Raw genomic sequence first — 96179 nt, forward strand, 5'->3', positions numbered from 1 at the left:
GTAACGAGCCGGTGGCCGCCTACCGGGTGGCCAGCGACGGCACCGAGACCGGCGTGAAGATTGTCGCCTTCCCGGCGCCGTCCAACGCGCCCACTGACAGGCGGGCCGTCGTCAACGGCCGGCCCATGTTCCAGATCACCGCAGGCGGGCTCACCGGCTACTGGGTGCCCGCCTCCGCCGTCACCGTCGACTCCGCACCCGCCGTGGGCTGAGCCGCACCATCCCCCTGGAGGACCCATGGCCTGGTGCCCCTTCGCCACCAGAATGGAACTGCAACCCGAGTCGGACGCCCAGCCCGCGATCCGGCCGACGCAGTTCATCGTCCACTCGATCATCGCCCCCTGGACCGCGAAGCGGACCTACGAGTACTGGCGCGACTCGACGAACCTTGAGAGCCATTTTGGGCTCGGCTATGCGGGCGACTTGGGCCAGTTCATCGGCACCGAGACCCGCGCCGACGCGAACGCCGCAGCGAACCGGCGGCCGGACGGCACCGGCGCCGTCAGTATCGAGACTGCGTCGAACACCAAGGGCACCGATCCGTGGACCGACGATCAGGTCGAAATGCTCATCCGCCTCGGCGTCTGGCTCCACCAGCGGCACGGCATCCCGCTGCGGATCTGCCGCACCCACGACGACCCCGGATACGGCTACCACCGCCTCCACTCCGCCTGGGCCGTGTCCGGCACCGCCTGCCCCGGCGACGCCCGTGTGCGCCAGTTCCGCGAGGTCGTCTTCCCCGGGATCGTCCGCCGGGCCACCGTCCAGATTCCGCCCCCCAGCGCTCCGACCAGCCCCGCGCCCGAACAGGAGACCGACATGGCAATCGCCAAGGTCGACGAATCGAACCCCGTCGACGTCGACCTCGCCGACAACGAGTGGACCACCCTCGCGTTCACCGACGCCGTCATCCACTCCGGCCCCCGCCAGCTCGTCGGCCCCACCTACGTCCAGCTCACCTTCGCCCCCGGCACTCAGGCCTTCGTGACCGGCCGCTTCATCCTCACCAACGTCGACGGCACTGGCGCCTCCGGCTACGGCGATCTCGGCGAGTTCGACGCCCTGCGCCTGCCGCAGTTCCTGCACAACCACGACGTCCCCGCCGGCAAGACGTTGCGGTTCCAGGTCAAGGCCCGCACCGACAACGGCACCACCAGCAAGCTCACCCATCGGGTCGTCACCGGCGACTACCTGGTGCCGGCTGGCCAGTAGCCGGGCCATCCCGCCACGAACTCTCCCGGGCCGAGGAAGAAGCCGAAGCCCAGCACACCGAAACGAGAGACACATGAAGATCTTCGGACGTGAACCGGTCGTGATCCTGGCCGCCATCGCCGTCTTCCTCAAGCTGCTGGCCGCCTACGGCATCGAGATCAGCGACACACAGCAGGCCCTCCTCAACACCTTCCTGGCCTGCGTCGTCGCGGTCATCTCCGCGGTCGTCCTCAAGACCGGCGCCGTGTACGCGGCCATCCTCCAGCTCTCACAGGCCGCGCTCGCCCTGTTCCTCGGCTTCGGCCTCGAGATGAGCGCCGAGCAGCAGGCCGGCTGGATGAGCATCGTCGCCGCGGTCCTGGCCGTCGTGGAGCGCCGCGACGTCGAGGCCCCCGTGCCGTCGACCCGGCTCGAACGGACCAGCGTCGTCAAGACCGGACCGCTGGGCACGGCGTAGCGAGGTGAGCCAAGCACCAACCCTCGGGCAGCCCTTCTTACCGCGACCCGCAGGAGGCGACCATGGGCGGTGACGTGCTCGGACTCCCGGTGGCCGCCGCAGGTCCCACCACTCTCATCGCCCTGGTCGTGATGCTGATCCTGACCGGGCGCCTGGTGCCCCGCCGCACCCTGGATGACATGCGGGAGGAGCGGGACACCTGGCGCGCGGCCCACAGCGAATCGGAGAAGGCGCGGCAAGCCGAGCGGGAGCAAGTCGGCGAGCTCCTGGAGATGGCCCGGCTCGGCAACCAGGTGCTGAACTCGTTGCCCCGCCCGCCGGTCCAGCGGGGGGAGGTGACGCCAGATGATCGGGTGGATCAAGCGACTGGCCCGCCAAGGTAAGCCCACCCCCGGGCAGCGCGCGGCCGAGGGCGCTCTAGAGCGGGCCATCTCCGCGCGCGAAGAGGCGGAGAAGCGCCGGCCGATGGTGCTGGCGCAGGCGGCGAGGATCCGGCGTGAGCGCGAGGCGAACCATTTCGCGAGCCGGATCCGGATGGCGCTGGAAGGAGAAGTGCCGTGATGCAGGAGTGGAGCATCGACATGTGGCTGAACGTGACCGTGTCGGCAGTCGCGGCGCTCGCGTGTGCCGTTTTCGTGGTGGTGTACCACTGGCGGGCGCCCTGGTGGCGCTCGGACACCGGGCGGAACCTGATGGCCGCCGGGGCAGCCTTCGGGGCCCTGTTCCTCTACACCGTGCTCATCAGCCTGTGGCCGACCGGGTGCCCGGCGGCGGTTCTGCGACTGGTCCGCACGGTCGTCGTGCTCGCCATCGCGCTGCTGATGGTGCAGCGCACCAGGATGGTCATCAAGGCCCAGAAACACAGTCGAACTGGAGTGTGACCGTGGGCGAGATGCCGTCAGACCGACCAGCTGTCCGTCGCCTTGACGAAGGCGCCGCCGACCTCGAGACCCAGGTGGACCTCGGCTGGCAGGAGCCACCTCCGCAACCCCCGGCCGACGGGCCCGAAGCCGATCAGACGTCTCCGACTCCGCTGTGACTGGCCTGTCCCCTACGGGGGACAGGCCCTTCTTTCATGCCCTGACCTGCGTCTTTGTCCAATAGAAATCCACACTAAATAACCCGATCATGCGAACCTGTCCGCTCCGCTCTACGGCGCGACCCGGCCGTTCGTGTTGAACGCCTCCTGCGTCAGCGGCATCAGCCGGGCCCAGTGGGCTTCCATCTGCTCGCCGACCATCTCGATCTCCCGCTAGTTGATCAGCCCCATGTCGCGGGCCGCGAGCTTGTCCTCGTCCCGCTCGTCCGGGATGTTCTGTGCCTGCTCGCCGGCGGTGGAGACGCGGGCGGCCCACAGGACGTCGGTGTCGGCGGCGGTGTGCTTGACCAGGTCGACGGTGACGTCGGAGCGCAGTTCGATGTCGGTCACGGCTGGTCCTCACGGCGCGGGAAGGTGGTGACGATGTCGATGATGTCCCGGATCCCGCTCCGTGTTGCCCCTGCTCGGGCATGAGCAGGGCCCGCCACCGGTGTGGTGGCGGGCCCCTGGTACTGCGCTGTGCGGGGTGTTCAGAAGCGGTTCTCGGCCCAGAGGATCAGGAGGCTGACGGCGCCGCTGCCGACGCCGTAGACGATGCCCTGGGCCAGGTGGACGTGGAGACGGTGCTCCCGCCTGGGGATCCACCGGGAAGTGTGGACACGCCGCCAGAGTTCTCGCAGGTGACGGAGCAGACGGGACGGCCGCCTGTCCTCGCCCCAGGAATCCTTGGTACGGTGTTTCACGCGAAACAACTCCCTACTTACGTGTGGGTGGGTTGGCAACGCAGGGAGCCCTCCCGACCAGTGGCCTGGAAACCGTCGTCGGGGTTGCAGGGCTCCTTCTGCGTTGCCGGACAGTCTACTGGTGCTCGGCACCAACACCGTTCGCGAGACCACAACTTGTGGGTGGCTGGGTACGACGGTGGTCATGCAACGGAACGCATCGGCACGCCACGGAACGCTTCGGAACGGACTCGCGGTCCACGAAAGTGACAGGCATCACAGACGCCTCGTTCTGGCGTGATCGGCGGGTCTGATCCAGGGGATTGGTAGCGGGCATGGGGCGTACGCTCGCCGCATGACGTCTTCGGACCCGTGTGTGTTCTGCGAGATCGTCGCCGGGCGGGCGCCGGCCACCGTCGTGCGCGAGTGGGACGACGCGCTGGCTCTGGTTCCGCTCGGCCCGGTCGTCGACGGCCACACTCTCGTCATCCCCAAGCAGCACGTCGCGGACTTCGGTGAGGACCCGGAGGTGTCGGCGGCCGCGATGCGGCGCGCGGCGGAACTCGCTGCCGGCGACCGGCCGATGAACGTCATCACCTCGCGGGGCAGGGCGGCGACCCAGTCGGTGTTCCACCTTCACCTGCACCTGGTCCCGCGGGCGGAGAACGACGGTCTGGCGTTGCCCTGGTACAGCGGGCATGGGCGTCGGCGGTGAAATGGGTGTCGCGCTTAGGATCGTTTCTGGGGATCCGCATAACGTGTGTGTTACGCGGACCGATCCCCGATTGAAGATCTCGGTAACATGCCGAACCGCAGCTGGGTGACTGGAGCGGAGCACTGGTCGTTGCGCAGGGCATGACCGCCAAAATCACGCCTCCCGCTGCTGCGTTGCTCGGTGCGGGCCATCGCTGGTACGGCTTCCTCCAGCAGCGCTTCGAGGAAGCCGGCCGGATGCCGAAGTATCACCGGATGCTCGGTGAGACCTACGGTCGGTTCGTCGTACACGCCGAACACGGGGACCGGGTTGCCATGGACTACCTGGAGTGGATGCGCGTTGAAGCTCAGCAGTTCGACGGCCACCCGGACTTTCCTGGACGTCGAGGCACGCAGAATCGCCCTGGGGCAAGCGCATAACGTGTTCGGGGACGACGCGGTGGCGCTGCGTGTTCGGCGCTGCGGAGGGTTCCCCGAGTGATCACCCTCGTATAATTTCCCTCATACCGGACTAGTTCACCCAGACTGGACGCCTGTCGAGGCGTCAAGAGCGATCGGGTCGCGCGAGGGGTCGGAGCTTAGGATCGCTCCTGACGAAGAATCGAACTGTTCGACCAAGTGCCCCTGGCGGATGCCGCGTCGGGGGCATCATCACGTCTGGCTCCAGATAATGTTCCTTCTATGGAGCCATCATCGCTGAACATGAAACTGGCCTTCCTGCGTGCTCAACTCGCCGGAGACGAGCGGACAGCGCGCAGGGTGAAGAGCATCTGGCGGCAGGTCGGCGACACCGGCGTCATCATCGCTTCCGATGGGAAACGTGCGGAGGAGTGCGCCAACGGCAACTGGGCTGGCATCGCGGAGCACATCGTCCGGCATGATCCGGAGCAGGTGCTGTCCGTGGTCAAGGCCAAGCGGCGGACGTTGGAACGCCATGCCCAGTGCGGCACAGGCCGAGGCCACTGCGACGACGGCGGCCATGCCCACGCCGACGGAGGGTGCCCGGATCTCGACGACCTGCTCCTGGCGTACGCCGATCGGCTGGGCTTCGAGGACGAGTGGCGGCCATGAGCCCGGAGGACGAGGCGACCGCGCATCTGCTGGTGACCGCGGCCTTCCACGACGCCGCAGCCCGCGCCGACGAGCAGGGGGACCCGAGCATCGGGGACTTCTCCCGGGCCGTCCTGCGGCAGTTCGAGGAGCACCAGCACCTGGAGGGCGCCCTGTACGCGGTCGTCATGAGGTACGCCCAGGAGCACGCCTCACCCGAGGATGTGGCTGCGCTGCGGCGCTGGATGGGTGAGGTGACCGGGTCGTGAACGAGGACGGCACGGAGGTGGTGGAGGCGGAGCTGGTCGAGGACGAGCGGCTCCCCGCCACCGGCAAGGGCGCGGCTCTCGTTCGGCCGGACGCCAAGAACGACCCGGATGCCTGGCTCCCGGAGGAGGTCCGGGAGGACATTGAGGCGGGCATCGCCGCGTCCACGAGCACGGCCTATCAGCGGGACTTCGCCGAGTACACCGCGTGGTGCCGTACCGTCGGCCGGCGCGCCATGCCGGCGGCGCCCCAGACGGTCTCCCACTACATCTCTCATCTGACCCGCACTCCGCGACCGCGCACCGGGCGGCCGTATAGCCCGTCGACCATGGAGCGGATCATCGCGTCCATCCGCACGATGCACAGCGCGGCCGGGGTGCAGCCGCCGGAGACGAAGGGTGCCCGGAAGGTCGTTGCCGGGTACCGGCGGAAGCTGTCCGCGGCGGACTCCGCGCAGGCCCGTGCGCGTAAGACGTCGCCCGCGGTTCCGGCGGTGCTGCAGAAGGCGCTGTCCGTGGTGGACCGCACGACGCTGAAGGGGAAGCGGGACGCGGCGATCCTGCTGCTGGGCTTCGCCTGCGCGGCGCGCGCTGTCGAGCTGACCTTGCTGAACGTGGAGTCGGTCACCGAACCTGCGGAGCTTCAGGGTGTGGGGATTCGGGTGCGGATCTACCGGGTGAAGAACAAGAAGTGGCAGAACGTCACGGTGAAGTACGGCTCGGCGCCACAGACGTGCCCGGTGGCTGCGACCCGCGAGTACCTGGAGGCCCTGGCCGGCCAGGAGCATACGAGCGGGCCGCTGTTCATGCGCATCGACCGGTGGGGCTACCTCAATCCGCCCATCTACCGCGGCGGTGTCCAGGTCGGCGATCCGACCGGCCGGGTGACCGTGGACGCCATCTCCGACGTCGTGGAGCTGTCCATGGCTGCCGTGGGCATGAGTGGCCGGTGGCGCTCCCACTCGTTGCGCCGAGGGTTCGCTACGGCTGCCCTCATGGCGAAGGCCGACCCCATCCATACCAGCAGGCATGGAGGATGGGCCGACGGGTCCAAGGCTTTCCAGGGGTACGTGGAGGAAGCCGACGGCCTGGACGAGCGGAACCCGCTCACGAACATCGGGCTGTAGGAGGACCAGGGTGGCCAGAGGGCAGTACAGCGCGTCGTCGGTGCGGCAGCTGGCCGCGGTGGTGGAGGAGGTGGCGCCGCGCGACCCGTCACGGTGGGAGGCCCGGAAGCCGATCCCGGGGGCGGGCGGGCTGCCGGTGCAGGTGTCGGCGGCGCGGGGCAAGCAGCTGTGGATGCTGGTGGGCATGTTCGACCGGGCGGTGGGGCGGCCGGAGATGCCGGGCCGGGCCGGGCGTACGGCTGGGCAGTTGTTCACGTGGGCGGCGCTGCGCCCGTTCTGGGGTCTGGCGGCGGCAGGTGAGCTGCGGTCGGTGGCGAAGGACGTGGGCCGGCCGCTGTCGCTGGCGTCGCTGCGGATCGTGCGGGACTGCCTGGCGATCCTGGCCGGCTTGGTGGTGCCGGAGAAGGCGGTCGCGTTGCCGGTGCTGGAGCAGCCGGAGCTGAAGGACACGGTTGACCCGCGGGCGCGGGCGGTGCTGTACCGGGAGTTGGCGGACATGGCCGGCCGGGGCCGGTGGGATCCGGGGGCCTGGGGGATGTCGGTGGAGGAGCGGGCGCGGCTGCTGGCGATGGTGGCGATCGTGCTCGACACGGGGGCGAGGACGGGGGAGCTGGCGGGCCTACGGCTGGAGGACCTGGCGCCGGGGCTGGAGGCGGTGGGGGTGCGGCGGCGGCAGCAGAAGGCGCCGCCGAACCGGGTGGAGGAGATCGCCGCGCTGGCCCGGGTGCATCCGGGGCGGGTGCGGGAGGTGCTGGGTGGCAGGCTGGAGCAGGTGTCGGAGGCGACGCGGCAGCGGGTGTTGGCGGCGGTGGAGGAGCTGGGGCCGCTGCCGGAGGTGGAGTGGTACCCGCTGCGGGAGGGGTCGCGGGTCGCGGTCCGCCGGTGGCTTCAGGTGCGTCAGCGGGTGGTGGACGCGTTGCCGGTGACGGGGGGCCGGTCGGCTTTGTGGGTGACGCTGCAGGCGTCGAAGGCCGGGCCGGCGGGGATCACGGTGCGCCGGGGGTCGCTGCGCAAGTCGTACACCAAGGGGGTCACGGTGCTGAACCTGGTGATGGCCGGGGCGCCGGGCTGGTCGCCGTTGCCGACGACGATGGAGCAGCTGCGCCGCGCGGTGGAGGCGGTACCGCTCCCGGGGCCGCCGGCGGGCGGGATGGCGGCGGGGGCCGTACGGTCCGGGTAGGGCGTATCGACAGGACGGCGCCCTGGCGGCCTCGCGGTCACTTCGCACGTGCGCGGGGCCGCCGACCTATGTGCCGGGCAGGGTGTCCTGGTCGATGTCGTGGACGGGTGCGGCGGGTGGCCGGCGGGCGGGGTCGCAATCGGTCCCGTATCCGATGAGGCGGGATCCGGGGCTCGTCAGCTCACGCCCGCAGCGTCGGCAGTAGCGGTGTCGGTAGCCGGTTATGGGGTCGTCGACGAGGGTGGGCTGGGTGGCGGGTCGTCGGGCCATGGGTCAAGTGTCCCTGGGGTCTGGCGGCTTGCCGAGGTGGTGGGCTACGCTGCGCGTGCGCGATTCGTGTGACTGATCAAGGCCACCACCCCGGTTCGGGGCGGTGGCCTTTGCTACGCCCGGCCCAGCCGGTGGCGTTCGATGTACCACTGGTGGCTGCGCATGATCTGGTCGAAGACGTCGGGCAGGGGGCCCGCGGCAGAGCTGCTACTGCCGATTCCGTCCTTATCGACCTGACGGATCCACCAGCGCTGAACACCCGAGCTGTCCCTGCCAGCGCACTCGATGCGCGGCTTGCGTCGTCCGCGGATCACGACGATGGCGTCGTTCTCAATGAGGCGCTGCCACCGCGTCCTGTTGGGGTACGGACGGTCGTCGAAAGAGGAGACGGCAGCCATGGCCCGCTTACGGCGGGTTGTCACCAGGGTGACTTCCCAGTCGTTCGGGGAGGGGTAGTTGCTGGTGGTGGATTCGACCCGGTAGTACGGCATGTGGCTCTCCTAGGCGGCGAGGGTGTGGGCGGCCTGCTCGAAGCGGGCGGCGGCGATGGGGTTGGCCGGGCGGGCGGCGAAGGCGGTCTGGTCGTACAGCTTGACGGTGACCGCCTTGCGGGTGCGCCCCTTCAGTTTGATGGATGTCTCGCTGGTTGTTGTGGCGGCTACGCCTCGGGAGAAGGCGGGGGCGTAGCGCTTGGCGGTGGTGGGGTCGATGCCGGTGGCGAGGAGGTGGGTGCGGGCGGTCTGGGGGGTTCCGGTGGCGACGGCCTTGCGGGCGCGGCGGGTGGCGCGCTGTTCGCGGGTCCGCTGGCGGAGGGCCTGGCGCTTCGTCTGCTGCTTCACGGTGTCCCCTTGGTGTGTGGTGTGGTGCCCACCCTACCCATAACCCATTGCGCTGGCAATAGGTTATGCCGTACGGTTGGGACACCGGGACGGTCCCGGGGCACGACATGGCGCCATACCGTATGGCGTCAGCAATCAGCTATGGAGGAGACTGGCGTGGCCAACCCCCGCACGCGCCCGCCGAACCGCCACTCGACGTCCGGCCGGCGCCCGCCGAAAGGACCCACCGTGGCCCGCCGTACAAGCCGCCTCACCAGCACCGACGCCCGAGCCGGCCTGACCACCGCCGCCAAGCTGCTGCGCGCCTCCGACCACAAGGACGCCGCCAAGGCCACGGCCGCCCTCGACGCGGTCCTCGCCCCCGGCGGCTGGAAGCTCCTGCGCCCGGACTACACCCCGGGCGACAACCTGCCCATCTACATCGACCTCGGCATCCGCGAGCAGCTCAAGGCCGCGGCCGCGGCCGAAGGCAGCTCCCTCAGCCAGGACGTGTCCGAGGGCTTCCGCGCGTTCGTCGAAGGCAGGTGGACGCCCCGGCAGCCGCAGCGCGCGGCCCGCAACTCGGGTGCCACCGGTAAGAAGGGCAACCTGAACGTCCGCCCCGACGACGAACTGCGCCGCCGGGCCCGCGAGCGCGCGGAGGTCGTGTCGGCCGAGCTCGGGTGGACGGTCACCGAGGCGAGGCTCGCCGCCGCGTGGCTGATCGAGACCTACGGCCTGGACACGGCCGAACCGGACGACAAGTCCTAGCCCGCGCCCGTGCGCGGCGGGGCTGGACGCCGACAACCACCCCGCCCGCCGCACCGCGCGACAACCCCATAGGAGAGACCTCATGGCGCAAGCCGTCGAGGCCCCCGCCAGCACGACGGCGGAGGGCCCCACCTCGCACACCCAAAACCAGCTCGACGCCCTCGCCAAGCTGCGCGAACCGTTCCTGCCGGCGCAGATCTCCAAGCTCCCCAAGATCTGGTGCGGCAAGTGCAACAAGGCCCCGTACAAGGTCTGCGACGAGCACACCCGCAAGCGGTGCTCCGAGTGCGACAGCACCATGACCAGCGGTCACCTGCACCTGGACTACGTCGGCCACGCCGAACTCACCGGCCGTCTCCTGGAAGCCGACGCGCTGTGGACGTGGGAACCGCTCGCCTTCGACGCTGACGGTCTGCCGAAGTTCGACCCCAACGGCGGTCTGTGGATCCGGCTGACCGTCGCCGGCCACACGCGTCTCGGCTACGGCGACTCCCAGGGAAAGACCGGGCCGAACGCGGTGAAGGAAGCCATCGGCGACGCCCTGCGGAACGCCGGTATGCGGTTCGGGGCGGCACTGAACCTGTGGTCGAAGACCGACATGGTCGAAGCCGACGCGCAGAAGCAGAAGATGTCCGCCGAGCCGTCCCGCGAGGACCGCTTGGACGACCTGCACGCGCTGATGCGGAAGCGGTGGGGCAACGTCGAAGGCCTCCGGACCGTGAAGGTGATGGTCGGCGAGGAGAACTTCCACGAGTCCCAGGTAGCCGACGCGGCAGGACAGATCCGCCTGTTCGGGGAGATCCTCGATGACCGGATCCGCGAACTGCTGGCCACGCAGAAGACCAGCGCCTTCCTGCAGAAGGTCCGCAACGGCTGGGAACACGTGGCCGCCATGGAGCAGAACCTGGCCGAGGCCCGGCACAAGGGGCTCTTGGACGAGGTCGTCCCGTTCGGGTCTCCCAAGGTCCCCACCCGGATCGAGGACCTGCTGAACGCCCGCATCACCGAGCTGAAGGCCGCCCAGGGCGGCGACACGGGAAGGAGCGCCGCCTGATGAACGGTGCTTCGGAACGGGACCACGGATACGCCCGCTACAAGCTGGACGGCTGCCGGTGCTACCGGTGCGGGTTCGCCGTCTCCCAGTACAACGCGGCCCGGGAGCGGGCGATCGCGTACGGCACCTGGGCGCCGTACGTCGACGCGGAGACGGTCCGCCAGCACCTGCGGAACCTCCAGGCGTGCGGAGCCGGGCTCAGGAGCGTGGCAGCAGCGAGCGGTGTGGATCGCAAGCGCCTCCAGGCCATCCTCACTGGCCGGCCTGAGCGCAGGACCGGCCCCCAGGAGCGGGTACGGCCCGCCCTTGCCACTGCGGTGTTGGCGGTGGAGCCGACGCTGGAGGTGCTGGGCGCCGCCACGGTCATCAACGCGGTCGGTACGCACCGCCGCCTGCAAGCCCTGGTCTACGCGGGCTGGCCGCAGCACCACCTGGCAGCGGCTCTGGGGTGGACGGACGTCAACTTCAGCGCCCTGCTGCGGCGCCAGCAGGTCACTGTGCGTACGGCCCGGGCCGTACGCGACCTGTACGACCAGCGGTGGAAGTCCGACCCCCGCGAGCACGGCGTGGACGCGCAGGCGTACAGCCGGGCTCGGAACCACGCTCGCCGCCTGAACTGGCAGCCGGTCGGCGCCTGGGACGACGACACGATCGACGAGGCCGGGGCCGAGCCGTACACGGGCAGTGAGACACCTGTGTGGCTGGCCGCCGTCGAGGACGCGTTGGAGCTGGAGGCCGACGGCTTCACCCGCCAGCAGGCCGCCGACCGCCTCGGCATCCAGCGCTCCACCTTGGACACCTGGATGAGCCGCTACCGCAACCGCCCCGCCCAGGCAGCCACGGAGCAGGAGGCCACCGCATGAGCACGGTCTCGCGTTCTCATGGGACGACGGCGAAGTACCACCTGGACCGCTGCCGCTGCTACCCGTGCTGCCACGCCAACAGCCAGTACGAGTCCAACCGGCGTCGGGCCATGGCGTATGGGACGTGGCAGCCGTTCGTGGACGCCGGACCGGTCCGGACGCATGTGCGGCAGCTCGGCGAGTTCGGCATCGGCTGGATCCGGGCGGCGAAGCTCGCCGGCGTGGCCACCGGCACCGTGTCCAAGCTGCTGTACGGGGACCGGCCGCGGAACCTCGCCCCCACGAAGAGGATGCGGCCCGAGGTAGCGCTCGCCCTGCTGTCGGTGGAGCCCACCTTGGAGAACATGGGCCCGGTGGTGCCGATCGACGGCACGGGCACGAGGCGTCGCCTTCAGGCCCTGGTGGCCGCGGGCTGGCCGCAGTCGGAGATCGCCCGCCGCCTGGGGATGGAGCGGGCGAACTTCGGTCGCACCATCGTCAGCCCCATGGTGCGGGTGTCGACCCTCCGCGCCGTCGTGGCGGTGTACGACGAGCTGTGGCGGGCCAACCCGCGCGAGCACGGCGTCCCGGCCCGCTGGTACACGACCGCCCTCGCGACAGCCGCACGCAACGGCTGGGCGCCGGTGGGGGCCTGGGACGACGACACCATCGACGACCCGGCGGCCTTCCCCGACTGGACCGGGCACTGCGGCACAACCGACGGTCCGCGCCACCACTACCGCATCGGCATCCCCGTCTGCCAACCGTGCCGTGAGGCCCGTCAGCGTCACCGAGCCGAAGCGAACGCACAAGCCGCGTAGGCCCCCCACCGAGCCGGGGCCGTCCACCACCCACCCAGGGAGGCCCCGCCATGGGCGACATCCTGCTGGCCCTGCTCATCCCCCTCCTCATGTGCTCGTCCGGCCTGTACGCGCTCGCCGAATCGTGGTGGCGACGACGCCACCCCCGCGCGGAGCCCGTGCCGTACCTCCGGGAGCCGACGCCGCCGCTCGTCGCCCAGGCCGAGGCGATCGTGGCCGACACCTACCAGCTGCTGGCCCCGCTGTACGACACCAGCGGCCCGCCCCGATGAGACCCCGACGTTCACGGCACCCGAGGGAGGTGAAAGCCGTGCACCCCTACCTCCTCGCCGCGGCTCTCGCCCTCCTCACCACCGCCGGCGCCGTCCTCGTCGTACGACACCAGACATCCACCCTGCGGCGCGCTCTCGACCGGGAGCGCGCCGCAGCCCGTCTCACCCAGACCCTTCAGCACCGCGACATCACCGTCCTCAAGGCCCGGCTCGACGCCGCACGCGCGGAGGGCGCGGTGCTGGCGGCCGCCAACCACGTCCTGGACACCGCACTCACCCACCACGGCCGCGACCCGCAGGAAGGGGGCCTCTCATGACCGCCAAGACCGCCCGTGACGCTCTGACCGACCACCCCTACTACCGGTACCGCGGCTGCGCCCCCGACCCCGACCAGCCCACCCGCGCGGCCGCCAACCCCGACGTCGCCCTGGACGCGTGGCTGCCGTACACCGGTGACGGCGCCGAACCGCAGAAGGAGCGGTTCGCGCGGGAGCGGGCCGCGATCGGCATCTGCCGCCGCTGCCCCGTGCTGGCCGCCTGCCACGCCTACGCCAACACCGAGATCGTCGACGTGGCCGACGACGGGCAGGAGACCGTGCGCCTGGCCGAACCCGAAGGCGTCATGGGCGGCATGCGGGCCCTGGACCGGCACCGGGCGCTCATCGCCCGCCGCACCGGCACCCACCCCGTCACCGACCGCTCCCTCGCCGAAGCCCGCTCCCCGCAGAAACAGACAGTCCTCGCCGCCCTCGCGGTCGAGCTGTACGAGTCCCGCGTCGCACGGCGGGCGGGAATGGACGTCCGCACCACCAACTGGCACCGCTCCGCCCTGTGCGGGCTCCTCGGGCTGGACAAGGAGACCGCCACCCGCGACCAGCTGCTCCTCGCCGCCCTGGAGTACGGAGTGCTCCCCGACGTGCCGCGGATCGTGTGGGACGGACTGTGGCCCATCGCCGCAGCCCCCACCACCGACGGCACCCGCCAGCGCCGCATCGCCCCCGACCAACCCCTCGAACTCCTCACCCCCCGCCCGGCCCACGCCCGGGCCGGCCGCTCCCGTACCGGCGGCACCCGCCGCCCCCCGCAGCGTAAGGCCGCGCCGGACGGCACCCTCCGCGGCCTCCGGCTGCGCGTCGTCCCAACACCCGCCGCTCCCGCCCTGCTACCCGCACCCGCCCTGGAGGCCGCCGCATGACCACCCCACCCCCCGCCTCCCCGGACGTGACGGACATCGACCAGGCCCTCGCCGACCGCGCACAGTCCAGCGGCGACTACCTCGCCGGCGTCATCGCCGCCGCCATGCTCGACACCGTCGGCCAGCCCGCCAAGCTCCCCGAACTCCTGTGGCCCGACGAAGAAGCCACCCTCATCCGCGCCGTCTGGGAAGCCGGCCTGACCGTCGGCTACCGCGCGGCCAAGCTCACCGTCCAGCCGCAGTGGACCGCCGAAGGCCTCGGCCGGCTCCGCGCCGCACTCAGCGAAGCCGGATACACGGCCATGGGACGCCTCGTCCAGCGGTCCGCTGCTCTGCACCAAACCGTCGAGACCCCGGTGTGCCGGACCGGCAACACGTGGTCGCCCTGGACCCACCCAGCCGACACCGAGCACGGCACCACCCGGGACAGCGAGGGACACCGGTGACCCCGCCGCGTACCCGCCCCCGCCGCGGCCGGCCGGCCGTGTTCAACGACGCGATGCAGACCCGGTACCTCGACGCCATCACCGCCGGCATGCGCCTGGGCGAAGCCGCGCAGCATGTCGGCATCCACAGCAACGTCCCCGCCCGCCTCGCGCGTAAGGACCAGGAGTTCGCCACCCGCCTCGCCGACGCCCGCGCCGCCGGCCGCAAGACCCGCGCCGACAACCGGCCCCACGGAGAAGCCCACTACAACAACGACGACTGCCGACACCCCGACTGCGCGGCCGCCGCCCGCAAAGGACGCGCCCGCCGCCGCGCCACCACCGCCCGGCAGCCGGACCGCGAACAGCACGCCACCATCCACGACCTCGACCCACCCACCCCGCCCAAGTCGCCTATTTCTTTGCCGCTGTTGCTGAAGGCCTCGTAGTTGAGAGGGAACCGTCGCATCGACTACGTCAACTGATCTCCCTTACTGGGTGATGTCTGCGTGCCTTTGGTCGGGTTATTTAGTGTGGATTTTTATTGGACAGAACCGCAGGTCCGTACGTCTGTCCGATGAGCAGCACATGTGATGACAAACCGACAGTCGACACGAAGCGCCGAGGAGGAGGACAAGTGGCGAGGTCAACCGGTAGGCTGCGCCTTGCGCCAGACGACCACTCAGGTCCGAGGCGCGACGAGACAGCAGGACGGCCCCACTCCCCCCGGCTGGTAACCAGGGATCGATGCGGGGCCGGTGCGCCGAAGGCAGTCCTTCCCGACTCCTCCGGCCGGCCGCCAACCTCACAGACAGGTGACGACGTGACGAAGACTACCCGCCCACCCGGGCGCTCAGACAGTGGGACCCGAGACTCCGGCGTGAACATCACACCGCCGCCGTCGAGCGAGGGCCCCGTCACCACGACCCACATCAGCGCGTGACCGCCGTCGGCGGGGGAGCCCATTCCTGGCACCCCGGCGACCCCACCGCTACCGGTTACGTCCCAAGGCTCGGCGAGCACGTCTTCTGCTTCCGACCCTCAGATGGCGAGACCTGCTGCGGTCTCGTCGACGACAACCGGATGGGGCTGTTCTTGAGCACCTGCCGCAATCATCACCGAGTGGTTCTGACGGCAGCTCGCTGGAACGTGCTCCCCACTGACCCGTGCCAGATCCAAGGCACGCAGACATCACCCAGTAAGGGAGATCAGTTGACGTAGTCGAACTGTTGGCGGGAGGTCTCCCGCTCCCCTGCCAGGGAGCGCTTCCTCTACCGCCGGCCGCTGATCCGTTTGGTGGTGCCACCCACCGACCGGAACTCACGGCCTCGTACCACGGCCCGGCCTGCCAGCCGAGCTAAGGCCCATCGGGTGCCACCCCGAGGGCGATTGGTTCGCCAGAACCCAGACCCACCGAAGCGGGGCTTTTTCATGCCCTCTTCCAGAAGAAGGACGGGTACATAGTGCAGCACCGCACACCCTCTTGTCAGCTTGAGCACGCCCGCATGGGCGTTTCGTCCCCTATTTCCCCCACGGTCGACGGCATCGAGTGCCACGAAACCGCCTTCCAGCCGGTCCGCGGTGCCGCCCAGGAAGTCGCCCACACCGCGTCCCGGCGCACCGGACCGCGCCGCTGGCTGCGCTCCGTCGAGTGGCTCGTCGCCGCCGGCTTGCACCCGAAGGCCAACGCCACGACCCTCCGGATCGCCGAGGACCTCGCCGGGCGCATGGACTACGACACCGGGCACGCCCGCTACTGCCTCGACGAGATGGTCGCCCGACTCGGCGTGAACCGCGCCACCATCAAGCGGCACATCGCCTTCCTCCGCGAACTCGGGGCGCTGGCCTGGGTCCAGCACGGCACCCGCGCCAACATCCGCCGCGCCCTCGGCATGAAGGGGTACGCCGGTACCGCGACGGTGTACGCGGCGGTCATCCCGGCCGTCTACGACCACGCCATGGGGCACCGGATCGTCGGCAGCGGGTACACCGCCCGGATTGTCATCGACCAGCGCGGCCAGGCCCCGGCCCTTGTGGACAACCTGCCTGTGGACAACGAGGGCTCCACCCGGTGTGCGCCCCCTTCCCTTACCTGTGATGAGGAAGAGGGAAAGCTGAAGGTAGAGGGTGGTAGGAACTACACCCCGCGTACCGCGCGTCGGAACAGCCCGACCATCCCCCAGCAGAAGACCAGCAGCAGCGAGGGGACGGCTGCGCGCCGTAGCCCGCTGCAGGTCGCCCGGGACATTCGCATCGCCCGCCAGGTCCGGCCGCTGGTGAACTGGACCCAGCGCGAAGGTCTCCGCCGTCTCGCGTACGCGCTGCGGCCGCTGATCGACCGCGGCCTGGACGCCATGCAGATCGCCGACGAGCTGGCCGGCATGTGCCTGGGCTGGCGGCCGAAGCAGCCCGCGAACTTCCTGCGCGCCACCCTCGCCAAGGACGCCGCCCACCTCGAGGCCCAGGCCGCCGCCGAGGAGCTCCTCGCCGCCCAGACGTGGACCACCGCCGACGAGGACGACGTCGACTCCCTCGCCCGCCTCTTCGGCATCCCCGCCGCCGAGGAGACGCCCGAGCCGGAGCGCACCGACCACGACCGGTACCTCGCCCGCCGCGACTGGAGCATCTGGCCCGACGTCGCCGCCCACTACGCCGACGACGCCGACGACGCGATCGACCTGTACGGCGTGCAGCTCGTCACCTACGCCATCCGCATGGACGCCGCCGCCAAGGACCGGGAGGCCCGCTATGTCTGACCAGCCCCAGCAGTCCGGGCGGGACCTCGCCCGCCAGGCCCTCGCCGCCTACAAGGCCACCCGCCGCACCCACCCCGCCGGCAAGCCCGCCACCAAGCCCCGGACCCGAAGCCGCGACCGCGGCAGCGGCCGGGACCCCGTCGCCTTCGGCGCCGTCCTCGGCACCCTCGGCGCCGAGCAGGGCTGGGACACCGCGCTCAAGGGCGGCAGCCTCACCGACCGGTGGGCCACCATCTGCCCCACCCAGTACGCCGGCAAGCTCCGCCCCACCGCGTTCGACCCGGCGTCCGGCACGCTCCAGCTCGTCACCGACTCCCCGGCCGTCGCCACCGACCTCCGCATCCTCGGCAGCATGCTCATCCAGCACCTGAACAAGCAGCTGCCCGCCAGCGCGGGCAAGGGGCCCATCCGGCGGCTGGCCGTCCAGCTCGGCAGCGTCGCCGACCGTAGCCCCGCCACCGCGCCGACACCCCCCGGGCCCGCGCCGGAACTGGCGCCGGTCCGCACTCGGGAGGCCGCCTCCCCCGGCTACCAGCGTGCCCGCGCCGCAGCCCTCGCGCACAAGCCCGACCGCGACCACCTCCTTGACGAGAAGCTCCGCGCCGCGATCGCGGCGGGCGACCGGTGGCTCGCCGACCCCGCGAACCGGGAACCCGAGGACGCCTTCCCCGACGCGGTCGAAGCGCAGGAGCGGGCAGCCGCCGCGGTCGGCCCGACGCCCGGAACTCTCGAGGCCGCCGTCGCGGCAGCCCTCGCGTACAAGTACGAGGGCGGCCACCGGCGGGAGCCCCGCCGACTGTTCGAGGCGTCGTGAACGGTCGCGGCGTCGACCCGGGGCAACGCGCGCCCAGTTCTGCGGCAGCGTGATCCACGAACCACAGGCCCCGGCCGAAGGAGCACGCATGCCCCAGCAGTACCCCGACACCTGGCACGACCTCGAGGCCGCCGCCGAACGTGCCTGGCTCGACCAGTGGGTTCGCGACCTTTATTACGGCGTAATAGTCGAGCCCTATGGAGAGACCGCAGTGGACCCGGCTGTACGGGCACCCGTCTTCATTACGGCGTAATAACCGGTGGACCTGTCCGGGTGAACTGGCGTCGATTGGCGGCCCCGGTGGCTCACTTCACCCCGTGACGTCAGTAAGGTGACGTCATGGCATCTCCGTACCCCCAAGGAGACCGGGAAAAGGTGGCGTCCAAGCTGCCTGCCGCGCTCCGACAAGAACTGAAGATCCGGGCAGCTGAACTCAGTCTGGACATCCAGGACGCCGTCACCGACGCAGTCAGCACTTGGCGCGAAGGACCGGCCAGCACGACGACCCTGGACACCACCGGCGCCGACTCGTTCAGCACCTGGCTTCCGCCCGGCATGTACGACGCCTTCAAGGAGACTTGCACCCAGCGCGGTATCTCCTTCATCCAAGGGCTCGCCCAGGCTGTCCGCCGGTGGCTGGACACGCATCCTTCCCCGAGCGCACAGCCGGCCGGAGGCGACCCGGAGCGGAAGATCGTCTGCAACCAGAAGGGCGGCGTCGGTAAGACAGCCGTGTCCGCCGGGGTGGCCCAGGCGTACGCGGAGGACGGCAAGCGGGTCCTCCTCGTGGACTACGACCCCCAGGGCCACCTCAGTCAGCAGCTCGGCATCCCGCAGATCCCCCCGGGCGAAGACAGCCTCGTCTCCCACATGGTCGGCGAGGGCAAAGGCAGCCTCCACGACCTTGTGGTCACCCTCGAAGACCCGCGGTTCGGCAAGCGCCTGGACGTCCTGCCCTCCTGCTTCGACGGGTTCCTCCTCGATGCGCGTGTGGGCGTCAAGGCCTACACCGGGCGCGGTTACCAGAAGGAGGCCGCCCTCGAGCTGGCTCTGGCGCCCGTTGAAGCTGACTACGACGTCATCGTGATCGACTGCCCGCCCAGCCTCGGGATCGCTATGGACGCCGCGCTGTACTACGGCCGCCGCCGCCCCGGCGAGCGGGCGGGTGTCTCAGGCGCCATCATCCCCGTCCTGGCCGAGGACTCCTCCGCGACCGCGTACAGCATGCTCGCCGGCCAGATCAGCGACCTCAGCGGCGACCTGAACCTGGACATCGACTACCTCGGCCTGGTGGTCAACCTGTACGACTCCCGGCGTGGGTTCGTCGCCACCTCCTCCCTCAAGTCGTGGAAGTCACTCGGCACCCCGCCGGTCCTCGCGGTCATCAACGACCTCAAGGAGCAGCGCGAAGCCGTGCGCCAGACCAAGCCGCTCCTGGCGTACGCGCCGTTGAGTGAGCAGGCCGAGGCCATGCGGCAGATCGCCAGGGGAGCCAGCGCATGAGCAAGGCCGAGACTCTTGGCGCCTCCAGCGCCTTTGCCTCTGCGGCTGGAGCTATCAGCGCCCGCCGGATGGTGACCCAGCAGGCCTTTGGCCAGTCGACGGCGGGGCCAGTCACCGAGGTACCGGTCACCGACATCAGCCTGAACCCGGCGAACCCGCGGTCGGAGCTCGGCAACCTGACCCAACTGGCCGGCAGCCTGAAGGACCACGGACAGAAGACCGCGATCAGCATCATGAGCCGCGAGGCCTACCTTGCTGCTCACCCCGGGCACGTCGACAAGCTGGAAGCCGGTACCCGCTACGTCGCCGTCGACGGCAACTCCCGCTTGGCGGCCGCCCGGGAAGCAGGCCTCAAGACCCTGAAGGTTATGGCCGACGACGACCTCGGCAAGGACGCCGACGACCTGCTGGAGTCGTCCCTGGTCGCGAATATCCACCGCCGTGAACTGGACCACCTGGACGAGGCACGCGCCCTTGAGCGGCTGCTCACGATCCATGGGACTCAAGAGGCACTGGCGGCCCGGCTGCACCGATCGCAGGGATGGGTATCGCAGCGGCTGTCGCTTCTCAAGCTGACCCCCGAGCTGCAGGAGCGGCTCGAACGCGGCAAGGAGCCGGCGGACCTCCTGCGTCGGGTCGGGAACAAGAAGCCGGAGGAGCAGGCCGCCCACCTTGAGCGGTTGAAGCAGGAGCGGAAGGCGAAGCAGCGGGCTAACGTCGCGAAGGAGAAGCCTGCCCCTGCCGTGACGCGCCATCCCCATGCCGGCGTGGTGGACGTCGCGCGCTCGGGCGAGGACGGCGGTTATTACGACGTAATGGAGGAGCGGCGCCAGCAGGAGCCAGCCCCTGTGTCGCGCGACGAGCCCTCAGCGCCGCCAGCTGTCGCGCCGCCGGGGCGCGTCGCCGATAAGGCGGACGCGCCCGTCCCTGCCCTGCGGCACACGAAGGGCGAAGACCAGTCCGATCTTCCGTGGGATGACGTTGAAGCTCTGGCCGACATCATCTTCAGCAGGCTGTCCAAGGAGCATCGGCTGGAGCTGACCATGGTGCTGCAGCGGAAGAACCGAGAAGCGGCACACGCCGCCGCCGGGTCCTGACCTCCAGCCGCCCGTTCCCGCCGCAGGGCGAGGGCCTGCGGCGGGAACGGGCGGGATTCGGTCGTCTTCGCCCTGTGTGCCGGGGTTTTTGCGCCACCCGTTCGAGTGGAGTGCGGTATGGCCGAGCCTGTGCGGGGGACACGGTGCTGGCCGACTGGGCCATGGCCCGTCGGCCAGGGGCGCCGGGCCCCCGTGGGGGTTCGCAGCCCGGCCCCCTGCACCCCTTACGCCACATGCGATCCGCTCCCGCCAGGGCCTTCCCGCTTGCCGAGGACCGGGGCTAGACTGCCGTCATCTGACGGGCATGCCCGTGAGGTCATCGAGAGCCCCCGCACGGGGTGGGTTGTTGTCGGCAACACCAACCCCCCAGCGCCGGGGGTTTCTTCATGCCCGAATCCGGATCGCTGACCTGGCCAGGATCGATCTACCCGACGGTCAGGAGAGCATCAAAAAATGAGCCTGCCCTTACCCATGTATCGATTTTGGTGTCACAGTGGGCATCCCACGGTGCTGGACTGGCAGCCGGCGCCGACAGGGCGCGGGCATCGACCGGCCCGCGCTGTACGCCCTTCCCATCTGCCGGAGGAGCGGAGACGCCCCATGTCCGCAGCAGAGCCCACGATCCCCGAGCCCGCACACGGGCCCATCGGGTCGGTGATCCACCTGGCGCAGCACCCCAGCGCTGCTCGTTCCCGTGTCGCTGCCCGCCGCACGGACCCTCCGTCGACGGGATATGACGTCAGTCCCCTGCAGAAGCTCACCGAAACCATCCAGAGCATCTTCCGGGCGCGGGGTATGACGCTGGCGGACGCGGCGACCGCCGACGCCTATGAGGCCACGCTGGACGTGGTGGAGCTGATGATGCGCAGCGCGACCGCTCGCGGGCATGTGGCCGCCGAGCAGTACGAGACGCTGCGTCAGATGCTCGACGAGATGCGGGCCGTCCCCGAGGCCGTGTGAATATGCCAATTGCTGACGCTCCGTAAGATTCCCCGGACCAGCAATAACGCAACGCACCGTTGATCTCTTAGAACTATCTGTTCAACAGGTGACTAAAGCGTGCCATGATGGGGCGTCCGGAACGACCCGGAGTGACAGCCTCCGGCCACCGGCGCGCGCCCGGAGCCCCCACCCCGTCACGCACCGCGCCCCCGGCCGGCTGAGGGAACGGGGACCCCTATGGGCCAGGACGAAGACAGCTCCACACCGGCACGACGACTCAAGCTCCTCGAGGGCTTCATAGCCCCCGGGCGCACCGGCGGTGACGCGGCCCGCACAGCCCCCACCGCCACATCCCGCCCCGCAGCGGTCCTCGACGTCATCGACCACATGCACGCCTCCGTCGACGAGGTCATCACCCACACCCGCGCCCACGCGCCCGGCGCCCGCCGGCCCGCCGACCTGTCCGACATCTACGACTGGGCACGCGAGCACACCGCCGACCTCGCACCGGCCGACCAGCGCGCCCGCGAAACGCTCATCTACCGCCAGAGCCTCGAGCACGCCATCCAGATGGGCGACACCAAGGTCGTCCGCCCGCACCCCTGCCCCGCCTGTGGCTGCTTCGGGCTGCAGTGGATGGCCGCCATGCGGCGGGCGGTCTGCACCAACCTGCGGTGCGTCGACGCCGATGGCATGACGACGGCGTGGACATTGCGCACTCTCGCCAAGGCGCACATCGCCCGGCAGGAAAGTCGGTACGTCAGGGCAACCTGAAGGACTCCTTGCTGGTCTAACCAGCAACCCCGGCCCACCTCTCACCACAGCATCACCACCCTCACCCGTATATCGGCCGCCGGAGCTGCGAACGATGGCCGTCGATCCCGGGAGCCCCTTATGGCCATTGAGCACCTCGCACCGGAGCACCACCGCACCGTCCCCGCCGACCTGGAATCCCTCGAGGACCTGGCCGCGCTGCTGGCCGAGACCGGGCACCCCGCGTCGGTCAGGGAGATCCGACGCTGGATCGAGAGCCGCGAGCTGTACACCGAGCGCCGCGGCCCCAAGCGGAAGATCTACGCCTCCAACACCGAGATCCTTGAGGCGCACCGCGACTGGGTGCACAGCCGTGCCAGACGCGGGGTCTTTTGAAGAGGCCCCCCGGTAAGGCGCCTGGCCGGCCAGGCGCCCCTCGTCATCACCAGCCCCGCCCGAATCCATCGGGCGGGGCTTTCTCATGCCCTCACGCCATAACCCATTGCTTCAGCAATAGGTTATGTGTCATGCTGGCAGGGCCGACAACAACCCGCCCCACCGGCCGGTTGGAGCAACCCCACTTGTGAGGTCCCCATGGCCAACGCCGTGATCAGCCGCGCCCACAGCAAGCCCCGCGAAATCAAGCTGCACCAGCTGCCCGCCCCCATCGCGGACCAGCTCAACCAGCTCCTCGACCAGGCCGACCAGCACGCCGAACGCCGCGACCTCGCCGCCTACGCCCTGCTCCACGCCCAGGCCGTCACCCTCATCGGCATACGGCAGCCCACCCACGGCGAACTCGCCCGCTGCACCTGCCAGGCCTGCTACTGCGACACCGTCTTCGACGAGCACCAGGCCCGCTACTACCTCGACGGCAACGTCGAGTTCATCCAGTGCCCCGGCTGCGTCGACGACCACCTCATCCACGTCGACGACTAGCCCCCGAGCTCCCCGGCCCCGGGTCGAGCACCCGCGCGCACCACCAAGGCGCGGCCGCTCCCCAGGGCCGGGTGAAAACCCCTCCCCGCACCACCCCCGCACCGCCGAACCGGGAGACCGCCATGCCCCACACCAAGCGCATCCACGAAATGGTCGCCATCCACATCCGCTGCAGCGGCCTGCACACCGGCCCCCAGTTCGCGGCCCCCGGTCCCCGTCCGTGCCTCGACCTGTGCGCCGCCTACTACCTCGTCGCCGAGGGCGGGCCCGTCCCGCTCGAGTTCTACAGCGACGAGACCGCCTCCATCCGCCTCATCGAGTGCAGCGCCGGCGCCATGCAGGCCATCCGCTCCCTGTCCGCCGCCCTCGACACCGAGCCGCCCGTCACCACCATCGCCCCCGGCGTCGACGTCCCGGACTACATCGAGCACGTCTCCCACTGGGCCGCCACCCCCGCCATCGGCGAGCAGCGGCCGCCCACCGAGTCCGAGGTCATCGGCCGCATCCTCCGCGCCACCCGGGCCGAGCCCAGCCTCCTCGCCTACCTCCCGACCCAGCGGCACGCCGCCTGACCCAGCAGGAGCCCCGCCATGAGCGTCATGACCATCGCCGCCACCGCCCTCGACGACAACCACAACCCCGACCACGCCCGCGGCCGCGCCGACGCCTACGACGCCCTCCACGACGGCCACACCCCCCAGGCCCTCGCCGACCGCCTCGAGTGGATGGAAGACCCCCGCATCAGCGACTACCCCGCCGCCTACCTGTCCGGGTACCGCGCCCAGCTCCAGGACGCCGCTGCCTCCGCGTACGCCCTGCGCACCGCCGTCCTCGACCACGACGACTACTGGACCACCCGGTGAACGCCCGCGAGGCGATCCGCCGATACGTGAACCTGCTGGCCGACTCCTGGACACCGCGCGAGAAAACCGACGAGCGCGTTGAGCAGGTGTACGCCGCAGTACGGAGCGAGGTCCTGCACGACTTGGCGGCCGACGCTGATGATCACGACGGGCACATCACCGCCCAGGAACTCCGCCGCATGGCCGACGCCGCCTCGCCGAACCGGAAGTGCGGCCAGACCAAGTCCATCAGCGGAGCCGACTACCCGCCGTGCGCGCTGGCCGCTGACCACCAGGCCGCCTACTGCCGCAGTGCCGACGGGCAAACGCTCTTCCTCGCGGCCAGGCGCTCGCTCCACGCCGCCTCGTGACCTGGCCGGCCTGGATCGCCGCCGCCTCCGGCCTCATCACCGCCGTGCTGATCCTCCGCGACCAGCACGGCACCCACACCACCCAGCAGGACCCTCCGGACGGAGAACCGCCGTGAGCACCAACACCCGCACCCGCAAGCGCACCCCCAAGAAGCCCCGCCCCACCGCCTGGAAGGGCCCCCAGCTCACCCTCGTCGACCTCCGCCGGCCCCTCCCCGCACGCCGGACCCGCGCCGTCGGGTCCGCCACCCCCGCCCAGCTCGCCGAAGGCCACGCCGCCCTCGCCGCCGCCTGGTGCCGCCTCCTCATACCCGCCCTCGCCTGGCACGCCCTCCCCGGCACCGGCGCCGCCGCCCGCATCGGCGACACCCTCCTCGTCCACCACGGCGGCCACACCTACTCCTTCACCGCCTGGACCCCCTGCCCCATGGGCGCCCACCACGCACAGCCGGTCACCAGCCCCGCCACCCTCCACACCGCCCGCCTCGCCGCCGCCGACTGCACCACCCCCCACACGGGCCCCGACGCCGCCGAAGCCCTCACCCGCGGCGTCCAGCCCCCGCCCGCGCCCGAACCCCCGGCCGTCACCAACCTCGCCCAGGCCTTCCGCCACGACGCCGAGCGCACCCAGGAACTCAACGTCGCCGACCTGCGCGCGGCTGCCGCCGACACCGAACAGCCCAAGGAGCACCCCGTTGACTGACATCCCCGAACCCACCGTCGTGCCAGTTCGGTACCTGGTCAGCTGCCTCCCCGAGGGTCACGACGACCGATGGCTCTTCAGCATCCAGGTGGAGTACCGCGGCAACGGACTCTGGGCCGTCAAGCTGCGCAGCCAGACCCTCGGCGCCGACGGCACCTGGTCGTTCGGCCTCCGCTGGATCGAAAGTAACCGGGAACCGGACCCCAGCGAGGTCGACGCCTACGACAAGGCCCAGGCGGCATGGCTGGCCGAGCACCGCTTCGACCACGACACCGCCCTCCGCCTCGCCCGCGAGCACGCCCCCCGCCTCCGGTACCGCGGATACACCGTCGCCGACGCCCTCCGCGAGACCAGCCGTGGCTGACCACGCCTACATCCAGCGGCTCTCCGCCGAGCTCGACGCCCTCATCTCCGAGTTCCGCATCCCCTGCCTCACCCCGCCATACCAGCGCCTCACCGACCTCCGCGTCGTCCGACGAGACGACGGCCACGGCGACGGGTGGGCCGTCCTCGACCACGACAACCACGCCTGGACCGGCACCGCCTGGCAGCCCCTGGCCGCACTCTCAGCCTCCGACACCTACCACTACGACCGCGACACCGCACTCAACGAGGCATTCCGCATCGCTCCGCTCCACCCCCAGCCGGCCAAGACCCCCACCGGCTACGCCCACCCCCTCACCCAGGAGCACTGACCATGGCCGACACCACCACCATCGAATGGACCCGCAACGACGACGGCACCCCCGGCCGCACCTGGAACCCTGCGACCGGCTGTAGCAAGATCAGCGCCGGGTGCGACAACTGCTATGCGGAGACCATCGCCGAACGGTTCCGCGGCCACGCCGCCTTCCCCAAGGGCTTCGACATCCACGTCCGCGCCGAGAAGGTCAACGACCCCCTCACCTGGCGCAAGCCCACCCGCGTCTTCGTCAACAGCATGTCCGACCTCTTCCACGCCGACATCGACCAGGCATGGATCGCCGACATCTTCGCCGTCATGGCCGCCGCCAGGAAGCACACCTTCCAGCTCCTCACTAAGCGCCACGCCCGCATGCGGCACCTCCTCAACGACCCCGCCTTCACCGCCCAGGTCCGCACCCGCGCCCTTGGCAAGGGCCTCCCGGCCGACGCCTGGCAGTGGCCCCTCCCGAACCTGTGGCTCGGCGTCAGCGTCGAGAACCAGCAGTGGGCCGACATCCGCATCCCCGCCCTCCTCCGCACCCCCGCCGCCGTACGGTTCCTCTCCTGCGAACCCCTCCTGGGGCCTGTGAACCTCACGCGTCTTCCGTACCGCGGCGACGTCGACTACGTCATCGACGCGCTCGCCGGGCGGTACGGCATCCGGGAACCGCGTGAAGCCTTCCGCTTCGGCATGGCCGGCTTGGGAACCATCGACTGGGTCATCGCCGGTGGCGAGTCCGGACGCCGGGCCCGCGCCATGCACCCCGACTGGGCCCGTAGCCTCCGCGACCAGTGCGCCCAGGCCAACGTCCCCTTCTTCTTCAAGCAATGGGGAGAGTGGGCACCCACCGGCTACCTCGTCATCGGCGGCACGGCGCGCGGCGCCTACCTGATCGGCGACCCCGTGGACGACCTCGGCCACCGCGTCGAGATGGAGCGCGTCGGCAAGAAGACCGCCGGCCGCGACCTCGACGGCCGCACCCACGACCAGTTCCCGGCGGTGACCCGATGACCGTCACCGCCCCCGACTCGATGCTTCCCGACACCTGGGACCCGGTCGCCGTCATCACCGTATACGGCACCCCCGCCGGGCAAGGCCAGGTCAGCTTTAACGGACGCGGCCGCGGAGCCCGCCACACCAACGAGAAGTGGCTCAAGCCCTGGCGCGCCGCCATCATCCAGGCCACCCGCGACCGCACCGGCTGCCACGGCTACACCGACTGGGACGGCATCTGCCTCACCTGCCGCGTCCCCAAGCCGCAGCACGGCCTCTACGCCAACACCCCGGTCCGCGTCGAACTCACCGTCACCGTCGACAAGCCCAAGTCGAACCCCAAGCGCAAGCGGACCTGGCCCATCACCCAGTCCAGCACCGACATCGACCACCACGCCCGCGCCTGCCTCGACTCCCTCTCCAAGGCCGGCGTCATCAAGGACGACTCCCAGGTCACCGAGCTACTCGCCCGCAAGGTCTACCCCGGCGAACACCCCGAAGCCCTCGACCAGCCCGGCGCCGTCATCCGCCTCTACACCCTCACCGGAGCCCTGTCATGACCCTCAACGCGCCGTCCTTCGAGAAGCGCCGTACGCGGCCTGCCGACACCCCCGAGAACCGGATCCTCACCGCGGTCCGCCTGGAGCCGGAGTCGTCCGACTGGCGTGCCCGCAGCGGGTGCAGGGGCATCGACACCGACATGTTCTTCCCCGTCGGCTCCGGCGCCGAGGTGCAGGCTCAGACCCGGTACGCCAAGAAGGTGTGCGGCCAGTGCCCCGTGCTGAAGAAGTGCCGTAGCTGGGCGCTCGACAGCGGGCAGGAGGGCGGCATCTTCGGCGGGATGACGGAGCGGGAACGGAAGCGGGTGCTGCGGGCCCGGACCGGGCTGAAGGGCACGCCCATTTCCGCGTCGCTGATGGAGATGGCGCAGGCATTGAAGGTCGCCGACGAGTGGGGGCCGCAGCTGCGGCAGTGGCTGGCGGACGGCGTGATGCTGGAGCAGATGGCGAAGCGGATGGCCGGCGAGGACCTCCAGACGCCCCGGAAGGACGGGATCCCGCGTATCCGGGTGGTGCGGCTGGCGTTCCACGTGCTGGGCGTGGAGCTCCCGACCGGGTATGCCGGGTTGTCGTCGCCGCCGCGCACGACGCCGGCGCTGGACAAGGTGCGGGCGAACTGGCCGCTGGTGACCGAGATGCGCAAGCAGGGGCGCGGGCTGCGGCCGATCGCGGCGAAGCTCGGCGTGAACCCCGACGTCGTGCGCCAGGCACTGAAGGACCAGGCCGTGGAGGTGGCGGCATGAGCAGGCCGATTCCGCCTCACGGGCACGCGAACCGCTACGCCTACGGCTGCCGCTGCGCGCCGTGTACCAGGGCGGCCTCACGCGCGGACACGGAACGGCGGCTGGATCGGCTGGCCGGACGAAGCCGCAGTGTTCCCGCCGGGGCCTGCACCGCGCATGTGCGACGGCTTCTGGAGGGCGGCTTGTCGGCTAGCCAGATTGCACGGGAGGCCGGCGTGGAGACCTCCACGATCCGGCGCCTGCTGGCCGGGCAGAAGACGATCCGTCGGACGACCACGGAGAAGCTCCTTGGTGTCTCCTTGGACGTACGGCCGTCCGTAGGGGACGTGCCCGCCTTGGGGGCGACTCGACGGGTTCGCGCCTTGTACGCCCTCGGACACTTCAACTGGGAGATCGCCGAGGCAGCCGGAATTTCACGGGACGCTGTGTGTGCCCTGGCCCAGGGATCGTGGCCCACCCTCAAGGTCGCGGCGGACGACGGCGTGCGAAGGGCGTACGACCAGTTGTCGATGCTGACCGGCGGGTCATGGAAGACGCGGCGGCTGGCCGAGCGGCGAGGATGGGTTCCTCCTCTGGCATGGGACGACGACAGCATCGACGACGCGAATGCGGTGCCGTTGACCGATGCGCTGGCCCCGCCCCCCACCGCCGGCGATGACGTCGTCGCCCGGTTCCTGATGGGCGAATCCGTTGTCCTCGACCGGAATGGTCGACGCGAGGCCCTGCAGCACCTCATGGAGTGGACCACGCTGACGCCCGAGGAGATCGGTGAGCGTCTGGAGATGGAGCCGGACTCCGTCAGCCGGGCGTGGGAGCGGATCAAGCGGAGGGCCCGGCTGGAAGGTGGGCGGGTGCCCTGGCGTCGGGTGTACATCCCCCAGCAGGACTACAAGCGAGACGAGATGGAGAAGGTGGCCTGACATGGCTGGAGAGTGCGTGATCACCGTGGTCGGCAACCTGGTGGACGAGCCGGAGTTGCGGTTCACGCCGGGCGGGGTGGCGGTGGCGAAGTTCCGGGTGGCGTCGACGCCGCGCACGTTCAACAAGCAGACCAGCGCCTGGGAGGACGACAAGGACGGCAGTCTGTTCCTGTCGTGCTCGGTGTGGCGGCAGGCGGCTGAGCACGTGGCCGAGTCGCTGCAGAAGGGGATGCGGGTCATTGTGCAGGGCCGGTTGAAGCAGCGGTCGTACGAAGACCGGGAGGGGGTGAAACGCACGGTGTTCGAGCTGGAGGTGGAGGAGGTCGGGCCGAGTCTGCGAAGCGCGACGGCGAAGGTGACGAAGGTGTCGGGTGGCCGGCGGGATGCGGTGCAGGAGGCGCGGCAGGCGCAGTCGGCGGAGTCGGTGCGGGATCCGTGGGATGCGTCGACGCCGGGTACGCGCGGCGGCCAGCCGCCCGGGCAGGGTGGTGGGCAGGCCGGCGGGAGCGGGTGGGGGGATCAACAGCCGCCGTTTTGATGGTGGTGCTGGTGCAGAGGGTCCGGTCCTTGGGTGGGGGTCGGGCCCTTTGTCGTGGGCGGGAAAACAGGAATAACCTATTGCTTTAGCAATAGGTTATGTGTCATGCTGGCAGGGCCGACAACGCAGGGCACAAGCCCGCAGAAGGGGACACCACGATGGCCAACATCACCCCCGACCAGGTCCTCGCCGTCATCAACCTCATCGCCCACGACGACGACCTCTACGACCGGTTCATCAACGCCACTGACCAGCTCAACACCCCCCGCGCACACGACGGGCACGCCCCCGAGGCCCTCACCGTCGAGCAGCTCGCCGCGGACATCGCCTCCGCCGCCTGACCCACCAGCCCGGGTCCCCGCCGCCCCCTTGCCGGGGACCCGCAGCCGTCCCGCCGCGACACCCCCCTCCTCGCCCGGGACGGCACCCAGGGCCGCGCCCCGCCCCCATCCCCCTGCCCGGGGCGCGGCCCGCACCTTCCCCCCCACCCACAGACGGGCCGCCTGCCCAGAACCACCGGTTTCGCAGCCGGGCAGGCGGCCCACCCCCCTTTCCGCGCGCTCCACGAAGGACCGTCCATGACCACCATCACCCGCAACCGCGACATCCCCGCCCCGTATGGCTGCCGCTGGTGCGGCGACGAGAAGCGCCGCCACGGCAAGCAGTGGGTGCCCACCATCGGTCTGCACTCGTGGCACGAGCCGACACAGGAGCAGATCAAGGAACGCATGTGGTGTCGCCGGAGTATCCGCCTGAGCCTGGCGCCGACGCAGTACCACGCCACCACCGCCTGGGCGGCCGACCACACCGGCGAGAGCGCCGACCCGTATTGCGCGGACTGCAAGACGGACGGGTGCCGTCCGTGGCAGCGGATCCAGGACCGACTCAACCATCAGCGCTGGGGGCTTCCCAGGGTGCCGCGCGGCGGGCAGCCGGGCGGATGGGGCGGCTATGAGGCCGAGCCGTTCTGACCAGCGGGACCCATCCCCGTACGAGCTACGCCGCCAGCTGCAGACGCCCACCGACCACTACCAGGGCCTCCGGCCCGGCGACACGGTGACCGTCCACCTCAGCGCCGGCGACCAAGCCCTCCTCGCCACCGCCCCCCACCCTGACCGGCACCGTCCGGTCCACGTGCGCGTACGGCGCGCTCATCTCCTGCCCCCACGCCGGCGGGACGTTCGACCTGTACGTCCGCCACCGCGACCCCCACGGCCACTGGCACCGCTGAACCGCCCGCGAGAGAAGGCCCCGCATGACCTACACCCCCGCCGACGCCCAGGCCGACACCATGGGCGTTTGGGACCGCCGACAGACCCAGTACAACCGGCCCCGCATACCGGTCCAGTGGACGCAGACCACCGCTGCCGACGGCACGCCCCTGATCTCCGGCCGGCTCATCAGCCCGGGCGCCGCCGACGCGCTGCTCCGGTTCGTCCGCGAAGGCACGCTCACCCTCGCCTACCACGCTGGGGCGTGCCAGCAGCCGACGTTCGACACCACCGTCACGGGCCGCACGGTGTGCGCGTGGCGGACCGGCGGGGTGTGGGTGGAGCTGTGGCACCCCGACACGGCGCCGAAGCCTGCCCGGCCCACTGCCCCCTCCCCGTCCCCCGCGACGGTGCCCCAGGCCGCCCCGGGGATCGCTCCGGCGCCGGTGTCCCGGCTCGCCGCCCTGCTCCGCACCCGCGCCGGCGACCGCCTCCCCACCCGACGCACCCGCAAGCCCGCCCTCACCAAGGAGAACTGACCCATGGCTGATGTCCATGAACCCGGCGCCTACTACTGGAACGCGGACTCCAACTACTGCAGGCACGGCGCCGAGCCCGACATCGAGAACGATGATGCAGCCTGGGACGCCTGGTGCGACAAGCACCCGATCAGCGACGACGGCCGCATCTGCCTTGACGCCCCCGCCGGTCAGGCCTGCCTCATGTGTTCAGCCGAACACGGCGACATGGTCCCGTGGGACCGCTGCGAAGGCCGCGACCACGTCCGCCCCGCCCGAGGCGTCACCCCGGCCCCCGAGCCCGAGCACCAGCCGGTCCCGGTCTGGATCGGCGGCCTGGAGTGCCTGGAGCGGGAGTGCGACGACTACTTCACCGACGACGGCGACGACAAGCCCGACGTCGAGATCTGCTCGCACGTCCGCGAGGCCACGTCCTGCTCCTGCCGCCGGGTGGCGTCCGGCGAGTACGTGCTGGAGCCCTGCCCCGCCCTTCTCGCCACCGCAGCCAAGGAGAACTGACCTCATGACTGACACCGCCCCCCAGACACCGGAGCAGCTCCTCGTCGACCTCGGCGAGCTCCACATCCGCACCCTCGTCTCCCCGCAGCCGAAGCACCCGTCCGCCGTGGGGTGGCAGGCCACCGCTGGGGCCATGGCCGCCGGGTTCGCCCGCACCCTCCATGCCCTGCTCGAAGTGGCGCCGGACAAGGCCGCCGAGATCACCGACTGGTTCCAGGGTCCCTTCGAGGAAGGCCCGGACCCGGAGGAGCACACGGACTGGCTGGAGCGCACCGTCGCGAAGAGCCCCGACGTGTTGGAGCAGTGGGTCACCGAGGGCCAGGAACTGGCCAAGAAGGCGCAGGCGGCCGTAGAGGCCTGGGAGGCCAAGCCGCAGGACGTTGGCATCGAGTTGGAGGCGATCCACGGGCACTTCGGCCTGTCCTACGCCAACTACATGGTCCTCCCGCGCACGCTGCTGCAGTCCATGCCCGACGCGTGGCAGGCCCGGTTCGTCGCCATGGTCGACGAGCTGCACGAGGCGTTCCGGCACGTCGAGCAGCCGGAGGCGTACAAGGTCGAGGCCGCGACCGAGCACATCGTCGGCGAGATGACCGACCTGCAGTTGAAGATGGCGCGGATCTCAGTGGACCGGTACGGCGGGGAGGAGCCGCCGCCCAAGCTCGCGGGGGAAGCGCTGGCCGAGTGGGAGGAACAGCACGAGACCGACCCGACGTACACCGACGAGTACGGCCACGCGCTCGACCCGGGCGAGCGGGTGCTGATCCCGACTGTGGATCCGGTGCCGTACTACAACCGCGGGCGTGCCCGTGTGGAGCCGCGCCTGGGCGGTGAACGGTGACCGTACGCAAGACGCTGGGCCCGTCACCAGTCGGTGGCGGGCCCGGCCCCCTCACAGACACCGAGTACGCCGTGCTGCGGCAGGCAGCCATGGGCGACACGTACGCCGTCATCGCCGAGCGAATGGGATACACCGAGAAGAGCGTGGCGAAGATGGCGCTCAGGCTGGCACGGAAGCTGGGCGCCAGGAACATCACCCACGCCGTCTACCTGGCATGCGAGAAGGGCTTGCTCCAGGCCGACGGGCCACGGCCGCGTGAGAACGAGGTGCTGTCGGCACCGAGTATCCGCCTGCTCCAGTCGCTCATGGCCGAAGGGTTCAGCCTGTCGTTCATCGCCGAGCGCATGGGCATGGGGCAGCCCGAGCTGAGTGTGCTGATGAACCGGCAGCACATCACGCCGCTCACAGAGCTGAGGGTGCGACGCGTGTTCGTAGATCTGGCTGGCAGGGATCCGCTGGAGGCAGGTGTCCATCCGCGGGGCCGTACCCGGGCGTTGAACCGTGCCCGGACCGAGGGCTGGGAGGTCGTCCCGACCGAGGAGCTGACGCGGGTTCGCCGCTCCGTTCTGCACGCTGCGTAGTCACTGTCCGGCGGTCCACGACCCCGGATTCGGACATCTTCGACACCCGCACCGGCCGGATACCCGGCATGGCCGACGGGAGCCTACTCACAGTCACATTACGTCCGTGGAGGTTCGGATGAGCAGCACACACCGTGGATTTCTCGTCTACACCGCCCTCGTCGTCGCCATCGGCACCGTGAACGCGGCTGTCTGGATCGCGGTGACGGGCGAATACCGGCCCCCGGTCTGGGCGACGTGCCTGGCGGCGGTGCTGTCGCTGCTGATAGCCGACCAGCTTGAGCGGGCCTGGGCCCGCCGGCATACCCGCCGGGCCCGGGTCGCCCGGGTGCGTGCGCACCGGCGGGCGGGCCGGTGAAGCGGCGCCGTGGCTGGTGCCCGGTCTGTGGGCGCCCGAGCGCCCTCACACGCGCTGGTCGCGTCTGGGAGCACGGCCCGGGCTGCCCCGGCGCCGGCCGTATGCCCGCCGACGCCCCGCCCCGTGAGCACATCTGGCCCGCGCGGTACCGCGGGCGCCGCGTCACCACCATCCGTGGCGGCATCGACCGCTGGACACCCACCGAAGGAGCAGCATGACCCAGCCCGAGCGCCAAGAGGCGATGACCGAGCGGTCGACGGAAGCAGCGCTGCGCGCGCGCCTCCTCCTGGCGCAGCGGCACGCCCACACCACGGACGCGGAGCGCGCCGAGGCCGATGCCCGCTTCCACCAGGCGCAGGCCGCGCTGGAGCGGGCGAACGCCCGGGAGGCCCGGACCCATGCCGACGCAGTGAACGCCCACACCGCAGTCGCGGAGGTGCGGCGCCTGTGCGACCTGACCATCAGCTCCTCGGTACGCGTGCAGGCGGTCGCCCAGGCCCGAGACACGTTGGCCGTCATCGATTCCTGCATGGCCGGGGAGACGGTGCCGGGAGACGGGGCGTGGGGCACGGTGTGGCTCCACGGGAACTGGCGGTACCTGACCAGCCAGATGACGACGGCGGAACGCGAGGCGGCTGCGGACGCGGTCGCCCGCTGGAACGCCGCCCTGAACGCCGATGACGGGAACGTCGAGGAGGGCGAGCCGGACGGGCTGCGCTGGTGGAGGGACGACCGGTGACCGACTACAGCCTCGACGACCTCAACCGGCTCGCGGCACGCTGGGAGCACGGCCACGCCGAGCTGGTCCAGGACTGCGCTGTGTGCCGGGCGGAGTTCGCCGCGGTGATGCAGCTGGTGCACGGGTGTGAGCAGCCGTGCGACCCGGGCCCGTACACCTGACCTCTTCCCGGCGCTGGTGCGGCGGGCGTACGGTGAAAGTCCTATGGGGCCACCAAGGAGCGGCCCGGCATCCCCTGGACGGGTGCCGGGCCGCTTTCGTGCGTCCGGGGCCGGGCGGCGTGGTCCTGGCGGGCGCCGGTCGAAGTGGCGGCTTAGGATCCCCGGCGTGGAAGAAGATGATCAGGAGAAGGCGCGCAGAGAGTCGCACGCCCGGTTGGTGGCGCTGAAGGTGGCGTCGGTGGAGGCGCAGGCACGGGCGACGGCGGAGGGGTACAGCTCGGAGGCGTGGGCGCCGTGGCGGGCGGCGGCCGGGGCGTACCAGGCGGCGCTGACGGAACACGCGGCAGCGTTCGGGTTGAACCGGTACGAGGTGGAGCGGGCGGTCAACGAGGAGGTGCTGCACCCGGAGCCGAACGAGTAGCGGCCGCCAGACGGCGGCCGCAGGTCGGTGCGGGGCGCGCGATGTCGGGTCCAGCGGTGTTGTCAGTGCCGCGTGCGAGTCTGTGGTGGCCCGGCGGAGCGCCAGGTGGAGCCGGTGCTGGCGTGCGTACTGGAGAGAGCGGAGAGCAGTGATGGTGAGCTATCGAGTCGAGTGGACCCAGGATGGTCGTCGTCGTACGTCGGTGGTGAGCTACGACGAGCCGAGCGCGAAGGGGCGCAAGGCGGATCTTGAGGCGGCTGGTGCTGTGGATGTCGTGATCGTGCGGGTGAAGCCGGGCGAGTAGCCGGCCCTGGGGGTGGGTGTCCCCGGGATGTCGTGGGGTGCCCGCACCCATAGAATCGAACTTGTGTCCGACCTTCCGCCGCCGTACCCGCCCGACGAGGAGCGTCTCGCCGTCCTGCAGACGTGGCTGGAGGTGCAGCTGGCGTACGTCCGTGACGCCCGGGCCGCGCTCGCCCGGCGCGCCGAGATCCAGGTACGTACGGCGCCGCCCGCACCCCCGCCGTACCGGCTGCAGCGGGGTCTGGACGCCGCCCGTACCGTGGTCCGGGTTCACCTGGGGGACTGTGCCCTGGCGAAGAAGGGGCCGGGGGTGGATGACCTGGCGGCGCGGCGCGCGCTGGTCGAGGGTGTCGAGGCGTGCGCGGTGTGCCGGCCGGACAGTGAGCTGGGGATGCTGGACTGAGCGTCCCGGGCGGGTCTGTGCCCCCACCCCTTGCGCTTCCTAAAATAGGAAGCTACCTTGGAGGTGTCAGGTCAGGGGAACAGCCCCAGACCCCGCCGGAAGGAACCGGTCATGACCACCACCCACTTCACCGCCTGGCTCGTCAACGACGCCTCCTGCCTCGACCAGCCGTACATGGACCTCACCATCCTGGAAGACGAGCTGCTCGGCGAAGACCCGGCAAACCACGCGGCGTGGACCACCGACGGCAGCAAGCCGATCGCCTTCTACTCCCGCACCACCGTGGACGCCCGCGACGGCGACATCGACCAGGGCATCGCCGAGGCCGAGGCCGCCATGGAAGCGTCCGGGTGGCGCACCGTCGGTTCCTGGGATGTCGTCGACAACGCCTACATCGTCCCCGTCGAACGCGTCTGACCCGCTCGCCCCGGGACGGCCCCGCCTGGACATGGTGGGGCCGTCCTCATTTCAGGAGGAAGCCATGCCCCCAACGACCTACACCGACCCGCCCGGCATGCCCGAGGACGACCGGATGACCGCCGCCGAACTCAAGGTCGTCCGCGAGTACCTGGGCCTGACCGGCGACTGGCTCGCCGCCCACCTGGGCGTCTCCCCGCGCACCGTGCGGCACTGGGAAGCGGGCAAGTACGCCATCCCCGACGGTGTCCGGCTGGCAGTCGAGGACCTCGAACAGCGCACCGCGCAGTTCGTCGCCGGCGTCGTGGAGAAACTGATGGACCTCCCCGACCCCGGTGTGGTGACCTACCGCGACGACGCCGAGTACCACGCTGCGGTCCCCGAGTCGGAGTTCCCGGCCTCCTGGCACCGGGCCGTCATCGCCCGCGTCGCCCAAGAGGTCCCGGCGCTGGCCATCGCCTACGCCGACCAGGTCGACCGCGCGGCCGCCGGCCCCGCCCGACGGGGATAGGCGTGCAGCCGGGACAGACACCGCCGGCCTCCTCGCGGCTGGTCACCCGCAGGGAGGCCGAACCACTGCTCGGGTACGCGTCCGGGAGCTTGAAGGTGGTCATGCAGCAGCAGCGCGGCCGCTGGCCCGAGCCGGTCGCCTGCCGTGTCCGGGGCCGCGCGTTGCTGTGGAACCTCGAGGAGCTGCTGGCAGCCGGGCGGGGGCAGCAGGGCGGGTTACGCTCCCGGCGGCCGGGCGGCGCGGACCCGGACGGGCTGGTCACCTGCCTGATCTGCGGGCGCCGGTTCCGATCCCTCGGCCCGCACCTCGCCCGTATCCACCATGTCACCGCCGCCGAGTACCGTGCCGAGCACCAGCTGCCCGCTTCGGCCACCCTCATGGCCACCGACACCCGCCTGGGCCTGTCGACCGCACGCATCGACGCGATTACCGAGCAGCCGGAGCTGATCGAAAGGATGCGCGCCGCTAACCTCCCCGCCAGTGAGCTGTCCCGGCGCTCGACGGAGGCCCGTTCTGGCACCGACTCCCTACCGGTCGTACGCGCGTCCCGGCGGGCGGGCGCGCTGCGCACTCTGCCGGCGGCGCAGCAGGCCCGGCGTGACGCGCTGGAGGCGGTCGCCCGTGCAGCCGGGTTCGCATCCATGGCCGACGCCATCGAGAACACCCGCGACCTGCCCAGCCGCGCGGCCGCCGAGCGGATCGGCGTTGGCGCCAGCACGGTCAAACGCTGGCGTCAGCGGAAGCCTGCCTAACGGCTGCTGCGGTCAGCCTGCCTTGCGCGGCTTACGCGCCGGGGCCTTCTTCGCCGTCGTCTTCTTGGCGGCTGTCTTCTTCGCCGCGGTCTTCTTCGGCTTCGGCATCTCGTGGACGGTGGCGTCCTCGCCGCTCTCACCGCGGGAGGCCTTGGCCTTCTCGACGGAGGCGTTGAGGGCGGCCATCAGGTCGACGACCTTCCCGGCCGGCTCCGGCGCCTGGCCGACCGGCTGCGGCTCGCGGTGCTCGGCCTTGGCCTGGAGGAGCTCCTCCAGCGCGGTGCGGTAGTCGTCATGGAACTGGGTCAGGTCGTCGGTGGTCATGGCGTCAATCAGGGCGATGGCGCCGTCGACCTCCGAGTCGTCGATGTCCATGGCCGGCGGGGCGACAGCAGCGGGGTCGCGGATCTCGTCCGGCCAGCGCATCGAGTGCAGGGCGATGACCTCACCGTCCAGGACCTGGAGGAGGCCCAATCGCTCGCGGTTGTGCCAGGCGAACTTCGCGATGGCCACCCGGTCCGAGCGGTTGAGGGCCTCGCGCAGCAGCTTGTACGGCTTGGCGGCGACCTGCCCGTCAGCTTGCAGGTAGTACGAGTCGCCGATGCGGATGGGGTCGATGCTGGAGGCGGGGACGAACGCGACGATCTCGATGGCCTTCGCGGTCGGCAGCGGCATCCCGTCCAGATCGGCGTCCGTGACGGGGATGACGGTGTCCTTGGAGATCTCGTAGCCCCGGCCGATCTCGTCCTGGCTCAGGACCTTGTCGTCCAGGGTGCACACCTTCTGGTAGCGGATCCGGCCGCCGTCGGCCTCGTGGACCTGGTGGAAGGAAATGTTGTGCGACTCAGTCGCGCTCAGGACCTTGCACGGGATGGTCACGAGACCAAAGCTGATCGCGCCGCTCCAGACCGGCCGCATCGGGCACCTCCCAGGCTGCCCCCCTGGGGTGGACCCTCAGCCTAAGACGAGGCCGGTCTGGAAGCACACGGAAGCGGCCGGCGCCCGGGGCGGTCAGGCCCCCAATTCCCGGCCTTCCGCGGCCCACCGTTCCATGATCTCCCGGAGGACGGGGTGCCTGTCGAAGTACTCCTCGTCGCTCAGGTGCCCGTCGGGCACGCTGGGGACCATGGTGCGGACGGTGGTTCCGGCCTGGGTGCGCAGGTACCGGACGCTGTACTGGGTCGACATCGCTGGCCTCCACAGAGTCAGGGCGCGCCGCCTGCCCTCCCGCAGGGAGGCCGGGAGGGACGGCGCGGCCCCGCCCATGGAGCACCCCTTGGGCGGGGCCGGTCGCGGGTCTCTCCCGGGGGTGGAAGGGGAGACCCTGCTGATCACAGGCTGACACGTGTTTCGGCCACGCAACAGGGGTGTGACTGAAAAAGGAGCATTACGCGGCGTGGGACGCGTCTGGAGAACGGCATAGCCGCCAGCCACCGAGGCGCAGGTCTTCGGATGTGCGGGCGGTCAGGTCTGCCATCACCCACATCTGCGTGTCCGGAAGGCGGTGGCACGGGATGCCGGTCGCGGACTCGATGATCCAGGTGTCGACCGTGGCGAGGATCTGGCCGCCGTACCAGTCGGGGATGGACAGAAGTGTGGTGATGTGCCCGGCTCGGATCACGATGGCGCGGGTCTCAAAGCGGCGCGTGCGGCTCATTGCGCCCCCTTTACGGCGTGTTGGTGCGGTGTGGGGGGTGGGGCGATCATGCACCGTTTTCAGCCGGAGCGGTAGGGGGTGGCCGGATCAGGCGTGGCGGTTGCGGTGCGGGCGTAGAGCACGGCGCGGTGGGCGGCCGCTTCGTCGTGGCGGCCGGCCGTCTCGAGATGGCGGATGTGCCGGGCGGTGAGGTGCCGGGTGCCGTAGACGGCGAGGACCGTGCCGACGACGGCGCCGGCGAGCGCGCTCCCGGCGATCTGGAGGGGGTCGGCCGTCACTGGCGGAGGTACCAGTTCGCGGCGAGCTGCTGCAGCCCGGGCTGGTCGAACGGGGGCGTGAACTTCCCGGCGTCGACGCTGTTGTAGTAGCCGCCGCGGGGGAAGCACATGAGCGGGCGGGTGCCGGTGGCGGTCGCGACGCACTCGTGGTCCTCCACCGTGCCGTCGCCGTCGAGGTCCTTGTTCGGGTGAGCCAGGCCCATGATGTGCCCGAGCTCGTGGGCGAGGGTGTTCGTGCGGTAGGCGTCGTTCTTGGCCGGGTCGCTGGAGAACCAGGCGGGCTGGGTCCAGTATTCGGAGTCGATCTCGATGTGGCCGCCCCACGCGGAGCCGTTGCTGATCTGGTAGCAGGGCGAGGCTTCGGACATGCCGCGGGCGCCGGTGGGCTGGTGGCTGTAGTGGACGACGATGCGCCGGCGGGCGGGGCAGGTGCCGAGCGGGGTGAGGTCGAGGGTGGTGGTGACGGTCATCGGGATGCCGGTGACTTCGGTGAAGTGGGCGGCGATCCGCTGGTAGTACCGGGTGAGGACGCTCTGGCCGGCCGGGTCGGCGAACGCGATGGTGTACGGCTCGTCGGCGATGGAGTAGATGCCGCGTTCGGTCCAGGCTCGCCAGCCGCGGCCCTCGTAGGTGGGGGTGGTGGTGACCGCGGCGGTGGGGGACGGCGCGGCGACGACTGCCGTGAGGGCGGCGGTGACGGCTGTGAGGATCCCGGCGAGGCGTATGCGGCGGGAGAGAAAAGGCATACACCCCATGCTGGGCACAAAAGAGCCGGGTGTTGCCCCCGGTCAGTGGGCGGCGCGGGCCGGGGTGTGCCTGGCGGCGGCATCGGCTTCGTGATGGGCGCCGCCAGGCATTCATCCAGGGTGGCACGGGGCACTGACAGCCCCGGGTGCCGCTGGCCTACCAGATGGAGTCTCCGAGGGGCCCGAGGAGGGCGGTGACGGTGTCGGCGGGTGCGCTCCAGATGGAGTCGCCCTGGGTGGCGGCCAGCGGGGTCTCGGCGGGTTCGGCTGCGGCGGGCGCGGTGGTGGCGCCGAGGGCGGCGGCGGTGATCAGGGCCAGGGTGGCGATGGCGTGACGAGGGCTCATCAGCGGGTCCCTTCCGGTCGTGCGGGCGGTGGTGAGGGCGGCCGGTTCAGGTTCGCACGGGCCTGTCCGGGGGGCGAGGTGCTGCGCCTCCCCGTAACCGGACGCTTCCTGCTGCGAGTCCCCTGTCGCAACTCCGGCTGGCAGGACGGGAGTTGTTTTCGAGGAGGAAATGCCTGGTTACGGGGAGGTTCCTCGCATGTACGCTCGCGGATGAACGTGCCGGGTTCAACCATTTCGGCGTGCGGGTGATCGCAGTGCGAACAACCGCACGCCTGTGACGGGCGTCACGCGGAGGGTGCGGGTGTCAGGGATGGGTGCGGGCCGGCTGTCGCGGGAGGCACGCGAGCTGTACGGGCGGATCGCCCGCGGTGATCAGGTCGACGTCGACGCCGAGTCCGGGGTGCTGGAGGAGCTGGTGGCGTGGCGGCTGGTCGCCGTCCAGACCGACGGGCCCGGCGGGCCGCAGGGGATGCCGGTGGTGCTGGACCCTGCGGAGGCCGTACGCCGGCACCGCGACGCGGGTCTGGCCCGGCTGGCGGCCGCTGCCCGGGACCTGGTCGACGCCCCGACGGTGGCGGATGAGCTGCTGCCGGAGTTCGAGCGGTCGAAGTGGTGGTCCGGGCCAGGGAGCGAGTTCCTCGCCGAGCAGAGCGTCGTCAACGCCCGGATCGCGGCCGCGGTCGCCGGCGCCAGGTGCGAGCTGCTCACCGCGCAGCCCGGCGGCGGCCGCACCCGCGAGCAGATCGAAGCCGCCCTTGTACGGGACGGCGGGGCTCTGGCGCGGGGGATCGAACTGCGCACCCTTTACCGGGACACCGTCCGCGACGACCAGATCACCCGCACCTACGCCGCATGCATGTCCGGTCGGGGCGCGCAGCTGCGTACCCACATCGGCCCGTTCCAGAAGATGGTCATCATCGACCGCAGTCAGGCGTTCATCGCCGACTACACGGTCCAGGACGCCGGTGCACGCGCGGCGCGGCACGTGAAGGACCGCGGGGTGGTCGCGTTCATCGTCGAGGTGTTCGAGGACGTGTGGCGCCGTTCGGAGCCGTGGCAGGGCGAGGGCCGGCCGTCCGACGACGGCGGCGACGGCGCGGGCGCGCCGCTGCGGACGACGGCGCTGCAGCGGGAGATCCTCCTCGACGCGGAGCAAGGGGTTCTGCAGGGGGTGACAGCGGCGCGGCTGGGGATCAGTCCGCGGCGGCTGTCGCAGGAGGTGTCGTATCTGCGGGAGGCGTGGGGCGCGCCGACGCTGGCGGCGCTGGTCGCGAAGTGGGTCCGGTCGCCGGATCGGGCGCTGGTGGATGAGGACCGGCGGCAGCGCGGGGACAGCGGGCGGGTCGGCGCGGCCTGAACACGGCGAAGCCCGGCCCCATCACGGGGCCGGGCTTCCGTCCGTACGGCGGGGGCTCATTCGCGGACCATGGCGCGGAACCGCTGCCAGACCGCGTTCACGATCGTCCACGACGTCGCGTCCCGCTTCTGGAGGTCCTCCACGTCCTTCTGCGCCCGGAAGAACTGGTCCACGCTGGACGGCACGGTGCTCGGGTCACCGACCAGGGCGCCCGCGAGGGCCTGGGCGTAGGGGCAGTCGTACTGGCTCCATCCGCGGTCGACTGCTTCCTGACGCCACTGCTTGACCAGCTCCCAGCACCGGTCGTTCGCCTCCCGCTCCCGTGCGAAGCGCAGCTCGGCCGCGGCCAGGCGCTCGTCGGGGAGCATCTCGACCATCATCTGCAGGGTCCCGAGAGCGCGGGAGAGGTCGTGACGGGTGTGGGCCTCGCCGGCATGGCTTGCGATGTCGTGCTGAAGCTGGGACAGGCCCAGGACGGTGCTGGTGTCGGTTTGGTCGATGAACCAGTCGCAGGCCATCACGGGGCAGTGGAAGCGGGTGGTGCCGGTCGGTTCGGTCTGCTGCTCGGTCACGTCTGCTCCTGGTCGTCGGCGGGGCGGGGCGCCCAGAGTTCGGTCTGCTGCCAGGTGAGGGGGATCTCGGTCTGGCCGGGGAGGGGTTCGGGTGTGGTGGTGGTGAGCTGCTGCTCTACGCCCCGGAGCCTGGCCCGCGTCTCAGGCGTCGTCACCCGCGTCCTCCATCGGCAGCATGGGCTGGCGCTCGTCGTGGCCCTTCGCCTCCCACTGGCTGCGGTAGCGGGTGACCGCGTCCGCGCAGTCTTGCCGGGCGTGGAAGACGGCGGAGTTCTCGCCGAGGTCCGGGCGCCACAGGTTCGGTCCGGGGAAGCGGACGGCCTGCATGCGGGAGGTGATGGGCTCCGTGCAGCCGTGGCAACATCCCGGCTGGATCGCCATCAACTCCTCGGTGTAGTTCACGGCGGCGGCGATGTCGTTCTCGTTGATCTCGTGCTGACAGGGGGGCAGCTCGCCGCACGCGCGACAGACGGCGTAGTGCTCGGGCAGCACGTCGAAATGTCGAGAGGCCCGGGTCCGGAAGTGGGACGGTTCTGCGGTGGGCTGGCCCTCAGGGCGCATCACCAGCATCACGGGGCGGTCACGCCAGTTCTCCTTCGTCGGACGGTCGCCGTTCGGGTAGCGGTCCCAGTAGGCGCAGGCGTCCGCGAACGCTGTGTCCCATTCCTCGCCCCACAGGTCTAGGGGAAGCTCCCGCACCTCGACGATCCGCCACGGCTTGCGGTCGTGGACGATCAGAACGTCCGGCCCAAGCAGCACGTTCCGCGCGTCGAAGTGCCGCTCGAAGAGGCGCCGGTCTCGACGGCGCTGTGCGCTGGACGGGTTGTCCACGAACATGCTGCCCTTCCGTGCAGGCAGTGGATCGATGTGCCCGTTCTTCGTCGGGGTCCGGGTCTTCCAGTACAGCTGGCCGTTGATGCGGATGCTCGACACGCTCAAGCCTCCTTCGGTGCGGGGGCGGGTACCCGGCGTACGCGGTGTGTGGGCCAGCCGGGGGCGGCGTTGAGGCGGTCGGAGTCGATGTCGATGAGGCCGAGCTCGAGGAGGTGGAGGAGCGCTTCGCGTACGGCGCCGTCGACGGTCTCGGCGAGGGTGAGGTTCTGCTTGTAGGTGCCTTCGGGGCCGAGGACCCAGTGGGTGGCGGCATGGCCGGCGATCCGGTCGATGCGCTTGAAGTCCTGGTCATCGGTGTCGACGGTGATGCGGGGCCAGGGGGCGAGCATGCGGTCGGGCAGGGGCGGCTTGTCGTCAGTGGCCATCGGTGATCACCGTGTCGGGCGCCTGCTCGCTGAACGCGTCGATGGTGGGGCAGGGGTGCGGGATGAGCGCCACCCACTCGTCCGTCGTCGGGCCCGTGGAGCGGCGTACGGAGCACTCGCTGCACCAGGTCTGGCCCATGTGCTGAACGGGCGCGTGGAGGGCGGTGACGCGGTTCCTGGCCCGAGCCAGTTCGGTCCGCAGGCGCTCCAGCTCCCGGTCCACAACTGCCCGCGCTACGTCGGCGGCCGCCTGTGCGTCCTCCAGCGTGCTCACCGGCTGTCCTCCTCCTCGCGGGGAGCGGCCAGGAGAGACAGCTCCGTCGGGTCGGCGGCCAGCGAGCGCAGCCACGCGACCATGACACCCCAGTCGCCGCGGAGCGTCTCCGCCTTCTCGGCGACGAGGTTGAGGACCGCTGCCTCCAGCTGCTCGCGCGCCTGCCGGATGCGGTCGTTGTAGTCCTGCTGACCGGCTTCGATCTCCCGGATGGACAGGTACTTACCGGTGCGCGTGTCGGTCAGGGGAGCGTGCGTGTAGTGGCCGTAGGCGGCGAGCTGGAACAGCTCGTATTGGGCGACGTTGTACGCCTTCTGCGTCTCGGTGAGCTCGGACTCGTTGCTGGTGTCGGTCACGAGGTGCGCTCCTCGGTCGTGTCGGCGGCGGCCGTGCGGGCGGCTTGGGCGTCGGTCTCGCCGTTCGGGCCGGCCTGGGCGAGGACGCCGCGGTGCTTGCGCGCGAGGTCTAGGCGTGCCGGGGTCCATTCGTGCTTGGCGGCGATCTCGTCGAGGGCGGCGGGGCAGTCGTCTCCGTGCTGGTGCTGCTGTTCGCAGTCCCAGCCGATGATGAGGGCGTAGAGCCAGGCGTCGGTCCAGTCCTGTGCCCAGTCGCGGGAGTCGTGGGCGAGGTTGTGGCGGAGGGACCACAGGGCGCTGTGGACGCCCGAGAGGAGGGCACCCTGCTCGCCGCTGAACCGCCGCCAGCTCTCGTAGGCGAGGTACATGGCCCGGCCGGCATCCCGGGCCTGGACAACCTCGTCTTCGGCGTCCCAGAGCCGGTCATACAGCTCGGCCAGAGTGTCCTCGGTGAGGTCCGCGAGCGGAGTGCGGTGCTCGGGGTCGGTCTGCGGCGGCGCCTCGGGCAGAGTGCCGGTGACGGTGAGGACGTGCTGCTCCCACATGGCGCCCAGTACGCCGTGCCAGCGCTGCGGGGTCGGGGTCCAGCCGCATCCGCAGTCGATCGTCCACCGGCCTCCGGTGAGCTTGACGCGGCGCGGCATGTGGCCGGTGGCCAGTTGGGTGTGGTCGGGGCAGATGTGTCCGCCCGCGGGGAAGATGGAGCCGGATCCGAGGGTGTGCCAGCCCGTGCCGGACCACTCCGGACGGGCCGGGGTTTCACCGGCCATGCAGGCCATGGCGTCGTACTGCTTCAAGCATCCCGGCACCAGGCAGTTCCGGAGCGCTGGCGGGTTGGCCAGCTTGTCGATCTGGTCGTACAGGGCCGCAAGCTGTTCGGGGGTCAGCTGGTCGAGCGGGATGCGCTCCTCACGAATCACGTCTCGTTCCTCTCGGGGCAGGTGGGGTGCTCTCGCGGGGCGCCGGTGATGGCAAACGGGTAGTCGCTGGCGAGGATCGGCCGCTGCTCCTCCCCGCAGGCGCCGCACGTCTTGCAGCGCCAGTGCTCCCCGGTATCGGTCTGTACAAGGTCGAACCGGTCGTAGAAGGCGTTCAGCTCGGCCTCGCGGCGGGAGTAGATGGTGGAGCGCTGCTTGTACTCCTGGTGGGTGGCGGAGCCGGGGTCCTCTACGTGCTGGTTCCAGCCGGGCCGGTAGTCGGGGTGGTGGCTCCAGAGGCGAGCGAGGCCGCGCATGGTGTAGCAGGGGACTCCGCCGTCGCCAGGTGCGCAGGTGATGCAGCGGCCGGCGGACCGGCCGCGCATGTCGATCCAGATGTTGTGCTGGGAGGCGATGAGGTAGATCGTGTCGACGTTGGTGAGGGCCTGGTCGCGGGTCGGTCCAGGCGAGAGGGCTTCGGCGGCGGTCTGCTGTTCGGCGAGGCGGGCGTAGACGAAGTCCTCGCAGCGGAACTCCCACCGCCAGTCCGGGTCGTCCGGGCCGGTCACCGGCTGCTCCCGTTGATGGCGCGGGCCACGGCGAGTGGGTTCGGCGCTACGGTGTCCTGCCAGCCCGGGTGTGTGGTGACCGTGAGGCGGTCGGCCTCGGAGCGCAGCCAGGCCGCGAGCGCGTGCGCGGTGGCCGGGGTGAACACGGCGACGAGGTCGGAGCAGGCGCCGCCGAAGCCGTTGACGAAGCCGTCGCGCCATGCGGTGGTCTTGTCGTAGGGCTTCCAGTAGTCCGCGGTGTCGAGGTCTTCCTGGGCGGTGTCAGCGAGGTCCATGAGGGTCTGGGCGGCGGTGCGGAGCTCGTCGGCGGGGGTCACTGGCTGCTCCTGTTGAGGGCGCGGGCGAGGTCGAGGGCGTAGGGGTTGATCTCGCCTTCGTCGTCGCCGACGGCGAGGTCGTCGAGGAGTTCGGCGAGCGGGCCGCGGAGGGCGATGTCGATGCGCCGGCCGCCCATGCGGACGCGTTCCTCAGCGGCGCGGACTTCCTCAGCGGGCGTGGTCATCAGGTTCCCTCTCCGTGGGCGGGCTGGTCGTACAGGGCCTTGAGGCGTTGCTGTTGCCGGATGCGGCGGAAGTTGATGAGCCAAGAGGTGCAGTAGATGACTGCGTTCGTGGTGAGGCAGGCAGTGAGGGGTGGGGGCCAGTGGCCGAGGATGAGCCGGAGGAGGCCGGTGGTCAGGGCGGCGGCGACGGCGCCGAGGAGCAGGCCGTGGAAGACGGTGATGGGCGTGGTGGGCAGTCGGCTCACCGGGCGCCGTCCCCTGCGCTGGTGTTCTGCGCCTCTACGTCGGTGATCTGCTGGCGTACGTAAGCCTGCGCGGCCTCGGTGCCTTCGAAGGCGCAGATGATGTCGGCGGTGGCGTGGAGGTAGCCGGCCGCGATGCCGGTGGCCATGGCGCTGATGTCGGGGGTGAGGGCGGCGGCGTCGAGGGCGCGGGCCCGGGCGGCGCCGAGGCGGTCGAGGAGGGCGCGGTACCGGTCGGTGGTCGTCTCGGTGCCGGAGGAAGCGGGTGGGGTTGCCGTGGTGGGCTCAGGCATCGGGTGTCCCCTGCGGGTCGACTTCGGGGTGGGTGAAGTGGACCGTCTTGCCTTTTTCGCGGGCGTACTTGATCTCCGCAAGGGTGCTGTCGCCCACGTAGTCGCCGACGACGAGAACCCAGTTGGCGAGGCGGATCTTCGCCCGGTGCAGGTCGTCGAGGCGCTTCTTGCCGGCCTCGGCCTCGTCGGGGTCGTCCCACAGAGGGTGCGGGGCCTTCATGTCGCAGGCGGGCTTGATGACGATGTTGCCGGCCCAGGTGAGGGCGCGGTCGGCGTCGGCCATCTCGGCCATGAAGCGGGTGGAGCCGCAGATGACGACGATCGGGGGGATGCCGAGCTTGTCCTGGGCGGCGGCGAGGTGCTCTTCGGGGGTGTAGAGCTGCGGGTAGGACACGGTCAGGACTCCTGGGTCGTGTGGCAGAGCTCGAGCAGGACGTCTGCGTGACATGGGACCGGGTTGCCGTCCGTGTCCACGAGTGGGCACCAGCACATGAGGTCCCGGCCCCGGAGTTCGTCGAGATCACTGCGGATCCAGTCGCGGCGTTCCCGTGACCACGACGTACCGACCGGGCCGGGGCCGCCGTCCAGTTCACCGACCAGCCACTGGCGGTACTGGTCGGTGACTACCTTGCGGGCCTCGTCCTTGGACTCGGCGAGTCCGGCTTCGAGGCAGTCGGTGATGGTGAACGGGTTGCCCCAGCGGGTGCCGCGGCCGACGTACCTGGCACCGTTCGCGGTCCAGCCGGCGGTCCGCTTGCGCTGGATGCGTTCCGGGGTGGTGGTGATTCGGGAGGGAAGGAACTCGGCGCTCTTTCCGCCGGCGAGGTCGAGCCAGAGGAACTGGCCCATGGAGCGGTCGCGGTTCATGCGGAACAGGCAGTCGGCGAGCTCGGGCCGGCCCATTTCGGTGAGGATCGGGGTGATGTGGGGGCGGGCGTGTTCGACGACGGCACGGCTGAGGGTGTCGGGGTCGGTGGTTTGCACGGTGAGGGGCGGTACGGGGCGGCTGTCGCCCAGGGCTCCGAACTCGAACTGATAGGTGGCCATGAGGGCGGCTCCTGGGTGGAGGGGGCGCGGGTTCCAGGGTGGCGCGGTGCGCGCTCGGGATTCCCCCGGGTCCGGTCCACCCTACCCATATCCCACGGTTGTAGCAATAGGTTATGCGGGGTTGGGGGACAGCGAAGCCCCGGCCTCCCGAAGGGCCGGGGCCAAGCCAGCAGTTCCCCGATGGGGGCGCTTCCGGGACTCGTGTCCAGCACCAGCGTGGCACCGGACCGCGCCCGGCATCCCCCTGCTCGGCGATCAGGACCGGCCGGGCCGCCACCGCGAGGCGGGGCCGGTCGTTGGAGGGGGTGCGTGCAGTACGCGGGCCCAGGCCGGAACATCCACCCCGGGCCCGCGCCCCGCAGCCGCAGCCTGGCGAACCATCACCGGCGCCCCGGCTGGCCGCCCTACGATGAGCGGACGGGCCCCTGCCGGGGCTGCGCCGGGCTCCCGGGGAGGCTGCTGTGACATCACCGCTGGACGCCGAGGGCGGGCCGCACCGCCCGGACTACCCGCCGAAAACCCCGCCCCCGCCGAAGAAGCCGGTCGAGGCCCCCCGCCCCGAGACCGGCACCACGCCGCCCATCGCCTTGCTGGGTGGTCTGCCCGGTCCGGGTACGGCGGTCGCCGCCCGGCCCCGGCTGCGGGCGCGGATCGCGAACCGCCGCGCCGCGAACTGGACCCTCGACGCCCAGCCGTGGGCGTCGAAGTCCGCCGGCCCCAAGGCCGCCCGGCAGGTCCTCGGCAAGCTCGGCGACTGGGGCTACCGGCTGCCCGCCGACACCCCGGTCGGCACCCTCACCACCACCCTCGTGCAGGCCGCGCTCGCAGACGGCGGGAACCGGATCAGCGTCCACCTCGCCGACCAGGACCACCAGGCGTTGATCCTCGTCCTGTCCCACCAGCCCGGCCACGCCGGCCCCGACGACGGGCTGCTGCACCAGCTGGCCGCGTACCCAGTGGTGTCGTCGTGCGGCACCGACACCGACCGCGAGGACGGCGGCCGCCGCCGCTGGGCCCTCATTGACCTGTAGACGGCCGGGCCGGGGCTGGCGGTCAGACGACCGCGTCGTCGTCCTCGTCGAGTGTCTCGTCGAGGTAGCCGCCCATCGCGGCCATGGGCGCCCCCGCCGTACGCAGTGCGTGGTTCGCGGCCCGGATCGCCTCCTCGGCGTTCAGCAGGGCACGCAGCGCCGTCGACACCCCCTCACCCGGCTCGGTACCGTCCGCCATGCGGATCTGCTGCTCCTCCTCGAGCTGCTGCAGCCCGCGGCGGAGTTGCTGCAGCGACTGCGGCATGCGGTCGGTCAGCGTGATGAGGCCCTGGACGGTGCTGGACAGGTTCGCCGGCGCGGCGCCGCGGAAACCGTGCTCACCGTGGAACGCCGACACCGACTTGGTCGCGTGGTTCAGCTCCCGGATGGTGTCGGCGGCCGCGTAAGCGAGGTCCTGCGGCGTACGGTCCTGGTCCACGAGCGGGCTCCCTCAAGCTGGCGCGGGTACGGCGAGCCCGAGTATCGCAGCGCGCACCGACAGGGCGGGCCGGAACGGGGGCCAGCCCGGCTCGTTCACCCCGTATGAGCGAGAAGTGTCTGGAGTCCGTGGTCGCAGACCTGAAAGTTCTGCACGGGGAATCGTGGGCTGACCACTTCGCCCCGGTGCTCGGGGCAGCCTTGCAAGCCGGTGAGTCGTGGGCCGTGAACGTGATGCACAGGATGCTGGAACGAGCCCACGAGACGGTGAGGCTGGCGGAGCGGGTGGGCGGTGGCCCTGGACTTGCCTTGCAGCACGTCCAGGGGATGGACAAGAAGTCGGCTGGCTGGTTCGTGGATCTGGTGCTGGAAGCGCGGGCTGGGTGAGCGTACCGGTGCCCCCGGTCCAGAGCGCGGAGACGGGGGCACAAGGGGGCGGGGGCTGACAAGGCGTACACCGGGATGGTGAACCCACCCAGGGGCGGATCGTACCCGGCGCCCCGGCGTGGGCGTGGGCTACTCGGTGGTCGGTTCCCCGCGCAGCGCCTTACGGACCTGCTCGCCGGACAGGCCGATCGTGCGGGTGATGGTGTCCCGGTCCACGCCGCGGAGGTGGGCGGCGCGCATGGCGGCGTTCCGGCGGGCGACGTGCTGCTTGCGGCGAGTCTTGCCGGCGACGGTGTGCTGGAGGAGCCGGGCCCACCAGAGCATGGCGCGGCCGGTCCACTGGGTGACGGTACGGGGTGCGGGTGCGGGCGGGTTGGCCAACGTGTCCCCCTCAAGGCTGGATGTCCCGAGCCTCGAAGGTGACGGCGTACTGGCGGGTCGGCAAGAGCGCGAACCGGCCGGTGGCGACCCCACGCCATGGTGGTGCGGTCAGTCGACCTCGACGTACGTGACGATCAGGATGCTGCCGAGCGCGGTCGCGTAGAACACGACCCGCACACCGTCGTGCTGGTAGTCGTGCAGCGCCGGCGCGGTCGCGTGTTCCTTGACCGTGCCGGGGTCGGCGCCGATCACGCCGAGCGCGGTGTCCAGGCGGGCGGCCTGGGCGGAGGTGAGGGTGCGGAGCTGCGTCTCGGCCGGCTCGACGAACACGATCCGCGGCCGGCGGCCGCGCGCGTGCTTAGGCAACGTCTGCCTCGTCGCCGGTGCGCGGGGGCAGCCCGGCCTCGAGACGGAGGTCCTCCCAGTCCCGGCACGAGTCCAGGTCGATGCCCTCCGCCGCCAACGACTCGAGCACGTAGGCGAGGGCGGGGTTCCCAGGGAACTCGGTGCGCGCGGCGTCACGCAGCTGCTGCTGCTCGTCGGGCTCGAACACGAGGTGCGCCATCGGGTGCCTCCGCAGGGTCAGGGTGCGCCCCTCACCGTATCGGGCACGGCAAGGGAGCGTCAGCGGGAGCACTGTGGTTCAGGCAGACAGCGCGCCAGGCCGATGCTGCTCGCAGCGCCATCCTCCCGGGTACAAGCGCGCCACCTTGCCGCACTTCGGTGCACCGATCTCACATATGCCCGGCGCGGGCAGCGGAATGGACGGAGCCACCCTGCGGGCAAGCACCGGAGGCTCCTCCGTCCGCTGTATCGGGACGGAGGCCCTCACCAACGACGGGCGCGGGTTATCGACCGTGATCGTGAGCTCGACGCTGTCGATCCCTCGCCTCTTGAGCGGAGCACTCGGGTGCCACGTCTTCTCACCGAACTGGCACGTCGTGTCCGCGTCCCGGCCCGAGAAGTGGAGTTCGTCATCCGGCTCCGTTGTCTCCTCGAATGTGGGCGGATCCACCTCCCGGTACCCCGCCCACTTGTCCCGGTCCTTGACCGGCACCCATAGGTGACTGCCGGACCGTCGGTCCTTGCGGGAACGGACGAACAACGGGGCGACGCCGCCGGTAGCGGCACCGACCAGGATCTGCCCGACGGTGACCCGTTTCCCGGAACCCATGAAGCTTGTCCACCCAGTCCCTTCATCGCTCGCACGCTGGGGTGTGTCCCACTGCAAGTGCATCTGGCCGCAGCCGGTCTTCTCCTTCAGACCGCCATAGGGGCAGGGGCGCTCGGCGCTTTCCTCACACCGCCACTCGACGAGGACACGGTAGCCACCGACAAGCGGTAGATCATCGGCATCCGCGATCACCCGCCATGGCAACTTGTTGATCAGCATCCAGTTCGCCCGGTCGATCAGGTGGAACCGGTCGTCGTGAGTAACCCAGTTGGCCGTCAGGGCGGCCTCGGCATGGGCTCGGGATCGGCGCAGTACAGTGCTCGGGCTGGCGTTGTAGAACTGCGCCTCGCACCCAAGGCTCACCCCGCCGGCGCCCACGATCGTCACATCAGGACGGGACGCCCGGAACTTGGACGCCTTCTCGACGAGCACATCGAGGCCGGCGCTCTGCGCGGTACGGGCTAGGAAGTCCTTGGTGGCCTTGTGGATGTCGCGTTCCTCGGACGTCATCTCGTACGCGGTGGGCAGGTGCGCCGCACGGAGCCGGACCTTGCCGTCCGGACCACGATGCTTCCGCACGTACATGTACGAGCTACGAACGCCGCTCAACTCGGCCTTGCACGGACGTCCACGGCTGCTCTCCGGGCACACGAGAAGGTGTCGGTCCCGTTCCGCGACGGGCAGGAGGAGCTCTGTCTTCAAGTCCTCGACTATGTCTGGTTCGGCGTCACGCCCCAGGCCGAGGTCTTCCTTGTCCAGCTCGAGGACGGTCTCCAAGCCGGCATGCCAGACACCATTCGCCACAGACGTCCCCCATCCAGCAGCAATGCGAAGAAGGCCCTGGATTCAAGGTACGACCCGGCACTGACAACCGGTACAGGGCCGGGGCAGCCGACGACCCCCAGGCTCGAAGACCTGGGGGTCGTCGGGTCTCTCACTCCCGCCTGCTCAGCGCCGCCTGGACGATTGGCTGGAGCAGGGAGGCAAGGGCGCCGAGGACGGCGAGCTGCTCCGTCGTCAGCCGCGGAAGCAGCACGTACGCCGCGAGCAGCAGGCCGGCGAACAGCAGGGCGTTTCGGTCAAGGTTCGGCGGGATTGCCATGGTTGGGCTCCTGGGTGCGGTGGCGGATGCGATCCTGCTCAACGCGCCCGGCCCGTACGGAGGGTGCACTTTGGGGCCGGCTGGAGCGGGTCGCAACCGCCCCGGCCGGTTCCCCAGACACTACCCATAACCTATGGCACGCGCAATAGGTTCACCGTGCTGGAGGGAAGCGGTCATCCCAGCCGTGGAAGACAGGCGAGTCCACGAACGTGACCGCCGCTGGGAAACGTCCCTCGAAGAGTGCCTCACGCGTCTCGACCACTGGCTGAACTGCGGGGCGTCGGGCCGTGCGCTGTCGCCGGGGAGCGGGCAGCAGGCGGCCTGACGCAGCTCGTACGGCGTCCTTCACTGCCTGCGTCGCGTCGCCCAGCGGTGACAGGTCGAACCACTCGCCCCGCACCCTGTACTCGAGGAACGTCGCATGCAGGTGCGACTCAAGGGCGCGGCCGCCCTCGTGCACCCAGAGCAACAGCAACTCGTGTGGGTTGCCGGTCTGCAACTGGCCAAGACGCTCCTGCGGATTCCCGCCGAGACCGATCTTCACCACCTGCGAGCCCTCCACGCCGATCACGTAGATCACGAATCCCCCCTCAGACGGTTGCTGACTCGAGCTGGCAGTCCCCGCAGAGGCCAGGCGCGTGGGAACGGAAGCCGCGGTCGCAGCGATCGCAGCACTGCATGGGCGCCACGGCCTGCTTCGGCACCGTAGCGGCCGGCTCTGACACCCCCGGGGCCTCCGGGGCGGGCTGGCGGTCGGCCCTCTGGTCGGTCTTCCGCATCTCGCACTGCGTGCACGCCGTACCGGTGACGAAGTCGTGCCGGTCCTCGCACCACAGGTTCCCGCACTCAGCGATATCGGCCAGCATCTGCGTCAGCGGCCCGAACGGCCTCTTACGCCGCCCGCCGCCCAGGTCCGGAGTCAGCTCCCCGGCGTAGAACCGGGTCGCCCAGTAGCCCCGCCAGCGAGGCAGGAACCGGTACTCCACCAGCTCCTGGAGCGTCCGCTCCCGGGGCGTCCCGGCACCGAGGGCGTCGAGCATGGCCCGGCCGACGTTCGTCGGGACCACGGGGCCCAGCGCCTCCCGGAAGTCCGCCGGCAGCAGCTCGAGGATCGCGGCCCTGACCTTCCGCTCCTCGGCCGTCAGCCTGGCCGGTGCCGGGGTGCTCTTGCTGCTGGTGTCGACGGATCGAGAAGGCGGGCTGTTCTTGCCGGACGCGGCGGAGCCGCACTCGCTCGGCTCCCTACTACCTGTGGTTGGCCTACGGCGTTCACCCGGGCTGCGCCCGGTAGGGCCGTCGCTCTTCTTAGAGAGAGTTGTTGGGGACCCTTGTTTGGGAGGCGCGTTCTCGCTGGTCGGGGGCGAATCCGTTCCAGAATCCTGGACCGCTGTTCCAGGATCCTGGAAAGGTGTTCCAGAATCCTGGAACTGATCTTGGTCCGGGTCGGGGGGTTTCTGCTCCGTTCCAGAATCCTGGAACTGTGCGATCTGAGTCACCCGAGCCAGGGGCCGGCCGTTGTCGTCGACCACCGTGGTGACCACGTGCACCGGCGGCTGCGGCGGATTCTCACGCCAGTCCGGCCGGTAGTGGTTGAGCTTGTCCCAGGCGTTCCTCCACCCCGTGTACGGCACCGGAGGTAGATCCTTGACCAGGTAGCCCCGCAGGATCCCGCGGGCCGCCTTCTCCTTTCCCTTGAGCTGGCTGCTACCGAGGTCCTGCTTCGTGTCCAGCGGCACCATCAGGTCCGCGCCCTTCAGCTCGCCCAGGATCTGGTACATGAGCGAGTGGCTGACGGGCTTGCCGGTATCCCGGGTGAGGAGGAAGCACATCTGGTCGATGGTCAGGCGCCGCAAGCCCTGGCCCGGCAGGTTCTTCTTCGGCTCCACGATCATCGAGCGCGCGATCTGGTACATGCGTAGGGCCGGGTCGGAGACCGGCATGAAGAGCAGGCGGTCACGGAGCTGGGTGTACGTCCAGTAGTCCGTGATGTCGCCCTGGAACTCGAACTCCTCAAGGGGAGACTCCTCGCTCACGAGTCGATCCCCTCCAGGTCACCGTCATGTCGTCGGCTGTTGCATGACCGGCACAGGACGCGGAGGTTGTCGTCGGCGTTGCTGCCTCCTCGAGACCAGTGCAGTACGTGGTCAATGGTCAGGTCCTCAGCGACACCACACTTCCGGCAGCGGTGGCCGTCACGATCCAGGATGCGGGCCCGCTTCGTCGCGCTGATCGGGAGGCGCTTGCGTGGCCCCGGGATGACCGGCTTCTGCACCAGCGGCGGCTGCGGCTTGTAGGGGAGCAGTTCGTACACGGACGGAATGGGTAGCTTCGGGTTGTCAGGGTGCACTCGGCGGTCGACGCGAATCGCGCCCATCGCCTCCAGGCGCTTGATGGAGCGGTCAACCGTCTGCATGGTCCTCCCGATGCATGCAGCCAGCCGCTTGCGCGTAGGAACGTCATCGGGAACATCAGAGCTGCCTAGGACGGCCTCGCTGGGCGCCGACCGGCCCGTCGTCGAGTCGATGAACGATGCCAGCGCGGCATACACGGCCTTGTCCGTGGGGTCCACGGACCCATCGCGGGCAAGGGCGCGGTCAAACGGTGCCCAGTCCTGAGGGTTCCCCTGCCGGGAGACAACAGGCAGGGGCTCCGGGGGGTTACTTGTCGACTTCCTCGGTGGAACCGGTACGCTCGGGTTCATGGACGACCTCGCTCATGGGTGATGCAGGGACGTTCTTTGATCAGCGGGCGGCATCCCGCTGTGGTGCTTGGACGGCCGGTGGCGCTTGCTGCCGGCCGTTCGTGCGTCTTACGTCGTCTCCGGGGCGCTGGAGTCCCCGAGCTGCTTGTAGACCGTCCTGAAGAACTCCAGGAACGGCTCGGTGGCCATGATCAGAGCGTTGTTGGCCTTGCCGTAGGGGTAGGGCTTGTCGGGCCCGAACGGCCAGTACGGGGCGTAGAGCTCTGAGGTGGCGATGTGACGGACGCCTTCGCGGGTGATGCTCTCGACGATTCCGAGCTGCATGAGGAGTTCGGCGCCGGACGTGAAGGTCACGGCCGGGGGCAGTCGAGTGTCGTGCGTGTTCTCGGGGTTGCGGGGGCTCATCGGTGCCCTCCGCAACGATCACCACTTCGCACAGCGCGAAGTAGACTCATGGCGGATCTCCTAGCAGGGATTCACGTGGCCGCTCGTCTTCGCAGGTCAGCGGCCATAGGGGCGGTCGGCAGGTTGTGGTGACCTGTCGGCCGTCATCAGGCGACGTGTCTAACGCGTCTAGCTACTCCAAGGCATCAGACCTTTCTGCCAGCGCCACCAGCTCGGGCGTGGCGCGGGCGCCCTCGACCAGGACCAGCTCCTTGATGGCCTTCCTGGCCGCGACGTGCGTGCGGACGGTTTCCGGGATGAGCTTCTCCGCCTGCAGCAGGCAGGCGACGGCCTCGCCGACGTTCCTCCGCTGGGCGTAGGCGCGGCCCAGGTCCATGAAGAGACGTCCCTGCCGCTCGGGCGACAGCGCGTCGGCGTTCACGGCCAGCCCGATATCCAAGGCCTCGCCGGCGTCGCCGAGGTCGACCGCGGTGGACACGGCCTGGATCTCGACGTTCGTGATGCCGAACTCGAGATTGAAGTCGTTCCGGTCCTGCCTGATGCGCTGCGCCAGAGTCCGAGCCTTCTCGATCTCCTCCCGGGCCTTGGCCCGGTTGTGGGACCGCGCCTGTACCAGCGCGAGCGCGAGGTGCAGGGAGCCGAGGACCGATACGCCCTCCACGGTGAGGCCGCCCTGCTTGTCCAGCTCCTCCAGGGGGGCGATGGCGGTCTGTGCCGCGTGCTCCGCCTGCTGCAGCTGCCTGAGCCGGACGAACGCCTGCACCATGCGGAACACGCCGGCGCCGACATGCAGCGGGTCGCCCGACCGCTCGGCCGCCCAGATCGCCCGGTCAGCGGCGACCCATGCGGCGTCCGCCTGGTCCTGCCGGACGAAGGCCGCAGCGAGGGCCTGGTACGTACGGGCCAGCAGCAGGTAGGCGGCGCTGCTGCGCTCCTGGTCCACGATCCGTACGGTCTGCTCCAAGTCCGGCAGCAGATCCGTGAGACGGGCGCTGACGTCGGCGAACTCGCCGGCGTGGGTCAGCTCCCACATTTCGTCGACGGCGGCTTCCAGCTCCTCCAGCGACTTGCTCGGCGTGGGCCGGACCGCGCCCAGCAGCGTGCCGATGGCCGGGTGACCAGAGATCAGGCGTCGCGCCTCGTCCAGGTCGTTGGACTTGTACACGGCCGTCGGCGTACCGCTCGCCGCGTCGCTGGGCAGCGGCGCGCCGGGACGCAGCTGCTGCACGGACACCCCGAGCGCGTCCGCGAGGCCCTGCAGTACGTCCATCCGCTCGACCGGCTGGACGCCACGCTCGACCTGCGACATCCAGCTGTCGGTCTTCTCCATCAGGGTGGCGAGCTGCTTCTGCGTCAGCCCGCGGTCCTTGCGGAGCCGCTGGACGTGCATACCGAAGGCGCGGTCCTTCGGGTCGACCTCTTGCCCCTTGGGCTTCATGTCGCCTCCGGTCCGGCCGGCCTCTTGCCGACCTGCTCGTGGAGGAAGACCACCTCGGTGCTGGACAGGTACTGCTCCCTCTCCTTCAACATCTGCTTCACGTGCGGCTGCTCCTCGTGCGTCTGGAACGCCGCTTCGTCGGCGTACAGCTCGTAGAAGACCCGCACCAGCGGCTCATCGACGGGCACGTGGCTGACGTACACTAGGGTTCCCGGCTCGGCGCGGATGCCCTCCATCGTGCGTTCCACGAGGGCGTCGAATCGCTGTGCGGCGTCGGCGTCGCGGGTGGTGAACCGCACGCTGAGTGCGTATCCGCTATCCACTGCTCCTCCTTGAAGTGTCATGGGCACAGTCTCACATCTGAAGCTCTAGTGCTAGTCCGAAGGAAAAGTTCGGCGAGTGTGTTGACTCGCACTCGTGGTGCGAGTAGCTTCGTTCATGTCGCCACGGCGGCAGCAGAAAGGGCCCGGTGCTGATGACACCGAGCCCTTGACGCAGACCCTGCCCTACCTGCATCACCAGGAGGCCGATCCGCATGAACAAGGATCGCACACGCAGTGCCAGTCCCATCCCCGAGTCCCTGGTCAACATGGACGCCGCCCTCCGGCGCGTCGTTCAGGCCGAGATCGGCCCGCGCCGGCCGGGGGTCGTCTACTCCGACGGCGTCACCGACCTCGAGGTCGTCCAGGTCGTCACCGACCCGTCCGAGGCCCGCCGCATCCTGAAGCGCCGCGCCCCGCAGTTCGCGGTCATCGTCCGCGACATCTACACCGGCGTCGAGCGCGCCACGTGCGCTGTCTGGACCGGCTCGGACCGAGTCCTGAAGGCGGTGGCGGCGTGATGGACGACCTGACCCGCGCTCTGGAGCTGCTGGCGCGCCTCGGCCGCCTGTCCAAGCCCGGTGACGCCCCCGCCAACCGCGTGACGCTGCGCACCCCTGACGGTGAGTTCGCCGGCGAGACGGTGCTGTCCGCGAAGGCCGTGGAGGCGCTGACGATGGCGGTCGAGTCGCTCGTCGACTACGCCGCCGACGCGGCCGGCCCCGCGGACGACGTGATCGACGCCGTGTACGAGGAGATGGCCCGCCTCGCCGCCCCCTACACCACCGCCTCCCCCACCCCGCTGGACGCCGCAGCGTTCGCGAAGCAGCACCGGGAGCTGGCCGCCGACATCGCGGACGTGTTCGCCGACGTGGACCCGCTGTCGTACCTGGATGACGTCGTCGCCGCCGACTGCCCGGAGGCCGCGCAGGCGGCGTACGAGCAGCTGGTTACGGGGGAGTGGGACGGCGAGCTGTGATGGCCAGCACCGACCCGGTCATCCCGCCGCTGGACGACCTCGGTGACGCCCTGCACGACCTGGACGGCTTCCGCTGGCTCCCCGGCATCGCCCAGATCCTCGACGGCATCGAAACCGCCGCCACCACCCCCCTCACCGCCGACCAGACCCAGACCATGTGCGCCGTCCTCGCCGGATCCACCGGCGCCGACGTCCTCACCCTGATCGGCCTGCTGATCCAGCGCCTCACCACCCCGGCCACGAACCCGGCCCTCCGCGCCCTGCCCGACACGCAGGCGAAGGCCGCGCAGGCCGCCGGGGAGAAGGCCGCCTACCTCCTGACCGCCCACGACCTGCACCAGCCCGCGGCCGAAGCCGCCGGCGCGATCGACGGCATCTGACCACCCCCGGGCGGGGCCCGTGCCGGAGCCGACACCGGCCGGGCCCCGCCACCCCACCCCACACCTCCAGAAAGGCCCCGCCGTGAGCAAGCAGACCGCCGTGCAGGACACCGTCAACGCCGTCGCCGTCGCCACCCAGGCCATCAACGACTACGGCCTCACCAGCCCCCAGGCGCAGGGCGCGCTCGACGCCGCCCGGCAGGCCGCGACCACCGCCCGCGCCGCCGGCGCCACCGACGACGACTTCCACGCCGCCCGCCCCCACTAACCCCCGTCCCCGGGCGCTGGCCCGGCCCAGGACCACCCCGCCCCGTCTGGCCGGGACGGTGCCGAGCCCGACCAGGCAGAAAGGCCCCCATGCACACCGGAACCCCCGACGACCTCACCGACGCCGCCCAACGCGCCCGGCTCCTCGCCTACCAGCTCGCCGAACTCCTCAACCGCCTCGACCAGATCCACCCCGGCTCCGTCACCGCCCACGGCGGCCACGTCACCGGACTCGCCGTCACCATCCGCTCCATCGACGGCACCTGGACCGTCGACCCGAACTGAAAGGCCCACCCCGTGACCACCCAGACCCCCGCCCCCGCCCCGGCAGTCACCGACGACGAGGCCCGCATGCGGGTCTTCCAGATCATCGGCAGCGACATCTACCCCGAAGCCCCCGCCGCCTTCACCGGCAACTGGCACGAGGCCCTCAAGACCACCGCCAAGCGCTGGTCCAACCCGCCCGACACGGCCGCCGCCTAGCCCCCGACCGGCCGCCTGACCACCGGAAGGACCACCCGCCATGCCCCGCACCATCGCCCTCGCCCACAGCCTCGACGACTCCCGCCTCCCCAAGGAGACCCCGATGACCACGCCCGCCGTCGCCCACCACCCGCACTACCTCTCCGCCGAAACCCAGACCACCGCCTACGGCACCCGCATCAACTACCGCTTCCGCGCCTTCACCGGCCTCGAGCCCGAGCCCAAGCACCTGCCCTACAACCCCGACATGCCGCGCGACGAGTGGCGGGCCCTCGCCGACGAGTACGACGTCGCGTACAAGCTGTGGAACATCGCCCGCTACCGGCGGGAGCTGAAGCCCCTCCTGACCGCCGCCGAGACGGCCTGGCAGGAGTACACCCGCGCCCACAAGGCCATGGACGCCACCTTCCACGCCTTCCGCGACCTCCCCGACAGCCGCTGGCGCGCCCAGACCCTCCAGCTCGTCGACGCCCATACCAACGCCCGCACCGCGGCCAAGGCGTTCGACGCCGCCGCGCAGAAGATCGCCGACCTCACCGACACCTACCGCAGCCGGGTCAGCTACGACGACCTGCCGTACTCGGAGGACGTCGCCAAGGAGAACGGCATCGACGCCCGCGCCTGGCACGTCAGCGACAGCAGCGACTACCGACCCAGCCCCTACTCCTTCAACCCCCACACTCCGCTCGTCGGCCGCCTGGAGGAGGAGATCGACCGGCAGCGTGCCCAGATCAAGGAAGTCGCCACCCTCGCCGGCGACCCGGCCGACAACATCCGCTGAACCCCGCCAGGCGGTCGGCCACCCCCCCCCCCCACACACACACAGGCCGACCGCCTGACCCTCGCCCCCACCCGCACCGAAGGGACACCACGACCGTGAACACCACCCCGGCCGGCCTCGAGCCGCACACCCCCGCCGCGGGGGAGCAGCCCCGTACCGACGGGGCCACCCCCCACACCCGGGTCAGCGACCGCCCGAACCCGCTCTACGACCCTCTCGTTACCAAGCCGGTGGACGCCAAGGCCTGGGTCATCCGCATCGTCCTGGGCCTCGTCATGAGCGCTGCTCTCGGCGTCGGTACCTGGTCGATCTACACCCTTCTCACCGAGGTGTTCGGCACGCCCGAGGCTGTCGCGGTCCTGGGCTGCGGCCTGTTCGACGTCTCCGCGATCTTCTTCGCGCTCCTCGGCCAGTCCTACGCCACCACCACCGACTCCGGCCTTGCCCCCCGCCTCGCCATGCTCACCATGGTGTGCACCAGCTCCTGGGTGAACTGGAAGCATGCCCAGCTTGAGAACTGGGGCACCGTCGGCGGCGTCATCTTCGCCTCCGCTCCGATCATCGCCGAGCTCGCCTTCGAGATGTGGCACCGGTTCGAACACCGCGCCACACTCCGCGCCCTCGGCCGGGTCGCCCAGACCCTCCCCGTTCTCGGCAAGTGGGCGTGGATTGCTCACCCGATCCGCTCCCGCAAGACCATCGACGCACACATCCGCGCCGCCCTCACCGAGCACGAGGCGGTCGCGCAGCTGCGGGAGGAGACCGCCACGGAGCGTGCCGCCACCATCCTCGGCGGCGCCACGGTCACCGTGGAGCGGGTGCCCGCCACGGCGCCTCAGAGCGCCCCGAACCGGATTCCGCTTCCCGTCACAGGGCGCCCCGTGCTCGACTCCCGTGGCGCCTGGGAGCGCCCGGCCGTGGCGGGCGTCACGAACGCCCCCGCCACGGAGCGCCGTGGCGTCGAGGAGCGGGGCGTCACGCCGACGCTCCAGAGCGCGCGGGCGGAGCGGGGTGGGGGCGCCACGGCGGACGCCACGACCGGCGCCACCGAGGCCTACAGCGAGAGCGTCCCGGCCGACGCCACGCCCGCCGCCCAGAGCGCACCCCGCCACGCCACGAACAGCAGCGCCGTGGCGCCCACAGCGAAGAAGCCGGACGCCACCGAGGCCACCGGCCGGCAGGCGGCGAAGGACGCGATCCTCAGCCTCTACCGCCGCAACGGCCGGCGGCCGCTGGAGTCGGAGATGGTCACCGAGCTGAAGCGGATCCGCGCCAAGCACACCAGCCGCCAGTACGCGGGCAAGCTCCGCGCCGAGCTGGAGACGGAGAACCCGAGCCTGGCCGCGCTCGGCACGGAGAACGTCCGCGTCCTGACCGGCACCGACGGCTAACCCCCACAGGGCCCGGCCACTACCCGCCGGCGGCCCCGGCCACTTCCACTCCGACTCCCACTGCGACTCCGACCGAGCCGCCCCGATCCCCCTCTGAACAGGCGCAACCGCACACACCCCGCACCGCCCAGTCGCAATCACAGTCGCAGTCGCAGTTGACCTGGAGGACCCTGTGACCCGCCAAGCCCCGACCAAGACCCCGCCCGCCCTCAACCTCACCCCGCCCCCTGCGGCCGCGCCCACACCGGCCCCCGCCCCGGCGCCGGTGTGGGTGTCCCCGGTCGCGTCCTGGCCCTCGCCGCTGACCGACCAGGCAGCCGAGGCCCCGGCAACCGACACCGACACAAAACCGCGCCGCAGCCGTACCGGTGCCGGCATGCCCGTCGGTCCGGTCCTCGCCTCGACCGGCAACGCCACCGCCCTCACCCTCACGACGGCTTACCAGTACGGCGGGCCTGTGGCGGCCGCCACCACCGGCGCCCTCATGGCGGCCGGCGCCACGACCGTGGCGCTCCGGCGGCGCGCCACGGTCCGCCGCTCCAAGGGCAGCCGTGGCGCCTCGCGCGGGTTGCTGCGTGGCGCCTCCGGTGGCGGGTTCCGTGGCGCCGCCGGAGCGCCGAGGCTGAACTCGGGGGGCGCCCTGCGTGGCGCCACCGGGGGTGGCCGTGGCGTCGGGCCGGGCGCCACGGGGCGGTCGTCCGGTGGCGCCTGGGGCGCCGGGGCGGGTCGCGTCATGGCGCCCCGTAAGAATGGCGCCACGAATTCCGCTTCTGGGGTGTCCGGCGCCACGCACCGCGGTGGCGGGGGCCTGCTCAAGGCGGGCCGGGGCGGCTCCGGGACGGGCTTCTCCGGCGGGGGTAAGCACCGCCACGGTGGCGGCCAAAGCGGCGCCACCCGCCCGGGGCGCCACGACAAGACACCCGCCACGAACACCAGCCCCGGCGCCGGCATCGGACGCCACACCCGCCCCGGAGGAGTGGGCGGGTCAGGGGCGCACCGCACCCCCGGAACCCTCAACAAATCGAACAAGGCGGGCGGCACCATCAAGGCCGCCCTCGGGCGCGCCACCCGCGCCGCCGGAGTCGGGGCCCGCGCCGCCGGCAGCCTCGCCGCCCGCGGCGCCAGCGCCGGATGGAAGATGACCGCCCCCGCCCGCGCCGCCGGCCGCAAGAAGCTCGCCGCCGCCACCAAGGCCGCCACCGCCGGACTCGTCCGCCAGATCAAGAAGGTCCCCGGCGCCCTCGCCGACGGCCTCCTCGCCACCGGCGCCGGGATCCTGTCCGGCCTGTGGAACTGGAGCGGCAAAGCCGCTCTGGCCCGGCTGCGCGACGTGTGGAAGCGACGCCGCGCCCGCCGCGCCAAGAACGCCGACACCGCCGACGCCGGCACCACGCCCGCCGCCCCGGAAATCGCGGACACCGTCCGCCGCCCCAACCACACCACCACCCAGCCCAAGACCACCTTTGGAGGACCCATGTCCGGCGGCCACCACTTCGTCGCCCCCGCCATGGAAATGGCCCGCATCGCCGCCAGCTACCAGCCGAACGGCATGCTCCAGGTCGGCGAGGACTTCTCCGGACTCGCCGAAGCGCTCCAGCTCCACGCCGAGGCCATGAAGGTCACCGTCGAGAACGCCGACGCCCAATGGCCGCTCGACCCGAACATCGTCGAGATCATCCGCCAGGTCCACTCCCTGCAGCTCAAGGCCGCCGAACTGGCCTCCGAACTCCCCGCAGCGTTCGAGCGACTCCACCACGTCGACCTCGAGCGGCTCCGCAACCCCCGCAAGGGCGCCACCGCCGAAGCCATGTGGGACGTCACCCGCAACCTCTAGCCCCCTACGGGGTGCCCGGCTGGCCCTCCCGCCGCCGGGCACCCCCGGTACAGCCCCCTATCCCCGCCCCCACCCCACCCCTCGAAAGGCACCCCACCCGTGAAGCTCGACTGGGAACGCGGACACGGCCCCGTCACCGGCCCGATCAACGCCGCCGCCGCAACCCTCACCTGCAGCTGGGCCGGTCACCTCCTCGACACCCCCTGGCCCGTCGCCGCCGCCATCGCCGGCGCCGGACTCGCCGGCACCCACATCGCCGGACGCCGCAAGAACATGACCCGCCACACCCTCGTCATGCGCGCCGCCGGATGGCTCGGCGCCGGAGGCTGGTCCTCCTGGGCCATCGCCAACGGGCCCTGGACCACCTGGGGCATCGGATCCCTCACCGCCGGCGCCATCGGCCTCGGCGCCGCCATCGCCGGCGCCCACGCCGCCGAGGCCCAAGCCTCCACCAAGGCCGCCGAAGCCGAAGCCGCCGCCACCCTGGCCAAGCTCGCCGGGAACCGCCAGGCCCTCGCCACCGAATGGCAGCAGCGCATCGCCCGCGTCTGCGGCATCGAAGGCCTCACCGTCGCCGGCATCGAAGACTGGCCCGCCGGCGGCTACAGCATCGACGCCGAACTCCCCGCAGGCGGCGCCACCTGGAAGGAAATCGCCCGCCGCGCCGACGCCCTCGCCGCCGACGCCCGCCTCCCCGAAGGCTGCGGCGTCGAAGTCTCCAAGGGCGCCCACCGCGGCGCCGTCGTCCTCGACGTCTCCACCGAAAACCACCTCATCGACGACGTCTACTACCCCAGCGACTACAGCCCCCTGACCGTCAACCAGCCCGTCCCCATCGGCGTACGCCGCGACGGCACCCCCTACGGCCCCGTCAACCGCCAGGCCTCCATGCTCATCGTCGGCCAGCGCGGCTCCGGCAAGTCCAACCTCATGCACGCCATGGTCGCCAACCAGTGCCGCATGACCGACTCCCTCACCTGGGTCATCGACCTCAACGGCGGCGGCCTCGCCCTGAAGTGGATGCGCGCCTGGCACGCCGCCGGCCGCCCCGGCCGACCCCCGATCGACTGGGTCGCCGACACCCCCGACAAGGCCCTCGCCATGGCCCAGGTCCTCGTCAACGTCGCCAAGGCCCGCAAGGTCGGCTACCAGGACCGCGAGATCGCCGCCGACGACGACAAGCTGCCCGTCGACCACGAGGTCCCCGAAATCCGCGTCTTCAACGACGAAGGCGCCGAGATCTTCTCCACCCGCAACCGCCGCGACGAGACCCTCCGCCAGATCGCCGACTACCTCATCCAGACCCTTGAGATCGCCCGCGCCGCCGCCGTCAACGAGACCACCTCCGGCCTGCGCGCCACCCAGGACGTCCTGTCCGACCCGCAAATCCTCAAGCAGTCCACCTTCAAGGCCGGCATGAAAGTCGCCGACGACGCAGAGCTGAACTACTTCTTCGGCTACAACCACAACGCCAGCTCCGAAGACGCCCCCTACCCCGGCTGCGCGCTGGTCCGCGACGGCGACGGACAGGTCCACCCGGTGAAGATCTACCGGATCAAGCCGTCCCAGATCGCCGACATCGTCAAGGCCACCGCCGACCGCCACCCCGCCCTCGACGACCTGTCCCGCAGGGTCGCCGGCGAAGCCTACGAGCGCCGCTGGGAAGGCACCGACCACCTCTTCGGCCTGGCCGCCGCCCCCGCCCCGGCCACCCTCCCCAGCACCACCTCCACCACCCCGACCACGACCCCGCGGCGCGGCAGCGGCGTCACCGCGAACTGGGGCACCACCCCCGCACCGACCGGCATCCAGGACAACATCACCGCCGCCGACGACGCCATCCGCCGCCTCCACGACAAGATCAACGAGACCAGCAGCCGCGACGACGACCTCGACGCCCAGTTCCAGGCCGTCGTCCAGCAGGGCGGCCTCGCCTGGCAGGCCCCCACCACCGACGACAGCACCGACACCGACGGCGAAGCCACCACCGACCCCCGCTACCAGCACATCTACCGCATCGTCGAAGGCGCCGGCCCGAACGGCATCGGACCCGCCGCCATCACCGACGCCTTCACCCGCCTCCACCCCGACGAGACACCCCCCAACCCCACCGTCATCGGCCGCTGGCTCAAGGCCGACGACCGCATCCACCAGCCCAAATTCGGCCGCTACGCCACCCAGCCCAACAGCGCCGAACCCGAACCGGACAGCGACAACCTCACCCAGCAGATCAACGACCTGATGCCCCAGGCCATGGAACTGGTCATCGCCAAACAGTGCGCCTCCGCCACGTTCCTCCAGCGCAACCTCCGCTGCCCCTGGGACGTCGCCAACGGCCTGCTCCTCGTTCTCGTCGCAGCGGGCGTCATCCACCCCGAGCCCGACGCCGAGGGTGGCCACCGCGTCCTCCGCCAGCCCGACGGCGAGTAACCACCCCCTGAGCCCCAGCACCACCCACACCCATCAGGGCGCCGCCCGTTCCCGCGACGGGCGGCCCCTCCTCACCTCAAGGACCCCGCCGTGAACCACCTGCCCGACCTCCCCGCGCGGCAGCCCCACGCCCCCAAGGCCGGGCACCCCACCATCAACCCCGCTGCCCTCGAGTTCCTCCACGACGTCGAAGAGGCCCTCGCCGCCGCCACGCCGGAGCCGCCCAAGGCCACCTCCTTCCGCGACGACACCCCGCTCCCCGCCACCGGCCCCACCCCGCCCGTACCCCAGCCCGGACGGCCCCCCATGAGCAGCAAGGCCACCGACGACAGCGTCCGCATGATCTCCGCCGGGTTCCTCACCCTCTGCGCAGGCGGCGCCGCTTCCGGAGTCCTCCACTTCTCCAGCCACGCCGACCCCACCACCCTCGCCCTCATCGCCGCCGCACCCATCGGCATCGCCGTCCCGATCCTCGCCCTCACCCGCCTCCTGCGCGGCGCCAAAGAAGCCGCCGCAGCCCTCCCCGCCGAACACCACCACCACTACACAGGCACCGTCATCCAGGACCAGCGCAGCATCAACACCCAAACCCGCGGCGTGTGGGCCAGCACCCGCAACCAGCTGCCCCGCTGAACCCCAGGAAGCCCCACACCGTGCCCACACCCGCCCGCACCCTGAAGGTGACCGCCCGTCTCCCCGACGGGCGGCTCCTCATCGCCCACCTCGACCCCCAGCTCCCCGCCCACCACAGTCCCCTCCGCCGCGCCCTCCACACCGCCGGCATCCCCCTCACCAGCCGCGACCAGTAGGACAGCGACCGAAGCGACCCAAGACCCGAAGCGCGCGACCGGACACCCGGCCGCGCGCTTTCCCCTGCCACCGCAGGTGCACCGCGCCGGGGGAGTGAACGCCCAGGCCGCTGCCACACTGGGCTCCACCCGCCTGGAGGACTCATGCCGACCTTCCTGATCCCCCTCCTGCTCATCGGCACCATCTACGCCCTCGCCTGCACGATCGGCGGCGGCGCCCAGCCCGACGCCCCGCTCTGGCTCCGCTGGCCGCACATCCTCTGGGACCGGCTCCTCAGCGGCCCCCGCCCCAAGCCCGCCCCACCCCGCCCCGACTACGCGAAGATCACACGCCTCGAGCGGGAACTCGGCCTCACCGACGAGCAGCCCCTCCGCCGGGAGCGCGTCTGCCTCACCAAGGACTGCGACGGCGGCACCGCCATCCGCACCTGGGGCGGCCAGCTCGCCTACCGCATCCACGACCACTAGGGAGACGCCCCCGTGGCCCACCGCCCCTACCCGAACCCCGACCGCGCCCTCCGCCACCTCGCCCGCCGAACCCCCGCGCCCGAGCCGACCGAGTTCCAGCAGCACCCCGCCCAGCAGGCGAGCAGGGCCCTGGCCGCCGCCAGCGCCGCCATGCGCCCCCTCGTTGAGGGCCTGCGCCGCACCAGCGGCGGCACCACACCCCCGTACAGGCCCCACGACGACGAGCGCCTCGTGCAGCTGTCCCCCGGCTGGGTGTCGCCGAACATACGCCGCTGCCTCCCCGACGAGATGATCGAACGCATCAACACGCCCCGCCGCCCGCGCCCATGATGGTCCGCATGACGAAGAAGACACGACTCACCTACGAAGAGCACCTCGAGATGGGCCGGGAGCTGTACAGGCTGCGTAACGAGCTCATGGAACTCGGCATCCGCATCAGGAACGCGTACCCGAAGGCCGACCGAGCCGTGAAGAAGATCCAGACGACTCAGGACGCGATCGACCAGACCCGCGCGGTCATGGACAGCCACCTCGCCAAGGAGCACCCGGAACGGTTCGACACGAAGGTGTACTACCCCGGCTCCGCAGACGACCGGGCCTGACACGAGGCCCCGCGCGTACGCAGTCCTGGATCCTTTCCGCGACCGTATCCGCGATGCTCAGATGGAAAGCCCGTCCGAAAACTCCACCCGGGTGGCGATCTGATATCACGTTTCCATGTTCCGGTGGTGCGAGCTGCTAGCAGCATGAGACAGTGGGTTTGCGCGCCCACCCTAACGAATCCTCAGATGCGTTAAGGCGGGCGGAAAAGGTAGGGCCCGGGGTACCAGCACACGCTGGCCCCCGGACCCGGTACAGAGAGCCCTGAGACGGGCGCTCACCTGCCGCTAGACGAGGTCAGCCGTGAACTGACACACGTCACACAGCAGCGACAGGACCATGAGCACCGTACTCAGGGCCCCTCTCTGTTGTGGCTTCCTATGACGCCCAGGCATATGCGTTTCACCCCCCTCCCGTAAATGTGCAGGGGGCACCGCGCCGTGACGGATAGTCGCCGACACGATCAGCCTAAGCGGCAATCCGACCGAGCGTCTCAATTACCCGGAAAGCACCACCACGCGCGGCCTCATGTGCTCCAATACCGCCCCGCCGACCCGGCGCCCCGTGAAGCACCCGGGGATACCGGCCCGGACAAAGCTGGTTGAGCACGAAACCATGGTCATGCACGGCCCGCCCCGGCCCGGAGGTCCCCCCGTTCCTCCCCGGGCCCCGGCGGGTCGTGTCACCTCCGCCCCTCGCCGAGGAGACCACCGTGCCCCACCCCACCACCCCCGCCGCCGGCCACGACGACGACTACGCCTGGCCCACCTGTTCGACCCCCACCTGCGGCCGCCCCCTGTGGACCAACGAATCCGACAGGCGCGCCTGCCACCCCTGCGAGGACAAAACCCGCCAGCGCCTCACCGAACTACCCAGCCTCTTCACCCAGCTCAACACCACCGCCCAGCACATGCGCGGCACCCGCCGCACCAGCAGCACCCTCAGCGGCTCCAAAACCCCGCCCCTGCCGCTGCGCGCCGACGTCCTCAACCTCACCGGCCCCGGCGGCATCGCCCACCGGCTCCAGACCATCGAAGACGCCTGGCGCGCCCACCTCGGCCGCCGCATAGGCACCTGGGCCGGCAACCCCACCCAAGCCGTGCCCGTCCACGTCCAGTTCCTGGTCATCAACCTGCAGCGGGCCGTCGACACCTACGACAGCGTCGGCCAGGACATCGACGACATCCGCCGCCTCCACACCGAAACCGTCGCCGCCGTCACCGGCGAACACCGCCCCGGCCGCATCCAGATCGGCCCCTGCCCCATCCCGTACGCCGACGGCACCCTGTGCGGCTACCCCCTCACCGCCTCCACCGCCCGCCACCGCATCCAGTGCCCCGGCTGCGGCACCCGCTGGGAAGGCATCGACGACTGGCGCACCCTCCGCGCCGCCCAGAACGCCGCCCAGCCCGCCGGGGCCGCCGCGTGAAGGCCTCCGCCGCCCACGTGGACCCGCCGCCCGCCCTCACCGCCGCCCAGCACCTCGCCGACCAAGGCCACCACGTCCACTACGTCGCCCACGGCGAACCCCGCTGCCTCACCGGCCACTGCCACCACACCAAGCCCGGACCTCTCGCGCTCCTCCGCCTCCGAGACCTCCTCTAACCACCAACCCCACCGCCCAGGCAGGAACCCCCTCGTGCAGAAGATCCCCACCCTCTACATCCGCGACCTCACCGCCCGCCCCGCCCACGTCACACCCACCGTCACCCCCGGCTGTGAATGGGTCCTCGCCGGCGAAGGCACCCCCACCCGCAAATGGGACGGCACCTGCACCATGCTCGACCACGACGGCACCTGGTGGGCCCGCCGCGAAGTCAAACCCGGCAAGACCCCACCCCCCGGATTCCGCCCCCTCTCCACCGACCCCGCCACCGGGAAGACCGTCGGCTGGGAACCCGTCGCCCAGTCCGCGTTCGCGAAGCTCCACGCCGAAGCCCTCCGCAACAGCACCGCCTCCACCCCCGGCACGTACGAGCTCCTCGGCCCGAAGATCAACGGCAACCCCGACCGCTTCGACGCCCACCTCCTCATGCCCCACGGCTGGGCACCCCTCTCCGTACGCCAAGACCTCGCCACCGTCCCCCGCGACTACGACGCCCTCCGTGCCTGGCTCCACGCCCGCCCCTACGAAGGAATCGTCTGGCACCACCGCGACGGACGCCGCGCCAAGATCAAGGCCGCCGACTACCCCCGCCAGGACCAGCCGTGACCGGCCCCGGCCGCCGCGCCCCCTCCGCCCGCCGCCTCGCCGTCCCCCTCGATGAACTCTCCGCCGCCATCCTCCGCCGCTACCGACGCGACGGATCCGACGCCGACACCATCCGCCGCGCCCTGCGCCTCCTCGCCCAAGCCGACGGCCACCTCACCCCCGCCGGCCGCCTCATCACCGACCGCGCCCAAGGACGGCACCCATGACCGACCAGGGACCGGAGACTCACCACTGGGACGCCGCCAAGACCGCCGACGTCGCGCGACTCCTCGCCGGCCACCCGCCGCGCCAAGCGGGGTGGACCACCTCGAACGTCGACCACCCGGAGGCCCCGATGCCTGAACGCACTCCCGCCGAGGATCTGCAGCAGCTCGACTCCGTCCGCAGCCATATCAAAGCCGCCGCGGAGCACCAGCCGAGCCCCGAGCAACTCGCCGAATGGGCAGCCGCCGACCAGGAACTGGCCCGCCGCATCAACAAGATCCGGCCCGGCGTGCCCGTACACCAGGCCTTCTACGTGCTCGACACCCTCCCGGCAATCCAGCAGGTGGACGCCGCCCCCACCCCGCCCGACGCCCCAGACCAGGTCGCCGCAGAGAGTTGCTGCGTGTGCGCCGGCAGCCCAGCCGCCTACCGGAACTACCGCGACCAGCCGTTCTGCCAGGTGTGCGCCGACTGCGACTGCGGCGAGAACCCGTGCGTCCGGACCGGCGTCAACGACCCGGACGTCAGCCGCAACGCCCGACACCGCGAGCAGATCGCTCAGGCTATTCGCGACCACCGCTTCACCATCGACTTCGGCAACGCGGTCATAGCCAGGCCCGAGCATCTCGCCGACGCCGTGCTGCGGGTGCCCGCCAGCGCCGAAGCCCTCGCGGCCGTCGAACAGGTGCGGCAGATCGCCGAGCACCACCTCCACGACTCCGACGACGGCACCGACCCGTGCGCCGCCGCCATCCTCGCCGCCCTCGACGGTCAGCCGACCCCCGCCGAGCCCCCGGTCCACATCGGCGGCCGGGCGAACGCCGAGGACTGCCCCGCCTGCGCTGGCACCAACCCGCCGTACCCGTTCCTCTGCCCCGGCCAACCCCAGCCGCCCGCCCACGACCAGCAGGAGTGGTCATGAGCGGAACCCGAAGCCGTGCAGAGCGGATGCGCGTGATGGTCCTGTGGGACGGCCAGGGCGAGTGGCAGGAATGGGGCCGATTCTCCAAGAACATCCAGCGCACCTACGACGAAGCCGCCGCACTCGCCGCACGCCCGGACGTGGCAGACGTCCGCATCGACCGCACCACGACCATCACCGACCAGCTCACAGTCGCTGAGCTGCACGCCCAGCTCTTAGTCACCCCCGCGAGCCAGATTCGCCAGAACGCGGGCAGCACCCACGACCGGCAGGAGCAGCAGTGACCGACCTCCACGGCTGGATCACCCAGCAAGTCGAGCAGGTCGAGTCCGTCGCCCGCCGAGCATCGGATTGCGCCACGGGAAGTCGCTGGGAGGGGATCGGCTCTGTCCTCGTAACGGTTCCGGAAGACGGTACCGCCGGCCCTGACATCGCCGAGGCGACGTTCCACTCCTACGACGATGCGCTCGCCCACGCGGCCCTCCATGACCCGGCCGCCGTCCTCCGCCGCTGCGAAGCCGACCGGCGCATCCTCGCCCGGCACACCCTCGACCCGGATCAGCACGCGTTTCCTGGCGCATGCCAGGGCTGCGGGACCGATGACTGGGGCCTGCCGATCGTCGAAGACCTCACCGACTGCCCCGAGCTCCTCGACCTCGCCCACGCCCACGGCATCACCGACGAGATCCTCGCCAGCCTCGACCGGCCCGAGCCCCCACCCCGGCCGCCGCACACCCCGCGGCCCGCGCCGGTCTGGCCCACCACCCCCATGGCCGACGTGCCGCCCGCACTCCGCGGCCCCGGATGGAAGGCCGACGCGTGAACGTCGCACGCGTGCAGACCGAATCCGGCTCCCGTATCGAACCGCCCCTCGATCCTGACTGGGACGAGCACACCAAGCTGTTGTGGAAGGCCGCAGTAGTAGCCCTGGACGCTGGCCTCCAGGTCACCGTGACCGACGGCGGCTACTCCGAGTGGCACAAGGGGGCTTGGCATGCCGTCCCGGGCCGGTACTGCATCCGGGTAGGCACCAGCAGCAACGCCGCCTACTCCTTCAGGGAGGCATGGTGCTTCCTGACCGGGGTCAGCGTGGGTGCCCGCCGCCGAGAAGGCCACGGCCCCGACAACTACGAGGCGAAGCCTGAAACACGCGGGAACAGTTCGACTTGACAAGACACGCCCAGCGAAGCCAAGATCTGCTTAGATCGCACGTCTTCCGCGCTAAGGCCACCATCACCAGGTGGCCTTTCGTCGTTCCAGGGGGTGACATGCCCCCCGGCACACCCGCGCTCGCCACCGCCACCGACATGGCCTACTGGACCGGCCGCCCCGTCGGCACCATCTACCGGTGGGCATCCGAAGGCCGCATCACCGTCTACGGCGAAGGCAAGAACGCCCGCTACGACCTCATGGAAGTCCCGGCCGCCGAACGCGACCCCGACACCCGCGAGCTCATCACCCCCACCCCCGCGCCCTCCATCAAAGGCCGCCATCGCGTCACCGAAGCCGACGTGGCCTAATCCCTCAAGACCCCTGTGCTGGTGGGCACAGGCGGGGCCTCGAAGCGCCTTCCCGCGCTCGGCCCCAACCGTCCGCCCGGTAAGGGCGTACCGGGCGGACACAAACTTCCACAGCGAAGAGGGGAGGCCGGCCCATGGCGCTCGTTGAGATGACCGTCGCCGACGAACTCCTCGACCGGCTCCCCGACGCGCTCCCGCTCCTCAAAGCCCGGGAACGCGACCGGCAGCCCGCCACCGACCACGGCTACACCATCGTCACCCTCGAAGTCGACAACGCCCCCGCCGGCGCCCGCCGCGTCAAACCGACGTTCCAGCGCACCGCCGACGGCGACATTCAGCTCCTCACCGTCACCTGGTACACCGACTAACCCCCATGTCACCGGTGCCGGACCAGCGGTACCGGCGTCCCGCCGCCCATCCGCACCCCACGCCAGGCGGCGAGACACCCGCTCCGGCCGGACCTGCCAGCGAGGCCGGAGCGGCCCCCACACCCAGCTATCGAGGAGGGCCCGCCGTGGCATCTCTCAGCGACACCGCCGAGGACCGGGCCCTGAACTGGCTCACCGGCAACTCCACCACCGCCCCCACCCTCCCCCTCAAGGTCGCGCTCGTCACCGCCAACGGCAGCGACTCCGCCGCGGGCACCGAGGTCACCGGCGGTTCCTACACCCGGCAGAACGTCACCTTCGTCGCCTCCTCCGGCGGTGCCACCAGCAACGCGACCGACGTCCTGTTCACCGGCATGCCCGCCGCCACGGTCGTCGGCGTCGAGATCTGGGACTCCGCCGGCACCCCCGTCCGCTGGTGGCACGGCCCCCTCACCGCCAACCGCACCACCCAGGCCGGCGACGAACTCAAACTGGCCGCAGGCGAGCTGGACCTGGCCCTCACGTGAGGTAGGTGACCGGTGCCCGGCTTCGACACCCTCCAGGACACCTTCGACGACGGCACCATCGACCCCGCCCGATGGCCGCAGTCCTACGGCGACCCCATCGAAGTCGACGGCCGCGCCAAGATCCCCTGCACCGTCGGCTACGCCGGACTCCGCTCCGCCAGCGCCTACACCCTCACCGGCTCCGGCGCCTTCATGCGGATCTACCCCCCAGCTGCGAACGGCGCAGCGTCCGCCGCAGCGAGCATCTTCGTCCAGACCGCCTCCGGCGGCACCGACGCCGGGTTCCTCATCGACACCGCAGGAAACGCCGTCGGTCTCTACCTCCGCGAGGGCTACGCAGACCCCGGCGCCGTGTTCCTCACCTACGACCCGGTCGCGCACGCCTGGATCCGCATCTGGGAAACCGCCGGCACCCTCCACTGGGACACCAGCCCCGACGGCACGACGTGGACCACCCACCGCACCGCCGCCACCCCGGCCTGGGCCAGCGCCACCGACCTGTCGATCGTCATCGAAGGCCACCGCGACGCCGGCACCCCCAACTACGTCGAAGCCGACAACTTCAACATCGCGCCCTACGCCACGCTTGAAGCGTCCGCCTCGCTCACCTCCACCAGCGCCCTGACCGCCGCCGCGACCCGCACCGCGCGCACCAGCGCCGCGCTCACCGCCACCTCCGGCACGACAGCCGCCGCCACCCGCACCGCGCGCACCGCCGCCGCCCTCCAGGCACCCAGTGCCCTGACCGCTGCCGCCGCACGCACCACCCTGGTCACCGCCGCGCTCACCGCCGACACGGCCCTCACCGCCGCCGCTACCCGCACCACCCGGGCCTGCGGCACGCTCACCGCTCACACCAGCCTCACCGCGGCCCTCGCCCGCCGCACCCACGCCGCCGCGACCCTCACCGCCACGAGCAGCCTCACCGCGCCCGCCACGACCACCGAACCCGCCGACGCCGACATCACCATCAGCGCCCCGCGCAGCCGCTGGAAGGTGAGCACCCCATGGACGTAGCCGCCACCAGCAGCGAGTACCTCCACATCACCGTCACCGCCACCCTCGCCGGCGACCCGCTCACCCTCACCACCCCACCCCAGATCGCGATCATCCCCGGCAGTACGAACCCCGCCGAGGACGACTGGCACACCGGCACCTGGGCCGACGGCCACGCCCGCATCCGCCTCGGCCCCGGCGGCATCACTCTCACCCCCGGCACCTACTGGACCTGGATCCGCTTCGCCGCCGGCTCCGAACAGCCCGTACACCGCGCCGGCCGCATCCGCATCTACTAACCCGGAGGCCAACGCCCATGGCCATCTGTCAGGTCATCATCCCCGTCCCCGATACGGCAGAGCCGATCGAGCTCGCAGCCCTGATGCCCGAGATCCACCACGCGCTCACCGCAGCCGGGGCGAACCCACCTGCCGACCTCAGCCTCACCGACCTGGCCATCAGCGTCCAGGCCCCGGTAACCGTCCCCTACCTCGACAAGCCCCCGGAGCCAGCCCCCTGGCGCACGCGCCCGACCATCCACATCGCGTACGAAACCGGCGCACCCGCGCCAGTGCACTGACCCTAGGAGGCCCGCGCCATGGCCGACGACCTGCTCGTCATCATCCCCACCCGCGGCCGCCCCCAGGCCATCCCCGAGATCATCCAGGCATGGAACGACACCCGCGCCACCGCCGACCTCCTCTTCGCCGTCGACACCGACGACCCCCACCTCGCCGAATACAAGAAGCACGCCGCCGACCTCAAGACCGACCCGCGGATCCGCTTCACCTTCGGCAAACGGCGGCGCCTCGTCGGCACCCTCAACCAGCAGGCCGTCAAGGCCGCCAAGACGTATCGGTTCCTCGCGTTCATGGGCGACGACCACCGCCCCCGCCCCGCCGCCCGCCCCTGGGACGAACGCTTCCGCGAATGCCTCTCCGGCGGACCCGGCATCGTCTACGGCAACGACCTCCTCCAGGGCGAGACCATGCCCACCGCCGTCGCCATGACCAGCGACATCGTCCAGAGCCTCGGCTACATGGCGCCGCCCGCGTTCGTCCACCTGTGCGTCGACCTCTGCTGGAAGGACTGGGGGATCGGCATGGGCCGCATCACCTACCTCCACGACGTGGTCATCGAGCACCTCCACCCCGCCAACGGCAAAGCCCCCATGGACGACGGCTACGCCGAAGCGAACAGCACCGAGCAGGTCACCGCCGACTCCGCCACCTACTACGACTACCGCGACAACGGCGGCCTCGGCGCCGACCTGGACAAGCTGCGGAAGCTGACCGGAGCAACGCCGTGACGCGCCGTCGCCTGTGGTTCAGCTACCCCTACGAGAGCATGAACGCCGTCACCTACTGGCTGCGGTACGCACTCTCCGAACCGCGCGACTTCGCCTATGCCGCCCCGCGACGCCTCGCCTGCCGCTTCTTCGGCCACCACAGCGCAGCGTGCCGCGGCGTCCCCGGCCACCCCAGGGGGTGACGATGCGAGTCCTCCTCACCGGCGCCGCCGGCTTCGTCGGCCGCCACCTCCACCGCGCCCTCCTCGACCGAGGCGACGACGTCACAGCGATCGACATCAAGCCCTTCCCGGGCGTACAGCACACCGACGCTCTCGACTACTTCCGGAACGCCGACAGTCACCACGACCTCGCGATCCACTGCGCTGCCCTCGTCGGCGGCCGGGCCAGCATCGACGGCAGCCCCCTCGGCGTCGCCACCAACCTGGGTCTCGACTCCTGGTACATGCGCTGGCTCGTACGCAACCGCATCCCCCGCGCCGTGTACTTCTCCAGCTCCGCCGCCTACCCGGTCGCCCTGCAGCAGCCCGGGCCGATCCACCGCCTGGTCGAGACGGACATCGACTACGAGCAGCCAGGACGACCCGACGCAAGCTACGGCCTCGCGAAACTCACCGGCGAGCAGCTCTGCCAGTACGCGGCCGCCGACGGCACCCGCATGACGATCCTCCGCCCCATGTCCGGCTACGGCGAAGACCAGGACCCGGCCTACCCCTTCCCCGCCTTCATCGAGCGGGCGCTCGACCATGAGGACCCGTTCGAGATCTGGGGCAGCGGCGACTCCACCCGCGACTGGATCCACATCGACGACCTCGTCGCAGCCACCCTCACCGCCGTCGACCAGGACTTCACCGGCCCCGTCAACCTCGGCACCGGCCGCGCCACGTCGTTCGACGAACTCGCCCACCTCGTCACCAAGGCCGCCGGCTACGAGCCCGAGCTCAAGCACCTCGCCACCGCCCCCCAAGGCGTCCACCACCGCGTCTGCGACCCCACCCTCCTCCACACCTTCTACGAGCCCCGCATCACGCTCGAAGAGGGCATCGCCCGCGCACTCAGGCAATGAGCAGCCTTGCGCACGCCGTGCCGCTCAACGATCTGATTCGGCACGAAACCGAGACGACCGAGCCCACCTGTATCTGCGGCCCAGAAACGCAGCCCGTCGAGCAACTCGACGGCACGATCGACTGGCTCCTGATGCACCACAGCCTCGACGGCCGCGAAATCCCGTAGACCCCACCTGACTGAGAGGCCCGCGCCATGGCCAAGTACTACGCCGCCTTCCTCGACGGCGACTACGAAGAGATTGCCGCTGACCTCGTCGAACGGTCAGGCAGCGACTACATCGTCTACCGAGCCGGCGAGGTCGCTGGATACATCCCCGTCGCCAACGTCCGCAGCCTCCTGCGTGAGGACACGAGGACGGCACGCTGATGGCCCGCATCCAGATCCTCGAACTGCCCGAAGGCCCCGACGACGACCGGCCGCCCTTCGTCCTCGTCATCGACCAGTACCAGCCCCAGCGCTACATCATCGGACCCGACCAGCCTGAGCCGATCGACGAGTTCGAAGGCATCGCCCAGAAGATCGGCGCCCGCGCCGTCCTCGTCTTCGCAGACCAGATCGACATCCCCGCCAACGAGGTACCGGTCGACCCCGACGGCTACCCCCTGCGCATCCGCGTCGAGCCCGACTTCAACGACTTCCGCACGCAGGTGGATCAGGAGATCCGCAGCACATTGGACAGAGCGGCGCACGCCATCAGCAGCATCAGGGACGGCCGCCGTGACTGAACAGCAGATCGGCAGCGCACTCGACGCCCTCGGCGTCACCGCAGACCTCGACGACGACGACATGGTCGCCGACGCCCTCGTCATCCTCAAGGTCGTCCAAGACGACGGCAGCATCGCCCTCTCCATCGGCACCACCGACAGCCGCGACTGGATCAGCCAAGCCGGCCTCCTCCACGCCGCCCTCGAAGTCACCCAGTCCGGCTACACCCGCGACCGCGACGACTAGGAGGCCAGCCATGAGCGGAGGCAGCTACAACTACCTGCACGAGCTCAACCACGGCCTCGAAGGCCAGCGCAGCGACATCGAAGCCATGCGCGACCGCCTCCTCACCCTGGCCCAGGCCCACCACCCCGGCGCCGAGAAGACAGCTGCCACACAGGCCGCCCACGCCACCCAGAGCATCCTCGACCTCCTCGACCAAGCCCGGGCCCAAGCCGACACCCTCCGAGGCGTCTGGCACGCCGTCGAATATCGCGACTCCGGCGACTACGGCGACGACCAAGTCACCCAAGCCCTCACCACCTACCGCGAGCAGCACGCCACCCCCAAGGCCGCCAAGCCGCAAGGCGTCGACATCGAGATCCTCGACCGGTCACCCGACGCAGCCGGTGTCATCCTCCCCGGCGCCGTACGCATCAACGGCCAGGAAGCCCTCGTCCCGTCAGACTCGACCATCCGGATCAACGAGATCCGCGAGGACGATTTCCCCACCATCACCCTCACCCTGTTCCTCAGCAGCCTCACCATCCGCCACGACCCCACATGAGCGGCGGCTGGAAAGGCTCACAGCGCCGAGCCCGACTCCCAGCCAACTGGCGCTCCGAACTCCGCCCCGCCGCCCACGCCCGCAACCCCACCCACGTCTGCCACCTCTGCGGCCAACCCGGCGGCGACTACCTCGACCACAAAACCCCCGGCGACAACCACAACCTCGACAACCTCGACTGGGCACACGACGCCGTCCCCCCGCACTGCCACCGCTACAAGTCCAGCCGCGAAGGCAACGCCGCCAAACCCACCCGCCACCGCCCCGAAGAACCCCACCCCGGACTCAGGTGAACCCGTGCCGGCCTACCTCATCCGCCACCCCGCCCAGCACAGCCGCGAGGACATCCTCATCGAGGACCCTCACCTCACCCTCCACTTCGACGCCGGATGGGCGATCCTCACCGACGCCGACGGGATCTGCCTCGCCATACCCAGCGGGCAAGGAGCACACATCCAGCGGGTAGACGAAGACCAGGACCACGAGCCCGCGCCATGAGAGGAGCGATCCACCATGGCCAAGGCACGCGGCAGCCGAGGCAACGCCACCACCCTCAAGCGGTACTGGGGACAAGGCGCCGGCGCAGCCCGCATCCGGTGGGGCACGCCGGGCGACTTCACACGCTGCTCACGACAGCTCTCCAAGTACCTGGGACCCAGGGCCAAGGGGTACTGCGCCCGCCTCCACAGGGAGCGCACGGGGGTCTTTCCCGGGGACCGGAGGAACGTCGGCAGGCGCAGGCGGTAGAGGCTGCACCGAGGTGCTGAGGCATCGCGTCAGGCCTACCTCACATCGGGTCACACAGCGTTCGCGCTAGTCCGACCAGCAAGGCACGTCAAGAGGTTCGGCTCGCCGAACATCCGAACGGGTGGCCGTCCAAGATCGCCAAAGCAAGATCGTTAGGGGCCTGAACGGCCACCAAATCGAAGATCCTCTAGACCCGTTCAGGCTACCGGGGGGTTACCCCCCTCCCCATGATCTCCAGGCACCGGGCCGTATAGCACCTGAGATTCCGCCCGGGTTTTCAAGGCCGCTGACCTGCGACGATGCGGCACCTCGATCGGACGGCTACTGCAGGCTCTCGCCCGTCTGACGCATTTATGCAGGTGAGAAGCTTGTAGCCGTGACATGCTGGCCGGTAGGATGGGGGCATGCCCGCCACCGAGACCGCCCGCCGCACCAGGTGCATGCGCTGCGCTGGCCCGTTGCCGCTGCTGGCCCGGTCGGACGCGAAGTACTGCGGTGACGCGTGCAGGCAGGCCGCATGCCGGGCCCGCCGCCGGGACAAGGCCAAGCGGGTAGCGGCTGAGCAGACCGCCCGGATCCCCTCTGAGCTGACCAGCCGGGCCCGCTGGGTACGGCACGTGGCGAAGCGCCCAATGCGTACGGACGGCAAGTGGGCCTCCGTCACCGACCCGTCGACCTGGTCCGACTTCACCACCGCGGCCACCACGCCGATCGGCGAGGGCCTCGGCTACGTCCTGACGGCCGGCGACCGGATCCTCGTCGTCGACCTCGACCACGCCGTGGAAGACGGACGGGTCCTGCCCTGGGCGCAGCGCATCATCGACGCCCTGCCGCCGACGTACATGGAGCGCGGCCGCTCGGGTAGCGGCCTGCACCTGTGGTTCCGCGGCACCTTGCCAGCCGGGCGCCGGATCCGCCGCGGTGAACTGGCCGTCGAGGCATACGCGGACGGCCGCTACATCATCGTCGGCGACCGAGTACCGGGTACGCCCCTTGAGCTTGCCGAGCTGCCCGATGCAGCCGGTGTCATCGCCTCGCTGACCTGACGCCCGGGTGGCGTCGCAGCAGGCCTTCGTCTGTCTGCGGCGCCCTGGAGGCGCTGCTTGTCGCGCCTGAAAGACCCGGGAGGTCGTCATGGGTGCTCGAGGCCCGATCGGTAAGCGCTCCGAGGAACGAATGGGGCACCGGTCCAAGGAAGAGAAGGAATCGATCACCAAGGTCCCGGCCAACGCCGCCATCGAGGTGCCGGACCTGCCCGAGCCGGAATCCACCTGGCATCCGATCGCCAGCGACTGGTACCTGTCGCTGCGGGAGTCGGGCCAGGCCGTGTTCTACCAGCCGTCCGACTGGGCCACAGCCCGGTATGCCGCTGAGCTGATGTCCCGCGCGCTGGACAGCGAACGGGCCCCGAACGGCCAGCTGATCGCCGCGCTCAACAGCGTCATGGGCAGTCTGCTGACGACCGAGGGCGACCGGCGCCGGGCGCGGGTCGAGCTGGAGCGGAAGAAGACCCAGCGCGACGCCCCGGCGAAGGTGACGGCGCTCGATGACTACCGCTCCGCCTTCGGTGGCTGACCAGGGGACGGTTGAGGAGGTCCCGGACAAGGTCGAGCCGTACGTCATCGGCCCGACGTGGACCCGCGGGGAAGACGGCCTGTTCGTCCGTCCCGCCTTCACGCTCGGCTGGCACGTCCTGGTGTGGACGTCGAAGTACCTGCAGCTCGCCCGGGGCAGGCCGTGGCGGTACACCAACGAGCAGGTCCGCCTGGTCTTGTGGTGGTACGCGATCGACCCGGACACGGGCGAGTTCCTGTACCGGGACGCGGTGCTGCAGCGGCTGAAGGGCTGGGGCAAGGACCCGTTCGGCTCGACGCTGTGCGCGGTCGAGTTCGTCGGCCCGTCCCGCTGGTCTGGGCAGGTAGCCGGTCCCGACGACGAGGACGGCGTCCCGGAGGGGCAGCCGATCGGGGTGCCGCACCCGGCGCCGTGGGTGCAGGTCGCGGCGGTCAGCAAGGACCAGACCCGCAACACGATGATCCTCTTCCAGTCGCTGTTCACCCCGGCCGCCGTGGCCGAGTACGGCATCGACGTCGGCAAGGAGATCGTCTACGCCCACAAGGGCACGGCCCGCATCGAGGCGGTCACCTCCTCGCCCCGCGCGCTCGAGGGCGGCCGCACCACCTTCACCCTCCTCAACGAGACGCACCACTGGATCGAGGCCAACCAGGGCCACGAGATGGCCGCCACGATCGAACGGAACGCCACCAAGTCCGCCGACGGCGCGGCACGCACCTTCGCCATCACCAACGCCTTCGAACCGGGCGAGGACAGCGTCGCGGAGCAGACCCGCGACGCCTACGAAGCCTTCGAGGCCGGCCGGACCGAGGACCCGGGCATCCTCTACGACTCCCTGGAGGCGCCGCCCGAGGCCAAGCTGACCAAGGAGTGGATCCCCAAGGTCCTCGAAGCGGTCCGCGGCGACTCGGTGTGGCTGAACATCTCCCGCATTATGAAGTCCATCCTCGACGTGCGGAACCCGCCGAGCCGCTCCCAGCGGTTCTGGTACAACCGGGTCGTCGCTGCGGAGGACTCCTGGATGGCCCGCTACGAGTGGGACGCCTGCAAGCGGGAGGACCTCGCGCTGGCGGACGGCGACGAGATCGTCGTGTTCTTCGACGGCTCGAAGTCCGACGACGCCACCGGCCTGGCGGCGTGCCGTATGTCCGACGGGCTGGTCGTGACGCTCGGGGTGTGGCAGAAGCCGGCGAACTGGCCCTCGCCGAGCAGCCCTGGCTACGTGCCCTGGTCGGTTCCGCGGGACGACGTCGACGGCGTCGTCGAGAACACCTTCGCCCGCTACCGCGTCCTCGCATTCTTCGCCGACCCCGGGTCCGGCGAGGACGACGACGGCGAACTGTACTGGGACGCCTACCTCGACCGGTGGGGCCAGACCTACGGCAAGAAGCTCCTCATGCGCGCCGTCACGGCCGGGCCGAAGCAGCACGCGGTCCGCTGGGACATGCGCAACAACCAGAACCAGGAGCAGTTCACGGACGCCGTCAAACGCACCCACAAGGATGTCCTGGAGCGGACCCTGCTCCACGACGGCAACCGCACCATGCGCTCCCACGTCATCAACGCGCGGCGCCGCACCAACCGGTGGGGCGTCACGATCGGCAAGGAGCACCGCGAGAGCGCCCGGAAGATCGACCTCGCCGTCTGCATGATCGGCGCCCGGATGCTGCGCCGCCTGGTCCTGAACAGCCCGAAGCACGCGAGCCGGCCCAAGGGCCGCGGTAGAGGACGGGTGGTGGTGCTGCGGTGACCCTCTCCATCCCCGAGCTGCCGCTGGTGACGCTATCGGAAGACGAGCTCGCGCTGATCAGCGTGCTGCGCGCGGACATGCTGCAGGACCGGTGGCGGCTGCTGCTGCTGGACGCCTACTTCAACGGCGAGCAGCTGGTCCGCGACCTCGGCATCAGCATCCCGCCCCAGCTCAAGAGCCTCCACACGGTCATCGGCTGGCCGAGGATCGGCGTGGAGTCGCTGGAGGAGCGCCTCGACCTGGAGGCGTTCCGCTGGGCGGACGGCCGCCGGTCGACGGACCTGGAGGAGATCGCCGAAGCGAACGACCTGTTCGACGAGTCGACGCTGGCGCACCTGGATGCCCTGGCGTACGGCCGCAGCTACCTCACGGTCGGCTCCGGCGACGACGGCACCGATGGCGCGCCGCCGCTGATGTCGATCGAGTCGCCGCTGGACATGACCCTGCTGTGGGATGCCCGGCTGCGGCTGGGCACGGCGGCGCTGCGGGAGTGCCAGCCGGACAGCCTGATGGAGTCCGGGCCCGAGGACCGGATGATCGTGCTGTACCTGCCCGACCAGACGATCCAGGCGATGCCGACAGAGTCCGGCGGCTGGGAGGTCGTCGACCGGGACATGCACGGCCTGGGGATCGTGCCGGTGCTGCGGATGGCGAACCGTCAGCGGGCCGCCGACCGCGTGGGGAAGTCGGAGATCACCCCGGAGGTCATGTCCATCACCGACGCGGCGTGCCGCCGGCTGATGGGCATCGAGGTCGCGGCGGAGTTTTTCGGGGCCCCGGCCCGCTACATCCTCGGCGCGTCGGAGTCGGCGTTCCAGGACGCCGAGGGCAACACCAAGTCCGCGTGGGAGACGTACATCGGCCGGGTCCTGGCGCTCGAGCGGGACGAAGACGGCCAGGTCCCGACCGTGGGTACCTTCCCGGCCCATGACCCGTCCGGCCAGACGAAGATCATCGATTTGTATGCGCGGATCATGGCGACCCAGTTCGGGCTGCCGCCGCACATGCTCGGCTACACCACCGACAACCCCGCCTCCGCGGACGCCATCCGCTCGACCGAGGCGAAGCTCGTGAAGAAGTCCGAGCGGCGTATCCGCCGGTTCGGCGCCACGTGGCAGCAGGCCATGCGCCTGGCGCTGTGGGTCCGCGACGGGGAACCGCCGGACAAGGCCCGCCGGATCGAAACGGTGTGGCGCAACCCCGCCACCCCGACGATCGCCGCCCAGACCGACGCCGCGGTCAAGCTCGTGCAGGCGAAGATCCTCCCCGCCGACAGCGACGTGGTCCTGGAGATGGCGGGCCTGACCGAAGGGCAGCGGCAGCGAGTCCGCGCCGACCGGCGCCGCGCGGCCGGCGTGGCGCTGCTGGACCGCCTAGCGGGGATGAACGACACCCCAGCCGACAGCGAGCCGGGAACGGAGGCAGACGATGGCCTCGACAGTCTCTGACAGCGACGACGGCGCGGCCCGGCTCCGGCGCGCGCAGCAGGGCGTGGGGCGCGGCCTGGTCCGCGACATGCGCACGCTGCGGCGCTTGATCCGCCCCAGCAGGCTGCAGGCGTCGATCCCCGCGTGGATCGACGCGATCCGCGCCCTGGTGGGCGAATACAGCGCCGCCTCTGCGACGCTCGCCGCTGACTTCTACGAAGCCCAGCGCGAGGCCGCGGGCGTGAGGGGCCGCTTCACCGTGCCGGCGCCCGGCCCGCCGCCGGACGAGCAGATCGAGCAGACCCTGCGCTGGGCGACCAAGGATTTGTGGCCCCGCGACCCCGAAGCCGCCACGGCAACCGTCGCGCAGCTCCAGACTCTCGAGGTGCGGCTGGAGCAGGCCGAGAGCAAAGCCGAGGGCGCTATGGAGCGCCTGGTGCTGAACTCCGGTCGGGAAACGATCCGTGAAGCCGTCCAGCGTGACGCCGGCGCGGTGGCCTATGCGAGGGCCGCCGCCCTCGGCGCCTGCTCCTTCTGCAAACTCATGTCCAGCCGGGGGGCCGTCTTCAAGGACCTCGACCGGGCCGGCCGTGAGGCGAACGAGCGGTTCACCGGCGACGACAGCGTCATCAAGTTCCACAACTCGTGCCGCTGCCAGCCCATCCCCGTCTTCCGGGGCCAGCGCTTCGAGCTGTCGGCGCACGCGGCGGAGTGGGACCGCATCTACCGCGAGTTCGCGGCCGGCCATCCGGGTGACCAGCTCCGCCTCTTCCGCCGGGCGCTGGCCGAGCACGACCAGTACCCGCTGCCCGCCGCCCACTGACCTTCCCCCTTTCCCGGGCCGCCCTGGTGGCGGCCCTTTCCCATGCCCCTGGAGGGCCGCATCGCCATGCCCGAAGAGACCGAGACCCAGACCACCGAGCAGCCCGAGGCCGAGGAGACCGTCGACACGTCGGCGGCCGCCGAGGACGACAGCGGTACCGAAACCGACACCGACGACGGCGCCCAGGAGGCGCAAACGGCGTCCGAGGACGACGGTTTCGACCGCAAGAAGTTCGAGGCGGAGCTGCGCAAGAAGAACTCCGAAGCGCAGAACCTCCGCAAGCGCCTGAAGGAACTCGAGCCCCTGGCACGGAAGGCCAAGGAACTCGAGGACGCGCAGAAGTCGGAGACCGAACGGCTCTCCGACCAGCTGCGCGCTGCGAACGAGCGGATCGAGGCGACTCGCAAGCGCCTGGTGACCAGCCAGGTGAAAGTCCTCGCCACCGCCTTCGCCGACCCCGACGACGCGGTCGGCGCTCTGGACCTCGACTCCTACGTCGACGACGACGGCGACATCGACGAGGCGGCCATCAAGGCGGACCTCGACGCGCTCTTGGAGCGCAAGCCGCACTGGGCACGCACCCAGCCCCAGGAGGGCCCGCGGCGCCCCGCACCGGACCGCACTCAGGCGTCCGGCGCCAAGCAGACCAGGACCCTCACCCCGGAGGACGAGTTCTCGGGGTGGCTGAAGACGCAGCTCAAGTAGCTGCGGAGAGGACACCATCATGGCGGTCACCGCCCCCCTCAAGCTCAGTGACGTCAACGACGCGCTACTGCCCCGCACGATCACCGGCCCGATCTTCGAGAAGTCCGTGGAGCGGTCGGCCGTCATGTCCCTGGCGCAGCGCGCGCCGCTGGCGATCGACGCCAACACCAGCGTGCCGATCCCGATGGACGTGCCGACGGCCGACTGGGTCGGCTCGGCCCAGGCCAAGCCCCTCTCCTCGGGCGCCGTCGGCATCAAGACGATGCAGCCCCGCAAGATCGCCGTCCTCATCCCGGTCGCGGAAGAGGTCGCGATGACCAACGCGGGCGGCCTGTTCACGCAGCTCCAGCGTGACCTGCCGACCGCGTTCGCGCGGGCCTTCGACATGGCGGCCATCCACGGCAAGACCATGAAGGGCGCGGCCGGCCCGTTCTCCGACTACCTCGCCATGACGAGCAACTCGGTCGCGCTCGGCACCGCGGCCCAGGCCGAAGGCGGCGTGTGGGCCGACTTCGTCAACGGCATGGGCCAGGTCGTCGACCAGGACTGGGACTACACCGGCACCGTCGCCGACCACCGGCTCAAGCCCACCCTCCTGCTCGCCACGGACACCACGGGCCGGCCGATCCTGGTCGACACCACCCAGCCGGGCATGCAGCAGGCCGCGGCCGGCACGCTGATCGGCGAGCCGCTCGCCTACTCGCGCAGCGTGTCGGGCAAGCAGCGCCGCCAGTCCACCTCCTCCGACACCGGTCTGCGGGCGATCGGCGGCGACTGGTCCCAGGCCGCGTACGGCGTGGGCATGGACATCACCGTCCGCATCTCCAAGGAAGCCACCTACGTGGACGAGGAGGGCGGCGTCCACTCGGCGTTCCAGGAGAACCTGGTGCTGATCCTGGCTGAGGCGTTCTACGGCTACGTGCAGGGCGACGCCGAGGCGTTCGTCAAGTTCACCGGCACGCCGTCCGGGTCGGCCAGCTGATGGCGGCGGCCGTTCCGGCTTCCGCGCCGGGCGGGACGGCCACCCCGCTCAGGATCGTGGTCCGTGTCCACGCCATGCCACCGGAGCACAACGCCGGAGCCGAGCACATGCTCATCTCCATGCTGCGGCCCCTGGCAGAGCGTGGACACCACATCCAGGTATGGCTCTCGCGGTACGGCAAGGCCCGCGACGCCTACACCTACCGCGGAATCGAGGTCGTGCCGCTGGAGGCCCGCCTCGACTTCGCCACCGCCGTCCGCAAGGCCCACGTCCTCATCTCCCACCTGGAGAACGTGCCCTCCACGACGGCCCTGGCCCGCGGCTACGGCAAGCCGGTCATCGTGGTGTGCCACAACACGCACATCGCGACGTTCCGGAACATGGCCGCCGGCGGCACCGCGCTCGCCGTGTACAACAGCGAGTGGATGGCCCGCGAGGCGGAGCTGTTCTACGCCGAGTACCCCAAGGGCGTCCGGCCCGCATCCGAGCTGATCGTGCGGCCGCCGGTGTTCGCCGAGGAGTACGCCACCAAGCCGGGCAAGAAGATCACCCTGGTGAACTGCAATCCCGAGAAGGGCGGCAGGGTCCTCGAGCAGCTCGCCCGCCGCATGCCCGACGTCGAGTTCATGGCCGTACGCGGCGCGTACGGCCAGCAGATCCTGCCGGATCTGCCGAACGTCGAAGTCGTCGAGCACGTCGACGGGCAGGACATGCGGGAGCGGGTCTACGCCGGTACCCGCGTACTGCTGATGCCGTCGTCCTACGAATCGTGGGGCCGGGCCGGGATCGAGGCCCTTGCCAGCGGCATCCCCGTCGTCGCCCACCCCACCTCGGGCCTGACCGAGTCCCTCGGCGAAGCCGGGATCTTCGTCGACCGCAGCGATATCGATGGCTATGAAGCGGTCCTGCGCAAGCTCCTGACCGCCCCGGAGTACCGCCTCGCGTCCAAGCGGGCCAAGGCCCGCAGCGCCGAACTCGACCCGGCCCCCGAGCTCGCAGCCTGGTGCCAGGCCGTGGAGGCCCTGGCCTGAGAAGGGAGACGGCGATGGCGTTCGAGACCCCCACAGCCGAGGACCTCGGCCTGTTCCTCAATCTCGACGAGATCGACGGGGCCCGCGCCGGCTTCCTCATCTCCACCGCCGTCAAGCTGTGCCAGGCGGTCGTCAAGCCTCTGCCCGAAGGCGCGGAGCCCGTCGTCCTCTCGGCGGCCGCCCGCGCCTACATCAACCCCCAGTCCATCAGCTACGAGACGATCGGCCCCCAGTCCGTCCAGCGCCCTCAGGGCTCCGGCGGCCTGTACCTGACGAAGGCCGACAAGACCGCGCTGAAGTCGGCGGCCGGCCGCGGCGGCGCGTTCACCGTCGACCCCACCCCGGCCACCGCCGACCCCTCGCCGTCATACCCGATCGACGACGACTACGGGCCCGGCATGGACTGGGAACCGGGCTGGGGGTGGCACTGACATGCCCTCCCCCTACCCGTTCGGCGTCACCGTCCGCGTGCTGCGCACCGGACCCTCGCCGGGCAGGGACCCACGCGGCCAGCCGCTGCCCGGCCCGGACCAGTCATTCGACGTCTCCGGCTGTGTCGTCACCCCGCGCGAGTCGGCGCCCCAGGTGGGCGGCGAGCAGCAGCAGGGCCGCGACACCGTCATCGTCGGCATCACCGTCTACGCGCCGCCCGGCACCGTCATCCGCACCACCGACCGCATCCAGGTCACCTCCGGTCACCGCTACCAGGGCATCACCTTCGAGGTCACCGGCGAGCCCGGCGACTGGGGCCGGCACGTCATCACCGGCACCCCGGGGCCCGTGCAGTTCGCGGCCGACCGGGTCAACGGCTAGCCGCGCGCCTGCTCGACCGCCGCCACCAGCGCGGCGGCCGCCGCATTGCTGCGGTGCGGGATCGACAGCGAATGCGGATCGGACTGCGGCGGCCGGCCCCCGGCCATCAGCCCTTTCTCCTCCGCAGCCGGAGCGCTGCCCGGCAGCACGAACTGCACGTAGCCGTGGAACAGGCGGCTCGCCGCCTTCAGCCGAGTCCCGGTGACGTCCGCGGCCCGCAGCCGGAACTCCTGCGCAGGCTGCCCCACCAGCTTCTTCGTGATGGTGATCCATTCCCCATCGAAGCTGACGCTGCCCTGCACGCCCTTGACGTCCATCCCGCCCCCAACCAGTCGTGGAGGTGGTCATGATGCCCGCCCGATTCAAGATGTCCAAGCGCGGAGTCGGGCAGCTGCTGCGCAGCGACATGGTCCTCGCCGAGATGGTGCGCCGCGCGCACGTCATCAAGTCGACCGCCGAGTCCATCGCCCCGGTCGGCGGCCCGGGCGACCCGCACCGCGGCCTGTACAAGGCCAGCTTCTACGTGCGGTCCAACCGGCGTGGCGGCCGCCGCCGCGACCGCGCCGTCGCCGTGGTCGGCAACACCGCCCCCTACGGCGCGCACGTCGAGTACGGCACCGAGAAGGTCCGGGCGCAGCACGTGCTGCTGCGCGCCGCTCAGTCCGGGGGCCGCTGATGGCCGCCGACGTCGGCAGCGTCGATGTCGAGCTGGAGCTCATCACCTACCTGCAGTCCAAGGCCGGCAGCGGCGTGGTGGTCCGCGACGAGCTCGACAACAACCTCGCCAACGAGCTGCCCACCATCCAGGTGGAGCGGCTGCCCGCCGGCGACGACGACACCTTCCGCCTGGACCGCGCGCTGGTCGACATTGACGTCTACGCCGCCACCCGCGCCCAGGCCATCAGCCTGGCCGCGCAGGTCCGCGGCTGGATGCTCACCGACCTGCCCGGCACCAGGACGACGACGGCGGTCTTCGGCCGGGTCAGCACCATCTCCGCCCCGGGGATCCGGCCGTACGAGAACACCGCCCTGCGTCGCGTCGGCGCCACCTACCAGGTCTACAGCCACCCGGTCTCCTGACCGGCCAGCGGGCCCGCGCCAGCCCCTCAGTTCCCGCCCGAGCGCGGGCCTCATCCATGTCTGGAGACAACGATGGTCAACATCACCCGCGCTGCGGACCTCACCATGGTCGGCGCGAACGGCGGTGCGTGGGTGGCGCCGGTCGGCACCGCCGCCCTCGCCTCCCCGCTCACCCAGCCGACGGCCCCCTGGAAGGCGCTCGGCGCCATCTCCGAGGACGGCCTGACCAACGGCTGGGACGAGGAGTCGCAGACCTTCACCCCGTGGGGTCTGACCTCCCCCTTCCGCACGCAGATCACCCAGTCCGTGCGCACGTTCGGCCTGACGGTGTGGGAAACGTCCCGCCGGTCGGTCATGTCGCTGCAGTACCGCATCGACGAGGCGGACTTCGAACCGGACGGCGACGGCCTGACGAAGTTCGCCGAGACCGCCAGCCCCGTGCCGGACCGGCGCGCGTTCTGGTTCCTCGTCGTCGACGGCGACAACTACCGCGGCTTCTACGTCCCCGAGGGCGAGATCAACGACCGCGGTGACGTCACCTACAAGCAGGACGAGATGTCGGGCTTCGAGTGGACCGTCACCACCTACCCGGACGCCGCCGGCAACACCGTCTACCACGTCGACAAGATCCCCGTCACGCCGGCCGACCCGCTGAGCTGACGGCCCCCGAGCTGGATGGGCGGGCCACATCTGCTGGCGCGGGCCCGGCCCGCCCATCCTCCACCCCCTGCCCGCGCCGAAGAGAGCCGCCGCATGCCCGGAGAACCCATCAGCGGCCCGTGCTGCGACGACCTGCACGACCTGTGCGCCTGGCCGACCACGCCAGACCACTTCCTCTACTGCTCATGCCACTGCCACCAGGAGGCCCGCGCCATGGCCGCAAAGCCCCGCGCCACCACCGCCCGCCGCACCACCACTACCCGCCCCGCGCGCAGCCCGCGCGAGCTGGCACCCGCCGCCCGGGAACCGGAGCCGGAGGAGGTCGAGGAGACCGACGCGGCCGAGGCCCAGGAGATCGAGGCCGAGGGCCACTACGTCACCGCCGAACTCGCCGGCGAGGACCTGCGCATCGTGCCGCCCGGAGCCTGGCGGCAGAGCTGGCAGAAGGCACTGGCCCAGGGCCAGTTCGACTTCTTCGCCGAGCAGGTCATCCACCCCGAGGACCTCGACCTCTATTTCGAGATCGACCCCACGAACGACGAGTTCGAGGCGTTCGTCGCCGAGGCGGCCAGCCGGTCCGGTGAGAGCCTGGGGAAATCGCGTGGACCCGCCAGGTCGTCCAGGCGCACCCCGAGGCGGTAGAGGCCGACCTCCTTGAGCGGGGCTTCGACCTCCTCGACGTCTACCGCGGCGAGATGACGTGGCGACGCCTGCGGGTCATCATCCAGCACCTGCCGCCCGAGTCCCACACCATGACCGCGCTCCGCAACGCGATGCCCGCGGAGGACTTCGAGAAGCAGGCCGAGTCCGGTGAGCCGGAGAGGGACCGCTGGTCCAAGCAGGAGCAGATCCTCGCAGGCATCTACGACCGCCTCGGTGACTTGCAGTACATCACCGTCGTCGCCAACTCCGACGGCAAGGGCCGCAAGCCGAAGCGGCCGGCCCCGCTGCCCCGGCCAGGGGTGACCAAGCCGAAGAAGCAGCAGGCGATGTCGGAGCAGGCCGCGAACAAGCTGTTCGAACTGATCAACGGAGGCGCGGCCTGACGCGCGGAGGGAGGCCTCCGCCGTGGCCATCACCGTCGGGTCTGTCGAAGTCGATATCGTCCCCAACACTCGCGGCATCTACGCCCGGCTGCGATCGGAGCTCACCCCGGACGCAGCCCGGGCCGGCCGGGACGCCGGAAACTCGGCCGGGTCGAGCTTCGGCGACGCGATGCAGTCCCGCGTCGCGGGCATCGGCCTCCAGGTCGGCGAGCGGGTCGGGCAGCAGATCGCCTCCCGCGTCCGCACCGCCATCCAGGACAGCATCCGCGACGGGATCTCCCAGGGCGGGGCGTCCGCCCGCCCGGCCGCGGCCCGCCAAGGACAGCAGACCGGCTCGGCCTTCGCCCGCTCCCTGCGTACCCAGCTGGCCGCCGCACTGCAGGACCTGCCCGAGGTCCGGCTGCACGCCAACAGCACAGACGCACAGCGTGAGATCTACCAGCTCCGCTCACAGATGCAGGCCCTACAGGACGCCCGCATCGGCATCGACATCTCCACCGCCGACGCGGTCGCCCAGATAGCGCAGATCCAGGCACGGCTGGAGCGCCTGTCCGCCGACGATGCCAACATCGCCGTCCGGGTCGACACCGCCGCTGCCGCCACCCAGCTCGCCGCGATCCAGGCCATGGTCGACCGGCTCGACGGCGACGACGCCGAGGTTGACGTCAAGGTCGACACCTCCGGCGCGCTGTCCGCCGTCATGCAGCTTGGTATCGCCATCGCCGGCCTGGCCGCCATTCCGGCCGTGCCGGTCCTGGCCGCGGGTATCGGCTCCATCGCCGCCGCCGGCGTTGCTGCCGGCGCCGGTATCGGCGCGCTCGGGGCGGTTGCCGTGCCCGCGTTCGTCGGTATCGCCAACGCGCTCAAGGCGCAGAAGGCGGCCCAGGACGCGGCCACCACGGCGAGCGCCCGCGGCTCGCAGACCGCGGCCCAGTCGGCCTCCCGGGCCCTGCAGCTGGCCGGCGCCCAGCAGGCCCTGGCCACCGCGCACCGCAATGCCGCACGGCAGATCGACCAGGCCGAGCAGGGCGTCGAGGACGCGGTCCGCTCGGCCGCCGAGGCCAACCAGCAGGCCGCCTCGCAGGTCCGCGCCGCCCGCCAGGCCCTGGCCAACGCGGTCGAGCAGGCGGCGGAGCGCCAGCGGCAGGCCGCCGAGCGGATCGCGGACGCTGAGGACTCCCTCGCCGACGCGCAGCGCACGGCGCGGCAGGCCCAGCAGGACCTCACCCGCGCGCGCCGTGAGGCGGCCCTCGAGCTGGCGGAGCTGGGCGACCGGCTCACCAATGCCCGGCTGGATGAGAAGGACGCCGCCCTGTCCGTGCAGGAGGCGGAGGTACGGCTGCGGGAGCTGCGCGCGAAGGGGTCCAAGGCCACGGTCTTGGAGCAGCAGCGCGCCCAGCTCGCCTACGAGCAAGCTGTACAGCGGCTCAAAGAGCAGCAGGGCGAGACGAAGTCCCTGACCGCGGAGAAGGCCGCTGCGGACAAGGCGGGCGTCGAAGGCTCCCAGACAGTGCAGTCCGCCGTGGAGCGGCTGCGGCGCGCCGACGAGGCGGTGGCCGACCAGCAGAAGACGCTGGCCAAGGCCCGCGCCGAGGCGGCCCGCCAGCAGGTGCAGTCCCAGCAGGACATCGCCGCCGCGCAGGAGCGGGTCGCCGAGTCGCAGCGCAACGTCGCCCGTGTTCAGGAGGACGGGGCCCGGTCGGTCGCCCGCGCCCAGGAGCAGCTCGTCGCTGCGCAGCAGTCGGCCGCCGACTCGATCGCCTCGGCGCAGCGGCAGATCGCCTCCGCGTCGCTGTCCGCGGCCGGCAGTGTCGACCAGGCGGCGGTGGCGCAAGCGAAGTACCGCGCGGAGCTCGCCAAGCTGAGCCCAGCAGCGCGCGGCACCTACGACGCGTTCCAGTCGCTGCGCACGGCATTCTCCGGCTGGGCCAAAGCTCTGCAGCCGGCCGTGATGCCGATCTTCACCCGGGCGCTCATCGGGCTGAAGAACTCCCTGCCGGGGCTGACTCCGTTCGTGCTGGCCGCGGCCCGGGCCATCAGTCATCTGCAGGACCGTGTCTCGGCGGGCTTCAGGTCGCCGTGGTGGCGACAGTTCCGCGACGAGCTCGCCGGGTCCGTCTACCCGGCGATCGTCGGCCTCGGTGTGTCCTTCGGTCGGATCTTCAAGGGCATGGCTGGCATCATCGACGCCTTCCTGCCCCACATGGAGTCCATCTCCGCCCGGATGCAGGAGATCACCAGCAGGTTCGCGGCCTGGGGCACCGGCCTCAAGGGCTCCCCGGCCTTCGAGCGGTTCCTGGCGTACTCCTCGCAACAGGCACCCCTGCTCGCAGAACTCCTCGGGAACATCGCCGCCGCGTTCTACCAGATCGCGAAGGCGTCGGCCCCGCTCTCGGGCCCCGTGCTGACGGTGCTGTCCCAGCTGTTCGCCGGGATCGCGTCGGTCGCACAGTCCCTGCCGTGGCTGATCCAGCTCCTGTACGCCGTGTGGGTCGCCACGAAGCTGTGGACCCTGGCGGTGATCGCGTTCAACCTCGCGATGAACGCCAACCTGGTGGTGCGCATCATCACGCTGATCGTCGCCCTGGTGGCGGCGGTCGTCTACGCGTACAAGAACTGGGGCTGGTTCCGCGACATCGTCAACGCCGTCTGGGCCGCGATCCAGACGGCGGCTCTGTGGGCCTGGCGAAATGTCCTGCAGCCAGTGTTCTCCGCCATCTGGACGGCGCTGCAGACCGTCGGCCGCTGGGCCTCGTGGCTCTGGACGAACATCCTCAGCCCGGTGTTCGGGTTCATCTCGACGGCGGCCCGCATCCTGCTGACCGTCGTCGTGGTGGCCGTCCTCCTGCCGATCATCGCCACCATCAAGGTCCTCGCGGCAATCGCGATGTGGCTGTGGGACAAGGCCATCGGCCCGGCGTTCCGCCTCATTGGCGCGGTTGCGATGTGGCTGTGGCGCAACGTCTTCTCCCCGGTCTTCACCTGGATCGGCGACAAGGTCCGCTCCATGTGGGACAAGTGGGCCCGGCCCGCGTTCGTCCTGTTCAAGCTCGGATTCCAGGAGCTCGGCGACAAGGCGTCCTGGCTGTGGCGCACCGTCCTGTCCCCGGTCTTCTCGTGGATCGGCGACAAGGCGTCCTGGCTGTGGGACAACGCGATCAAGCCGGCGTTCTCGAGCATCCAGAAGGGCGTCGCCGCTGTCGGACGGTCGTTCGAAGACGCGAAGAACTTCATCGGCCGGGCCTGGCAGAAGGTCGAGGACCTGGCCAAGAAGCCGGTCCGCTTCGTCATCGACAAGATCTACAACGCGGGCATCGTCCCGACGTGGAACCTGGTCGCCACCGCGTTCGGCGCCCCCGAGATCAAGCCGATGAAAACCCAAGGCTGGGCCACCGGTGGTGTCCTTCCCGGCTACACCCCCGGCAAGGACGTCCACCACTTCTACAGCCCCACCGGCGGCGGCCTCGAGCTGTCCGGCGGCGAGGCCATCATGCGGCCGGAGTTCACCCGCGCGGTCGGCTCCCGGTTCGTGTCCGCCATGAACAAGATCGCCACCACGCGGGGTGCCAGCGGGGTCAAGGCGGCCCTGGCGCCGTCGCTCGGCGGCGACCCGGACACCCCAGTGCAGCGTTTCGCCTCCGGCGGGATCTTCGGCTGGATCGGGAAGAAGGCCGCAGGCGCGGGCAGCGCTGTGTGGAACGGGGTCAAGAAGGGCGCGAGCTGGCTCGGCGACACCATGGAGCGCTCGGCGCGCGCTGGCTTGAACGACGTGGTCAACCCGCTTCTGGCGGCCTTCCCCGGAGCCGACACCAACCTCGGCCGGATGCTCCGCCGGATCCCCACGAAGATCCTCGACTCGATCTTCGGGTTCAGCAAGGAGGCCGACAAGCGGGGCGCCGGCGACATCCTCGGCGGCCCCCGGATTCAGGCCGCCCTGAAGTGGGCCAAGACCCAAAACGGGCTCCCGTACCAGTGGGGCGGTAACGGCAACCCCTCCTGGGACTGCTCGGGCTTCATGTCGGCGATCGAGTCCGTGATCCGCGGGCAGAAGCCGCACCGTCGCTGGTCGACGCACGCGTTCAACGGCGGCACCCCGCCCGGCTGGGTGCGTAACGGCGCCTCCGCTTTCCGGGTCGGCATCACCCACGCCGGCGTCGGCCACACGGCCGGAACCCTCGGCAAGACGAAGGTCGAGTCGAGGGGCGGTGACGGCGTGGTTGTCGGCCCCCGGGCCCGCGGCTACAACGACAAGCTGTTCCCCACTTGGTACGGCTTCCAGCCGGACAAGTACGACAGCGGGGGTTTCCTGCAGCCCGGGCTGAACTTGGCCTACAACGGCACCGGCCGCCCGGAGCCGGTGTTCACCACCCAGCAGGCCAACGCGCTGACCTCAAAGGCCGTAGCCCCTGGTGGGTTGCAGCCGGGTGACGAGGTCTGGTTCGTCGTGGACGGGCAGCGGTTCTCCGCCTACGTCGACACCCGAGCCGACCGCCGGGTCGCGGCCACTCTCCAGCCCGCCGTCACCGCCATGCGAGCCAACCGGAAGGGGGTCTAAGTGGCGATCCCCGGGAACATGCTCAGCGCGACGACGGAGTCGATGGATCCCAGCCTGTCGGGCTGGACGGCGAAGCTGAACTGCACCATCAGCAGGGGCACTGGCGGGCGGAACGGCGACGGCACGCTGCGGCTGTCGTCGTCGGCCGCTGGCGAGATGCAGGCCCGCACGGTCTGGTCGTACTCGGTTGTCGCCGGCCAGGAGTACCAGGCGTTCGCGGACGCCTGGGGGACGGTGCCGGAGCGGATCGGGCTGCGCTGGCTGACCGCCGCCAATGTCGAGATCTCCATCTCGTGGTCGGTGACCACGTCGTCGGCGTCGGCGTCGTGGCACCGCATCAGCGTCTCCGACTACGCCCCGGCGACCGCAGCAACAGTCCAGGTGGTCGTCTCCTCGGTGACCCCCGCGGGCGCCGGCGTCCAGCACAACTTCGAGAACGTGTATCTCGGCTCCCCGATGCGGACGACCGGCAACCTGCTGTCGGCGGACGCGGAGGGCATGGACGCGCCCATCTTGGCCTGGCAGGTGGACGCCAACTGCAGCATCGCCCGCCAGACTCCGCCGGTGACGTGGGCGGTGGACTGGTACTGGGGCGGCGGACACGTTCTGGCGATGACGGTGACGGCGGGCGGTGACGCCTCGGTCCGCACGACCGCCCTGTCCCCGGTCACCCCCGGGCAGGAGTACATCGGCTACGCCTACCTCAACCCGCCGACCGCCGGGTCGACGACGTGGGTGGAGCTCCGCTTCTACACCGCCGCGTCGGCGCTGATCACCACCGAGCGGGCGAACCTGTCGGCGCCGGGCACCGGCTACTACCGGCAGAAAGTCTCCCGTGTCGCCCCGTCGAACGCCGCCTACGTCCGCCTGGCCGCAGGCATCACCTCCGGCACCGCCGGTCAGGTTGTCCGGATCGACGGCGCCGTCATCATGTCAGCCGCGCCGCTGCGTGAGGGCAGCGTCGTCCCCTACGCCGATGCCAGCTTCGAGAAGGACGTCGCCGGCTGGACCGTGGTCAGCGGCG

152 protein-coding genes and 3 pseudogenes are annotated in these 96179 nt (G+C 70.8%); 115 read left to right on the top strand and 40 right to left on the bottom strand.

Going from position 1 to position 96179, the window contains the following annotated elements; all coding sequences use genetic code 11:
* From IE109_RS28580 to IE109_RS28605, 6 genes and pseudogenes are all read left to right on the top strand, one after another.
* A pseudogene (locus IE109_RS28580) lies at positions 1-212 on the top strand (D-glucuronyl C5-epimerase family protein); the annotation flags it as partial.
* Positions 213-237: 25 nt separating this feature from the next.
* Positions 238-1212 carry a peptidoglycan recognition protein family protein gene (locus tag IE109_RS28585; protein WP_189554256.1) on the top strand — a complete coding sequence of 325 codons (975 nt, stop codon included), beginning with the start codon at positions 238-240 and terminating at the stop codon, positions 1210-1212.
* A gap of 73 nt (positions 1213-1285) precedes the next feature.
* On the top strand, positions 1286-1669 hold the full coding sequence (locus IE109_RS28590; protein WP_189554257.1) for a hypothetical protein: 384 nt from the start codon (positions 1286-1288) through the stop codon (positions 1667-1669).
* A 62-nt stretch (positions 1670-1731) separates the two neighbouring features.
* Positions 1732-2052 (top strand): hypothetical protein, encoded by a 321-nt coding sequence (locus IE109_RS28595; RefSeq protein ID WP_189554258.1) that lies wholly within the window; start codon positions 1732-1734, stop codon positions 2050-2052.
* Positions 2015-2230: a DUF7620 family protein gene (locus tag IE109_RS28600; protein ID WP_189554259.1), complete on the top strand. Its 216-nt coding sequence runs from the start codon at positions 2015-2017 to the stop codon at positions 2228-2230. The genes IE109_RS28595 and IE109_RS28600 overlap by 38 nt, the downstream gene beginning before the upstream one ends.
* Entirely contained in the window at positions 2230-2550 is a 321-nt protein-coding gene (locus IE109_RS28605; protein WP_189554260.1) for a putative phage holin, read from the top strand. The genes IE109_RS28600 and IE109_RS28605 overlap by 1 nt, the downstream gene beginning before the upstream one ends.
* A 269-nt stretch (positions 2551-2819) precedes the next feature.
* Here the strand turns inward: IE109_RS28605 and IE109_RS34135 are convergent.
* The 3 genes and pseudogenes from IE109_RS34135 to IE109_RS28615 form a co-directional block, all read right to left on the bottom strand.
* A pseudogene (locus tag IE109_RS34135) lies at positions 2820-2921 on the bottom strand (FAD-dependent thymidylate synthase); the annotation flags it as partial.
* Positions 2922-3098 (bottom strand): hypothetical protein, encoded by a 177-nt coding sequence (locus tag IE109_RS34140; protein WP_373297796.1) that lies wholly within the window; start codon positions 3096-3098, stop codon positions 2922-2924.
* A gap of 140 nt (positions 3099-3238) precedes the next feature.
* The gene (locus tag IE109_RS28615; RefSeq protein ID WP_189554261.1) at positions 3239-3451 is read right to left on the bottom strand and encodes a hypothetical protein; all 213 of its coding nucleotides are present in this window, start codon (positions 3449-3451) and stop codon (positions 3239-3241) included.
* Between the two features lie 334 nt (positions 3452-3785).
* Between IE109_RS28615 and IE109_RS28620 the strand changes: the two genes are divergently transcribed.
* Positions 3786-4145, top strand: a complete 360-nt coding sequence (locus IE109_RS28620) for an HIT family protein (protein WP_189554262.1) — start codon at positions 3786-3788, stop codon at positions 4143-4145.
* 50 nt (positions 4146-4195) lie between these two features.
* Here IE109_RS28620 and IE109_RS28625 read toward each other — a convergent pair whose 3' ends face one another.
* The gene (locus IE109_RS28625; protein ID WP_189554263.1) at positions 4196-4510 is read right to left on the bottom strand and encodes a hypothetical protein; all 315 of its coding nucleotides are present in this window, start codon (positions 4508-4510) and stop codon (positions 4196-4198) included.
* Between the two features lie 336 nt (positions 4511-4846).
* Between IE109_RS28625 and IE109_RS28630 the strand changes: the two genes are divergently transcribed.
* From IE109_RS28630 to IE109_RS28645, 4 genes are read left to right on the top strand one after another with little or no spacing between them, the layout of a single operon-like run.
* Positions 4847-5215 (top strand): DUF6221 family protein, encoded by a 369-nt coding sequence (locus tag IE109_RS28630; protein WP_189554264.1) that lies wholly within the window; start codon positions 4847-4849, stop codon positions 5213-5215.
* Positions 5212-5463: a hypothetical protein gene (locus tag IE109_RS28635; protein WP_189554265.1), complete on the top strand. Its 252-nt coding sequence runs from the start codon at positions 5212-5214 to the stop codon at positions 5461-5463. The genes IE109_RS28630 and IE109_RS28635 overlap by 4 nt, the downstream gene beginning before the upstream one ends.
* A complete protein-coding gene (locus tag IE109_RS28640) occupies positions 5460-6587 on the top strand; it encodes a site-specific integrase (RefSeq protein ID WP_189554266.1) in 1128 nt (375 codons plus the stop codon). The genes IE109_RS28635 and IE109_RS28640 overlap by 4 nt, the downstream gene beginning before the upstream one ends.
* 10 nt (positions 6588-6597) lie before the next feature.
* Positions 6598-7767, top strand: coding sequence for a LacI family DNA-binding transcriptional regulator (locus tag IE109_RS28645; RefSeq protein ID WP_189554267.1), 1170 nt, complete (start codon positions 6598-6600; stop codon positions 7765-7767).
* A 66-nt stretch (positions 7768-7833) separates the two neighbouring features.
* Here IE109_RS28645 and IE109_RS28650 read toward each other — a convergent pair whose 3' ends face one another.
* The 3 genes from IE109_RS28650 to IE109_RS33795 form a co-directional block, all read right to left on the bottom strand.
* Positions 7834-8037: a DUF6011 domain-containing protein gene (locus IE109_RS28650; protein ID WP_189554268.1), complete on the bottom strand. Its 204-nt coding sequence runs from the start codon at positions 8035-8037 to the stop codon at positions 7834-7836.
* A 113-nt stretch (positions 8038-8150) separates the two neighbouring features.
* The gene (locus tag IE109_RS28655; RefSeq protein ID WP_189554269.1) at positions 8151-8528 is read right to left on the bottom strand and encodes a hypothetical protein; all 378 of its coding nucleotides are present in this window, start codon (positions 8526-8528) and stop codon (positions 8151-8153) included.
* A 9-nt stretch (positions 8529-8537) separates the two neighbouring features.
* Positions 8538-8876, bottom strand: coding sequence for a hypothetical protein (locus IE109_RS33795; protein WP_189554270.1), 339 nt, complete (start codon positions 8874-8876; stop codon positions 8538-8540).
* Positions 8877-9104: 228 nt separating this feature from the next.
* Here IE109_RS33795 and IE109_RS28665 point away from each other — a divergent pair, with 228 nt between their 5' ends.
* The 44 genes from IE109_RS28665 (at position 9105) to IE109_RS28880 (ending at position 37129) form a co-directional block, all read left to right on the top strand.
* On the top strand, positions 9105-9626 hold the full coding sequence (locus tag IE109_RS28665) for a hypothetical protein (RefSeq protein ID WP_189554271.1): 522 nt from the start codon (positions 9105-9107) through the stop codon (positions 9624-9626).
* Between the two features lie 82 nt (positions 9627-9708).
* Complete coding sequence (locus IE109_RS28670; RefSeq protein WP_189554272.1) at positions 9709-10680, top strand: hypothetical protein; 972 nt, start codon at positions 9709-9711, stop codon at positions 10678-10680.
* On the top strand, positions 10680-11543 hold the full coding sequence (locus IE109_RS28675; protein ID WP_189554273.1) for a helix-turn-helix domain-containing protein: 864 nt from the start codon (positions 10680-10682) through the stop codon (positions 11541-11543). The genes IE109_RS28670 and IE109_RS28675 overlap by 1 nt, the downstream gene beginning before the upstream one ends.
* Entirely contained in the window at positions 11540-12343 is an 804-nt protein-coding gene (locus IE109_RS28680; RefSeq protein WP_189554274.1) for a hypothetical protein, read from the top strand. Before IE109_RS28675 ends, IE109_RS28680 begins: the two co-directional genes overlap by 4 nt.
* A 50-nt stretch (positions 12344-12393) precedes the next feature.
* Entirely contained in the window at positions 12394-12615 is a 222-nt protein-coding gene (locus IE109_RS28685) for a hypothetical protein (protein WP_189554275.1), read from the top strand.
* A gap of 38 nt (positions 12616-12653) precedes the next feature.
* Positions 12654-12932, top strand: coding sequence for a hypothetical protein (locus IE109_RS28690; protein WP_189554276.1), 279 nt, complete (start codon positions 12654-12656; stop codon positions 12930-12932).
* Entirely contained in the window at positions 12929-13810 is an 882-nt protein-coding gene (locus IE109_RS28695) for a WhiB family transcriptional regulator (RefSeq protein WP_189554277.1), read from the top strand. The genes IE109_RS28690 and IE109_RS28695 overlap by 4 nt, the downstream gene beginning before the upstream one ends.
* Positions 13807-14256, top strand: a complete 450-nt coding sequence (locus IE109_RS28700; protein WP_189554278.1) for a hypothetical protein — start codon at positions 13807-13809, stop codon at positions 14254-14256. The genes IE109_RS28695 and IE109_RS28700 overlap by 4 nt, the downstream gene beginning before the upstream one ends.
* Positions 14253-14684: a hypothetical protein gene (locus IE109_RS28705; protein WP_189554279.1), complete on the top strand. Its 432-nt coding sequence runs from the start codon at positions 14253-14255 to the stop codon at positions 14682-14684. The genes IE109_RS28700 and IE109_RS28705 overlap by 4 nt, the downstream gene beginning before the upstream one ends.
* A gap of 1056 nt (positions 14685-15740) precedes the next feature.
* Complete coding sequence (locus IE109_RS28710; RefSeq protein ID WP_189554280.1) at positions 15741-16991, top strand: cell wall protein; 1251 nt, start codon at positions 15741-15743, stop codon at positions 16989-16991.
* The gene (locus IE109_RS28715) at positions 16984-17805 is read left to right on the top strand and encodes a DciA family protein (protein ID WP_189554281.1); all 822 of its coding nucleotides are present in this window, start codon (positions 16984-16986) and stop codon (positions 17803-17805) included. The genes IE109_RS28710 and IE109_RS28715 overlap by 8 nt, the downstream gene beginning before the upstream one ends.
* 88 nt (positions 17806-17893) lie before the next feature.
* Positions 17894-18058 carry a hypothetical protein gene (locus IE109_RS28720; protein WP_189554282.1) on the top strand — a complete coding sequence of 55 codons (165 nt, stop codon included), beginning with the start codon at positions 17894-17896 and terminating at the stop codon, positions 18056-18058.
* A gap of 86 nt (positions 18059-18144) precedes the next feature.
* Positions 18145-19308, top strand: coding sequence for a ParA family protein (locus tag IE109_RS28725; protein WP_189554283.1), 1164 nt, complete (start codon positions 18145-18147; stop codon positions 19306-19308).
* Complete coding sequence (locus tag IE109_RS28730; protein ID WP_189554284.1) at positions 19305-20405, top strand: ParB/RepB/Spo0J family partition protein; 1101 nt, start codon at positions 19305-19307, stop codon at positions 20403-20405. The genes IE109_RS28725 and IE109_RS28730 overlap by 4 nt, the downstream gene beginning before the upstream one ends.
* Before the next feature lie 600 nt (positions 20406-21005).
* A complete protein-coding gene (locus tag IE109_RS28735) occupies positions 21006-21365 on the top strand; it encodes a hypothetical protein (RefSeq protein ID WP_189554285.1) in 360 nt (119 codons plus the stop codon).
* Positions 21366-21584: 219 nt separating this feature from the next.
* A complete protein-coding gene (locus IE109_RS28740; protein ID WP_189554286.1) occupies positions 21585-22121 on the top strand; it encodes a hypothetical protein in 537 nt (178 codons plus the stop codon).
* Positions 22122-22241: 120 nt separating this feature from the next.
* A complete protein-coding gene (locus IE109_RS28745) occupies positions 22242-22496 on the top strand; it encodes a hypothetical protein (RefSeq protein ID WP_189554287.1) in 255 nt (84 codons plus the stop codon).
* A gap of 198 nt (positions 22497-22694) precedes the next feature.
* Positions 22695-23039: a hypothetical protein gene (locus IE109_RS28750; protein WP_189554288.1), complete on the top strand. Its 345-nt coding sequence runs from the start codon at positions 22695-22697 to the stop codon at positions 23037-23039.
* Between the two features lie 122 nt (positions 23040-23161).
* Entirely contained in the window at positions 23162-23611 is a 450-nt protein-coding gene (locus IE109_RS28755) for a hypothetical protein (RefSeq protein ID WP_189554289.1), read from the top strand.
* 18 nt (positions 23612-23629) lie between these two features.
* Positions 23630-23902, top strand: coding sequence for a hypothetical protein (locus IE109_RS28760; RefSeq protein ID WP_189554290.1), 273 nt, complete (start codon positions 23630-23632; stop codon positions 23900-23902).
* Positions 23899-24252, top strand: a complete 354-nt coding sequence (locus tag IE109_RS28765) for a hypothetical protein (RefSeq protein ID WP_189554291.1) — start codon at positions 23899-23901, stop codon at positions 24250-24252. Before IE109_RS28760 ends, IE109_RS28765 begins: the two co-directional genes overlap by 4 nt.
* Before the next feature lie 112 nt (positions 24253-24364).
* On the top strand, positions 24365-24955 hold the full coding sequence (locus tag IE109_RS28770; RefSeq protein ID WP_189554292.1) for a hypothetical protein: 591 nt from the start codon (positions 24365-24367) through the stop codon (positions 24953-24955).
* Positions 24948-25319 (top strand): hypothetical protein, encoded by a 372-nt coding sequence (locus IE109_RS28775; protein WP_189554293.1) that lies wholly within the window; start codon positions 24948-24950, stop codon positions 25317-25319. The genes IE109_RS28770 and IE109_RS28775 overlap by 8 nt, the downstream gene beginning before the upstream one ends.
* Positions 25312-25650, top strand: coding sequence for a hypothetical protein (locus IE109_RS28780; RefSeq protein WP_189554294.1), 339 nt, complete (start codon positions 25312-25314; stop codon positions 25648-25650). The genes IE109_RS28775 and IE109_RS28780 overlap by 8 nt, the downstream gene beginning before the upstream one ends.
* Positions 25651-25652: 2 nt before the next feature.
* On the top strand, positions 25653-26651 hold the full coding sequence (locus IE109_RS28785) for a DUF5131 family protein (RefSeq protein ID WP_189554295.1): 999 nt from the start codon (positions 25653-25655) through the stop codon (positions 26649-26651).
* Positions 26648-27193: a RusA family crossover junction endodeoxyribonuclease gene (locus tag IE109_RS28790; RefSeq protein WP_189554296.1), complete on the top strand. Its 546-nt coding sequence runs from the start codon at positions 26648-26650 to the stop codon at positions 27191-27193. The genes IE109_RS28785 and IE109_RS28790 overlap by 4 nt, the downstream gene beginning before the upstream one ends.
* Positions 27190-27936 carry a WhiB family transcriptional regulator gene (locus tag IE109_RS28795; protein WP_189554297.1) on the top strand — a complete coding sequence of 249 codons (747 nt, stop codon included), beginning with the start codon at positions 27190-27192 and terminating at the stop codon, positions 27934-27936. The genes IE109_RS28790 and IE109_RS28795 overlap by 4 nt, the downstream gene beginning before the upstream one ends.
* 215 nt (positions 27937-28151) lie before the next feature.
* Positions 28152-28856 (top strand): hypothetical protein, encoded by a 705-nt coding sequence (locus IE109_RS28800; RefSeq protein ID WP_189554298.1) that lies wholly within the window; start codon positions 28152-28154, stop codon positions 28854-28856.
* A gap of 1 nt (position 28857) precedes the next feature.
* Positions 28858-29394: a single-stranded DNA-binding protein gene (locus tag IE109_RS28805; RefSeq protein WP_189554299.1), complete on the top strand. Its 537-nt coding sequence runs from the start codon at positions 28858-28860 to the stop codon at positions 29392-29394.
* 158 nt (positions 29395-29552) lie between these two features.
* Positions 29553-29735: a hypothetical protein gene (locus IE109_RS28810; protein ID WP_189554300.1), complete on the top strand. Its 183-nt coding sequence runs from the start codon at positions 29553-29555 to the stop codon at positions 29733-29735.
* A gap of 237 nt (positions 29736-29972) precedes the next feature.
* A complete protein-coding gene (locus IE109_RS28815) occupies positions 29973-30365 on the top strand; it encodes a hypothetical protein (protein ID WP_189554301.1) in 393 nt (130 codons plus the stop codon).
* Between the two features lie 284 nt (positions 30366-30649).
* A complete protein-coding gene (locus tag IE109_RS28820; RefSeq protein WP_189554302.1) occupies positions 30650-31144 on the top strand; it encodes a hypothetical protein in 495 nt (164 codons plus the stop codon).
* Between the two features lie 3 nt (positions 31145-31147).
* Positions 31148-31642, top strand: a complete 495-nt coding sequence (locus IE109_RS28825) for a hypothetical protein (protein ID WP_189554303.1) — start codon at positions 31148-31150, stop codon at positions 31640-31642.
* A gap of 4 nt (positions 31643-31646) precedes the next feature.
* Complete coding sequence (locus IE109_RS28830; RefSeq protein ID WP_189554304.1) at positions 31647-32483, top strand: hypothetical protein; 837 nt, start codon at positions 31647-31649, stop codon at positions 32481-32483.
* Complete coding sequence (locus tag IE109_RS28835; RefSeq protein ID WP_189554305.1) at positions 32480-33064, top strand: helix-turn-helix domain-containing protein; 585 nt, start codon at positions 32480-32482, stop codon at positions 33062-33064. Before IE109_RS28830 ends, IE109_RS28835 begins: the two co-directional genes overlap by 4 nt.
* A 118-nt stretch (positions 33065-33182) precedes the next feature.
* Positions 33183-33422, top strand: a complete 240-nt coding sequence (locus IE109_RS28840) for a hypothetical protein (RefSeq protein WP_189554306.1) — start codon at positions 33183-33185, stop codon at positions 33420-33422.
* Positions 33423-33636: 214 nt separating this feature from the next.
* Positions 33637-34161: a hypothetical protein gene (locus tag IE109_RS28845; RefSeq protein WP_189554307.1), complete on the top strand. Its 525-nt coding sequence runs from the start codon at positions 33637-33639 to the stop codon at positions 34159-34161.
* Complete coding sequence (locus IE109_RS28850; protein ID WP_189554308.1) at positions 34158-34322, top strand: hypothetical protein; 165 nt, start codon at positions 34158-34160, stop codon at positions 34320-34322. Before IE109_RS28845 ends, IE109_RS28850 begins: the two co-directional genes overlap by 4 nt.
* Positions 34323-34488: 166 nt before the next feature.
* Complete coding sequence (locus IE109_RS28855; protein ID WP_189554309.1) at positions 34489-34743, top strand: hypothetical protein; 255 nt, start codon at positions 34489-34491, stop codon at positions 34741-34743.
* Positions 34744-34894: 151 nt separating this feature from the next.
* Positions 34895-35047, top strand: coding sequence for a DUF8636 domain-containing protein (locus IE109_RS28860; RefSeq protein ID WP_189554310.1), 153 nt, complete (start codon positions 34895-34897; stop codon positions 35045-35047).
* Positions 35048-35110: 63 nt separating this feature from the next.
* A complete protein-coding gene (locus IE109_RS28865) occupies positions 35111-35449 on the top strand; it encodes a DUF6233 domain-containing protein (protein ID WP_229891682.1) in 339 nt (112 codons plus the stop codon).
* Positions 35450-35560: 111 nt separating this feature from the next.
* Positions 35561-35866, top strand: a complete 306-nt coding sequence (locus IE109_RS28870) for a hypothetical protein (RefSeq protein ID WP_189554312.1) — start codon at positions 35561-35563, stop codon at positions 35864-35866.
* Positions 35867-35930: 64 nt separating this feature from the next.
* Entirely contained in the window at positions 35931-36377 is a 447-nt protein-coding gene (locus tag IE109_RS28875; RefSeq protein ID WP_189554313.1) for an Aca2/YdiL-like domain-containing protein, read from the top strand.
* Positions 36378-36379: 2 nt separating this feature from the next.
* Entirely contained in the window at positions 36380-37129 is a 750-nt protein-coding gene (locus tag IE109_RS28880; RefSeq protein ID WP_229891683.1) for a MucR family transcriptional regulator, read from the top strand.
* A gap of 12 nt (positions 37130-37141) precedes the next feature.
* Here the strand turns inward: IE109_RS28880 and ku are convergent, their stop codons facing one another.
* From ku to IE109_RS28910, 6 genes are all read right to left on the bottom strand, one after another.
* Positions 37142-38047, bottom strand: a complete 906-nt coding sequence (ku, locus tag IE109_RS28885; protein WP_189554314.1) for a non-homologous end joining protein Ku — start codon at positions 38045-38047, stop codon at positions 37142-37144.
* A 93-nt stretch (positions 38048-38140) separates the two neighbouring features.
* Positions 38141-38317 carry a hypothetical protein gene (locus IE109_RS28890; RefSeq protein WP_189554315.1) on the bottom strand — a complete coding sequence of 59 codons (177 nt, stop codon included), beginning with the start codon at positions 38315-38317 and terminating at the stop codon, positions 38141-38143.
* Positions 38318-38516: 199 nt separating this feature from the next.
* Positions 38517-38786 carry a hypothetical protein gene (locus IE109_RS28895; protein ID WP_189554316.1) on the bottom strand — a complete coding sequence of 90 codons (270 nt, stop codon included), beginning with the start codon at positions 38784-38786 and terminating at the stop codon, positions 38517-38519.
* 59 nt (positions 38787-38845) lie between these two features.
* Complete coding sequence (locus tag IE109_RS28900; RefSeq protein ID WP_189554317.1) at positions 38846-39064, bottom strand: hypothetical protein; 219 nt, start codon at positions 39062-39064, stop codon at positions 38846-38848.
* Positions 39061-39810, bottom strand: coding sequence for a zinc metalloprotease (locus IE109_RS28905; RefSeq protein WP_189554318.1), 750 nt, complete (start codon positions 39808-39810; stop codon positions 39061-39063). Before IE109_RS28905 ends, IE109_RS28900 begins: the two co-directional genes overlap by 4 nt.
* A gap of 157 nt (positions 39811-39967) precedes the next feature.
* On the bottom strand, positions 39968-40156 hold the full coding sequence (locus IE109_RS28910) for a hypothetical protein (protein ID WP_189554319.1): 189 nt from the start codon (positions 40154-40156) through the stop codon (positions 39968-39970).
* A gap of 301 nt (positions 40157-40457) precedes the next feature.
* On the opposite strand from IE109_RS28910, the gene IE109_RS28915 reads away from it, so the two are divergent.
* The gene (locus IE109_RS28915; RefSeq protein ID WP_189554320.1) at positions 40458-41513 is read left to right on the top strand and encodes a phospholipase D-like domain-containing protein; all 1056 of its coding nucleotides are present in this window, start codon (positions 40458-40460) and stop codon (positions 41511-41513) included.
* 56 nt (positions 41514-41569) lie between these two features.
* Here the strand turns inward: IE109_RS28915 and IE109_RS28920 are convergent, their stop codons facing one another.
* Genes IE109_RS28920 through IE109_RS28985 form a run of 14 tightly spaced genes read right to left on the bottom strand, consistent with a single transcriptional unit; the run spans position 41570 to position 47544 of the window.
* Positions 41570-42085 (bottom strand): hypothetical protein, encoded by a 516-nt coding sequence (locus tag IE109_RS28920; RefSeq protein WP_189554321.1) that lies wholly within the window; start codon positions 42083-42085, stop codon positions 41570-41572.
* Complete coding sequence (locus IE109_RS28925; protein WP_189554322.1) at positions 42082-42240, bottom strand: hypothetical protein; 159 nt, start codon at positions 42238-42240, stop codon at positions 42082-42084. Before IE109_RS28925 ends, IE109_RS28920 begins: the two co-directional genes overlap by 4 nt.
* Positions 42227-43018: a hypothetical protein gene (locus IE109_RS28930; protein ID WP_189554323.1), complete on the bottom strand. Its 792-nt coding sequence runs from the start codon at positions 43016-43018 to the stop codon at positions 42227-42229. The genes IE109_RS28925 and IE109_RS28930 overlap by 14 nt, the downstream gene beginning before the upstream one ends.
* A gap of 2 nt (positions 43019-43020) precedes the next feature.
* On the bottom strand, positions 43021-43344 hold the full coding sequence (locus tag IE109_RS28935) for a hypothetical protein (protein ID WP_189554324.1): 324 nt from the start codon (positions 43342-43344) through the stop codon (positions 43021-43023).
* Complete coding sequence (locus tag IE109_RS28940; RefSeq protein WP_189554325.1) at positions 43334-43618, bottom strand: hypothetical protein; 285 nt, start codon at positions 43616-43618, stop codon at positions 43334-43336. The genes IE109_RS28935 and IE109_RS28940 overlap by 11 nt, the downstream gene beginning before the upstream one ends.
* Positions 43615-43974 (bottom strand): hypothetical protein, encoded by a 360-nt coding sequence (locus tag IE109_RS28945; RefSeq protein WP_189554326.1) that lies wholly within the window; start codon positions 43972-43974, stop codon positions 43615-43617. Before IE109_RS28945 ends, IE109_RS28940 begins: the two co-directional genes overlap by 4 nt.
* A complete protein-coding gene (locus IE109_RS28950; RefSeq protein WP_069455963.1) occupies positions 43971-44894 on the bottom strand; it encodes a hypothetical protein in 924 nt (307 codons plus the stop codon). The genes IE109_RS28945 and IE109_RS28950 overlap by 4 nt, the downstream gene beginning before the upstream one ends.
* Positions 44891-45460 carry a hypothetical protein gene (locus tag IE109_RS28955; RefSeq protein WP_189554327.1) on the bottom strand — a complete coding sequence of 190 codons (570 nt, stop codon included), beginning with the start codon at positions 45458-45460 and terminating at the stop codon, positions 44891-44893. Before IE109_RS28955 ends, IE109_RS28950 begins: the two co-directional genes overlap by 4 nt.
* The gene (locus IE109_RS28960; protein WP_189554328.1) at positions 45457-45777 is read right to left on the bottom strand and encodes a hypothetical protein; all 321 of its coding nucleotides are present in this window, start codon (positions 45775-45777) and stop codon (positions 45457-45459) included. Before IE109_RS28960 ends, IE109_RS28955 begins: the two co-directional genes overlap by 4 nt.
* Entirely contained in the window at positions 45774-45962 is a 189-nt protein-coding gene (locus tag IE109_RS28965) for a hypothetical protein (protein ID WP_189554329.1), read from the bottom strand. The genes IE109_RS28960 and IE109_RS28965 overlap by 4 nt, the downstream gene beginning before the upstream one ends.
* On the bottom strand, positions 45962-46207 hold the full coding sequence (locus IE109_RS28970; protein WP_189554330.1) for a hypothetical protein: 246 nt from the start codon (positions 46205-46207) through the stop codon (positions 45962-45964). Before IE109_RS28970 ends, IE109_RS28965 begins: the two co-directional genes overlap by 1 nt.
* Entirely contained in the window at positions 46204-46497 is a 294-nt protein-coding gene (locus IE109_RS28975) for a hypothetical protein (RefSeq protein ID WP_189554331.1), read from the bottom strand. The genes IE109_RS28970 and IE109_RS28975 overlap by 4 nt, the downstream gene beginning before the upstream one ends.
* Entirely contained in the window at positions 46490-46891 is a 402-nt protein-coding gene (locus IE109_RS28980; protein ID WP_189554332.1) for a hypothetical protein, read from the bottom strand. The genes IE109_RS28975 and IE109_RS28980 overlap by 8 nt, the downstream gene beginning before the upstream one ends.
* A 2-nt stretch (positions 46892-46893) precedes the next feature.
* Positions 46894-47544: a DUF4326 domain-containing protein gene (locus IE109_RS28985; RefSeq protein WP_229891686.1), complete on the bottom strand. Its 651-nt coding sequence runs from the start codon at positions 47542-47544 to the stop codon at positions 46894-46896.
* A 461-nt stretch (positions 47545-48005) separates the two neighbouring features.
* On the opposite strand from IE109_RS28985, the gene IE109_RS28990 reads away from it, so the two are divergent.
* Complete coding sequence (locus tag IE109_RS28990) at positions 48006-48575, top strand: hypothetical protein (protein ID WP_189554333.1); 570 nt, start codon at positions 48006-48008, stop codon at positions 48573-48575.
* 22 nt (positions 48576-48597) lie between these two features.
* On the opposite strand, the gene IE109_RS28995 is transcribed toward IE109_RS28990, so the two are convergent.
* Positions 48598-49014, bottom strand: a complete 417-nt coding sequence (locus IE109_RS28995; RefSeq protein ID WP_069456265.1) for a hypothetical protein — start codon at positions 49012-49014, stop codon at positions 48598-48600.
* Between the two features lie 128 nt (positions 49015-49142).
* On the opposite strand from IE109_RS28995, the gene IE109_RS29000 reads away from it, so the two are divergent.
* Positions 49143-49400, top strand: a complete 258-nt coding sequence (locus IE109_RS29000) for a hypothetical protein (RefSeq protein WP_189554334.1) — start codon at positions 49143-49145, stop codon at positions 49398-49400.
* 129 nt (positions 49401-49529) lie between these two features.
* Here the strand turns inward: IE109_RS29000 and IE109_RS29005 are convergent, their stop codons facing one another.
* From IE109_RS29005 to IE109_RS29055, 11 genes are all read right to left on the bottom strand, one after another.
* Positions 49530-49781 (bottom strand): hypothetical protein, encoded by a 252-nt coding sequence (locus IE109_RS29005; protein ID WP_189554335.1) that lies wholly within the window; start codon positions 49779-49781, stop codon positions 49530-49532.
* A gap of 108 nt (positions 49782-49889) precedes the next feature.
* Positions 49890-50147, bottom strand: coding sequence for a hypothetical protein (locus IE109_RS29010; protein WP_189554336.1), 258 nt, complete (start codon positions 50145-50147; stop codon positions 49890-49892).
* Complete coding sequence (locus IE109_RS29015) at positions 50140-50346, bottom strand: hypothetical protein (protein ID WP_189554337.1); 207 nt, start codon at positions 50344-50346, stop codon at positions 50140-50142. Before IE109_RS29015 ends, IE109_RS29010 begins: the two co-directional genes overlap by 8 nt.
* A gap of 78 nt (positions 50347-50424) precedes the next feature.
* A complete protein-coding gene (locus IE109_RS29020; RefSeq protein WP_189554338.1) occupies positions 50425-51732 on the bottom strand; it encodes a hypothetical protein in 1308 nt (435 codons plus the stop codon).
* A gap of 157 nt (positions 51733-51889) precedes the next feature.
* Complete coding sequence (locus IE109_RS29025; protein WP_176737696.1) at positions 51890-52057, bottom strand: hypothetical protein; 168 nt, start codon at positions 52055-52057, stop codon at positions 51890-51892.
* A 151-nt stretch (positions 52058-52208) separates the two neighbouring features.
* Entirely contained in the window at positions 52209-52637 is a 429-nt protein-coding gene (locus IE109_RS29030; RefSeq protein ID WP_189554339.1) for a GIY-YIG nuclease family protein, read from the bottom strand.
* Positions 52638-52647: 10 nt separating this feature from the next.
* Positions 52648-54090, bottom strand: coding sequence for a hypothetical protein (locus IE109_RS29035; RefSeq protein ID WP_189554340.1), 1443 nt, complete (start codon positions 54088-54090; stop codon positions 52648-52650).
* The gene (locus IE109_RS29040; protein WP_229891687.1) at positions 54087-54626 is read right to left on the bottom strand and encodes an HNH endonuclease; all 540 of its coding nucleotides are present in this window, start codon (positions 54624-54626) and stop codon (positions 54087-54089) included. The genes IE109_RS29035 and IE109_RS29040 overlap by 4 nt, the downstream gene beginning before the upstream one ends.
* Positions 54627-54866: 240 nt before the next feature.
* Positions 54867-55163: a hypothetical protein gene (locus IE109_RS29045; protein WP_189554341.1), complete on the bottom strand. Its 297-nt coding sequence runs from the start codon at positions 55161-55163 to the stop codon at positions 54867-54869.
* A gap of 172 nt (positions 55164-55335) precedes the next feature.
* A complete protein-coding gene (locus IE109_RS29050) occupies positions 55336-56601 on the bottom strand; it encodes a helix-turn-helix domain-containing protein (RefSeq protein WP_189554342.1) in 1266 nt (421 codons plus the stop codon).
* Positions 56598-56924 (bottom strand): putative quinol monooxygenase, encoded by a 327-nt coding sequence (locus IE109_RS29055; RefSeq protein WP_229891689.1) that lies wholly within the window; start codon positions 56922-56924, stop codon positions 56598-56600. Before IE109_RS29055 ends, IE109_RS29050 begins: the two co-directional genes overlap by 4 nt.
* Positions 56925-57136: 212 nt before the next feature.
* Between IE109_RS29055 and IE109_RS29060 the strand changes: the two genes are divergently transcribed.
* The 50 genes from IE109_RS29060 (at position 57137) to IE109_RS29305 (ending at position 87814) form a co-directional block, all read left to right on the top strand.
* Complete coding sequence (locus IE109_RS29060) at positions 57137-57442, top strand: hypothetical protein (RefSeq protein ID WP_189554344.1); 306 nt, start codon at positions 57137-57139, stop codon at positions 57440-57442.
* A complete protein-coding gene (locus IE109_RS29065) occupies positions 57442-57900 on the top strand; it encodes a hypothetical protein (RefSeq protein WP_189554345.1) in 459 nt (152 codons plus the stop codon). The genes IE109_RS29060 and IE109_RS29065 overlap by 1 nt, the downstream gene beginning before the upstream one ends.
* Positions 57900-58280, top strand: coding sequence for a hypothetical protein (locus IE109_RS29070; RefSeq protein ID WP_189554346.1), 381 nt, complete (start codon positions 57900-57902; stop codon positions 58278-58280). Before IE109_RS29065 ends, IE109_RS29070 begins: the two co-directional genes overlap by 1 nt.
* Before the next feature lie 82 nt (positions 58281-58362).
* A complete protein-coding gene (locus IE109_RS29075; protein ID WP_189554347.1) occupies positions 58363-58548 on the top strand; it encodes a hypothetical protein in 186 nt (61 codons plus the stop codon).
* Between the two features lie 89 nt (positions 58549-58637).
* Positions 58638-58832 (top strand): hypothetical protein, encoded by a 195-nt coding sequence (locus IE109_RS29080; protein WP_189554348.1) that lies wholly within the window; start codon positions 58638-58640, stop codon positions 58830-58832.
* Positions 58833-58844: 12 nt separating this feature from the next.
* Positions 58845-59030 (top strand): hypothetical protein, encoded by a 186-nt coding sequence (locus IE109_RS29085; protein WP_189554349.1) that lies wholly within the window; start codon positions 58845-58847, stop codon positions 59028-59030.
* Between the two features lie 40 nt (positions 59031-59070).
* Positions 59071-59811 carry a hypothetical protein gene (locus IE109_RS29090; RefSeq protein WP_189554350.1) on the top strand — a complete coding sequence of 247 codons (741 nt, stop codon included), beginning with the start codon at positions 59071-59073 and terminating at the stop codon, positions 59809-59811.
* Between the two features lie 95 nt (positions 59812-59906).
* On the top strand, positions 59907-61202 hold the full coding sequence (locus IE109_RS29095) for a DUF2637 domain-containing protein (RefSeq protein WP_189554351.1): 1296 nt from the start codon (positions 59907-59909) through the stop codon (positions 61200-61202).
* 172 nt (positions 61203-61374) lie between these two features.
* The gene (locus IE109_RS29100; protein WP_189554352.1) at positions 61375-63036 is read left to right on the top strand and encodes a hypothetical protein; all 1662 of its coding nucleotides are present in this window, start codon (positions 61375-61377) and stop codon (positions 63034-63036) included.
* A gap of 99 nt (positions 63037-63135) precedes the next feature.
* Positions 63136-65466: a hypothetical protein gene (locus tag IE109_RS29105; RefSeq protein WP_189554353.1), complete on the top strand. Its 2331-nt coding sequence runs from the start codon at positions 63136-63138 to the stop codon at positions 65464-65466.
* A 90-nt stretch (positions 65467-65556) separates the two neighbouring features.
* Positions 65557-66099, top strand: a complete 543-nt coding sequence (locus IE109_RS29110; protein WP_189554354.1) for a hypothetical protein — start codon at positions 65557-65559, stop codon at positions 66097-66099.
* Between the two features lie 20 nt (positions 66100-66119).
* Complete coding sequence (locus tag IE109_RS29115) at positions 66120-66275, top strand: hypothetical protein (protein WP_189554355.1); 156 nt, start codon at positions 66120-66122, stop codon at positions 66273-66275.
* 144 nt (positions 66276-66419) lie between these two features.
* On the top strand, positions 66420-66743 hold the full coding sequence (locus tag IE109_RS29120; protein ID WP_189554356.1) for a hypothetical protein: 324 nt from the start codon (positions 66420-66422) through the stop codon (positions 66741-66743).
* A 12-nt stretch (positions 66744-66755) separates the two neighbouring features.
* A complete protein-coding gene (locus IE109_RS29125; RefSeq protein WP_189554357.1) occupies positions 66756-67073 on the top strand; it encodes a hypothetical protein in 318 nt (105 codons plus the stop codon).
* An 8-nt stretch (positions 67074-67081) separates the two neighbouring features.
* Positions 67082-67345: a hypothetical protein gene (locus IE109_RS29130; RefSeq protein WP_189554358.1), complete on the top strand. Its 264-nt coding sequence runs from the start codon at positions 67082-67084 to the stop codon at positions 67343-67345.
* Between the two features lie 710 nt (positions 67346-68055).
* Complete coding sequence (locus IE109_RS29135) at positions 68056-68772, top strand: hypothetical protein (protein ID WP_189554359.1); 717 nt, start codon at positions 68056-68058, stop codon at positions 68770-68772.
* Positions 68769-68948 (top strand): hypothetical protein, encoded by a 180-nt coding sequence (locus tag IE109_RS29140; RefSeq protein ID WP_189554360.1) that lies wholly within the window; start codon positions 68769-68771, stop codon positions 68946-68948. Before IE109_RS29135 ends, IE109_RS29140 begins: the two co-directional genes overlap by 4 nt.
* Positions 68949-68982: 34 nt before the next feature.
* The gene (locus tag IE109_RS29145) at positions 68983-69555 is read left to right on the top strand and encodes a DUF5565 family protein (protein ID WP_189554361.1); all 573 of its coding nucleotides are present in this window, start codon (positions 68983-68985) and stop codon (positions 69553-69555) included.
* A complete protein-coding gene (locus IE109_RS29150; protein WP_189554362.1) occupies positions 69552-69761 on the top strand; it encodes a ribbon-helix-helix domain-containing protein in 210 nt (69 codons plus the stop codon). Before IE109_RS29145 ends, IE109_RS29150 begins: the two co-directional genes overlap by 4 nt.
* Positions 69758-70681, top strand: a complete 924-nt coding sequence (locus IE109_RS29155) for a hypothetical protein (protein ID WP_189554363.1) — start codon at positions 69758-69760, stop codon at positions 70679-70681. The genes IE109_RS29150 and IE109_RS29155 overlap by 4 nt, the downstream gene beginning before the upstream one ends.
* Entirely contained in the window at positions 70678-70965 is a 288-nt protein-coding gene (locus IE109_RS29160; protein WP_189554364.1) for a hypothetical protein, read from the top strand. Before IE109_RS29155 ends, IE109_RS29160 begins: the two co-directional genes overlap by 4 nt.
* Entirely contained in the window at positions 70962-71504 is a 543-nt protein-coding gene (locus IE109_RS29165) for a DUF6221 family protein (RefSeq protein ID WP_189554365.1), read from the top strand. The genes IE109_RS29160 and IE109_RS29165 overlap by 4 nt, the downstream gene beginning before the upstream one ends.
* Positions 71501-71851 carry a hypothetical protein gene (locus IE109_RS29170; RefSeq protein WP_189554366.1) on the top strand — a complete coding sequence of 117 codons (351 nt, stop codon included), beginning with the start codon at positions 71501-71503 and terminating at the stop codon, positions 71849-71851. The genes IE109_RS29165 and IE109_RS29170 overlap by 4 nt, the downstream gene beginning before the upstream one ends.
* Positions 71852-71949: 98 nt before the next feature.
* Positions 71950-72201, top strand: coding sequence for a helix-turn-helix domain-containing protein (locus IE109_RS29175; protein ID WP_189554367.1), 252 nt, complete (start codon positions 71950-71952; stop codon positions 72199-72201).
* A 134-nt stretch (positions 72202-72335) separates the two neighbouring features.
* The gene (locus IE109_RS29180) at positions 72336-72569 is read left to right on the top strand and encodes a hypothetical protein (RefSeq protein ID WP_189554368.1); all 234 of its coding nucleotides are present in this window, start codon (positions 72336-72338) and stop codon (positions 72567-72569) included.
* Positions 72570-72715: 146 nt separating this feature from the next.
* Positions 72716-73096 carry a phage tail fiber protein gene (locus IE109_RS29185; protein WP_189554369.1) on the top strand — a complete coding sequence of 127 codons (381 nt, stop codon included), beginning with the start codon at positions 72716-72718 and terminating at the stop codon, positions 73094-73096.
* Between the two features lie 12 nt (positions 73097-73108).
* On the top strand, positions 73109-74113 hold the full coding sequence (locus IE109_RS29190) for a hypothetical protein (RefSeq protein WP_189554370.1): 1005 nt from the start codon (positions 73109-73111) through the stop codon (positions 74111-74113).
* Positions 74104-74391: a hypothetical protein gene (locus IE109_RS29195; protein ID WP_189554371.1), complete on the top strand. Its 288-nt coding sequence runs from the start codon at positions 74104-74106 to the stop codon at positions 74389-74391. The genes IE109_RS29190 and IE109_RS29195 overlap by 10 nt, the downstream gene beginning before the upstream one ends.
* A gap of 17 nt (positions 74392-74408) precedes the next feature.
* Positions 74409-74672 carry a hypothetical protein gene (locus tag IE109_RS29200; protein ID WP_189554372.1) on the top strand — a complete coding sequence of 88 codons (264 nt, stop codon included), beginning with the start codon at positions 74409-74411 and terminating at the stop codon, positions 74670-74672.
* Between the two features lie 18 nt (positions 74673-74690).
* Complete coding sequence (locus tag IE109_RS29205; RefSeq protein ID WP_189554373.1) at positions 74691-75401, top strand: glycosyltransferase family 2 protein; 711 nt, start codon at positions 74691-74693, stop codon at positions 75399-75401.
* On the top strand, positions 75398-75583 hold the full coding sequence (locus IE109_RS29210; protein WP_189554374.1) for a hypothetical protein: 186 nt from the start codon (positions 75398-75400) through the stop codon (positions 75581-75583). Before IE109_RS29205 ends, IE109_RS29210 begins: the two co-directional genes overlap by 4 nt.
* 2 nt (positions 75584-75585) lie before the next feature.
* The gene (locus IE109_RS29215; protein ID WP_189554375.1) at positions 75586-76467 is read left to right on the top strand and encodes an NAD-dependent epimerase/dehydratase family protein; all 882 of its coding nucleotides are present in this window, start codon (positions 75586-75588) and stop codon (positions 76465-76467) included.
* The gene (locus IE109_RS29220) at positions 76464-76634 is read left to right on the top strand and encodes a hypothetical protein (RefSeq protein ID WP_176737694.1); all 171 of its coding nucleotides are present in this window, start codon (positions 76464-76466) and stop codon (positions 76632-76634) included. Before IE109_RS29215 ends, IE109_RS29220 begins: the two co-directional genes overlap by 4 nt.
* A gap of 27 nt (positions 76635-76661) precedes the next feature.
* Complete coding sequence (locus tag IE109_RS29225) at positions 76662-76835, top strand: hypothetical protein (protein ID WP_176737695.1); 174 nt, start codon at positions 76662-76664, stop codon at positions 76833-76835.
* Complete coding sequence (locus tag IE109_RS29230; RefSeq protein WP_189554376.1) at positions 76835-77194, top strand: hypothetical protein; 360 nt, start codon at positions 76835-76837, stop codon at positions 77192-77194. The genes IE109_RS29225 and IE109_RS29230 overlap by 1 nt, the downstream gene beginning before the upstream one ends.
* On the top strand, positions 77187-77420 hold the full coding sequence (locus tag IE109_RS29235; RefSeq protein ID WP_189554377.1) for a hypothetical protein: 234 nt from the start codon (positions 77187-77189) through the stop codon (positions 77418-77420). The genes IE109_RS29230 and IE109_RS29235 overlap by 8 nt, the downstream gene beginning before the upstream one ends.
* Positions 77421-77430: 10 nt before the next feature.
* Positions 77431-77961 (top strand): hypothetical protein, encoded by a 531-nt coding sequence (locus IE109_RS29240; RefSeq protein ID WP_189554378.1) that lies wholly within the window; start codon positions 77431-77433, stop codon positions 77959-77961.
* Positions 77958-78254 carry an HNH endonuclease gene (locus IE109_RS29245; protein WP_189554379.1) on the top strand — a complete coding sequence of 99 codons (297 nt, stop codon included), beginning with the start codon at positions 77958-77960 and terminating at the stop codon, positions 78252-78254. Before IE109_RS29240 ends, IE109_RS29245 begins: the two co-directional genes overlap by 4 nt.
* Before the next feature lie 4 nt (positions 78255-78258).
* Positions 78259-78459, top strand: coding sequence for a hypothetical protein (locus IE109_RS29250; RefSeq protein WP_189554380.1), 201 nt, complete (start codon positions 78259-78261; stop codon positions 78457-78459).
* Between the two features lie 15 nt (positions 78460-78474).
* Positions 78475-78708 carry a hypothetical protein gene (locus tag IE109_RS29255; RefSeq protein ID WP_189554381.1) on the top strand — a complete coding sequence of 78 codons (234 nt, stop codon included), beginning with the start codon at positions 78475-78477 and terminating at the stop codon, positions 78706-78708.
* 404 nt (positions 78709-79112) lie between these two features.
* Positions 79113-79754 (top strand): bifunctional DNA primase/polymerase, encoded by a 642-nt coding sequence (locus IE109_RS29260; protein WP_189554382.1) that lies wholly within the window; start codon positions 79113-79115, stop codon positions 79752-79754.
* 88 nt (positions 79755-79842) lie between these two features.
* Positions 79843-80283, top strand: a complete 441-nt coding sequence (locus tag IE109_RS29265) for a phage terminase small subunit (RefSeq protein ID WP_189554383.1) — start codon at positions 79843-79845, stop codon at positions 80281-80283.
* Entirely contained in the window at positions 80255-82033 is a 1779-nt protein-coding gene (locus tag IE109_RS29270; RefSeq protein WP_189554384.1) for a terminase large subunit domain-containing protein, read from the top strand. Before IE109_RS29265 ends, IE109_RS29270 begins: the two co-directional genes overlap by 29 nt.
* Positions 82030-83481, top strand: a complete 1452-nt coding sequence (locus tag IE109_RS29275) for a phage portal protein (RefSeq protein WP_189554385.1) — start codon at positions 82030-82032, stop codon at positions 83479-83481. Before IE109_RS29270 ends, IE109_RS29275 begins: the two co-directional genes overlap by 4 nt.
* Positions 83462-84283, top strand: coding sequence for a VG15 protein (locus tag IE109_RS29280; RefSeq protein WP_189554386.1), 822 nt, complete (start codon positions 83462-83464; stop codon positions 84281-84283). Before IE109_RS29275 ends, IE109_RS29280 begins: the two co-directional genes overlap by 20 nt.
* 66 nt (positions 84284-84349) lie before the next feature.
* The gene (locus IE109_RS29285) at positions 84350-84988 is read left to right on the top strand and encodes a hypothetical protein (RefSeq protein WP_189554387.1); all 639 of its coding nucleotides are present in this window, start codon (positions 84350-84352) and stop codon (positions 84986-84988) included.
* A gap of 19 nt (positions 84989-85007) precedes the next feature.
* Positions 85008-85970 carry a phage major capsid protein gene (locus IE109_RS29290; RefSeq protein ID WP_189554388.1) on the top strand — a complete coding sequence of 321 codons (963 nt, stop codon included), beginning with the start codon at positions 85008-85010 and terminating at the stop codon, positions 85968-85970.
* A gap of 56 nt (positions 85971-86026) precedes the next feature.
* Positions 86027-87001 carry a glycosyltransferase family 4 protein gene (locus IE109_RS29295; protein ID WP_308431408.1) on the top strand — a complete coding sequence of 325 codons (975 nt, stop codon included), beginning with the start codon at positions 86027-86029 and terminating at the stop codon, positions 86999-87001.
* A 14-nt stretch (positions 87002-87015) separates the two neighbouring features.
* Complete coding sequence (locus tag IE109_RS29300) at positions 87016-87432, top strand: hypothetical protein (protein WP_189554390.1); 417 nt, start codon at positions 87016-87018, stop codon at positions 87430-87432.
* A gap of 1 nt (position 87433) precedes the next feature.
* Complete coding sequence (locus tag IE109_RS29305) at positions 87434-87814, top strand: hypothetical protein (protein ID WP_189554391.1); 381 nt, start codon at positions 87434-87436, stop codon at positions 87812-87814.
* On the opposite strand, the gene IE109_RS29310 is transcribed toward IE109_RS29305, so the two are convergent.
* Entirely contained in the window at positions 87811-88131 is a 321-nt protein-coding gene (locus tag IE109_RS29310; RefSeq protein ID WP_189554392.1) for a DUF4429 domain-containing protein, read from the bottom strand. The two genes, IE109_RS29305 and IE109_RS29310, sit on opposite strands and share 4 nt — an antisense overlap.
* Positions 88132-88163: 32 nt before the next feature.
* Here IE109_RS29310 and IE109_RS29315 point away from each other — a divergent pair, with 32 nt between their 5' ends.
* From IE109_RS29315 to IE109_RS29350, 7 genes and pseudogenes are all read left to right on the top strand, one after another.
* Positions 88164-88490 (top strand): HK97-gp10 family putative phage morphogenesis protein, encoded by a 327-nt coding sequence (locus IE109_RS29315; RefSeq protein WP_189554393.1) that lies wholly within the window; start codon positions 88164-88166, stop codon positions 88488-88490.
* Positions 88490-88894 carry a phage tail termination protein gene (locus IE109_RS29320; RefSeq protein ID WP_189554394.1) on the top strand — a complete coding sequence of 135 codons (405 nt, stop codon included), beginning with the start codon at positions 88490-88492 and terminating at the stop codon, positions 88892-88894. Before IE109_RS29315 ends, IE109_RS29320 begins: the two co-directional genes overlap by 1 nt.
* A 72-nt stretch (positions 88895-88966) precedes the next feature.
* Entirely contained in the window at positions 88967-89554 is a 588-nt protein-coding gene (locus tag IE109_RS29325; RefSeq protein WP_189554395.1) for a phage tail tube protein, read from the top strand.
* 93 nt (positions 89555-89647) lie between these two features.
* The gene (locus IE109_RS29330) at positions 89648-90196 is read left to right on the top strand and encodes a hypothetical protein (protein ID WP_189554396.1); all 549 of its coding nucleotides are present in this window, start codon (positions 89648-89650) and stop codon (positions 90194-90196) included.
* A 53-nt stretch (positions 90197-90249) separates the two neighbouring features.
* Positions 90250-90600 (top strand): hypothetical protein, encoded by a 351-nt coding sequence (locus IE109_RS29335; RefSeq protein ID WP_189554397.1) that lies wholly within the window; start codon positions 90250-90252, stop codon positions 90598-90600.
* 22 nt (positions 90601-90622) lie between these two features.
* On the top strand, positions 90623-95155 hold the full coding sequence (locus IE109_RS29345; RefSeq protein ID WP_229891691.1) for a hypothetical protein: 4533 nt from the start codon (positions 90623-90625) through the stop codon (positions 95153-95155).
* Positions 95156-96179 (top strand): annotated as a pseudogene (locus tag IE109_RS29350) (hypothetical protein); the annotation flags it as partial.

The sequence above is a fragment of the Streptomyces lavendofoliae genome (genome assembly GCF_014649735.1).
GTDB classification, from domain to species: domain Bacteria; phylum Actinomycetota; class Actinomycetes; order Streptomycetales; family Streptomycetaceae; genus Streptomyces; species Streptomyces lavendofoliae.

Bases quoted from the DNA above. Each gene is read 5' to 3' on its own strand.
- IE109_RS28620 (WP_189554262.1), top strand. From the start codon at position 3,786: ATGACGTCTTCGGACCCGTGTGTGTTCTGCGAGATCGTCGCCGGGCGG.
- IE109_RS28730 (WP_189554284.1), top strand. From the start codon at position 19,305: ATGAGCAAGGCCGAGACTCTTGGCGCCTCCAGCGCCTTTGCCTCTGCG.
- IE109_RS28750 (WP_189554288.1), top strand. From the start codon at position 22,695: ATGGCCAACGCCGTGATCAGCCGCGCCCACAGCAAGCCCCGCGAAATC.
- IE109_RS29265 (WP_189554383.1), top strand. From the start codon at position 79,843: ATGGGTGCTCGAGGCCCGATCGGTAAGCGCTCCGAGGAACGAATGGGG.
- IE109_RS29280 (WP_189554386.1), top strand. From the start codon at position 83,462: ATGGCCTCGACAGTCTCTGACAGCGACGACGGCGCGGCCCGGCTCCGG.
- IE109_RS29330 (WP_189554396.1), top strand. From the start codon at position 89,648: ATGCCCGGAGAACCCATCAGCGGCCCGTGCTGCGACGACCTGCACGAC.
- IE109_RS28685 (WP_189554275.1), top strand. From the start codon at position 12,394: ATGGGCGACATCCTGCTGGCCCTGCTCATCCCCCTCCTCATGTGCTCG.
- IE109_RS28825 (WP_189554303.1), top strand. From the start codon at position 31,148: ATGGCTGATGTCCATGAACCCGGCGCCTACTACTGGAACGCGGACTCC.
- IE109_RS28590 (WP_189554257.1), top strand. From the start codon at position 1,286: ATGAAGATCTTCGGACGTGAACCGGTCGTGATCCTGGCCGCCATCGCC.
- IE109_RS28720 (WP_189554282.1), top strand. From the start codon at position 17,894: ATGCCCCAGCAGTACCCCGACACCTGGCACGACCTCGAGGCCGCCGCC.
- IE109_RS28820 (WP_189554302.1), top strand. From the start codon at position 30,650: ATGACCTACACCCCCGCCGACGCCCAGGCCGACACCATGGGCGTTTGG.
- IE109_RS29080 (WP_189554348.1), top strand. From the start codon at position 58,638: ATGCACACCGGAACCCCCGACGACCTCACCGACGCCGCCCAACGCGCC.
- IE109_RS29290 (WP_189554388.1), top strand. From the start codon at position 85,008: ATGGCGGTCACCGCCCCCCTCAAGCTCAGTGACGTCAACGACGCGCTA.
- IE109_RS28605 (WP_189554260.1), top strand. From the start codon at position 2,230: ATGCAGGAGTGGAGCATCGACATGTGGCTGAACGTGACCGTGTCGGCA.
- IE109_RS29160 (WP_189554364.1), top strand. From the start codon at position 70,678: ATGAGCGGAACCCGAAGCCGTGCAGAGCGGATGCGCGTGATGGTCCTG.
- IE109_RS29060 (WP_189554344.1), top strand. From the start codon at position 57,137: ATGAACAAGGATCGCACACGCAGTGCCAGTCCCATCCCCGAGTCCCTG.
- IE109_RS28830 (WP_189554304.1), top strand. From the start codon at position 31,647: ATGACTGACACCGCCCCCCAGACACCGGAGCAGCTCCTCGTCGACCTC.
- IE109_RS28910 (WP_189554319.1), bottom strand. From the start codon at position 40,156: ATGAGCCCTCGTCACGCCATCGCCACCCTGGCCCTGATCACCGCCGCC.
- IE109_RS28600 (WP_189554259.1), top strand. From the start codon at position 2,015: ATGATCGGGTGGATCAAGCGACTGGCCCGCCAAGGTAAGCCCACCCCC.
- IE109_RS28650 (WP_189554268.1), bottom strand. From the start codon at position 8,037: ATGGCCCGACGACCCGCCACCCAGCCCACCCTCGTCGACGACCCCATA.
- IE109_RS28745 (WP_189554287.1), top strand. From the start codon at position 22,242: ATGGCCATTGAGCACCTCGCACCGGAGCACCACCGCACCGTCCCCGCC.
- IE109_RS28655 (WP_189554269.1), bottom strand. From the start codon at position 8,528: ATGCCGTACTACCGGGTCGAATCCACCACCAGCAACTACCCCTCCCCG.
- IE109_RS28845 (WP_189554307.1), top strand. From the start codon at position 33,637: ATGACCCAGCCCGAGCGCCAAGAGGCGATGACCGAGCGGTCGACGGAA.
- IE109_RS28715 (WP_189554281.1), top strand. From the start codon at position 16,984: ATGTCTGACCAGCCCCAGCAGTCCGGGCGGGACCTCGCCCGCCAGGCC.
- IE109_RS28795 (WP_189554297.1), top strand. From the start codon at position 27,190: ATGACCCTCAACGCGCCGTCCTTCGAGAAGCGCCGTACGCGGCCTGCC.
- IE109_RS28670 (WP_189554272.1), top strand. From the start codon at position 9,709: ATGGCGCAAGCCGTCGAGGCCCCCGCCAGCACGACGGCGGAGGGCCCC.
- IE109_RS28635 (WP_189554265.1), top strand. From the start codon at position 5,212: ATGAGCCCGGAGGACGAGGCGACCGCGCATCTGCTGGTGACCGCGGCC.
- IE109_RS28680 (WP_189554274.1), top strand. From the start codon at position 11,540: ATGAGCACGGTCTCGCGTTCTCATGGGACGACGGCGAAGTACCACCTG.
- IE109_RS29245 (WP_189554379.1), top strand. From the start codon at position 77,958: ATGAGCGGCGGCTGGAAAGGCTCACAGCGCCGAGCCCGACTCCCAGCC.
- IE109_RS29230 (WP_189554376.1), top strand. From the start codon at position 76,835: ATGGCCCGCATCCAGATCCTCGAACTGCCCGAAGGCCCCGACGACGAC.
- IE109_RS29130 (WP_189554358.1), top strand. From the start codon at position 67,082: ATGACGAAGAAGACACGACTCACCTACGAAGAGCACCTCGAGATGGGC.
- IE109_RS29240 (WP_189554378.1), top strand. From the start codon at position 77,431: ATGAGCGGAGGCAGCTACAACTACCTGCACGAGCTCAACCACGGCCTC.
- IE109_RS29315 (WP_189554393.1), top strand. From the start codon at position 88,164: ATGCCCGCCCGATTCAAGATGTCCAAGCGCGGAGTCGGGCAGCTGCTG.
- IE109_RS28810 (WP_189554300.1), top strand. From the start codon at position 29,553: ATGGCCAACATCACCCCCGACCAGGTCCTCGCCGTCATCAACCTCATC.
- IE109_RS28710 (WP_189554280.1), top strand. From the start codon at position 15,741: ATGGGCGTTTCGTCCCCTATTTCCCCCACGGTCGACGGCATCGAGTGC.
- IE109_RS28695 (WP_189554277.1), top strand. From the start codon at position 12,929: ATGACCGCCAAGACCGCCCGTGACGCTCTGACCGACCACCCCTACTAC.
- IE109_RS28785 (WP_189554295.1), top strand. From the start codon at position 25,653: ATGGCCGACACCACCACCATCGAATGGACCCGCAACGACGACGGCACC.
- IE109_RS29045 (WP_189554341.1), bottom strand. From the start codon at position 55,163: ATGAGCCCCCGCAACCCCGAGAACACGCACGACACTCGACTGCCCCCG.
- IE109_RS29310 (WP_189554392.1), bottom strand. From the start codon at position 88,131: ATGGACGTCAAGGGCGTGCAGGGCAGCGTCAGCTTCGATGGGGAATGG.
- IE109_RS28815 (WP_189554301.1), top strand. From the start codon at position 29,973: ATGACCACCATCACCCGCAACCGCGACATCCCCGCCCCGTATGGCTGC.
- IE109_RS29260 (WP_189554382.1), top strand. From the start codon at position 79,113: ATGCCCGCCACCGAGACCGCCCGCCGCACCAGGTGCATGCGCTGCGCT.
- IE109_RS28740 (WP_189554286.1), top strand. From the start codon at position 21,585: ATGGGCCAGGACGAAGACAGCTCCACACCGGCACGACGACTCAAGCTC.
- IE109_RS28875 (WP_189554313.1), top strand. From the start codon at position 35,931: ATGCCCCCAACGACCTACACCGACCCGCCCGGCATGCCCGAGGACGAC.
- IE109_RS29255 (WP_189554381.1), top strand. From the start codon at position 78,475: ATGGCCAAGGCACGCGGCAGCCGAGGCAACGCCACCACCCTCAAGCGG.
- IE109_RS29270 (WP_189554384.1), top strand. From the start codon at position 80,255: ATGACTACCGCTCCGCCTTCGGTGGCTGACCAGGGGACGGTTGAGGAG.
- IE109_RS29155 (WP_189554363.1), top strand. From the start codon at position 69,758: ATGACCGACCAGGGACCGGAGACTCACCACTGGGACGCCGCCAAGACC.
- IE109_RS28935 (WP_189554324.1), bottom strand. From the start codon at position 43,344: ATGGCCACTGACGACAAGCCGCCCCTGCCCGACCGCATGCTCGCCCCC.
- IE109_RS28735 (WP_189554285.1), top strand. From the start codon at position 21,006: ATGTCCGCAGCAGAGCCCACGATCCCCGAGCCCGCACACGGGCCCATC.
- IE109_RS28890 (WP_189554315.1), bottom strand. From the start codon at position 38,317: ATGTCGACCCAGTACAGCGTCCGGTACCTGCGCACCCAGGCCGGAACC.
- IE109_RS29320 (WP_189554394.1), top strand. From the start codon at position 88,490: ATGGCCGCCGACGTCGGCAGCGTCGATGTCGAGCTGGAGCTCATCACC.
- IE109_RS29015 (WP_189554337.1), bottom strand. From the start codon at position 50,346: ATGGCGCACCTCGTGTTCGAGCCCGACGAGCAGCAGCAGCTGCGTGAC.
- IE109_RS29300 (WP_189554390.1), top strand. From the start codon at position 87,016: ATGGCGTTCGAGACCCCCACAGCCGAGGACCTCGGCCTGTTCCTCAAT.
- IE109_RS29175 (WP_189554367.1), top strand. From the start codon at position 71,950: ATGCCCCCCGGCACACCCGCGCTCGCCACCGCCACCGACATGGCCTAC.
- IE109_RS28905 (WP_189554318.1), bottom strand. From the start codon at position 39,810: ATGCCTTTTCTCTCCCGCCGCATACGCCTCGCCGGGATCCTCACAGCC.
- IE109_RS29200 (WP_189554372.1), top strand. From the start codon at position 74,409: ATGGCCATCTGTCAGGTCATCATCCCCGTCCCCGATACGGCAGAGCCG.
- IE109_RS29180 (WP_189554368.1), top strand. From the start codon at position 72,336: ATGGCGCTCGTTGAGATGACCGTCGCCGACGAACTCCTCGACCGGCTC.
- IE109_RS28595 (WP_189554258.1), top strand. From the start codon at position 1,732: ATGGGCGGTGACGTGCTCGGACTCCCGGTGGCCGCCGCAGGTCCCACC.
- IE109_RS29215 (WP_189554375.1), top strand. From the start codon at position 75,586: ATGCGAGTCCTCCTCACCGGCGCCGCCGGCTTCGTCGGCCGCCACCTC.
- IE109_RS28700 (WP_189554278.1), top strand. From the start codon at position 13,807: ATGACCACCCCACCCCCCGCCTCCCCGGACGTGACGGACATCGACCAG.
- IE109_RS28630 (WP_189554264.1), top strand. From the start codon at position 4,847: ATGAAACTGGCCTTCCTGCGTGCTCAACTCGCCGGAGACGAGCGGACA.
- IE109_RS29065 (WP_189554345.1), top strand. From the start codon at position 57,442: ATGGACGACCTGACCCGCGCTCTGGAGCTGCTGGCGCGCCTCGGCCGC.
- IE109_RS28975 (WP_189554331.1), bottom strand. From the start codon at position 46,497: ATGCCTGAGCCCACCACGGCAACCCCACCCGCTTCCTCCGGCACCGAG.
- IE109_RS28585 (WP_189554256.1), top strand. From the start codon at position 238: ATGGCCTGGTGCCCCTTCGCCACCAGAATGGAACTGCAACCCGAGTCG.
- IE109_RS28860 (WP_189554310.1), top strand. From the start codon at position 34,895: ATGGTGAGCTATCGAGTCGAGTGGACCCAGGATGGTCGTCGTCGTACG.
- IE109_RS29025 (WP_176737696.1), bottom strand. From the start codon at position 52,057: ATGGCAATCCCGCCGAACCTTGACCGAAACGCCCTGCTGTTCGCCGGC.
- IE109_RS29120 (WP_189554356.1), top strand. From the start codon at position 66,420: ATGCCGACCTTCCTGATCCCCCTCCTGCTCATCGGCACCATCTACGCC.
- IE109_RS28805 (WP_189554299.1), top strand. From the start codon at position 28,858: ATGGCTGGAGAGTGCGTGATCACCGTGGTCGGCAACCTGGTGGACGAG.
- IE109_RS29220 (WP_176737694.1), top strand. From the start codon at position 76,464: ATGAGCAGCCTTGCGCACGCCGTGCCGCTCAACGATCTGATTCGGCAC.
- IE109_RS28760 (WP_189554290.1), top strand. From the start codon at position 23,630: ATGAGCGTCATGACCATCGCCGCCACCGCCCTCGACGACAACCACAAC.
- IE109_RS28840 (WP_189554306.1), top strand. From the start codon at position 33,183: ATGAGCAGCACACACCGTGGATTTCTCGTCTACACCGCCCTCGTCGTC.
- IE109_RS28870 (WP_189554312.1), top strand. From the start codon at position 35,561: ATGACCACCACCCACTTCACCGCCTGGCTCGTCAACGACGCCTCCTGC.
- IE109_RS28895 (WP_189554316.1), bottom strand. From the start codon at position 38,786: ATGAGCCGCACGCGCCGCTTTGAGACCCGCGCCATCGTGATCCGAGCC.
- ku (WP_189554314.1), bottom strand. From the start codon at position 38,047: ATGCGGCCGGTCTGGAGCGGCGCGATCAGCTTTGGTCTCGTGACCATC.
- IE109_RS29205 (WP_189554373.1), top strand. From the start codon at position 74,691: ATGGCCGACGACCTGCTCGTCATCATCCCCACCCGCGGCCGCCCCCAG.
- IE109_RS29050 (WP_189554342.1), bottom strand. From the start codon at position 56,601: ATGAAGCCCAAGGGGCAAGAGGTCGACCCGAAGGACCGCGCCTTCGGT.
- IE109_RS28725 (WP_189554283.1), top strand. From the start codon at position 18,145: ATGGCATCTCCGTACCCCCAAGGAGACCGGGAAAAGGTGGCGTCCAAG.
- IE109_RS28985 (WP_229891686.1), bottom strand. From the start codon at position 47,544: ATGGCCACCTATCAGTTCGAGTTCGGAGCCCTGGGCGACAGCCGCCCC.
- IE109_RS29305 (WP_189554391.1), top strand. From the start codon at position 87,434: ATGCCCTCCCCCTACCCGTTCGGCGTCACCGTCCGCGTGCTGCGCACC.
- IE109_RS29195 (WP_189554371.1), top strand. From the start codon at position 74,104: ATGGACGTAGCCGCCACCAGCAGCGAGTACCTCCACATCACCGTCACC.
- IE109_RS29070 (WP_189554346.1), top strand. From the start codon at position 57,900: ATGGCCAGCACCGACCCGGTCATCCCGCCGCTGGACGACCTCGGTGAC.
- IE109_RS28755 (WP_189554289.1), top strand. From the start codon at position 23,162: ATGCCCCACACCAAGCGCATCCACGAAATGGTCGCCATCCACATCCGC.
- IE109_RS29090 (WP_189554350.1), top strand. From the start codon at position 59,071: ATGCCCCGCACCATCGCCCTCGCCCACAGCCTCGACGACTCCCGCCTC.
- IE109_RS28675 (WP_189554273.1), top strand. From the start codon at position 10,680: ATGAACGGTGCTTCGGAACGGGACCACGGATACGCCCGCTACAAGCTG.
- IE109_RS29225 (WP_176737695.1), top strand. From the start codon at position 76,662: ATGGCCAAGTACTACGCCGCCTTCCTCGACGGCGACTACGAAGAGATT.
- IE109_RS28790 (WP_189554296.1), top strand. From the start codon at position 26,648: ATGACCGTCACCGCCCCCGACTCGATGCTTCCCGACACCTGGGACCCG.
- IE109_RS29325 (WP_189554395.1), top strand. From the start codon at position 88,967: ATGGTCAACATCACCCGCGCTGCGGACCTCACCATGGTCGGCGCGAAC.
- IE109_RS29285 (WP_189554387.1), top strand. From the start codon at position 84,350: ATGCCCGAAGAGACCGAGACCCAGACCACCGAGCAGCCCGAGGCCGAG.
- IE109_RS29335 (WP_189554397.1), top strand. From the start codon at position 90,250: ATGACGTGGCGACGCCTGCGGGTCATCATCCAGCACCTGCCGCCCGAG.
- IE109_RS28965 (WP_189554329.1), bottom strand. From the start codon at position 45,962: ATGACCACGCCCGCTGAGGAAGTCCGCGCCGCTGAGGAACGCGTCCGC.